At 65.4% G+C, this 114,142-nt stretch carries 103 protein-coding genes and 1 tRNA gene (2 of these 104 running past the window's edge); 56 read left to right on the forward strand and 48 right to left on the reverse strand.

Annotated elements, in window-relative coordinates; all coding sequences use genetic code 11:
• The 6 genes in view from ACIP90_RS04685 to ACIP90_RS04710 are tightly spaced (at most 33 nt apart) and all read right to left on the reverse strand, a layout consistent with a single transcriptional unit that may run on beyond the window.
• Positions 1–676 carry the 5' portion of an HpcH/HpaI aldolase/citrate lyase family protein gene (locus tag ACIP90_RS04685; protein WP_400577376.1) on the reverse strand. The gene continues 128 nt to the left of window position 1, outside the view, so the window shows 676 of its 804 coding nt (coding positions 1–676); it begins with the start codon at positions 674–676; its stop codon lies off the left edge, out of view.
• Positions 661–1,446, reverse strand: coding sequence for a 2-oxo-hept-4-ene-1,7-dioate hydratase (gene hpaH, locus ACIP90_RS04690; RefSeq protein WP_400577377.1), 786 nt, complete (start codon positions 1,444–1,446; stop codon positions 661–663). Before hpaH ends, ACIP90_RS04685 begins: the two co-directional genes overlap by 16 nt.
• A 3-nt stretch (positions 1,447–1,449) precedes the next feature.
• On the reverse strand, positions 1,450–2,550 hold the full coding sequence (gene hpaD / locus ACIP90_RS04695; RefSeq protein WP_400577378.1) for a 3,4-dihydroxyphenylacetate 2,3-dioxygenase: 1,101 nt from the start codon (positions 2,548–2,550) through the stop codon (positions 1,450–1,452).
• A gap of 33 nt (positions 2,551–2,583) precedes the next feature.
• Positions 2,584–4,098, reverse strand: a complete 1,515-nt coding sequence (hpaE, locus tag ACIP90_RS04700; RefSeq protein ID WP_400577380.1) for a 5-carboxymethyl-2-hydroxymuconate semialdehyde dehydrogenase — start codon at positions 4,096–4,098, stop codon at positions 2,584–2,586.
• A gap of 11 nt (positions 4,099–4,109) precedes the next feature.
• Positions 4,110–4,814, reverse strand: coding sequence for a GntR family transcriptional regulator (locus ACIP90_RS04705; protein ID WP_400577381.1), 705 nt, complete (start codon positions 4,812–4,814; stop codon positions 4,110–4,112).
• Positions 4,811–6,325 (reverse strand): fumarylacetoacetate hydrolase family protein, encoded by a 1,515-nt coding sequence (locus ACIP90_RS04710; RefSeq protein ID WP_400577382.1) that lies wholly within the window; start codon positions 6,323–6,325, stop codon positions 4,811–4,813. The genes ACIP90_RS04705 and ACIP90_RS04710 overlap by 4 nt, the downstream gene beginning before the upstream one ends.
• A 224-nt stretch (positions 6,326–6,549) precedes the next feature.
• Here ACIP90_RS04710 and ACIP90_RS04715 point away from each other — a divergent pair, with 224 nt between their 5' ends.
• Entirely contained in the window at positions 6,550–8,478 is a 1,929-nt protein-coding gene (locus ACIP90_RS04715; protein WP_400577383.1) for an FAD-binding monooxygenase, read from the forward strand.
• A gap of 27 nt (positions 8,479–8,505) precedes the next feature.
• A complete protein-coding gene (locus ACIP90_RS04720; protein WP_400577385.1) occupies positions 8,506–9,867 on the forward strand; it encodes an MFS transporter in 1,362 nt (453 codons plus the stop codon).
• A gap of 104 nt (positions 9,868–9,971) precedes the next feature.
• On the opposite strand, the gene ACIP90_RS04725 is transcribed toward ACIP90_RS04720, so the two are convergent.
• From ACIP90_RS04725 to ACIP90_RS04735, 3 genes are all read right to left on the reverse strand, one after another.
• Positions 9,972–11,012, reverse strand: coding sequence for a glycoside hydrolase family 16 protein (locus ACIP90_RS04725; RefSeq protein WP_400577387.1), 1,041 nt, complete (start codon positions 11,010–11,012; stop codon positions 9,972–9,974).
• A gap of 417 nt (positions 11,013–11,429) precedes the next feature.
• Complete coding sequence (locus ACIP90_RS04730) at positions 11,430–12,839, reverse strand: aldehyde dehydrogenase family protein (protein ID WP_400577388.1); 1,410 nt, start codon at positions 12,837–12,839, stop codon at positions 11,430–11,432.
• A 143-nt stretch (positions 12,840–12,982) separates the two neighbouring features.
• Positions 12,983–13,576 carry a TetR/AcrR family transcriptional regulator gene (locus ACIP90_RS04735; RefSeq protein WP_400577390.1) on the reverse strand — a complete coding sequence of 198 codons (594 nt, stop codon included), beginning with the start codon at positions 13,574–13,576 and terminating at the stop codon, positions 12,983–12,985.
• A gap of 182 nt (positions 13,577–13,758) precedes the next feature.
• Between ACIP90_RS04735 and ACIP90_RS04740 the strand changes: the two genes are divergently transcribed.
• The 3 genes from ACIP90_RS04740 (at position 13,759) to ACIP90_RS04750 (ending at position 17,091) form a co-directional block, all read left to right on the forward strand.
• Entirely contained in the window at positions 13,759–14,103 is a 345-nt protein-coding gene (locus ACIP90_RS04740; protein ID WP_400577391.1) for a cupin domain-containing protein, read from the forward strand.
• Positions 14,104–14,112: 9 nt separating this feature from the next.
• A complete protein-coding gene (locus tag ACIP90_RS04745; RefSeq protein WP_400577392.1) occupies positions 14,113–15,426 on the forward strand; it encodes a flavin monoamine oxidase family protein in 1,314 nt (437 codons plus the stop codon).
• Between the two features lie 189 nt (positions 15,427–15,615).
• Entirely contained in the window at positions 15,616–17,091 is a 1,476-nt protein-coding gene (locus ACIP90_RS04750) for an APC family permease (protein WP_400577393.1), read from the forward strand.
• Here ACIP90_RS04750 and ACIP90_RS04755 read toward each other — a convergent pair.
• From ACIP90_RS04755 to ACIP90_RS04765, 3 genes are all read right to left on the reverse strand, one after another.
• Positions 17,068–17,733 (reverse strand): AmiS/UreI family transporter, encoded by a 666-nt coding sequence (locus ACIP90_RS04755; RefSeq protein WP_400577395.1) that lies wholly within the window; start codon positions 17,731–17,733, stop codon positions 17,068–17,070. The two genes, ACIP90_RS04750 and ACIP90_RS04755, sit on opposite strands and share 24 nt — an antisense overlap.
• Positions 17,734–17,924: 191 nt before the next feature.
• A complete protein-coding gene (locus ACIP90_RS04760) occupies positions 17,925–18,884 on the reverse strand; it encodes a helix-turn-helix domain-containing protein (protein WP_400577397.1) in 960 nt (319 codons plus the stop codon).
• A 124-nt stretch (positions 18,885–19,008) separates the two neighbouring features.
• The gene (locus ACIP90_RS04765) at positions 19,009–19,605 is read right to left on the reverse strand and encodes a TetR/AcrR family transcriptional regulator (RefSeq protein ID WP_400577399.1); all 597 of its coding nucleotides are present in this window, start codon (positions 19,603–19,605) and stop codon (positions 19,009–19,011) included.
• Between the two features lie 123 nt (positions 19,606–19,728).
• Between ACIP90_RS04765 and ACIP90_RS04770 the strand changes: the two genes are divergently transcribed.
• Together ACIP90_RS04770 and ACIP90_RS04775 are read left to right on the forward strand one after the other, a co-directional pair.
• Positions 19,729–21,645 carry a primary-amine oxidase gene (locus tag ACIP90_RS04770; protein WP_400577400.1) on the forward strand — a complete coding sequence of 639 codons (1,917 nt, stop codon included), beginning with the start codon at positions 19,729–19,731 and terminating at the stop codon, positions 21,643–21,645.
• Positions 21,638–22,096: a hypothetical protein gene (locus tag ACIP90_RS04775; RefSeq protein WP_400577401.1), complete on the forward strand. Its 459-nt coding sequence runs from the start codon at positions 21,638–21,640 to the stop codon at positions 22,094–22,096. Before ACIP90_RS04770 ends, ACIP90_RS04775 begins: the two co-directional genes overlap by 8 nt.
• 76 nt (positions 22,097–22,172) lie before the next feature.
• Here ACIP90_RS04775 and ACIP90_RS04780 read toward each other — a convergent pair whose 3' ends face one another.
• Positions 22,173–22,592, reverse strand: coding sequence for a DUF1761 domain-containing protein (locus ACIP90_RS04780; RefSeq protein ID WP_400577403.1), 420 nt, complete (start codon positions 22,590–22,592; stop codon positions 22,173–22,175).
• A 63-nt stretch (positions 22,593–22,655) separates the two neighbouring features.
• The gene (locus tag ACIP90_RS04785; protein ID WP_400577404.1) at positions 22,656–23,204 is read right to left on the reverse strand and encodes a flavin reductase family protein; all 549 of its coding nucleotides are present in this window, start codon (positions 23,202–23,204) and stop codon (positions 22,656–22,658) included.
• 231 nt (positions 23,205–23,435) lie between these two features.
• Here ACIP90_RS04785 and pstS point away from each other — a divergent pair, with 231 nt between their 5' ends.
• From pstS to pstB, 4 genes are all read left to right on the forward strand, one after another.
• Positions 23,436–24,554: a phosphate ABC transporter substrate-binding protein PstS gene (gene pstS / locus ACIP90_RS04790; protein ID WP_400577406.1), complete on the forward strand. Its 1,119-nt coding sequence runs from the start codon at positions 23,436–23,438 to the stop codon at positions 24,552–24,554.
• A gap of 120 nt (positions 24,555–24,674) precedes the next feature.
• The gene (gene pstC / locus ACIP90_RS04795) at positions 24,675–25,607 is read left to right on the forward strand and encodes a phosphate ABC transporter permease subunit PstC (protein ID WP_400577407.1); all 933 of its coding nucleotides are present in this window, start codon (positions 24,675–24,677) and stop codon (positions 25,605–25,607) included.
• Entirely contained in the window at positions 25,608–26,717 is a 1,110-nt protein-coding gene (gene pstA / locus ACIP90_RS04800; RefSeq protein ID WP_400577408.1) for a phosphate ABC transporter permease PstA, read from the forward strand.
• Positions 26,718–26,815: 98 nt separating this feature from the next.
• Positions 26,816–27,595 carry a phosphate ABC transporter ATP-binding protein PstB gene (pstB, locus tag ACIP90_RS04805; protein ID WP_400577409.1) on the forward strand — a complete coding sequence of 260 codons (780 nt, stop codon included), beginning with the start codon at positions 26,816–26,818 and terminating at the stop codon, positions 27,593–27,595.
• A 208-nt stretch (positions 27,596–27,803) separates the two neighbouring features.
• Here the strand turns inward: pstB and ACIP90_RS04810 are convergent, their stop codons facing one another.
• The 3 genes from ACIP90_RS04810 to ACIP90_RS04820 all read right to left on the reverse strand — a co-directional run bounded on the left by ACIP90_RS04810 (position 27,804) and on the right by ACIP90_RS04820 (position 30,349).
• The gene (locus tag ACIP90_RS04810) at positions 27,804–28,820 is read right to left on the reverse strand and encodes an anion permease (RefSeq protein ID WP_400577410.1); all 1,017 of its coding nucleotides are present in this window, start codon (positions 28,818–28,820) and stop codon (positions 27,804–27,806) included.
• A gap of 1 nt (position 28,821) precedes the next feature.
• Positions 28,822–29,439: a DUF47 domain-containing protein gene (locus ACIP90_RS04815; protein WP_400577412.1), complete on the reverse strand. Its 618-nt coding sequence runs from the start codon at positions 29,437–29,439 to the stop codon at positions 28,822–28,824.
• Positions 29,440–29,689: 250 nt separating this feature from the next.
• Positions 29,690–30,349, reverse strand: a complete 660-nt coding sequence (locus ACIP90_RS04820; RefSeq protein WP_400577413.1) for a hypothetical protein — start codon at positions 30,347–30,349, stop codon at positions 29,690–29,692.
• Between the two features lie 222 nt (positions 30,350–30,571).
• On the opposite strand from ACIP90_RS04820, the gene ACIP90_RS04825 reads away from it, so the two are divergent.
• The 3 genes from ACIP90_RS04825 (at position 30,572) to ACIP90_RS04835 (ending at position 33,170) form a co-directional block, all read left to right on the forward strand.
• Positions 30,572–30,644, forward strand: a tRNA-Lys gene (locus ACIP90_RS04825).
• A 431-nt stretch (positions 30,645–31,075) separates the two neighbouring features.
• Positions 31,076–32,083, forward strand: coding sequence for a LacI family DNA-binding transcriptional regulator (locus tag ACIP90_RS04830; RefSeq protein WP_400577414.1), 1,008 nt, complete (start codon positions 31,076–31,078; stop codon positions 32,081–32,083).
• Positions 32,084–32,147: 64 nt separating this feature from the next.
• On the forward strand, positions 32,148–33,170 hold the full coding sequence (locus tag ACIP90_RS04835; RefSeq protein WP_400577415.1) for a LacI family DNA-binding transcriptional regulator: 1,023 nt from the start codon (positions 32,148–32,150) through the stop codon (positions 33,168–33,170).
• A 221-nt stretch (positions 33,171–33,391) separates the two neighbouring features.
• On the opposite strand, the gene ACIP90_RS04840 is transcribed toward ACIP90_RS04835, so the two are convergent.
• The 5 genes from ACIP90_RS04840 to ACIP90_RS04860 all read right to left on the reverse strand — a co-directional run bounded on the left by ACIP90_RS04840 (position 33,392) and on the right by ACIP90_RS04860 (position 39,567).
• Complete coding sequence (locus tag ACIP90_RS04840) at positions 33,392–34,846, reverse strand: family 43 glycosylhydrolase (protein ID WP_400577417.1); 1,455 nt, start codon at positions 34,844–34,846, stop codon at positions 33,392–33,394.
• A 55-nt stretch (positions 34,847–34,901) separates the two neighbouring features.
• A complete protein-coding gene (gene yjfF, locus ACIP90_RS04845) occupies positions 34,902–35,918 on the reverse strand; it encodes a galactofuranose ABC transporter, permease protein YjfF (protein WP_400577419.1) in 1,017 nt (338 codons plus the stop codon).
• Positions 35,918–36,949, reverse strand: coding sequence for an ABC transporter permease (locus ACIP90_RS04850; RefSeq protein WP_400577421.1), 1,032 nt, complete (start codon positions 36,947–36,949; stop codon positions 35,918–35,920). Before ACIP90_RS04850 ends, yjfF begins: the two co-directional genes overlap by 1 nt.
• Positions 36,946–38,472, reverse strand: a complete 1,527-nt coding sequence (locus ACIP90_RS04855) for a sugar ABC transporter ATP-binding protein (protein WP_400577422.1) — start codon at positions 38,470–38,472, stop codon at positions 36,946–36,948. Before ACIP90_RS04855 ends, ACIP90_RS04850 begins: the two co-directional genes overlap by 4 nt.
• Positions 38,473–38,592: 120 nt before the next feature.
• Positions 38,593–39,567 carry an ABC transporter substrate-binding protein gene (locus ACIP90_RS04860; protein ID WP_400577424.1) on the reverse strand — a complete coding sequence of 325 codons (975 nt, stop codon included), beginning with the start codon at positions 39,565–39,567 and terminating at the stop codon, positions 38,593–38,595.
• 370 nt (positions 39,568–39,937) lie between these two features.
• Between ACIP90_RS04860 and ACIP90_RS04865 the strand changes: the two genes are divergently transcribed.
• The 6 genes from ACIP90_RS04865 to ACIP90_RS04890 all read left to right on the forward strand — a co-directional run bounded on the left by ACIP90_RS04865 (position 39,938) and on the right by ACIP90_RS04890 (position 50,023).
• On the forward strand, positions 39,938–42,481 hold the full coding sequence (locus ACIP90_RS04865; protein ID WP_400577425.1) for an alpha-L-arabinofuranosidase C-terminal domain-containing protein: 2,544 nt from the start codon (positions 39,938–39,940) through the stop codon (positions 42,479–42,481).
• 61 nt (positions 42,482–42,542) lie between these two features.
• The gene (locus ACIP90_RS04870) at positions 42,543–44,783 is read left to right on the forward strand and encodes an immunoglobulin-like domain-containing protein (protein WP_400577426.1); all 2,241 of its coding nucleotides are present in this window, start codon (positions 42,543–42,545) and stop codon (positions 44,781–44,783) included.
• Between the two features lie 235 nt (positions 44,784–45,018).
• A complete protein-coding gene (araB, locus tag ACIP90_RS04875; protein WP_400577427.1) occupies positions 45,019–46,797 on the forward strand; it encodes a ribulokinase in 1,779 nt (592 codons plus the stop codon).
• Positions 46,794–47,504 (forward strand): L-ribulose-5-phosphate 4-epimerase, encoded by a 711-nt coding sequence (locus ACIP90_RS04880; protein WP_400577428.1) that lies wholly within the window; start codon positions 46,794–46,796, stop codon positions 47,502–47,504. The genes araB and ACIP90_RS04880 overlap by 4 nt, the downstream gene beginning before the upstream one ends.
• Before the next feature lie 105 nt (positions 47,505–47,609).
• Entirely contained in the window at positions 47,610–49,130 is a 1,521-nt protein-coding gene (gene araA / locus ACIP90_RS04885) for an L-arabinose isomerase (protein ID WP_400577430.1), read from the forward strand.
• The gene (locus ACIP90_RS04890) at positions 49,127–50,023 is read left to right on the forward strand and encodes an aldose 1-epimerase family protein (RefSeq protein WP_400577431.1); all 897 of its coding nucleotides are present in this window, start codon (positions 49,127–49,129) and stop codon (positions 50,021–50,023) included. Before araA ends, ACIP90_RS04890 begins: the two co-directional genes overlap by 4 nt.
• Before the next feature lie 42 nt (positions 50,024–50,065).
• On the opposite strand, the gene ACIP90_RS04895 is transcribed toward ACIP90_RS04890, so the two are convergent.
• A complete protein-coding gene (locus tag ACIP90_RS04895) occupies positions 50,066–51,148 on the reverse strand; it encodes a S1C family serine protease (protein WP_400577432.1) in 1,083 nt (360 codons plus the stop codon).
• 184 nt (positions 51,149–51,332) lie between these two features.
• Entirely contained in the window at positions 51,333–52,631 is a 1,299-nt protein-coding gene (locus ACIP90_RS04900; protein WP_400577705.1) for a glutamyl-tRNA reductase, read from the reverse strand.
• A 268-nt stretch (positions 52,632–52,899) separates the two neighbouring features.
• Between ACIP90_RS04900 and ACIP90_RS04905 the strand changes: the two genes are divergently transcribed.
• From ACIP90_RS04905 to ACIP90_RS04955, 11 genes are all read left to right on the forward strand, one after another.
• Positions 52,900–53,904, forward strand: coding sequence for a LacI family DNA-binding transcriptional regulator (locus tag ACIP90_RS04905; RefSeq protein WP_400577433.1), 1,005 nt, complete (start codon positions 52,900–52,902; stop codon positions 53,902–53,904).
• An 86-nt stretch (positions 53,905–53,990) separates the two neighbouring features.
• The gene (locus ACIP90_RS04910) at positions 53,991–54,545 is read left to right on the forward strand and encodes a cysteine hydrolase family protein (protein WP_400577435.1); all 555 of its coding nucleotides are present in this window, start codon (positions 53,991–53,993) and stop codon (positions 54,543–54,545) included.
• Between the two features lie 104 nt (positions 54,546–54,649).
• A complete protein-coding gene (locus ACIP90_RS04915) occupies positions 54,650–54,952 on the forward strand; it encodes an urease subunit gamma (protein WP_400577436.1) in 303 nt (100 codons plus the stop codon).
• Between the two features lie 8 nt (positions 54,953–54,960).
• A complete protein-coding gene (locus tag ACIP90_RS04920; RefSeq protein ID WP_400577437.1) occupies positions 54,961–55,308 on the forward strand; it encodes an urease subunit beta in 348 nt (115 codons plus the stop codon).
• Positions 55,305–57,062, forward strand: a complete 1,758-nt coding sequence (gene ureC / locus ACIP90_RS04925) for an urease subunit alpha (RefSeq protein WP_400577438.1) — start codon at positions 55,305–55,307, stop codon at positions 57,060–57,062. Before ACIP90_RS04920 ends, ureC begins: the two co-directional genes overlap by 4 nt.
• 24 nt (positions 57,063–57,086) lie before the next feature.
• Entirely contained in the window at positions 57,087–57,572 is a 486-nt protein-coding gene (gene ureE / locus ACIP90_RS04930) for an urease accessory protein UreE (protein ID WP_400577439.1), read from the forward strand.
• On the forward strand, positions 57,553–58,245 hold the full coding sequence (locus ACIP90_RS04935; protein WP_400577441.1) for an urease accessory protein UreF: 693 nt from the start codon (positions 57,553–57,555) through the stop codon (positions 58,243–58,245). The genes ureE and ACIP90_RS04935 overlap by 20 nt, the downstream gene beginning before the upstream one ends.
• 24 nt (positions 58,246–58,269) lie before the next feature.
• Positions 58,270–58,887: an urease accessory protein UreG gene (gene ureG / locus ACIP90_RS04940; protein ID WP_400577443.1), complete on the forward strand. Its 618-nt coding sequence runs from the start codon at positions 58,270–58,272 to the stop codon at positions 58,885–58,887.
• The gene (locus tag ACIP90_RS04945; protein ID WP_400577445.1) at positions 58,884–59,783 is read left to right on the forward strand and encodes an urease accessory protein UreD; all 900 of its coding nucleotides are present in this window, start codon (positions 58,884–58,886) and stop codon (positions 59,781–59,783) included. The genes ureG and ACIP90_RS04945 overlap by 4 nt, the downstream gene beginning before the upstream one ends.
• A complete protein-coding gene (locus ACIP90_RS04950; protein WP_400577447.1) occupies positions 59,783–60,865 on the forward strand; it encodes a HoxN/HupN/NixA family nickel/cobalt transporter in 1,083 nt (360 codons plus the stop codon). Before ACIP90_RS04945 ends, ACIP90_RS04950 begins: the two co-directional genes overlap by 1 nt.
• A 58-nt stretch (positions 60,866–60,923) precedes the next feature.
• Positions 60,924–61,508 (forward strand): HhH-GPD-type base excision DNA repair protein, encoded by a 585-nt coding sequence (locus ACIP90_RS04955; RefSeq protein ID WP_400577448.1) that lies wholly within the window; start codon positions 60,924–60,926, stop codon positions 61,506–61,508.
• Between the two features lie 164 nt (positions 61,509–61,672).
• On the opposite strand, the gene ACIP90_RS04960 is transcribed toward ACIP90_RS04955, so the two are convergent.
• The 4 genes from ACIP90_RS04960 to ACIP90_RS04975 all read right to left on the reverse strand — a co-directional run bounded on the left by ACIP90_RS04960 (position 61,673) and on the right by ACIP90_RS04975 (position 65,759).
• Positions 61,673–62,644 (reverse strand): carbohydrate kinase, encoded by a 972-nt coding sequence (locus ACIP90_RS04960; protein WP_400577450.1) that lies wholly within the window; start codon positions 62,642–62,644, stop codon positions 61,673–61,675.
• Positions 62,645–62,717: 73 nt separating this feature from the next.
• Positions 62,718–63,512, reverse strand: a complete 795-nt coding sequence (locus tag ACIP90_RS04965; protein ID WP_400577451.1) for an ATP-binding cassette domain-containing protein — start codon at positions 63,510–63,512, stop codon at positions 62,718–62,720.
• The gene (locus tag ACIP90_RS04970; protein WP_400577452.1) at positions 63,509–64,555 is read right to left on the reverse strand and encodes an ABC transporter permease; all 1,047 of its coding nucleotides are present in this window, start codon (positions 64,553–64,555) and stop codon (positions 63,509–63,511) included. The genes ACIP90_RS04965 and ACIP90_RS04970 overlap by 4 nt, the downstream gene beginning before the upstream one ends.
• 88 nt (positions 64,556–64,643) lie before the next feature.
• Positions 64,644–65,759 carry a substrate-binding domain-containing protein gene (locus ACIP90_RS04975; RefSeq protein ID WP_400577454.1) on the reverse strand — a complete coding sequence of 372 codons (1,116 nt, stop codon included), beginning with the start codon at positions 65,757–65,759 and terminating at the stop codon, positions 64,644–64,646.
• Positions 65,760–65,923: 164 nt separating this feature from the next.
• Between ACIP90_RS04975 and ACIP90_RS04980 the strand changes: the two genes are divergently transcribed.
• Entirely contained in the window at positions 65,924–66,919 is a 996-nt protein-coding gene (locus ACIP90_RS04980) for a LacI family DNA-binding transcriptional regulator (protein WP_400577707.1), read from the forward strand.
• 56 nt (positions 66,920–66,975) lie between these two features.
• Positions 66,976–67,269, forward strand: a complete 294-nt coding sequence (locus tag ACIP90_RS04985) for a putative quinol monooxygenase (protein ID WP_400577455.1) — start codon at positions 66,976–66,978, stop codon at positions 67,267–67,269.
• 78 nt (positions 67,270–67,347) lie between these two features.
• On the opposite strand, the gene ACIP90_RS04990 is transcribed toward ACIP90_RS04985, so the two are convergent.
• Positions 67,348–70,011 (reverse strand): GH32 C-terminal domain-containing protein, encoded by a 2,664-nt coding sequence (locus tag ACIP90_RS04990; RefSeq protein ID WP_400577457.1) that lies wholly within the window; start codon positions 70,009–70,011, stop codon positions 67,348–67,350.
• Between the two features lie 184 nt (positions 70,012–70,195).
• On the opposite strand from ACIP90_RS04990, the gene ACIP90_RS04995 reads away from it, so the two are divergent.
• Positions 70,196–70,534, forward strand: coding sequence for a hypothetical protein (locus ACIP90_RS04995; protein WP_400577458.1), 339 nt, complete (start codon positions 70,196–70,198; stop codon positions 70,532–70,534).
• Positions 70,535–70,666: 132 nt separating this feature from the next.
• Positions 70,667–72,862 carry a 4-alpha-glucanotransferase gene (gene malQ, locus ACIP90_RS05000; protein WP_400577460.1) on the forward strand — a complete coding sequence of 732 codons (2,196 nt, stop codon included), beginning with the start codon at positions 70,667–70,669 and terminating at the stop codon, positions 72,860–72,862.
• On the opposite strand, the gene ACIP90_RS05005 is transcribed toward malQ, so the two are convergent.
• Both ACIP90_RS05005 and ACIP90_RS05010 read right to left on the reverse strand, forming a co-directional pair.
• Positions 72,849–75,671, reverse strand: coding sequence for an alpha-amylase family glycosyl hydrolase (locus tag ACIP90_RS05005; RefSeq protein WP_400577461.1), 2,823 nt, complete (start codon positions 75,669–75,671; stop codon positions 72,849–72,851). The genes malQ and ACIP90_RS05005 overlap by 14 nt on opposite strands.
• 153 nt (positions 75,672–75,824) lie before the next feature.
• Positions 75,825–76,862: a lactonase family protein gene (locus tag ACIP90_RS05010; protein ID WP_400577463.1), complete on the reverse strand. Its 1,038-nt coding sequence runs from the start codon at positions 76,860–76,862 to the stop codon at positions 75,825–75,827.
• 197 nt (positions 76,863–77,059) lie between these two features.
• On the opposite strand from ACIP90_RS05010, the gene ACIP90_RS05015 reads away from it, so the two are divergent.
• The gene (locus ACIP90_RS05015) at positions 77,060–77,881 is read left to right on the forward strand and encodes a putative protein N(5)-glutamine methyltransferase (RefSeq protein WP_400577464.1); all 822 of its coding nucleotides are present in this window, start codon (positions 77,060–77,062) and stop codon (positions 77,879–77,881) included.
• Positions 77,882–78,283: 402 nt separating this feature from the next.
• Here ACIP90_RS05015 and ACIP90_RS05020 read toward each other — a convergent pair whose 3' ends face one another.
• From ACIP90_RS05020 to ACIP90_RS05030, 3 genes are all read right to left on the reverse strand, one after another.
• Positions 78,284–78,784 carry a hypothetical protein gene (locus tag ACIP90_RS05020; RefSeq protein ID WP_400577465.1) on the reverse strand — a complete coding sequence of 167 codons (501 nt, stop codon included), beginning with the start codon at positions 78,782–78,784 and terminating at the stop codon, positions 78,284–78,286.
• Positions 78,785–78,902: 118 nt separating this feature from the next.
• On the reverse strand, positions 78,903–79,166 hold the full coding sequence (locus ACIP90_RS05025; RefSeq protein WP_400577466.1) for a GlsB/YeaQ/YmgE family stress response membrane protein: 264 nt from the start codon (positions 79,164–79,166) through the stop codon (positions 78,903–78,905).
• A gap of 144 nt (positions 79,167–79,310) precedes the next feature.
• Positions 79,311–80,141, reverse strand: a complete 831-nt coding sequence (locus tag ACIP90_RS05030) for an aldo/keto reductase (RefSeq protein WP_400577467.1) — start codon at positions 80,139–80,141, stop codon at positions 79,311–79,313.
• A 117-nt stretch (positions 80,142–80,258) separates the two neighbouring features.
• On the opposite strand from ACIP90_RS05030, the gene ACIP90_RS05035 reads away from it, so the two are divergent.
• Positions 80,259–80,870 (forward strand): hypothetical protein, encoded by a 612-nt coding sequence (locus tag ACIP90_RS05035; protein WP_400577468.1) that lies wholly within the window; start codon positions 80,259–80,261, stop codon positions 80,868–80,870.
• 83 nt (positions 80,871–80,953) lie between these two features.
• Positions 80,954–81,169, forward strand: a complete 216-nt coding sequence (locus ACIP90_RS05040) for a hypothetical protein (RefSeq protein WP_400577469.1) — start codon at positions 80,954–80,956, stop codon at positions 81,167–81,169.
• A 36-nt stretch (positions 81,170–81,205) separates the two neighbouring features.
• Here ACIP90_RS05040 and ACIP90_RS05045 read toward each other — a convergent pair whose 3' ends face one another.
• Positions 81,206–82,177 carry an aldo/keto reductase gene (locus ACIP90_RS05045; protein WP_400577471.1) on the reverse strand — a complete coding sequence of 324 codons (972 nt, stop codon included), beginning with the start codon at positions 82,175–82,177 and terminating at the stop codon, positions 81,206–81,208.
• A gap of 175 nt (positions 82,178–82,352) precedes the next feature.
• Between ACIP90_RS05045 and ACIP90_RS05050 the strand changes: the two genes are divergently transcribed.
• Complete coding sequence (locus ACIP90_RS05050) at positions 82,353–82,547, forward strand: hypothetical protein (RefSeq protein WP_400577472.1); 195 nt, start codon at positions 82,353–82,355, stop codon at positions 82,545–82,547.
• Between the two features lie 61 nt (positions 82,548–82,608).
• Here ACIP90_RS05050 and ACIP90_RS05055 read toward each other — a convergent pair whose 3' ends face one another.
• Together ACIP90_RS05055 and ACIP90_RS05060 are read right to left on the reverse strand one after the other, a co-directional pair.
• Positions 82,609–82,818, reverse strand: coding sequence for a dodecin (locus ACIP90_RS05055; RefSeq protein WP_078029066.1), 210 nt, complete (start codon positions 82,816–82,818; stop codon positions 82,609–82,611).
• A gap of 91 nt (positions 82,819–82,909) precedes the next feature.
• A complete protein-coding gene (locus tag ACIP90_RS05060; protein WP_400577474.1) occupies positions 82,910–83,611 on the reverse strand; it encodes a FadR/GntR family transcriptional regulator in 702 nt (233 codons plus the stop codon).
• Between the two features lie 149 nt (positions 83,612–83,760).
• On the opposite strand from ACIP90_RS05060, the gene ACIP90_RS05065 reads away from it, so the two are divergent.
• The 6 genes from ACIP90_RS05065 (at position 83,761) to ACIP90_RS05090 (ending at position 89,507) form a co-directional block, all read left to right on the forward strand.
• Positions 83,761–85,242 (forward strand): four-carbon acid sugar kinase family protein, encoded by a 1,482-nt coding sequence (locus tag ACIP90_RS05065; RefSeq protein ID WP_400577475.1) that lies wholly within the window; start codon positions 83,761–83,763, stop codon positions 85,240–85,242.
• Between the two features lie 78 nt (positions 85,243–85,320).
• Positions 85,321–86,223: an NAD(P)-dependent oxidoreductase gene (locus ACIP90_RS05070; RefSeq protein WP_400577476.1), complete on the forward strand. Its 903-nt coding sequence runs from the start codon at positions 85,321–85,323 to the stop codon at positions 86,221–86,223.
• A 153-nt stretch (positions 86,224–86,376) separates the two neighbouring features.
• A complete protein-coding gene (locus ACIP90_RS05075; RefSeq protein ID WP_400577477.1) occupies positions 86,377–87,252 on the forward strand; it encodes a class II fructose-bisphosphate aldolase in 876 nt (291 codons plus the stop codon).
• Positions 87,253–87,358: 106 nt separating this feature from the next.
• Positions 87,359–88,675, forward strand: coding sequence for an acyltransferase (locus tag ACIP90_RS05080; RefSeq protein ID WP_400577709.1), 1,317 nt, complete (start codon positions 87,359–87,361; stop codon positions 88,673–88,675).
• Positions 88,672–89,025, forward strand: coding sequence for a GNAT family N-acetyltransferase (locus ACIP90_RS05085; RefSeq protein ID WP_400577479.1), 354 nt, complete (start codon positions 88,672–88,674; stop codon positions 89,023–89,025). The genes ACIP90_RS05080 and ACIP90_RS05085 overlap by 4 nt, the downstream gene beginning before the upstream one ends.
• A 209-nt stretch (positions 89,026–89,234) precedes the next feature.
• Positions 89,235–89,507: a hypothetical protein gene (locus ACIP90_RS05090; protein ID WP_400577481.1), complete on the forward strand. Its 273-nt coding sequence runs from the start codon at positions 89,235–89,237 to the stop codon at positions 89,505–89,507.
• 47 nt (positions 89,508–89,554) lie between these two features.
• On the opposite strand, the gene ACIP90_RS05095 is transcribed toward ACIP90_RS05090, so the two are convergent.
• A complete protein-coding gene (locus ACIP90_RS05095; RefSeq protein WP_400577483.1) occupies positions 89,555–90,001 on the reverse strand; it encodes a hypothetical protein in 447 nt (148 codons plus the stop codon).
• A 363-nt stretch (positions 90,002–90,364) separates the two neighbouring features.
• On the opposite strand from ACIP90_RS05095, the gene ACIP90_RS05100 reads away from it, so the two are divergent.
• The 6 genes from ACIP90_RS05100 to ACIP90_RS05125 all read left to right on the forward strand — a co-directional run bounded on the left by ACIP90_RS05100 (position 90,365) and on the right by ACIP90_RS05125 (position 98,360).
• Positions 90,365–92,002 (forward strand): pyridoxal phosphate-dependent decarboxylase family protein, encoded by a 1,638-nt coding sequence (locus ACIP90_RS05100; protein ID WP_400577484.1) that lies wholly within the window; start codon positions 90,365–90,367, stop codon positions 92,000–92,002.
• Positions 91,999–93,429 (forward strand): lysine N(6)-hydroxylase/L-ornithine N(5)-oxygenase family protein, encoded by a 1,431-nt coding sequence (locus ACIP90_RS05105; RefSeq protein WP_400577485.1) that lies wholly within the window; start codon positions 91,999–92,001, stop codon positions 93,427–93,429. The genes ACIP90_RS05100 and ACIP90_RS05105 overlap by 4 nt, the downstream gene beginning before the upstream one ends.
• Positions 93,426–95,129: an IucA/IucC family protein gene (locus ACIP90_RS05110; protein WP_400577486.1), complete on the forward strand. Its 1,704-nt coding sequence runs from the start codon at positions 93,426–93,428 to the stop codon at positions 95,127–95,129. The genes ACIP90_RS05105 and ACIP90_RS05110 overlap by 4 nt, the downstream gene beginning before the upstream one ends.
• Entirely contained in the window at positions 95,126–95,728 is a 603-nt protein-coding gene (locus ACIP90_RS05115; protein WP_400577487.1) for a GNAT family N-acetyltransferase, read from the forward strand. The genes ACIP90_RS05110 and ACIP90_RS05115 overlap by 4 nt, the downstream gene beginning before the upstream one ends.
• Positions 95,725–97,500 carry an IucA/IucC family protein gene (locus ACIP90_RS05120; protein ID WP_400577488.1) on the forward strand — a complete coding sequence of 592 codons (1,776 nt, stop codon included), beginning with the start codon at positions 95,725–95,727 and terminating at the stop codon, positions 97,498–97,500. Before ACIP90_RS05115 ends, ACIP90_RS05120 begins: the two co-directional genes overlap by 4 nt.
• A gap of 74 nt (positions 97,501–97,574) precedes the next feature.
• Positions 97,575–98,360 (forward strand): SDR family NAD(P)-dependent oxidoreductase, encoded by a 786-nt coding sequence (locus ACIP90_RS05125; RefSeq protein ID WP_400577489.1) that lies wholly within the window; start codon positions 97,575–97,577, stop codon positions 98,358–98,360.
• On the opposite strand, the gene ACIP90_RS05130 is transcribed toward ACIP90_RS05125, so the two are convergent.
• Entirely contained in the window at positions 98,299–99,384 is a 1,086-nt protein-coding gene (locus ACIP90_RS05130; RefSeq protein ID WP_400577490.1) for an FUSC family protein, read from the reverse strand. The genes ACIP90_RS05125 and ACIP90_RS05130 overlap by 62 nt on opposite strands.
• Positions 99,385–99,549: 165 nt before the next feature.
• On the reverse strand, positions 99,550–101,160 hold the full coding sequence (locus tag ACIP90_RS05135; protein WP_400577491.1) for an MFS transporter: 1,611 nt from the start codon (positions 101,158–101,160) through the stop codon (positions 99,550–99,552).
• A 415-nt stretch (positions 101,161–101,575) separates the two neighbouring features.
• Here ACIP90_RS05135 and ACIP90_RS05140 point away from each other — a divergent pair, with 415 nt between their 5' ends.
• Together ACIP90_RS05140 and ACIP90_RS05145 are read left to right on the forward strand one after the other, a co-directional pair.
• Positions 101,576–102,082, forward strand: coding sequence for a DUF2231 domain-containing protein (locus tag ACIP90_RS05140; RefSeq protein ID WP_400577493.1), 507 nt, complete (start codon positions 101,576–101,578; stop codon positions 102,080–102,082).
• A gap of 261 nt (positions 102,083–102,343) precedes the next feature.
• Positions 102,344–102,604 carry a hypothetical protein gene (locus ACIP90_RS05145; RefSeq protein ID WP_400577494.1) on the forward strand — a complete coding sequence of 87 codons (261 nt, stop codon included), beginning with the start codon at positions 102,344–102,346 and terminating at the stop codon, positions 102,602–102,604.
• Between the two features lie 120 nt (positions 102,605–102,724).
• On the opposite strand, the gene ACIP90_RS05150 is transcribed toward ACIP90_RS05145, so the two are convergent.
• Positions 102,725–105,280: an ATP-dependent DNA ligase gene (locus ACIP90_RS05150; RefSeq protein WP_400577495.1), complete on the reverse strand. Its 2,556-nt coding sequence runs from the start codon at positions 105,278–105,280 to the stop codon at positions 102,725–102,727.
• A 40-nt stretch (positions 105,281–105,320) separates the two neighbouring features.
• On the opposite strand from ACIP90_RS05150, the gene ACIP90_RS05155 reads away from it, so the two are divergent.
• The gene (locus ACIP90_RS05155) at positions 105,321–106,529 is read left to right on the forward strand and encodes a Ku protein (RefSeq protein ID WP_400577496.1); all 1,209 of its coding nucleotides are present in this window, start codon (positions 105,321–105,323) and stop codon (positions 106,527–106,529) included.
• A 40-nt stretch (positions 106,530–106,569) separates the two neighbouring features.
• Here ACIP90_RS05155 and ACIP90_RS05160 read toward each other — a convergent pair whose 3' ends face one another.
• The 7 genes from ACIP90_RS05160 to ACIP90_RS05190 form a co-directional block, all read right to left on the reverse strand.
• Complete coding sequence (locus tag ACIP90_RS05160) at positions 106,570–106,836, reverse strand: Rho termination factor N-terminal domain-containing protein (RefSeq protein ID WP_400577498.1); 267 nt, start codon at positions 106,834–106,836, stop codon at positions 106,570–106,572.
• A 52-nt stretch (positions 106,837–106,888) separates the two neighbouring features.
• Positions 106,889–107,359, reverse strand: a complete 471-nt coding sequence (locus ACIP90_RS05165) for an SRPBCC family protein (protein ID WP_400577500.1) — start codon at positions 107,357–107,359, stop codon at positions 106,889–106,891.
• 277 nt (positions 107,360–107,636) lie between these two features.
• Entirely contained in the window at positions 107,637–107,915 is a 279-nt protein-coding gene (locus ACIP90_RS05170; RefSeq protein ID WP_076799084.1) for an HPr family phosphocarrier protein, read from the reverse strand.
• 50 nt (positions 107,916–107,965) lie between these two features.
• Positions 107,966–110,023: a fructose-specific PTS transporter subunit EIIC gene (locus ACIP90_RS05175; protein WP_400577501.1), complete on the reverse strand. Its 2,058-nt coding sequence runs from the start codon at positions 110,021–110,023 to the stop codon at positions 107,966–107,968.
• A gap of 2 nt (positions 110,024–110,025) precedes the next feature.
• Complete coding sequence (locus tag ACIP90_RS05180) at positions 110,026–111,024, reverse strand: 1-phosphofructokinase family hexose kinase (protein ID WP_400577503.1); 999 nt, start codon at positions 111,022–111,024, stop codon at positions 110,026–110,028.
• Positions 111,021–111,830, reverse strand: a complete 810-nt coding sequence (locus ACIP90_RS05185) for a DeoR/GlpR family DNA-binding transcription regulator (RefSeq protein WP_400577504.1) — start codon at positions 111,828–111,830, stop codon at positions 111,021–111,023. Before ACIP90_RS05185 ends, ACIP90_RS05180 begins: the two co-directional genes overlap by 4 nt.
• A 290-nt stretch (positions 111,831–112,120) precedes the next feature.
• Complete coding sequence (locus ACIP90_RS05190; protein ID WP_400577506.1) at positions 112,121–112,378, reverse strand: DUF6458 family protein; 258 nt, start codon at positions 112,376–112,378, stop codon at positions 112,121–112,123.
• A gap of 188 nt (positions 112,379–112,566) precedes the next feature.
• Between ACIP90_RS05190 and ACIP90_RS05195 the strand changes: the two genes are divergently transcribed.
• Together ACIP90_RS05195 and ACIP90_RS05200 are read left to right on the forward strand one after the other, a co-directional pair.
• A complete protein-coding gene (locus tag ACIP90_RS05195) occupies positions 112,567–113,181 on the forward strand; it encodes an alpha/beta hydrolase (protein WP_400577507.1) in 615 nt (204 codons plus the stop codon).
• A gap of 392 nt (positions 113,182–113,573) precedes the next feature.
• Positions 113,574–114,142, forward strand: the 5' portion of a protein-coding gene (locus ACIP90_RS05200) for an HAD family hydrolase (protein ID WP_400577509.1). The gene runs 178 nt beyond the window's last position; the window shows 569 of its 747 coding nt (coding positions 1–569); its start codon is at positions 113,574–113,576; its stop codon lies beyond the right edge, outside the window.

Genomic DNA, 114,142 nt, shown 5'->3' on the forward strand with positions numbered 1-114,142 from the left:
GCCCGGCGGTGTCGCGGTTAAAGGCGTTGACGCCCGCTGGCTTACCCGCCGTCTTCGCTGCGGTGAGGCAGTGTTCGACGGCGGCGCGCACTTCGGGGTGTTCCTGCTGTCCCAGCAGGCCCATGGAGGCGGCGAGGTCGGAGGGGCCGACGAAGATGGCGTCCACGCCGTCGACCTTCAGGATGTCCTCCACCGCATCCACGGCTGCGGTCGATTCGATCTGGACGGTGACGCTGATGGTCTCGGCGGCGCGGGCGAGGTAATCCGGGACCCGGTTCCAGCGTGCGGCGCGGGCCAGCGCGGAGCCCACCCCGCGCACACCCTGGGGCGGGTAGCGGGTGGCGGCCACGGCCGCCTCCGCTTCCGACACGGAATTGACCATCGGGACCAGCAGGTTCTGCACGCCCAGGTCCAGATACTGCTTGATCACCACCACGTCATTCACGGGCGGCCGGACCAGGGTGTGAACCGGGTAGCCGTGGGTCGCCTGGAGCTGGGCAAGGATGGATTCGAGGCCGTTGGGGCTGTGTTCGGCGTCGACCAGGAGCCAGTCCAGGCCGGACCCGGCACAGATCTCGGCCACCAGCGGGCTGCCCGAGCAGACCCACATCCCGGCCAGCGGCCGGTTGGCCGCGGCGAGGGCGTCGCGGAAGGTGTCTTCTAGACGAAGCGGCATGTCACACTCCCGAGCGGTCCGTAGTCTGCGTGGACGGTGTCGCCTTTGTATACCCAAAGCGGCCGGGTGAAGGAGCCGGCAAGGATGATGTCGCCGGCCTTCATGCTGTCGCCGTGGGCGGCGATCTTGTTGGCCAGCCAGTGCACGCCGTTGGCCGGGTGGTCCAGGACGCCTGCGGCCACTCCGGTTTCCTCCACGGTCTGGTTCTTGTAGAGGATGGCCGAGACCCAGCGGAGGTCGACGGCGTCAGGCTTCACCGGCCGGCCGCCCACCACCATGGCGCCCATGGCCGCATTGTCGGAGATGGTGTCCACGATGGTCCGGCCCTCCATCTCGATCCTCGAATCGAGGATTTCGAGTGCCGGAACCACGTAGTCGGTGGCGTTCAGGACATCGAAGATGGTGCAGCCCGGTCCTTTGAGGCTGTCCTTGAGGACGAATGCCAGCTCCACCTCCACCCGCGGGTGGGTGTACCGGTCCCACTCCACCGAGCAGCCGGTTTCCAGCACCATGTCATCGAAGATGGCACCGTAATCCGGTTCGGTGATGCCGGTGGCGGCCTGCATGGCTTTGGACGTGAGGCCGATCTTGCGGCCCACCAGGGTCCGGCCGGCGTCCTCGTTGCGGCGCCGCCACAGCTGCTGGACCGCGTAGGAATCCTCCACCGTCATGTCCGGATAACGGGCAGTCAGGCGGGGTATCGGAGTCCGGGACCGGCCGGCCTCCACGAGTTCGTCGGCGATCGCCTCGATTGTCTTCGGGTCGAGCATGGTTTAGACCTGGGCTCCGAGCTTGAAGCCCTCCACTGCGGCGGAGGTCTCGTCCTTGCGGGTGTAGGAGAAGCCGTCGGCGCCCACGGTCACGGCCATTTCGGATGCGTCGGTGCGCTCGATGACGGGCTGCGGATTGCCGTCGAGGTCCAGGACCAGGGAGGCCTCGGTGTACCAGGACGGCACGACCGGGTTGCCCCACCAGTCGCGGCGCTGGTTGTCGTGCACGTCCCACGTGACCGTGGGGTTGTCCGGGTCGCCGGTGTAGTAGTCCTGGGTGTAGATCTCCACGCGGTGGCCGTCCGGGTCCAGGATGTAGAGGTAGAAGGCGTTGGAGACGCCGTGCCGTCCGGGGCCGCGTTCGATTCGGTCGGAGATGCGCAGGGCGCCCATCTTGTCGCAGATCTGGATGATGTTGTGCTTTTCGTGCGTGGCGAACGCGATGTGGTGCAGGCGGGGGCCGTTGCCGCCGGTGAGCGCAGTATCGTGCACGGTCTGCTTGCGGTGCATCCACGCGGCGTAGGTGACGCCGTCGGAATCCTTGATGTCCTCGGAGACGCGGAAGCCGAGGTCCTCCAGGTACTTGCGGCCGCGGGGGACGTCCGGGGTGACCTGGTTGAAGTGGTCCAGGCGGACCAGTTCGCCGGCGGAGTAGAGGTCGTAGCGCTGGGTGAGGCGCTCCACATGCTCCACCTCGTAGAAGAACTCGTACGGGAAGCCCAGCGGGTCTTCGACGCGGACGGAATCACCCACGCCCTTGGTGAAGCCTTCCGTGCGGCGCTCGGTCCGGCAGCCCAGTTCCTTGTAGTACGCCTCGGCGGCGTCCACTTCCTCCGGGGACTTCACGCGGTAGGCGAATGCCGCGGCAGCGGCCACGGGGCCCTTGCGCAGCACCAGGTTGTGGTGGATGAACTCCTCGAAGGAGCGCAGGTAGATGGTGTTCTCGTCCTCCTCGGTGACGTGCAGGCCCAGCAGGTCCACGTAGAACGCGCGGGACTTGGCCAGGTCGGTGACCACCAGTTCGAGGTAGGCGCAGCGGACGATGTCCGGGGCCGGGACGGAGGGCTTGGGGATGACGTTGTTCTGCGAAACCTGGTTGTTCATGGGATTCTCTCTTCGTTGAAAGGGGGTCTGGATTTACGCGCCGAATTTCGGCGTGTGGACGGAACCGAGCGTGATGTGCACGGCCTGCTGGTCGGTGTAGAAGTCGATGGAGCGGTAGCCGCCCTCGTGGCCCAGGCCGGAGGCCTTGACGCCGCCGAACGGGGTGCGCAGGTCGCGGACGTTGTGGCTGTTCAGCCACACCATGCCGGCCTCAACGTTCTGGGAGAAGTTGTGGGCCCGGGTCAGGTTCTGTGTCCAGATGTAGGCCGCCAGGCCGTACTTCGTGTTGTTCGCCAGGGCCAGCGCCTCGTCGTCGTTCTCGAACGGGGTGATGGCGACGACGGGGCCGAAGATCTCCTCCTGGAAGATCCTGGCGTCGGGGGCGACGTCGGCGAACACAGTGGGGGCAATGTAGTTGCCCTCCGGGAGGTGCTCCGGGCGGCCGCCGCCGGCCAGGAGCCGTCCTTCGGACTTGCCGATCTCCACGTAGGAGGCCACCTTTTCGTAGTGCTCGGGGTGGACCAGGGCGCCCACCTGGGTTTTGGGGTCGTGCGGATCGCCGACGACGATGTTCTTCGCGCGGGCCGCGTACTTTTCGCAGAACTCGTCGTAGATGGCACGCTCGACGAGGATGCGGGAGCCGGCGGTGCAGCGTTCGCCGTTGAGGGAGAAGACGCCGAACAGGGCCGAGTCGATGGCGGCGTCAAGGTCGGCGTCGGCGAACACGACGCAGGGGGACTTGCCGCCGAGCTCCATGGACAGGCCCTTGAGGTTGGCCGCGGCGTTGCGGAAAATCGTCTGGCCGGTGGTGGTCTCGCCGGTGAAGGAGATCAGCGGGACGTCCGGGTGCTTGACCAGGGCGTCACCGGCTTCCTCGCCGAGGCCGTTGACCAGGTTGAACACGCCGTCAGGCAAGCCGGCGTCCTTGAAGATGGTGGCCCAGAGGGAAGCCGAGAGAGGGGTGAATTCGGCGGGCTTGAGGACCACGGTGTTGCCGGTGGCCAGGGCGGGGGCGAGTTTCCAGGATTCCAGCATGAACGGGGTGTTCCACGGGGTGATGAGGCCGGCGACGCCGATCGGCTTCCGGTTCACGTAGTTGATCTGCGAACCGGGGACCTTCATGGCGTCATCAAATTGCGCCACAATGAGGTCCGCGAAGAAGCGGAAGTTCTCCGCCGCGCGCAGTGCCTGGCCCTTCGCCTGGGTGATGGGCAGGCCGGTGTCGAAGGTCTCGAGTTCGGCGAGGCGTGCTTCCTGGGCTTCGACGGCGTCGGCAATCCTGTTCAGCACCCGGGCGCGTTCCCGCGGCTTCATCTTCGGCCACGGGCCGCTGGTGAACGCTTCGCGGGCGGCTGCGACGGCGAGGTCGATGTCCTCCTTCTGGCCTGCCGCGGCGGTGGCGTAGTTGGTGTTGGACACCGGGTCCAGGACGTCGAAGGTCTTCCCGCCCACGGAATCAACGAACTTGCCGTTGATGTAGTGCTGGATGTGGGTGGGCAGGTTTTCGGGAATGTAGTGCGTCTTGGTTGCTTCAGCAGCGAACGTCATCGTTTTCTTCCTTAATGCTGTGGGGTCTGGTGGTCGCTTGCGGAGGCCAAATAGGCGTCCAGGGTGGCGCTGCGGTGGAGCCGTGCTGCTTTTTCGATGGTGTCGGCATCGGCGCCGCTTTCAATGAGTTTCAGGAGGGCTTCGTGTTCGTCCACGGACTGGTGCGCCCTGCCGGGGACGAAGCGGAACGTGGAGGACCGCAGGGATGCCAGCCGGTTCCAGCCCCGATGGACCAGATCCAGGATGTGCGGGTTGGGGCAGTGCTCGAACAGGACGGAGTGGAAGTCCTGGTTCAGTTGCGTGAACCGGACCGGATCAAAATGCTGCAGGCAGGCACGCATGTCCTCGTTCACAGCACGGGCGCGGGCGATGTCCGCTTCTCCGATCAGTGGAGCTGACAGTGCGGTGGCCGCGCCCTCGACGATGCTCAGGGTCTGCATTGTGTAGAGGTATTCGGTGGGATCGATCCCGGACACCGTGGCGCCTACGTTCCGCTCGAACTTCACCAGCCCCTCTGCTTCGAGCCGGCGGATTGCCTCACGGACCGGGACCACGCTGACGCCCAGGTCTTCGGCGATCTTTGCCAGCACCAGGCGATAGCCCGGGGAGTACGTCCCGTCGACGATGCGGCCCTTCACGGCTTTGTAAGCCTGCTCGGACTTGCTGCCGGCGGCAGTGGCAGTCGCCCTGCCGGCGGCGGTGACGGTCTCAGTCATTGGCCTTGCCTGCTTCCCATTGCTTCCCATTGCTCGTACTTGGCCCGCCATTCGGCGTTCAGCGGGTAGAGTCCGTCCACGCTGTGGCCCTGCTCCACCATCTTTGCGATGAAGACTTCCTCGCGTTCCTGGGCGATGGAGTCGTCAGCAAGTTCCTCGGCAAGGGCCGGCGGGATCACCAGGATGCCATCCGAGTCCGCCACGATGATGTCCCCCGGCTGCACCGTGGTGCCGCCGCACGCGATGGTGACGTCCGTGTCCCAGGGGATGTGCCGGCGTCCGAGCACGGCCGGATGCGGGTTGGAATAGTAGGTGGGCATGTCCATGGCGGCTACAGCCGAGAAGTCACGGACCCCGCCGTCGGTGATGATGGCCGCGGCGCCGCGGACCTGGGCACGCAGGGCCAGGATGTCGCCGATCGTGCCGGTGCCCTTTTCGCCGCGGGCCTCCATCACCAGGATCTCGCCCTCGTTGACGGAATCGATGGCCTTCTTCTGGGCATTGAAACCGCCGCCGTGGGCCTTGAACAGGTCCTCGCGGTTGGGCACATAGCGCAGGGTCCGGGCCAGTCCCACAATCCGCCTGTCCGGCCGTGTGGAGGTCAGGCCGTCGATGCTGACGTTGTTCAGGCCGCGCTTGCGCAGCTGGGAGGACAGGGTTGCGGTGCAGACGCTTTCGAGCTTCGCCTTCAGCGCGGGGGAGAGGGCCGGCGTCTCCGGTGCCCGGTCATGCCCGACGGGCGAGAGACCTGCCGCCTCCCGCGAGCCGTAAGCTTCCTCCCGCTGCAGATCATCCGTCTTGGGCTGGGCGCCAAAGTCAGCGAACGGCGTCGAACCTTCCTCCACCCGGGTGACAAGGCGGCCGGTGGTCAGCCCGCCGTCCTCTGTACCGGCGGCACTGACTTCAACCTCGACCACGTCGCCGGGGTTGGCAACGGAGGCGCCCGCCGGTGTGCCGGTCAGGATGATGTCCCCTTCTTCGAGGGTCAGCAGCTGGGACAGGTCCGCCACGAGCCGAGCGAACGGGAAGAGGAGGTCCCCGGTGGTGTCGTCCTGGACAAGTTCGCCGTTGTGCCAAGTGCGGATGCGCAGTTTGGCGGGATCCACAGTGTCGGCGGGAATCAGTCCCGGGCCGACCGGGGTGAAGCCGTCGCCGCCCTTGGACCGGAGATTGGAGCCCTTGTCCGCGTAGCGGAGGTCGTAGACACCCAGGTCGTTGCTGGCGGTGACCCACTCGACGTGGCTCCAGGCGTCCTCGAGGCCGACGCGGCGCGCCGGCTTGCCGATGATCAGGGCGATCTCGCCTTCATAGCCAAGCAGCTCGCAACCGGCCGGCCGCTCCACGGTTGACGGGGCTGCTGCCGAGCCAAGGGCCAGGGACGACGGCGGCTTGAGGAAGTAGGAGGGCTGCTCCGGCGTGCGGCCGCGCTGGGCCGCCCGGCTGGGGTAGTTGATATGCACCGCGATGACCTTGCGGGCCGCGGCCAGGAGGTGGTCGTTGACCTGTTCCAAGAGTTACTCCTCATCGAGTACGAAATCGTATACGAAACACTATGGCCTCGATTCCTGGATCCGTCAACACCCTGTCAGACCCAAAATTCGGCCACTTGTCGGCCCGGTCACATCTGCCGTACAGTGGTGACTCAGATCCCATGTTTCAAATATAGAACTTTGAGTTCTAATATCGATCAGCCTTGACGGCGACAGACAGCCACACAGCGAAGTGAGGAAAGCCCGTGCAGTTCCACCACCACGGTTACGTATCCGGTGACCCGCGAGTCCAGCCGGCCGCCGGCGTCGGCATCGACCGGCCCACCCAGGTTCCCGACGAAGTGGACGTGCTCATCGTGGGCTCCGGCCCCGCTGGCATGCTTGCAGCCGCCCAGTTATCCCAGTTTCCGGGCATCACCACGCGCATCGTGGAGCGCAGGCCTGGCCGGCTGGCCATCGGCCAGGCCGACGGCATCCAGGCACGCAGCGTCGAGACGTTCCAGGCCTTCGGCTTCGCCGAGCGCATCATTGCCGAGGCGTACCGGATCACCGAGATGGCGTTCTGGAAGCCGGACACCGAGAACCCGGCGAACATCGTCCGCACCGCCCGCACCCTGGACGATCCGGCGGGTATCAGTGAATTCCCGCACCTCATCGTCAACCAGGCCCGCGTCCTGGATTACTTCGCCGAGGTCATGGCCATGTCACCCACCCGCATGACGCCCGACTACGGCCTGGAGTTCCGCGGCCTGGAGGTCACCGGAGAAGGCGAGTACCCGGTCACCGTGACGCTGGCCCACACCGCCGGCCCCGACGAGGGGCGGGAACGGACAGTTCGGGCCAAGTACGTCGTCGGCGCCGACGGCGCCCGCAGCAAGGTGCGCGCATCGATCGGCTGCACCATGGCCGGCGACCAGGCCAACCATGCGTGGGGTGTCATGGATGTGCTTGCCTCCACGGACTTCCCCGACATCCGCCTCAAGTGCGCCATCCAGTCCCATGACGGCGGCAGCATCCTGCTGATCCCGCGTGAGGGCGGCCATCTCTTCAGGATGTACGTCGACCTTGGCGAGGTCCCGGCAGACGACCACGGGGCCGTCCGCAAGACCACCATCGAGCAGATCATTGCCAAGGCCAACGCCATCATCCACCCCTACACACTCGACGTGCGCGACGTCGCCTGGCACAGCGTGTACGAGGTGGGCCACCGCCTCACCGACAGGTTCGACGACGTCCTCTCGCAGGAGCTCGGCAACCGCACGCCGCGCGTTTTCATCACCGGCGACGCCTGCCACACGCACAGCGCCAAGGCAGGCCAGGGCATGAACGTCTCGATGCAGGACGGCTTCAACATCGGCTGGAAGCTGGGCCACGTGCTCGAGGGCCGCAGCCCGGAAAGCCTGCTCTCCACCTACTCGGCAGAGCGCCAGGTCGTGGCGAAGAACCTCATCGACTTCGACAAGGTGTGGTCGACGCTCATGGCGAAGAAGCCGGAGGAGTTTGAGAACCCCTCCGAACTGGAGGACTTCTACGTGCGCACCGCCGAGTTCCCCGCGGGCTTCATGACCGAATACGCACCGTCGATGATCGTTGCAGAGGCCACGCACCAGCACCTGGCCACCGGTTTCCCGGTCGGCAAGCGATTCAAGTCCGCGCCCGTTGTGCGGGTCTGCGACACCAACCCGCTGCACCTCGGCCACCAGGCCAAGGCCGACGGCCGGTGGCGGATTTACGTCTTCGCCGACGCCGCAGCGCCCGTTTCGGGACAGCAGAACGCGGGACAGCAGGGTACGGGAACGCCAACCGATCACTTCGCCGAGTGGATCGCGAACTCACCGGAGTCACCGCTGGCGGCCACGCCGTCGGGCGCTGACATCGACGCATGGTTCGACGTGAAGGTGATCTACCAGCAGGACCACACGAACATCGACATCAATGCCGTTCCGGCGGCCTTCAAGCCGCAGGTGGGCCCGTTCCAGCTGACCTACCTGGAGAAGGTTTTCGCCACCGACCCGGCGTCCGACATCTTCGAACTGCGCGGCATCGACCGCGGCGGCGTCGTCGTGGTGGTGCGCCCGGACCAGTATGTGGCGAACATCCTGCCCCTGACGGCGACTGCCGAGCTCGCCGCATTCTTCGCGCCCCTCCTGCCGGACCGGCTGCGGTCCGCCTAAACGGCAGCGCTAAACAAAGGAGTTTTTATGCCATCGTCCCAAACCGCGGGTGCACCCCCGCGCCGCCAGCGCATGAGCCAGGACGACCGCCGTGTCGTCGCCGGCACCATGGTCGGCACCACCATTGAGTGGTACGACTTTTTCATCTTCGCGCAGGCAGCGGGAATCGTCTTCGCCAACCTCTACTTCAAACCCCTCGACACCGACAGTCCCGGCCTGGCCCAGCTCGTCTCCTGGGCAACCATCGGTGTCAGCTTCTTCTTTCGGCCTTTGGGCGCGGTGATCGCGGGGCGCCTGGGTGACAGGGTCGGCCGGAAGGCCATGCTCGTCTTCACCCTGGTGATGATGGGTGCGTCCACCGCCCTGATCGGATTGCTCCCCACCTATGCCCAGATCGGCGTCTGGGCTCCGGTCCTGCTGATGGTCCTGCGCATTCTGCAGGGATTCTCCGCCGGCGGGGAGTGGGGTGGCGCCGCCCTGATGGCAGTGGAACACGCGCCCGTGAACAAGCGTGGCTTCTGGGGCGCCTACCCGCAGATCGGTGTCCCGGTCGGCATGATCCTGGCGACGCTCGTGCTCTTTCTGCTCCGGCTCTCCATGTCCCCGGAGCAGTTCCTGGAATGGGGATGGCGGATACCGTTCCTGCTGTCCGTCGCCCTGATCGTGCTCGGCTACTTCATCCGGTCCGCGGTGTCGGAAAGCCCGGTCTTCAAGGAGATGGTGGAGCGCAAGCGCGAGTCGGCCACGCCGCTCACGCAGCTGCTTCGGACGAATAAGGTGCAGGTGGTCCTGGCCGCTGTCATCTTCATCGGCAACAACGCTGCCGGATATCTCGTGATCGCCTTCCTGTCCTCCTACGCACAGAAGACCCTGAAGATGGAGGCGTCGCCTGTGCTGCTGGCCACGCTGCTCGCCTCGTTCGGGTGGCTCGTGTTCACGCTGTACGGCGGCGCGCTCTCGGACAGGATCGGCAGGGTCCGGACCTTCCAGATCGGCTACGTGCTTATCTTCGCGTGGATGATCCCGATGTTCCTGCTGATCGACACCCGCAACATCTGGGCATACGGTACGGCGATTTTCATCCTCACCGTCGGCCTGGGCCTCTCCTACGGTCCGATGTCAGCCATGTACGCGGAGATGTTTCCCGCCAGCGTCCGCTACTCCGGCATCGGAATCGGCTACGCCCTCGGCTCGATTCTTGGCGGCGCCTTCGCCCCGCTCCTTGCCGAAGCACTGTTCAAGGAGACGGGCTGGTCAGGCTCCATTGGCCTCTACATCATGGGGCTCTGCGTGATTTCGTTCATCGGAGTCACCCTGGTCAAGGAAACCAAGGGCGTCTCCCTTGCTGCAGATACAGAGGAGCAGGCTGAGCCGGCCGTGACGCACTAACGGTCATCCTAACGAAAGGATGCCGGCGCCCCTGAGGGGCGCCGGCATCCTTTGTGCTGCTTTGGTACTGCTGCCTTCGTACTGTGCCTTGGTACCGGGCTGGCCTACTTGTAGACGCGGACCCAGTCGACCTGCATCTGCGAGGGGGCAGTGGCCCCGCCGTTGGGGAACCAGTCAAGCTGCAGTGTCTGCTGCATGGCGCCGGAGGGCTGGTGTGCCGGGTTCGTGTCAGTGAAGGTCTTCACTCCGTCGACGTAGCCGGTGATGCCGGCGGGAGTCCACTCGACCGCGTAGTTGTGCCACTGCGTGGTGTCAACGGCGTAGGACGACTGCGTCTGGAAGTTCGAGCCGCCGCATTCGTAGTGCAGGAAGAACTTGATCTTCGAAGTGTTGCCGGCGCCCTCGGCATAGTCAATCTCGTCACACGTGGAGGACGGTTTGGTGGGCCAGAGGATCAGGACCGGGTGGTACTGCGGGTCCCGGGCGTTCGTCTTCATGCGGGTTTCCCAGCGTCCGTACTTCTGCCGCGCGAACTTTGCGGACATGCCGCCGGTGGTTCCGGCTGAGTCGCCCGTAACTGTGGCCACACCGTTCGCCACGGACCATGCCTTCGGGCTGCGGATGCCGTTGCCGGCGTGGCCGGCGCTGTCGTAGACGCCCCACTTGGCGGAATCCGGCGCACCGGTGTAGGAGAATTCGTCACCGGCCACAACAGGGCCCCAGCCGAGGGTGGTCGCGGCCTGCTTCCCGTTGCCGGCAGCAGGTGCTGCCGCCACGTTGGCGGCGGGTACAGCGTTGCCCTGCGGGGCCACGGGGGCCTTTGCCGGTGCAGGCTTAGCGGCCGGCTTCGGGGCCGGCGGCTGGGGTGCGGCGGCCGGGGCGACTGCCGGCTTCGGTGCGCTCGCAGGCGCCAGTTCAGGCTTGACAGCGGGAGCCTTGGCGGCCGGAGCCTTGGTGCTTGGCTTCGGAGCAGCCTTGAGTGCCGGGGCGGTGGCCTTGCCCGTGGTGGCCGGCGCGGCCTGGGCGGAAAGTCCCTCGCTTGAGGCGTCAGAGCCTGTGGCCCCGACGCCTGTGGGGGCAAGGCTGCATCCGGTCAGGGACAGCGCGCCAACGGTAATTACTGTGGCTAGTTTCTTGTTGAACAAACAAACCCCTCCGGGGCGTAGACAGGCGCATGCGGCAGCCACATCGAGGTGGTGACGCGTACCTGAAGCTTCTTGTAGTCCCTGTCGGGGGACCCGAGCAGCCTTGTGCCGCTCGTCGCATCCGGCCCCAAAGATCGGGCGTCCGGGGCCCGATATCCGGGCCAGGCCGTCAGGCCAATTCGTAACGTTACTCATTCGTAATAAAGGCTGCAAGCCGGCATCAGGCCGGCCGCTGCAGGGCGGCGCGGGCCGGCAGGCGCCATTATCCACACCGTGACCTGCGCAAACATCCTGTCTGTCGCGCCGCCGCATCCGGTCCGGCATGTGATTAACGTCGCATTCTGCCGGCAGTAAGAAGCCGCCGTCGCGTTTTGCGACGGCGGCTTCCGGTGTGTGATGCCCGGCTGGAAAGGCTCCTTAGCCGTTGATGACCTGGGGAACGCCGACGGCCTTGAGGCCCTCAACGCCGAATTCCAGGCCGTAGCCGGATTGCTTGGCGCCGCCGAACGGAACGCGGGGGTCCACGGCGCCGTGCTTGTTGATCCAGACGGTACCGGCCTGGATGCGGGCGGCGACCTTGCGGGCTTCGGGCAGGTTGGGGGACCAGACGGAGGCGCCGAGCCCGACGTCGAGCGCGTTGGCCTTTTCCACGGCTTCGTCGATGGTGCTGTAGCGGATGATCGGCAGCGCGGGGCCGAACTGTTCCTCGGCGACGAGCGGGTTGTCGTTGTCGATGTCCGCGACGAGCGTGGCGGGGTAGAAGTAGCCAGGCTGCTCGGTGTCCGGGTTGCCGCCGACGAGCACGCGCGCGCCGGAGTCGCGGGCGGCCTCGACGAGGCGGGCCACGACGTCGTACTGCGCCTTGTTCTGGAGCGGGCCGAGGACGTTGTTCTCGTCGAGCCCGACGCCCATGGGCATGGCCGCGGCAACCTTGCTGAGCTCCTGGCAGACGGCGTCGTAGATATCGTCGTGGACGTAGAGGCGTTTGAGGGCGGCGCAGGTCTGGCCGGTGTTGATGAAGGCGCCCCAGAAGAGGTCCTGGGCGATGGCTTTGGGATCGGCGTCGGGCAGCACGATGCCGGCGTCGTTGCCGCCGAGCTCGAGGGTGAGGCGTTTGACGGTGCCCGCGGAGGACTTGATGATCTCCCTGCCGGCGTCGGTGGAGCCGGTGAACATGACCTTGCCGATGGCGGGATGTTCGGCCAGGCGGGCGCCGACCTTGCGGTCGCCGGAGACGACGGTGAGGAGGCCTTCGGGGAGTTCCTCGTTGAGGACCTTGGCCAGGGCCAGGACGGACAGCGGCGTCATCTTGGAGGGTTTGACCACGACGGCGTTGCCCATCCGCAGGGCGGGGGCGATCTGCCAGATGGTGATCATCATGGGCCAGTTCCAGGGGCCGATGGCGCCGACGATCCCGATGGGGCGGTAGTGCAGTTCGGCGTAGGTTTGGCCGTCGTCCACGACGGTTTCCGGCTCCAGCGGTGTGGTGGCTGCGGCCCGCAGCCAGGCGGCGCAGGCGCCGACTTCGAAGCGGGCGTTGGGGCCGTTGAGCGGTTTGCCCTGCTCGCGGGAGAGCAGGCGGGCGAGTTCTTCGGCGGAGCGTTCGACGGCGTCGGCTGCTTTGAGCAGCGCGGCGGACCGGGCGTCGTGGCCCAGGGCTGCCCAGGCCGGCTGGGCTGCCTGGGCGGCGGCGACCGCCGCTTCGAGGTCGTCAACGGTGTGGACGGGCGCTTCGCCGACAACGGTGCCGGTGGCGGGGTCGAGGATGGTTCGGGTCTCGCCGGCGGCCGGGGTGATCGAGGCCAGCAGGGCGTCGTAAGTTTCCATGGGTACTCCACTTCGAGTAGGTGGTGCGCACGGCCAGCGTGGCCTGAGGCTGTGTCTCGAGTCTGCCCGGCTGGTCCCGACCCGTCTTGTGTATCCGCGAACGGCTCTTGATCCCGCGCGAACAGCTGTCCGGGCGGCGCTGCCTACGCCCGCCCGCCCGTGCCGGTCCGGAGCAGCAGCACGTCATGAACTTCTTCCAGCGACGCGGCGATGATGGCGCGGTCCACCCCGGCCAGATACTGGAGAACCAGGCCATCAAGGGAAGCAAACAGGGTTCGGGCCACCACCTGGACGTTGTGGGTCAGCCCGGAAGCGGTCAGGCCGTCAGCCAGGGCGCTGACGTAATTCTCGTAGAGGGCGGAGACCGCCGCCGCGAGCTCAGGCCGCCGGCGCGCCTCCAGGATCATCTCGTACTGGAAGACCTGCAGTTCCGGTTCAGCCAGCAGAAGCTCCAGAAGTGACTCGGTAAAAGAATGGCCGAGTGCCGCGGCTTCACGGAGCTTGGACGCACTGATCGACTGCTCGGCAGCCCAGTCCAGGGCCGCCGCGATGAGGGCGTCGCGGGAGCCGAAGTGGTGGGCCACCAGCGTGTTGTTCACGCCGGCGGCTTCCGCCACTGAGCGGTACGTGAGGCCACGCAGGCCCTTCGCGGCCACCACCGCGACGGCGGCGCGGAGCAGCGCCTCCTTTCCCGTCCCGTATTTCGACGGCGGGGCAGGCGCAGCGGATGACTTCATGTGCCGAGTCTAGCCAGTGCTCCCGGCTTCCCGGAGGCTATTGACTTAAAACTAAGCGTTTGCTTAGTTTCCTGGACCGGCGGTGATGCGGCTCACTATTTCTGAAGTCCGATCCGCTACCTCCGTTGGAAACACGAAACCTGCCCGGCCAGAACGCCGGTGCCCGCACATCTGGAGTCACAGTGACAGAAACCCCTGCTTTCACCACGTCGTCCGCCCTCGACCCGAACAAGAACGAACCCTTCGAACTCGGCAAAGTCCAGTGGGTCCGCCGCTTCGGGGAGGGCGTCCGCCCCTCGCTCGCCTGCGGCTACTGGCATGTGACTCCCGCGGAAGCGCCGGAGCCGTTTGACCTGGTCATCCACGCAGACGAGACGATTTCCATCGTCCAGGGCCACTTGCGCATTGAAGTGGAGGACGGGGACACCTACGACCTCACTGCAGGCGGCGCCGCGTCCTTCAACAGGGGTGCCCGCACCAGATGGGCCGTCCTTGCGCCCACCGTCGAATTTTTCGTGTACTCCTAGGCGACCGCGATGAAACGCGAACTGTACGACGTCGTCGTGGTGGGGGCCGGCTTCGCCGGGATTACCGCCGCCCGCGAGCTCAGCAGGCAGGGGCTCACGGTCCATATCGTCGAAGCACGGGACCGGATCGGCGGACGGACCTGGCTGGACCACCGCCTCGGACGGGACCTTGAAATCGGCGGCACCTGGGTGCACTGGACACAGCCGTATGTCTGGGCCGAACTGAAGCGCTACGGGCTGGACACCACGCCCAGCCCCGAACCGGAACGGGCGTTCTGGTGGGCGGACGGGCGCCGCCATGAGGGAGGGCCGGATGAGTTGCTCGCACTTATCGGCCAGACAAACGGAGAGTTCGTCCAGGACGCCCGCAAGTATTTCCCGCAGCCCTTCCGTCCACTGGCGCGCGACGAGTTCAAGGCGATCGACCACGTGTCCGTCCAGGACCGGATCCGTGAACAGTTCCCCGCCGGAGCGCCGCGGGATATCCTCGAATCCTTCTGGGCTCTGAACTTCAACGGGCCGCTGGAGAATGCGGCGCTGACCCAGGCCCTGCGCTGGGTTGCACTGACCAATGGCGACTGGGCGGTGAACTTCGAAGCGTGCGCCACCCACAAGATCGTTGGCGGCACTGCCGCGCTGGCTGCTGCAATATTCGCGGACTCGGGGGCCGGCATCGAGCATGGCTTCACCGTGGAAGCTGTCGCGGAAGACGCCGGCGTGGTCAGCATCCGCAGTACGGACGGGCGCATAGTGCTGGCCCGGTCGGCGATTATCACCGTTCCGCTGCATGCCCTCAAGACGGTGGCCTTCGAGCCGCCGCTGCCCGCGGCCAAAGCCGAAGGCTCCAGCCTGGGCCAGGTCTCCCGGGGTGTGAAGGTCTGGTTCAGGCTCCGTGGCGAACATGCCCCCTTCGTTGCGCTGGGGGGCGCCGACTGGCCCTTGAATTTCTTCCAGGTCGAATACGCGCTCGACGGTGACACGATCGCCGTCGGTTTTGGCCCTGACGCCTCAAAGATCGACGTTGAAAATCCGGCCGCAGTCCAGGAACAGCTCACGCGCCTCGTGCCGGGAGCCGAGGTTGCCGCAGTGGCCAGCCACAACTGGGTGGATGACCCGCTGTCCGGTGAAACCTGGCCCATGCACCGCACCGGCCACCTCTCGACCTACCTTCCCGCCATGCAGGCGGCCCACGGCAGGGTCCTTTTTGCCGGTTCCGATATCGCCAACGGCTGGGGCGGGTTTATTGACGGTGCAATCGAGAGCGGCATGGAAGCTGCCAACGATGCTGGGTCCCTGCTGGCAAACCCGGCAGCCCGGGCGTGACTGCGCTCAGGGACAACAACTGATCGCTGCACGACAAGGCGCAGCCGGACTCCGGTGCCATTCTGGAATTCATGGCGCATCTCACAGGCGCCCGCATCAGCTAAGCCACGGGCAAAGAAGCCCGGCACCGCAGGCGTTTCGCACCGCCTCACAACATCCCCAGCACTCATGACCGACAAGAAGGATCCAATGAGTATTTCGAATCCCGAATCCCGGACCGCAGAACCAGATTCCCGCCAGGAGCACTCCACCGCCCTGCGCGCAGGAAGCATCGGAGTTCTGGGCATCCTGTTCTTCGTCCTGTCCGCGCAGGCCCCGCTGACTGGAATCGTCGGAGCAGCCCCGCTGGCCGCCGCGCTCGGCAACGGTGCCGGCGCCCCGGGCGCCTACCTCATCGTCGGTCTCGTCATCGTTATCTTCGCCGTCGGCTTCGTCGCCATGAGCCGGAAGGTGCAGACCAACGGCGCCTTTTACGCCTACGTCACGGCCGCGTTCGGACGCAAGGTGGGTGCCGGCGCGGCATGGCTTGCCCTGCTGGCCTACAGCACCGTGCAGGCAGCGATGTACGGGCTGTATGGGGCGGCCTTCTCCGGGCTGCTGGCATCTGTCGGGATTGCTGTTCCCTGGTGGCTGCCCGCACTCGTAACCATGGCCGGCGTCCAGGTCCTGGGCTCCATGAACATCGAACTTGGTGCCCGTGTGCTGGCTGTTCTGGTGGGCTTGGAAGTGGCGATTCTCCTGATGTTTGGCTTCTCCGTCCTCTTCCGCGGTGGCGGACCCGAAGGCCTGAACATCGCCGCCTCGTTTGCGCCGGAGGCCATTGCCGGCGGCGCTCCGGGCGTTGCCATCATGTTTGCCGTTGCCTCCATGTTCGGTTTTGAATCCACGGCCATCTACTCAGCTGAGGCCAAGGACCCGCACCGCACGGTCGCACGGGCCACCTATCTGTCCGTGGGCATCATCGCCGTCTTCTTCTCCTTCATCACCTGGATGCTGGTCAGCTTCTATGGACCGTCACAGGTAGTAGCCGCTGCGGGAGCCGCCCTGGAATCGGGCGACGCCACATCCTTCGTGATCGGCCCCATCGTGGAACTGTTCGGACCGTGGGCGGGCGTCACCGCCGGAGTCCTGCTGGTGACCTCCCTGCTGGCCGGCATCATTGCCTTCCATAACGGCATCAACCGCTACCTTCATTCACTGGCGTTGCGCGGTTCCATGCCGGCCGTCGTGGCCAGGACCAACAGGCACCGCGCGCCCGCAACCGCGGCCTGGATCCAGACCATCGTTGCAGCCCTGCTCGTGGCGCCCTTTGCGCTGCTGGGACTGGACCCCGTGCTGACGCTGTTCTCCTGGTTTAGCGGCCTAGCCGTTGCTGCCCTGCTGGTGCTGTACATGCTGTGCTCGCTCGCCGTCGTCGGCTATTTCCGCCGGGAGCGGGTGGCCGGACAGCATTGGCAGACCCTCATCGCACCCGCGCTCGCCTCGGTGCTGCTGGCATGGGTCCTCTACCTGGTGGTCAGCAACTTCACCTCACTCATCGGGGAAAGCGCAGAAACCGCAACGGGGCTGCTGGCGGCCGTTCCCGTGATTTTCCTCGCCGGAGTGCTGGTGGAGATCGGGGTGGAGAAGCGGGTCCGGATCCTAGAGCCTGAGCTGGCCGGGTAAGGGGCTGTTGCCGGTAGCGGCGCGGGCGGCAATTCGCCGCCCGCGCCTGGCAAGGCCGCCGGCCAGCAGCAACAGCGCGAGCAGCAACAGCGCAAGGAGAGCCGCCGCTGCCGTCGCCCCCGTCGGATCTCCCGGCCACTGGCCCGTGATACCCAGGACCGCCGGCGCCGTGGCCGAGGCCTGGCTCGTGAGGACCAGTGACCAGCCGATGAGCGGCCGCAGCCGTTCGACGCCGAGAGCCAGGTGCAGGAAGAACAGCAGCCAGAGGTAGGCCCAGCACAGCCACAGGACGGCCAGGAGCAGATCCTGCCCGGACCAGGAGGCAGCAAGGAGGAGGCCGCACCCGGCCACCATCCCGCAAAAGCAGCCGAGTCCCTTGGATCCGAGCGCCAGCAGGACATCGAGTCCCACGTACGTATATGTCAGTCCAAAGAGGAACATTCCGGACGCGCCAAGAAGCGATGGCGTTCCGCCGCCGGCACTCACCCCGGAGGCACTCACATGGACGACGGCCAGGACCAATTGGATGCTTCCGATCAACAGGCTGAAGACGGCGGCGTCCCGGCGGGGGAGCGTGCCCAGCAGTGCCAGTCCGTTGATCAGGAGCGCGGCGCCCGAGAGAAGAAGGCAAATGTGGGTCACGGCCGGGCGTCCTCGGGGCGCGCCATTGTGGGTCGGCATTCCGCCTTATGAAATCTTGCTGTCACGATATGGAATGCTACTCGCGTGCGGTGGAACTGCCTACAGGGCGCCAGTCGCAATCCGTTGGATCGGAACTAACTGCGCGGTTGCAAGGCTGCAGGGCTGTTCAGGCCTGCCGGGGTTGCCGGGATTCAGGCGCCTCGGCGCCAGTCGCTGGGGGACTGGCCATAGGCCTCGCGGAACGTGCGGCTGAAATGCGCAGCATCCACGAAGCCCCAGCGGGCGGCGACGGCCCCCACTGACATGCCGGAGTGCAGCGGATCACGAAGGTCCCGCCGGGTGTGCTCCAGCCGCTGGCTCCTGATCCAGCTGGCAACCGTGGTGCCCGATTCGTGAAAGACGTTGTGCAGGTGGCGCGTGGAAATGAAATGGGCCGCCGCAATGCTGGCCGGCGAAAGCTGCGGGTCGGCGAGATTCGCTTCGATGTATTCGCGGACCGAGGTTGCCAGCAGCGTCTGCGGCTTCATGCGGTCCTGGGCCAGGTCCAGCTCCGAGTGAAGCATGGTCGAGACGAGATCCAGGGCGTTTGCCGCCAGCCTGGTGCCGCTGGGACCGTTGAGGGCTTCAAGGTTCGCGGCGAGCTGGGTGATGAACGGCCCCACAATGCTCGTCAGGCCGTGGCCCGCGGCAAGCCGCACGGCCGAAAGCTGCCCCACATAGTCGGAGGGCAGCGACAGTGAATCGTGCGGGAACATGACCACCAGCACCCTTGCCTGGTCTTCGAAAGCCAGGGTGTACGGGCGGTTGGTGTCGTAAATGGCCAGGTCACCGGGGCGCAGCAGGGCCTCGCGGTTGTCCTGGACCAGGAGGCCAGTGCCCTCCAGCTGGAGGTTGAGCTTGAAGTAGCGCTGGTCCGACTGCGCCAGCAGGGCCGGCGTCCGGTGGACGCTGTGGCCTGTAGCCGACACCTCCACGATGCACATCCGGTCCACCACACGGGAACGCATCCTGCCGCGGAACGCATCGGCGTCACCGGTTTCGGCCGCCAGCGGCACGAAGGATTCCGCCACGAGGTGTCGCCAGTGGTCGAACGAGGTGGCCACAGTCGTTTTGAGGTCGTGGCCCGCGGGGCGGGTTGTGGTTGCAGACATGGTGTGTTCCTGACGCCGGGAGGCCATCTGTGGGGGGCCCATGCTGTGTCCTGGGACACAGTCATTTCAGGTTAGCGCCGCCCTGCCGCTCCTGGCATCTTTTTTCCACGGATGTCGAAAAAAATTACGGTCCGGCCTGGAGGAGTGCCAGGAAGCCTTCCAACTGGTCGCTTAGGCCGTGGTCCACCTGCCCCTGTGGGGCCAGTGCTGCGGCTATCTGGGCGCCCAGCAGCATGTTGAGCAGGCTTCCGGCAATGGCGCCGTCCCCGACGGCGGAGCTTACGTCGCCGTTCTTCCTCGCCTGTGTAAGGTGCTCGAGGATGGCGCCATGCCACTGCTCCATGGAGTCCCTGTGGATGGCCGCCTTTTCTGCGTCGGTGATGGCCTTCTGCCAAAAGGGAATCACGATGCGCGCCTCATGCACGCGCTCCTCGTCCAGCGGCAGCACCTCGAGGGCAAATGCCCTTAGGGCTGCCAGGCCCGTTTTCCCGGCGGTGACTTCCGCGATGCGCTCGTTCGTCCTGTTGAAGACATGGCCGAAGGCGAAAGTGAGCAGGGTGTCCTTCGTCGGGAAGTAGGGCTTGAGGGCACCGTTGGCAAACCCTGCCTCGGTTGCGATCTCGCGCATGGTGGCACCCTCGATGCCCAGCCGCGCGATGATCCGCCATGTGGCGTCCACCAGCTCCAGCCGGCGCTCGTCGTGATCAACAATCTTTGGCACGCAGCCGCTCCCCCGGAAATTCTTTTGGCGCAAGACCCTTGTGACTTATCTTACGTACGGTTATTCTCTACAACTATAGAAAATAAAACCCGACCCGCCAAGGGTCCCGGACAGAAGGCCGCCATGACGACCTCCCTCACAGACGTAGCCACCCCGTACCGCCTGGCAACGGCAGCAGAAATCACCGATGTGCAGAGTATTCTTCATGCTGCCGGCCTCTTTGACCCGGAGAAGCGCATCGCCTACCTCGGCCTGCTGGACCCGGTGCGCGGCACGGCAGCCGAAACCGCGGACCGCCGGTTCCGGATATTCCTCCATGACGTATCGAACGCCGCACCAATGGAGGTCACGGTCTCGCTCGCCGCGCGCGAGGTGATTTCCGCCGTCGAACTGGACACTGCCGCCACCGGCGAGCTTCCCGTCCTTGAAGAGGAATTCGAAGTCGTCGAACAGCTCCTGGCCACGGATGAACGATGGCTGAAAGCGCTCGCCTCGCGGAACCTGGACGTCAACAAGGTCCGCGTGGCCCCGCTGTCGGCCGGCGTGTTCGAGTACCCGGAGGAGAAGGGCCGGCGCATCCTGCGCGGACTGGCCTTCGTGCAGGAGTTTCCCGAGGACAGCGCCTGGGCCCACCCGGTAGACGGGCTGGTCGCCTACGTGGACGTGGTCAACAAGGAAGTCACCCAGGTGATCGACACCGGCATCTTCCCCGTGCCCGCCGAGCACGGCAATTACACGGATCCGGAACTGACCGGACCGCTGCGGACCTCCCAGAAGCCGATCAGCATCACCCAGCCCGAGGGCCCCAGTTTCACCGTTACCGGCGGAAACCATGTCGAGTGGGAAAAGTGGAGCGTCGACGTCGGCTTCGATGTCCGCGAAGGCGTGGTGCTGCACAACCTCGCTTTCCGGGACGGGGAACGGCTGCGTCCCATCATCAACCGGGCATCCATCGCCGAAATGGTGGTTCCGTACGGAGACCCGTCCCCGATCCGGTCCTGGCAGAACTACTTCGACACCGGGGAGTACCTGGTGGGCCAGTATGCCAACTCCCTGGAGCTCGGCTGTGACTGCCTCGGCGAGATCACCTACCTCAGCCCGGTCATCAGCGACGCCTTCGGCAACCCCCGCGAAATCCGCAACGGCATCTGCATGCATGAGGAGGACTGGGGCATCCTGTCCAAGCACAGCGACCTCTGGTCCGGCATCAACTACACCCGCCGGAACCGCCGTCTGGTGATCTCCTTCTTCACCACCATCGGCAACTACGACTACGGCTTCTACTGGTACCTCTACCTCGACGGCACCATCGAATTCGAAGCCAAGGCCACGGGCGTCGTCTTCACCTCGGCGTTCCCGGAGGCCGGCTCGGAGAACATCTCCCAGCTCGCGCCCGGGCTGGGGGCACCCTTCCACCAGCACATCTTCAGCGCCCGCCTGGACATGGCAATCGACGGATTCACCAACCGCGTCGAGGAGGAGGACGTGGTCCGCCAGGCCATGGGCCCCGGCAACGAACGGGGTAACGCGTTCTCCCGCAAGCGCACCGTGCTGGCCCGCGAGTCCGAAGGTGCCCGTGAGGCCGACGCCAGGGCGGGGCGGACCTGGATCATCTCCAACCCCGAATCCCGCAACCGCCTGGGCGAGCCGGTGGGCTACAAACTGCACTCCCACAACCAGCCCACGCTGCAGGCCGATCCGGAATCCTCCATCGCCCGCCGGGCCGCGTTCGCCACGAAGGACCTGTGGGTCACCCGCTACTCGGAAGACGAGCGCTACCCCACGGGCGACTTCGTCAACCAGCACTCCGGCGGCGCCGGCCTGCCCGCTTACATCGCCCAGGACCGCGACATCGACGGCCAGGACATCGTCGTCTGGCACACGTTCGGGCTCACCCACTTCCCCCGCGTCGAGGACTGGCCCATCATGCCCGTGGACACCGTCGGGTTCAAGCTCCGCCCCGAAGGATTCTTCGACCGCAGCCCGGTCCTCGATGTTCCGGCCTCTGCCCAGCCCTCCGGCGGACACTGCCATGGCTGATCATGCTGCCTTGCTTGCGGGCATGAGTCCGCCGGCCTTCCTGGGCGGCGTGCTCCACTCCCGCGTCTGTGCCCTGGTGACGGCCGTTTCGTGCCTTGCTCACGTGTGGCTTGCGGCCGGAAACCATCACGCGGCGTGGCTCAGTGCCCTGATGCTCACCATGGTGGCGGTCTGCCTGCCGTGCGCCCTGCACCTTTGGCGCCGCAGCAACGTCGTGGCGCTCCAGCGGATCATGGCCTCCGCCGTCGGAATGGCGGCCGTCCATACCTTCCTGCTGCTGGCGTCGGGCCGGTCAACACACAGCCACGCGGCGGCCGCGGGCGGCCTGGCAGAGTCAGCGGTCCGCGCGGGCGAGCCCGCCGCCGTCGTCATGCTGTTGGTTATCGCCTTGGAAATGACGACGGCGTTCCTCGCCGCAACGCTGGTGGCGCGGTTGCGTACGCGCGGCTAGCGCGAACTGGCAGGTAATGACCTCAAAGTGGAGATTTGCGGGCATTAGCTGCACGTTGGCGCTTCAGGCTTGGCGCTTAGATGCCGAACAGGCCGATGACCAGCGCCATGACCAGGTAGGTCACGAGTTCATGGGCGCAATTCAGCATGGTGAGTCCGGCCGGCCGGCCTTCGAACGCGTCGTGCGTGATGAAGCGGGCGGCGGTGAATCCTGCCCAGAGTATGACGGCGGTGATCACTGAATTGCCGAGGAAGCTGCCCCCGTAGAATTCCTGGGCGATGGCAACCGAGCCGGCAAGAACGAGGGCACTGACGAAGCTGACAACGAGAGTGATCAGGATCGGCTTGATGGCGTCTTTTCCTTCGCCGCTGGGAGTGACCTTGGCCGTGCGCATCCAGTAGTTGCCGAAGACCTTGGGCGTGTACCAGATCGATCCCACGACCATGGTGGACAGCGTTGCCACCAGGACCGCCCAGATGTTGATTTCAGGAACCATGTTCTACTCCTCAATCAGTGCTTGTTGACCCTCGTCGATGTCCAGGGTTCAATCGTCCATCATTCATGGCGCCAAATGGCGGTACCCGGAGCCGAAGTGGACCAGCGGGTCGGGGGCTTCTGCCGGAGAAGCGCCGCTTCCCATGGCGAGGACCTCTCCCACCACGAGCAGGTGGGTGGCGGCGGGATGGATGGCGACGGTGCGCAGCTCGAAGTAGGCCAGGGCGCCGTCGATGATCGCTGATCCGGTGGCGGGGCCCCGCCGGAACGGGATCTGGGCAAGCAGTCCCTGGAGGGGTGTCCCCGGGCTCGCGAGCCAGTCCGCCGCCCCCCGGTGCCTGCCGGACAGCAGGCTCAACGCCCAGGTACCCGCCTCTTCAACGGCCTCGCCGATGCGTGATTCGGCGTAAAGGCTGACCAGCATCGTCGGCGGTTCGTAGGAGACGGAGAGGAATCCGCTCACGGTCGCGGCATAGTCGCGGTTTCGCAGCGAGGTGGAAACGACGGCGACGCCGGCCGCGATGTCGGCGCTCAGCTGGCGGTAAAGGTCGATGTCCGCGTCCGTGGGGCCACCGGCCAGACGGTGGGCGTCCAGGCTTCCGGGGGTCTCCATACGGGACATCGTGCCACATGGTTGCTGCCCTACGACTGTGGCGCAGCTAACGCAATGGGGACCCAGCATATGTAAGTCAAAATCCCGCCGTCGTTAACCTTCCGTTCACCTTGGACCCCATTGCGCGTTACCTCAGACCCATACCTTGAATGAAGGTACAGAACGTACGCATCCCCCATTCGGACGTCTCCGGTCCGGATCGCATCAGAAACCCTGGAAGGGGTACACCCAGTGAAGGCACTCCGCTTCGGCCGCCACGCGGCACTCGCTGTTATCGCCGCTGGCGCACTCGCGCTCACCGCCTGTGGTTCCGACAACGCCACGAACACCCCCGCAGGCACCCAGACCGCCGCCGGGACCAAAGTCACCGGAACCCTGACGGGCATCGGCTCCTCCGCGCAGGGCGCAGCCATGGACGTATGGAAGACGAACTTCGCCGCCGCAAACCAGGGCGCCACCGTGCAGTACTCCCCGGACGGTTCGGGCGCAGGCCGCAAGGCCATCCTCGACGGCTCAGCCCAGTTCGCCGGTTCCGACGCTTACCTGAAGGACGAGGAACTCACCGCGTCCAAGAAGGTGTGCGGCCCCGAGGGTGCCATTGACATCCCGGTCTACATCTCGCCGATCGCCATCGCGTTCAACGTGCCGGAAGTAACTGAACTCAAACTGGACGCCACCACCGCCGCCAAGATCTTCCGCGGCGAGATCGCCAAGTGGAACGACCCCGCCATCGCCGCCCTGAACCCGGACGCCAAGCTCCCGGACCTCAAGGTCACGCCGGTCAGCCGCTCTGACGACTCCGGCACCACCAAGAACTTCACGGAGTACCTCGCTGCTGCGGCCCCCGAGGTCTGGAAGGACAAGGCCGACGGCGTTTGGCCTGCCTCCCTCAAGGGCGAGAACGCCAAGGGAACCTCCGGTGTGGTCAAGACCGTCACCGACACCCCGGGTGCCGTGACCTACGCAGATGATTCCGCTGTCGGCGGCAAGTTGGGCACCGCACAGATCAAGGTCGGCTCTGAATTCGTCAAGATCTCCCCGGAAGCCGCCTCCAAGGCCGTGGACGCCGGCAAGCCCGTTGCAGGCCGCGCCGAAATCGACAGCGCGATCGACCTGGACCGCACCACCACTGAGTCCGGCGCCTACCCGATCGTCCTCGTCTCCTACCACGTCGTCTGCACCACATACGACAAGCAGGAAACCGTTGACCTGGTCAAGGCTTTCGAGAAGTACGTCGTCTCCGAAGAAGGCCAGAAGGCTGCTGCTGAGTCCGCAAAGTCGGCTCCGCTGTCCGCCGCCTTGACCGAAAAGGCTACCAAGGCCATCGAGGCCATCAAGGTCAAGTCGTAAAGTTTTATTGAGCGCCGAAGTTCCCCGTTCCGCCGCAAGGCAGGGCGGGGAACTTAGGCGTGTAAACCGCAAACTCTCCACGTTGCGCACCACCGCACCATCAACACCGAAGGGCCGGGTATGACCGCCACCTCCCTGACCAGTTCCCAAGGCGCCGGACGCGCCGGGGACAAAGTCTTTTCTGGAGCTACCCTGGCAGCAGGGTGCCTGATCCTGGCCGTGCTGTTCGGCGTTGCACTCTTCCTCGTCATCCAGGCCATTCCGGCATTCACTGCCCCGGCAGAGGACATCCAAGGCGGAGAGGGCTTCTTCGCCTACATCTGGCCGATCGTCATCGGCACCCTGATTGCCGCCATCATCGCCCTGGTGATCGCCACGCCGGTGGCCATCGGCGTCGCCTTGTTCATCTCCCACTACGCGCCGCGCAGGCTTGCCTCCGGCCTTGGCTACGTGATCGACCTCCTCGCAGCCATCCCGTCGGTCATCTACGGTGCGTGGGGCGCCGCATTCCTGGCCCCCCAGATTTCGCCCGCCTACGGCTGGCTGGCCGAGAACATGGGCTGGCTGCCCATCTTTCAGGGTCCGGCCTCCGCCACCGGCAAGACCATCCTGACCGCGGGAATCGTCCTGTCCGTCATGGTTCTCCCGATCATCACGTCCCTGTCCCGCGAAATCTTCCTGCAGACCCCCAAACTGCACGAGGAAGCCGCCCTTGCACTGGGCGCAACGCGGTGGGAAATGATCAAGATGGCGGTCCTGCCCTTCGCCCGTCCCGGCATCATCAGCGCCGTCATGCTGGGCCTTGGCCGCGCCCTCGGCGAGACCATGGCCGTTGCCCTGGTGCTCTCCTCCGGCGCCCTCACCGCAAGCCTGATCCAGTCCGGCAACCAGACCATCGCCGCCGAAATCGCGCTTAACTTCCCTGAGGCGAGCGGCCTGAAGGTGAGCACCCTGATCGCCGCGGGCTTGATCCTGTTCGTGATCACACTCGCCGTCAACATGGTTGCGCGGTGGATCATCAGCCGGCACAAAGAATTCTCGGGAGCAAACTAAATGACCTCCACTCTGACACCGGTCCGCAAACGGTCCGCACTCACCAAGGGCCAGCTGCCTAAGTACGCCCCGTACGTTGTGCTCGCCGTTGCATTGATCCTCGGCGCGGCCATCCTGGCGCTGATCGGCTTCAACGCCTTTGGTTGGGGAGTCGTCTCCGCCATTCTCTTCGCTGCCGGCCTGGTGGGCTGGAGCGCTGCCGTTGAAGGAGCGCGGAAGGCCAAGGACAAACTCGCCACCTGCCTGGTGGTGGGATCCTTCCTCATCGCGCTGCTGCCGCTGATCTCCGTCATCTGGACCGTGATGGTTAACGGCATTCCCGGCCTCATCACGCCGGGGTTCCTCGGGAAGTCCATGAACGGCGTCACCGGCGTCTTCGACAACAGGGCTGCCGAAGGGGAGGGGCCCGTTCTGGGCGGTATCTACCATGCGCTGCTCGGCACGGTCGAGATCACCCTGCTGGCCACGGTCATCTCGGTGCCCGTGGGCCTGCTGACGGCCATCTACCTCGTGGAATACGGCAACGACCGCCCCCTGGCCCGCGCCATCACCTTCTTCGTGGACGTCATGACCGGCATCCCCTCCATCGTCGCCGGACTGTTTGCCGCCGCCTTCTTCTTCGCGATTGTGGGTCCCGGTACCAAAACCGGCGCCGTGGCCGCCGTCGCGCTTTCCGTGCTGATGATCCCGGTGGTGGTCCGCTCCAGCGAGGAAATGCTGAAAATCGTTCCCAACGAACTCCGCGAGGCCTCCTACGCCCTGGGTGTGCGCAAGTGGCGGACCATCCTCAAGGTCGTTATTCCGACAGCGATCTCGGGCATCGCGTCCGGCGTCACCCTCGCGATCGCCCGCGTAATCGGCGAGACCGCGCCCATTCTGGTCACCGCCGGTTTTGCCACCAGCATCAACAACAACGTGTTCAGCGGCTGGATGGCTTCACTGCCTACCTTCATCTACACGCAGATCCTGAACCCCACCTCGCCGTCCAATCCGGGTCCGTCCTCGCAGCGGGCCTGGGGCGCCGCTTTGGTGCTCATCATCCTGGTGATGCTGCTGAATCTCGGTGCACGCCTGATCGCCAAGGTTTTCGCGCCCAAGACGGGGCGCTAGATCGCGGCACCTTGTGGCCGCACCCGATTCCCGGAACGTTTCGGTTTGAACCGCCGGGATCTAGACTTCAATTCATACCCAGCAAGTTAAGGAACATCATGTCCAAGCGCATCGACGTCAAAGACCTGAACGTCTACTACGGCAGCTTCCTGGCCGTCGAGGACGTCAGCATCAACATCGAAGCCAAGTCCGTCACGGCGTTCATCGGCCCCTCCGGCTGTGGCAAATCCACCTTCCTGCGGACCCTCAACCGCATGCATGAGGTGCTGCCTGGTGCCCGGGTCGAGGGCGAAGTGCTGCTCGACGGCGACAACCTCTATGGCCCCGGCGTGGACCCGGTCACCGTGCGGTCCCAGATCGGCATGGTGTTCCAGCGGCCCAACCCGTTCCCCACCATGTCCATCCGGGACAACGTGCTGGCCGGCGTGAAGCTGAACAACCAGAAAATCTCAAAGGGCGAAGCCGATGCCCTGGTGGAACGCTCCCTGCAGGGTGCCAATCTCTGGAACGAGGTCAAGGACCGGCTGGAGAAGCCAGGCTCCGGCCTGTCCGGCGGCCAGCAGCAGCGCCTCTGCATCGCCCGTGCCATCGCCGTGGAACCCCAGGTGATCCTGATGGACGAGCCATGCTCCGCCCTGGACCCGATCTCCACACTGGCCGTCGAGGACCTCATCAATGAGCTCAAGGATCAGTACACCGTGGTTATCGTGACCCACAACATGCAGCAGGCGGCGCGTGTTTCGGACAAGACGGCGTTCTTCAACATCGCCGGTACCGGCAAGCCGGGCAAGCTCATCGAGTTTGCCGAGACCAGCACCATCTTCAACAACCCGGGTCAGAAGGCCACGGAAGACTACGTCTCCGGCCGCTTCGGATAGTCCCCACCGCCGCCCTTGCCTCACAGGCTCGGCCAGGGAACCCCGGCGGCGTGGGCCCATCCACCGCCGCCCTTGCCTCGCAGGCTCGGCCAGGGAACCCCGGCGGCGTGGGCCCATCCACCGCCGCCCAACTCATCGATTGCTCCGTAACTGCCCCTATGAACGCTCAAAAGCGCGGTTACGGAGCAATCGCGTCTTTGACCCGGATTCAGGTGCCGGTCAGCGGAGAGAGCGCCAGCTCCAGCACGAAGGCGCCCCCGGCGGTGACGGCAGGCGTCAGAACCCACAGCGACAGGATCCGGGCTACCAGCTTTCGGTGGGTTCCGGACAGGTGCTGGTTCTCGCCGGCGCCCAGCACTCCGGACGTGACGGTGTGCGTGGTGGAAATGGGCCAGTGCAGGCCGATCGCACCGATGAACAGCAGAGCCGCGCTGAAGGCCTGTGCCACCACGCCGCGGAGGGGGTCAATCCGGATAAGGCGGTATGCCATGGTGTGTGAAATGCGCCAGCCTCCGCACAGGGTTCCCACTGTGATCATGACGGCCGAAAGCATCGCGACCCACACCGGGATGGGGCCGCCGTCGGCATACCCGGCGGCCAGGATAGCCAGCAGGAGTACCGCACTGACGCGCTGGCCGTCCTGGAGCCCGTGGCCGAAGGCGACCGCGCCCGCCGTAACAGACTGTGCAGCGCGGAAGCGCCGGTTGATCTCGTTTGGCTGTGCATAGCGGGCGGCCCACGTCACGGGGTAAACCAGCAGATACGCGCCGAGGAAGGCGATGACGGGGGAGATCAGCAGGGGAAGGGCCACCTGGAACAGGAGTGACTGGTCCACTCCGCCCACGGCATTGCCACCCACAACAACGCTGGCGGTTCCGGCTCCGAAGAGACCGCCCACCAGGGCGTGCGTGGAGGATGAGGGGACACCCCTCCACCACAGGAGGAGACCCCAGATGCAGGCACTGGCGAGGCCTGACACGAGGATACTGAGCCCGCTGTCGCCCAGCGGCAGGGTAACCCAGTTCTGGCTGACCGCCACGGCAAAGCCGGAGCTGAGGAGAGCGCCGATGAAGTTGAAGACGGCGGCCAGCAGCACCGCCACGGTGGGTGTGAGTGCGCGGGTCCGGACAGCGAGGGCCACAGAGTTGGAGACGTCCCTGAACCCGTTGATGAATGCAAACGCTGCGGCCAGAACCACCACCAGGGCGAAAATGAGCGGCGTCACCTCATGATTCCTTGACGATGATGCTGCCTACCTGGGTTGCGATGCGACGCATGTCCTTGGTGACGTCCACGAGCTGGTTGGCAACGTCGCGGTTTCGGGCATACTGCGCCGCCTTCATTTCCTTCAGCATGTCCGCGACCCAGATCCGGTGTGTCCGTTCGGCCCTTTTGGCCAGGCGCACGGTCTCGATCCAGTAGTCCTCGAGGTCATCGAGGTTGTTCAGCCGCCGCATTGCGTCCGCCGTGAGCTCGGCTTGGCGGCTGATGATCTCCAGCTGGTCCGCCGCCCGCTTTGGCAGCCTGTCCAGCTTGTACAGCGCCACCAGCTCGGCGGCGGCGTCCAGCTTCTCGATGGCCTGATTGAGGCAGAGCGACAGCCCGTACATGTCTTCGCGGGGGAGCGGATTGACGAAGCTCGTCCGCATGTGGGTCAGCAGGGCGAAGTGCAGTTCGCCGGACTTGGCCTCGTGGTTATGCATGTCCTCCACGAGCCGGTCATGTTCGGCGGCAGGCGCGCCCAGGATTTCCGCCATGGTTGCGCTGGCGAGAACAATCTGGCGGGCCAGCTGCGACAACAGGTTCAGCCCTGCGGGCTCCTGGGGAAAAAGGCGCAGCTTCATTTACCGGTCTCCGGAGATCGTCAGGACGCTTACGCGCGGTCCTGTAACTTGACGTCCGGCCCGCGACTAGTAGTACTTTACCGGCCCTCGTGTTCGGGCATGAAAATGGTGCCGAACCGGATACGCCTCTCGGCGGTAGGCCGCTCTAGGCGGCTAAATGTTGAAGCCCGGGGGTTTCGCGGTTCGGCACCAGTTTTAGTGTTCTACTTTGGCTGGGCCAAGTCAACATTGACAGATCCGGCCCGATAGGTCAGTCCAGCTCGCCCAGGCGCCAGGCGTTGGCCGCGTGCTCGAGGTCCTCGGCGGTCTTCACGAGCAGGTGCGAGTTGCGTGTCAGCTTGCGCGCGTGGACCTCGTTGCTGTGGTCGGCGCCGTCGGCGAGCGTGGCTTGTCCGAGCGCCACAACACGACAGAAGGCGGCCGAACGCTCGAGCGCGACATCGAAGTCGCCGTCGAACGCTCCGGACAAAATGGCGTCCGCCATGGTTTTCATTTCGTCGGCACCGGGCGGCTCGGCGGCCCCGGCCACGACGTTGGAAACCTGCGCGGTGTCCTTGCCCGCCTTGAAGTAGACCGAGATGCGCTCCGGGTCCTGGACGGTTGCAGCACGGAGGGCATAGAGCCGCCACAGGGCTCCCGGCAGGGAGCGTGCCGGGCTTTCGGCCCACATCTCCGCAATGGCGTCCAGGCCCTGCTCGTCAGCGAGCTTGACCAGGCGCCTTGTGACAACGGGATCGTCGCTGTCGCGACCGTGACGCACCAGTGCCTGGGCGGCCAGGTGTGCGGCTTCGGAGACCCGTGCCGGGTCGGCGCCGCCCGCGAAAGGTTCAAAATCTATGGGCGCAAAAGGCTTTGGTTTGTGGTGCCGTTCCGCCCCGCCCGGACCGTGGGTTCCTGCTTTGTCGCTCATGCTGTCCACGCTACTCCTGTGACGTGCGGTAATCGAGCATGCGGTTTTGGTGCCCGGCCGGGCCGGCCGGTCCCCTTTTCGGGGCAATAAAATAAGGACGACGGCGGCCGCGAGTCCCGTAAGCCACACGCCCCGGACTGGGGTACAGTATTAACGTCCAGAAATGGACTGGAGCTGGCGTGTGTCTTTCACGTTGTTACGTGTGCGGTGCGCAGTCAGTTTGGGCCTTTAGCTCAGTTGGTAGAGCATCGGACTTTTAATCCGTGGGTCGTGGGTTCGAGCCCCACAGGGCCCACTCTTTTAGCGAAGAGTGGAAACCCCCGATTCCTTGCAGTTACAGGGGATCGGGGGTTTTTTGCGTCCGGGTCCGCCTGATCCCTGATTCTGTTGGGAAACGCCCCAGCCCCACCGGTTTAGTGCCCTGGCCAAAGGATGGCGGCCCGCTCTGCCCCCCAAGTGCGGAGCGGGCCGTCAACCGCCGCCGCAGATCCCCAACGGGCCGCTAGGGCAACGGTGAAAGCAGCATACGGTATGCAAGTAAACGGCTTGTAACCTGCCAAAGCTTATGAAGTTGAATGACAAGCAGCATCCTTGTCGTCGGCAACCTCCGCCGGTTCGGCCCTAGACTCCACTAGATTCCGTTGCCGGTGCAGATTATTAGCCGGTGTGGTGCCCTGGACGCGTGGGCTGTTCGTGGTTCCGCGCCTCGTCACGGAGAATAACCCCATGACAAAAAGCAATGCGCGGTTGCCGCGGCTTGAGGACGTGGCGGGACGCGCCGGGGTATCGCACCAGACTGTGTCCCGTGTGATCAACAAACACCCCAACGTCAGCAAAGCCACGCGGGAGAGGGTCGAGGCCGCGATCGCCGAGCTCGGGTACCGCCGCAATACGATGGCGCGGAGCCTGGTCACGCGGCGCTCCCAGACCATCGGCGTCCTTGCCAGCGAGCTCTCCCAGTTCGGCCCGGCCAATACGTTGCTGGGCGTGGAGCAGGCGGCGCGGGACGCCGGCTACTTCGTCAGTATCGCGGCCCTTAAATCGGTGAACCGCGAAGCCATTTTCGATGCCCTCGGGCACTTTCTGGATCAGTCCGTCGACGGGATCGTGGTCAGCGTTCCGCACTCCGAAACGCTGCTTGCCCTCACGGAAATGAAGCCGGGTGTCCCGCTGGTGGCCGTGGGTTCGCGCGGGAATGACGCCGTAAGCGGCGCGATGGTGGACCAGCAGCGCGGGGCGGAGCTCGCGGTTCAGCATCTGATAGATCAGGGGCATCGCAGGATCGCGCACGTCGCCGGACCCCAGGACTGGATCGACGCCATTGCGAGGGCCGAAGGCTGGAGTCAAACATTGCGGGCCGCCGGACTGGACAATGACCTCCTCATGGAGGGCGATTGGAGCGCCGGCAGCGGTTACGAGATTGGCAGGAAGCTCGCCGCGGAACGGTCCGCCACGGCCATCTTTGTAGGCAACGACCAGATGGCGCTCGGCCTGCTGCGCGCCTTTAATGAAGCCGGAGTCCGCGTGCCCGACGACGTCTCCGTCGTGGGCTTCGATGACCAGCCTGAATCGGGGTACTTCACCCCGCCCCTCACGACTGTCCGGCAGGATTTCGAGGAACTCGGCCGCCGTTGCATGGATCTGATGCTGTCCGCCGTCGGGGACGGCGAGGGCGCACGCTCCACCGTCGTCGAGCCGGTGCTGGTGGTGCGGAGCAGCACCTCGGCCCGCTGATTCCAGTGCCCGATCCGACAGGTAGCTGGTATGCTGATTGTTAGCGCTAACGTAAGGGGAGGGAATGCCCGTATCAGAGATCAGGCGCCCTCCCGTAATGGAGGACGTGGCGAAGCTCGCCGGCGTTTCACACCAGACTGTTTCGCGGGTGCTCAACGCCCATCCGAACGTCAGCCCCCTGACCCGCGAGCGTGTCGAAAAGGCCATCGCGGAACTGGGCTACCGCAGGAACACTGCGGCGCGGAGCCTGGTGACACGCCAGTCCCAGACGATCGGCGTTCTGGGAAGCGACATGTCCCATTACGGTCCGGCCAACACGCTCCTCGGGGTGCAGCAGGCGGCGCGGGACAAGGGCTATTTCGTCAGCGTTGCCAGCCTCGGTGAGGTGACACCGGCGGCGATCAAAGACGGCCTCGAATACTTCATGATGCAGTCAGTCGATGGCATCGTCGTGATTGTGCCGCACGAGGCCATGTTCGAATCCCTGAGCACCATCAGCATGGCCGTTCCGCTGGTTGCGGTTGGCTTCGGCGTCGATGAGCGGCTGAGTGTCGCCGCCGTAAACCAGCGCATGGGTGCAAGCCTCGCCGTGCAGCATCTGATGGATCTTGGGCACACGGCCATCGCGCATGTGGCCGGCCCGCCGGACTGGATCGATGCTGCTGCCCGTGTTGACGGCTGGCGCCGTACTCTCGCCCAGGCGGGACTGGATGATTCCGTGCTGGTCCAGGGTGACTGGAGCGCCGAAAGCGGATACCGCGCCGGGCTGGAACTCGCGGCGGCCGGCAGGGTCACGGCCCTTTTCGCGGCCAACGACCAGATGGCGCTCGGGGCCCTGCGCGCCTTCAGCGAGGCCGGCCTGAGGGTCCCGCACGATATCAGCCTTGTTGGTTACGACGACCAGCCCGAGGCTGCCTATCTTGTTCCGCCACTGACCACGGTCAACCAGGGATTCAAGGAACTCGGTGCCCGTTGCATGCAGATGCTCCTTTTCGACATGGCCAACGGCCATTCAGGCGCGTCTTCCGTCGTCAACCCCAGGCTTGTGGTCCGCTCGTCAACAGCGCCGCCGAACGCCGGGCGGTGAACTCCGCGGATCCAGGTTCCGGAGCGCCCTGTCACCGGAGTCATGCCGGCGTAGGAAAGCAAGGTGTTCGCGTCCTCGCGGCCGTCGTCCCCCGGCGAAGGTCTGGGAAGTCAACACGCTAGACACAAAAAAGTGCCCGGTACCGGCAAACACCGGTGCCGGGCACACCCCCTTGCTCCAGCCAGCTGAAGCAGGGGGGTGAATGCTGATGCGCCGTGCGGTTACGAGCTGAGGAAGAACGTGGCCGCGGCCCTGTCGTTCTTGCCTACTCTCGCCAGGGTCAGGTTGCCCTGCTTGAGCAGCAGATAGCAGCCAGGAAGATCGACCGATTCGAAGGACGCTCCCGCCGTAGCTGAAAGGCCGCCCCGCTGGATGAAGGCCGACGACGACCCTTCCGTGGACGCGATGGTGACTGTTGAGCCCTGCACCCGGAGATAGCGCCCCTTGGTCAGGACCGGTTCGATGAGTACCGAGTTTTTCTTGGCGTAGCCAGGGGCGATGCGGAACTGGGATGCTCCCAGCGAAGGGGAGGAGGCTGCCGAGATGGCGGCGCCGTCGTGCACAAGGTAGCTGCCCGGGGTGGCTGCGGATTCCAGGCGCACCGGCAGCTCGCCGTCCCCCACGGGAACGCCGAAGTTGGGGGTGCCGTCCGCGTTCCAGTGCAGCCGCTGAACGCGGGCGTGCCGGTTGGGGTCGTAGAGGGGGTCGCCCACAATGGCACGGTAGGACCGGGCGTGGTAGACGAGGACGTCGTTGCCCGCCTCGTCCACCGTGAAGGAGTTGTGACCGGGGCCGTACTGCTTCGACCCTTCGGAGGTGGCAAACACGGGAGTGGGTGCCTTGGTCCAGGAGGCCGGGTTGAGCAGATCGGCGCCTGCATCCGCCGTGAGGAGTCCCATGCAGTAGTTGGCATCTGTGGCGCTGGCAGAGAAGGTCACGAAGATCCGGCCGTTCCGCTTGATCACCGCGGCGCCTTCGTTGACTTTGAACCCGCGGGTCTCCCAGTCCATCGTCGGGACGGCGATACGGACAGGTGCGCTGGAGAGCGTGGAGGGAGAGGACATGGAAGCGATGAACAGGCTGGAGTTCACGCCGGTGTCGCTTTGAGCCCACAGCAGATAGCGCGTACCGGCGTGCTCGAAGGTGGTGGCGTCCAGGGAGAAGGTGTCGGCGTGCGTGTGCACCCTTACCGGTGGCTCCCATACGGCAGTAGTCGGGTCGGCCGCGGCCGTGGAAATCACGTAGATCCGCACCCGGAAGACATCGCTGCTGTCGCCGGCGGCGAAGTAGATGTGCCATTTGCCATCAAAGTGGTGCAGCTCAGGTGCCCAGATGTGGCCGCCCATGGTTCCCGAGGCAGGGCGCGTCCAGACCACTGCTTCCGGGGAGCTGCCCAGCCCGGAGATCGTGGCGGAGGAGCGCACGACGATCCGGTCGTATTCGGGTACGGAACCGGTGAAGTAGTACTTGCCGTCGGTGTGCTTCATCAGCCACGGGTCCGCACGCTGCGGAACGATGGGATTAATGACCGGGGTTGACCCGGGGGCCGCGGCGGCGGGCTGGGCCGCCACCAAAGATCCTGCGCCCGCAGCAGCCAGAATCGCTGTGGCGGCTGCGGCGCTTCCGGTTCCGAGGAACGAGCGGCGCGAAAACTGCGGGTTGGGGGGAACACTCATGCTGAAAAACGTCCTTTCGACGTGCGGGAGACAGAGAGGCAGGTGAAGCAGGGAGTCAGCGTGTTTTCCGGGCGAAAAGCCGCTGCAGCAGGATGAAGACCAGCAGGAGGCCGCCGATGACGATCTTTGTCCACCAGGAGCTCAGGGTGCCGTCATAGGCGATGAACGTCTGGACGATGCCCAGCACCAGCACACCGACGACTGATCCCAGGACGTAGCCGGTACCGCCTGTGAGCAGTGTCCCGCCGATGACGACCGCTGCGATGGCGTCGAGCTCCATGCCCTGGGCGGCGAGGCTGTAGCCGGAGAGGCTGTAGAAGGAGAACAGAATGCCCGCGATAGCGGAGCAGAGGCCGCTCAGCGCGTAGACAAGGATCTTGGTGCTCTTCACCGGCAGGCCCATCAGCATGGCGGAGTGTTCGTTGCCGCCGATGGCATAGACGGTGCGGCCGAAGCGCGTGTGGTGGAGGATGAAGAAGGCCACGGCCACAATTCCGAGGGCCAGGAGGACGCCCGGCGAGACGAAGAGGTCCCCGGGCAATGGAATCTGGGCCTGTGCCATGCCCGTGAAGAACCCCTCGGTGACAGGGATCGAATCAAGGCTGATGACGTAGCAGAGGCCTCGGGCGAGGAACATGCCGGCCAGTGTGACGATGAACGGCTGGATGTCGAAGTACTGGATGATCAGCCCCATGAACAGGCCCAGCCCACCGCCGATCAGCAGCACCAGGACAATGACGGCCCCGGCGTTCCAGCCCTGCTGGAGGAGCGTGGCGCTGACCATCATGGACAGGGCGACGAGGGCTCCGACTGAAAGGTCGATGCCGCCGGTCAGGATCACAAACGTCATGCCGACGGCGAGCACGATCAGGAAGGTGTTGTCGATGAAGAGGTTCAGGAAAACCTGGCCGGAGAGGAAGCTCGGGTACATGCCCGACCCCACGGCGAACATGGCGATGAAGAGACCGACGGTCGCTAGCGTCGGCGCGTAGCGGGCACCTCCGCGCAGGCGGCTGCGCGCCGGCGACGGCTTCTCGACGGTCAGGGGCGTCAGCGTGGTCAGGGGGGACATTAGATGGCGACCTTTTCCTTTGCGGCGGGCTTGGGGGCTGCCTTGAGGCCTTGGAGCAGGTTCCGTGCTTTCGGCGCCTGCAGGAGGCAAACGGTGAGGACCACGAGGGCCTTGAAGACCAGGGTCACCTCCGGCGGGATCCCGAGGGTGTAGACGGTGGTGGTCAGCGTCTGGATGATGAAGGCCCCGACGACGGTCCCGACCAGGGTGTACCGGCCGCCTGCCAGTGATGTGCCGCCGATGACGACGGCGAGGATGGCATCCATTTCGATATAGAGTCCGGCATTGTTCGCATCGGCTGCCGTGACATTGGAGCTGATCATGAGGCCGGCCAGGGCGGCGCAGACGGCGCTGAAGACGTAGACGATCCAGATGATGTTCCGTGAGCGGAGCCCGGCCAGCCGGCTGGCGACGGGGTTGATGCCGACGGCTTCGATCAGGGTGCCCAGTGCAGTACGCCGGGTGAGGACGGCCGCGATGGCGAAGACGGCGGCTGTGATCAGGATGGAGATCGGAAGGGTGAACAGGTACCCGGCGCCGATGGACTTGTAGTGGTCGTTGGAGACGGAGATGATCTGACCGCCGGTGATGAGCTGGGCGATGCCGCGCCCGGCTGTCATGAGCACCAGGGTGGCAATGATTGGCTGCACACCGATGGTGGAGACCAGGAATCCGTTCCAGACGCCAAGGGCAAGGCCGGCGATCACGGCAATGAGAACCGCCGTCGCGGCCGTCAAGGGGGAGCCGGGTTCCGGCGAAGCAGCGATGTAAGCGCAGGAGGCCGCCCCGGCGATGGCCACCACCGCGCCGACCGAGAGGTCGATGCCCCGGGTGGCGATCACAAGGGTCATACCGAGTGCGATGAGGATTGTGGGGGCGCCATTGCGCATGATGTCGATGAGGCTGCCGTACAGGTGCCCGTCCTGCATTCTGAGGCTCAGGAAGTCCGGCCGGAAAATCTGGTTCAGCAGCAACAGTGCCGCGAGGGCGATCACCGGCCACGCAAGGCGGTGTTTCAAGAGTGATGTCATTGGGTGCCTCCGGCGATGACCGCCATGACGTCTTCTACGGAGACGCCGTCGTTATTGATGTCCGCGACCATTGCCCGGTCCTTGATGACGGCGATGCGGTCGCTCACGCGCAGGACTTCCTCGAGCTCGGAGGAGATGAAGAGGAGGGACATCCCGTCGGCCGCGAGCTGGCTGACGAGTTTCTGTATTTGGGTCTTGGCTCCGATGTCGATTCCGCGGGTGGGCTCATCGAGGATCAGGAGTTCGGGATGGGTGACCAGCCAGCGGGCGAGAAGCACCTTCTGCTGGTTGCCGCCGCTGAGGTTCCGGATGAGTGCGTCGGGGTTGGCCGGGCGGATGTCGAGGGCCTGAATGTACTCAGCCACCAGCTCGTCCTGGACGCGGCGCGGAATGCGCCGTGCCCAGCCCTTGCTGGCCTGCATGGCCAACACCAGGTTGTCGCGGACGGTGAGGTCTCCGATCAGTCCTTCCTCTTTGCGGTCTTCCGAGCAGAACCCGATGCGCATGTCGATGGCTGTGCGGGGCGAACGGATTTTCTGGCCTGCGCCCTTGATCTCGATGGAGCCTTCATCCGCCTTGTCGGCGCCGAAAATTAGCCGCGCGATCTCCGTACGGCCCGCTCCCAACAGCCCCGCGAGGCCCACGACCTCGCCCGGGTAGACGGAAAGGTCCACATGGGAAACCGATCCCTTCCTCCCAAGTCCGCGGGTCTCAAGGAAGGGCGTCGCTTCGGAGTCAGCCCTGGCCCGTGCCCGTGCAGGGGCCTGGTCCAGCTCGGCCAGTGCTTCCATTTCCCGGCCGATCATCTTGGAAATGAGGCCCATGCGGGAAAGCTCGCGGGTCATGTATTCACCCACAAGCTTTCCGTTGCGGAGCACTGTCATGCGGTCAGAGATTTCGTAGACCTGCTCGAGGAAATGGGAGACGAACAGGATGGCCACTCCGCGGTCGCGGAGATCACGGATGACGCGGAACAGCTGGTTGACCTCATCGGCATCGAGGCTGGATGTGGGTTCGTCCAGGATCAGGACCTTGGCGTTGATCTCCACAGACCTGGCGATTGCGATGAGCTGCTGGACCGCGATGGAGTGCGAGGACAGGAGGGACCCCGGGTCAACCTGGTCCAGGTGCAGCTCGGCGAGCACCTCCCGGGTCCGGGACCGAACGCCCTTCCAGTCAATGGAGCCGCGGCGGCGCGGTTCCCGCCCCAGCAGGACATTTTCTTCAACGGACAGGTTGGGGCAGAGATTGACCTCCTGGTAGACGGTGCTGATGCCAGCCGCCTGCGATGCGGCCGGCGTCGCGAACTGCTTGTACTCGCCCAGTACGGTTACCGTGCCGGAATCAATGGTGTACACACCGGTCAGCGCCTTGATCAGGGTGGACTTGCCCGCACCGTTCTCTCCCATGAGGGCATGGACTTCACCCGGGAAGAGACGGAAGTTGACTCCGTCGAGCGCCTTAACTCCTGGAAATCCAATGGCTATGTCGGTCATCTCGACGACCGGAGCGATTTCGTTCATCCTCGTATCTTTTCTGTGCTGGGTCTGCCGTACCGGATCTGCCGTAGGGCGGGCTGCCGTGCGGCGGCGGGGATCCGCCGCCGCACAGGCGTTCTGGGGCACGCCGCGGTTTAGTACGGGTTAGTACGGGCGGCTGGCAAGAACCTGCTTTGCCTGCTCCTGGGTGAACGTGGTTTCCTCGGTGACAACCCGTTCCGGGACTGTCTCGCCTGCGAGGACCTTCTTGGCAAGGTCCATGAGCTGGTCGCCGAGCATTGGGCTGCATTCGACGATGTAGTTGATCTTTCCGTTGCTCAGGGCAGTCATGCCGTCCTTCACCGCATCGATGGTGATGATCTTGATGTCCTTGCCGGGAACTTTGCCGGCGGCCTCGATGGCCTCGATGGCACCCAGCCCTTCGTCGTCATTGTGCGCGAAGACGACGTCGATATCCGGGTTGTTCTTGAGGAAGGCCTCCATGACCTGCTTGCCGCCGCTGCGGGTGAAGTCACCACTCTGGGAGGCGATGATCTTCAGCTTCGGGTTGGCCTTGATGGCCTCCTCGAACCCTTCCTTCCTGTCATTCGCAGGTGCCGATCCGGTGGTGCCCTGGATTTCGACGATGTTCACGGTGTCGGTGGCAGACTTGGATTCATCGACAAGCCAGGCGCCCGCCTTTTTGCCCTCTTCAACAAAATCGGACCCCAGGAACGTCTTATAGAGGGTCTTGTCCGTGGAATCCACTGCCCGGTCAGTGAGGATGACGGGAATCTTCGCGGTCTTGGCTTCCTTCAGGACGGTGTCCCAGCCTGACTCCACCACCGGCGAGAAGGCGATAACGTCCACTTTCTGCTGGATGTAGGAACGGATCGCTTTGATTTGGTTCTCTTGCTTTTGCTGGGCATCTGAGAACTTCAAGTCAATGCCGGCCTTCTTGGCGGACTCCTGTACAGACTTGGTGTTGGCGGTGCGCCAGCCGCTTTCGGCGCCCACCTGCGCGAAGCCCATGGTGATCTTGTCAGTGCCCGCGTTGCCGGCAGCACTGCCGGATCCGCCGCAGGCCGTCAGAGTGAGCATCGAAGCGGCGGCTACCGCAATTAGGGATTTCTTAAACACAACATCCTCCCGGAGGCGTAGTTACATGCAGGCGGGAGACTCGGAACACCGCCATTGCTGCAAGTGAGCTGAAGCGCTCTGCGATCATTGTGAACGCTAACAAACAAGGCCGTCAAGTGGTTCCCGTCACAATTTGTTGGCAGGGGAATTTGCCCTTCCGGCTCAGCCAATGCCCTTTACAAGTCTGCAAACATGTTCAATACTCGTTCCCGACGCGCCTCATTGTTAGCGTTAACAGGATCTTTGTCACCCATTCATTCGGCGGCTACGCCAGAGGACGGTACTGCGCACAGCAGCCGTCGGCGGCCGCACCGCAGAGCTGCGCCCGGGGGGCCGTCAGTCTGCTGATCGGAGAAAGGCCACGTCTTCCATGCCATCAAAATCACCACGTCCCGCACAGCGGGCCTGCACCATGGTGCTTGCCGGATCACTGGCAGCAGCGGTGCTGTCCCTGGGTCCGGCGCTGGGTGCCTCGGCGGAGCCCGCCACGAACCGGACAATCAGCATCAATGCCGCCGGGACGGGGCCTTCGATCGACCGCACCATGTACGGGGCCTTCTACGAGGACATCAACCAAGGCGCCGACGGCGGCATCTATGCGGAACTTGTCCAGAACAGGTCCTTTGAATTCAACTCAGGGGACAACAGGACCTACACTCCCATGACCGCCTGGGACGTGCTGCGGCGGGGCGGTGACGGAACAGCCGCCGTTGTCAACGACAACAACCGCTTGAATGAAAACAACCGGAACTACCTGCAGATCGACGCCACCGCCGCCGGCGCGGGAACCGGCGCAGGCGTAGGAGTCCGCAACAGCGGCTGGAACGCCGGGCAGAAGCTCGAGGCGCACAAGAAGTACAACTACTCAGTCTGGGCGCGTACGTCCAATCCCACCGGAACGAGCCTTGCTGTCACACTGGAGACGCCCGAAGGCGGGCGCCTCGACATCGCCACCATCAAGATCAAGGGCGACCGCTGGGCGAAATACCAGGTGACGCTCTCGCCCAAGTCCTCGACGGGAGCGGGCCGGCTTGTGACAGTTGTCCAGGGAACCGGCACGGTTCGGCTCGATATGGTCTCCCTCTTCCCGCAGGACACCTGGAACGGCAGGGAAAACGGCCTCCGCAAGGACCTCGCCGAGAAGATCGCCGACCTGAAGCCCGGATTCCTCCGTTTCCCCGGCGGCTGCATCGTCAACACCGGAAGCTACGACACGTATTCGGCCCCCAATTACACCCGCGCCCGCACGTACCAGTGGAAGGACACCATCGGTCCCGTGGAGCAGCGCCCGGCGAACCGGAACTTTTGGGGCTACAACCAGACCTACGGCCTGGGATACATGGAGTACTTCCAGTGGGCCGAGGACATGGGAGCCATCCCTGTACCCGTGGTTCCGGTTGGCGTGACTGGCTGCGGAGACAACAAGCAGGCCCCGGATCAGGCAACCCTTGACCGCTACATCCAGGACACCCTGGACCTGATCGAGTTCGCCAACGGTGACGCCAGCACCGAGTGGGGCGCCAAGCGCATCGCCTACGGGCATCCGGAGCCCTACAACCTGGACCGCATCGGCTTGGGCAACGAGGAGTACAAGCCGGAGTTCAAGCAGTACTTCACCCAGTTCTACAATGCTGTCCGCACGGCCCACCCTGAGATCAAGATCATCGGAAACACCGGTCCGTTCAGCCAGGGTCCGGAATTCGATGACCTCTCCAAATTCAATGCGGACACGGGTGTGGACTTCGTCGACGAGCACTACTACAACGACCCGTCCTGGTTCCTGAATAACAACCACCGCTACGACTCCTACGACCGGAACAGTTACAAGGTCTTTCTCGGGGAATACGCATCCCGTGGGAACAAGCCAGACAACGCCTTGGCAGAGGCCTCATACATGACCGGCCTCGAGCGGAACGCGGACGTGGTCAAGATGGCGTCCTACGCGCCGCTCATTGCGAACGAGGCGAACACGCAGTGGAGCCCGGACATGATGTTCTTCAATGGAACGTCCGTCAGGACCACGCCCAACTATGAGGTCCAGAAGCTGTTCATGAACAACGTCGGCACCCAGGTGGTGCCGAGCACGCAGGACAACCCGGCCTCCACCGTCGTGCCGATCGCAGGAAAAATCGGACTATCCACCTGGGCCACCTCGGCGCGTTACGACGACGTCAAGGTCACCGGGGCGGACGGCGCCACCCTGTTCAGCGACGACTTCTCGGGAACGGCGGCGGCCTGGACCGGCAACGGCACCGGGTCTTGGTCGATCCAGGACGGCGGGTATGTCCAGTCCAGCACCACAGCGCAGAACACGATGGTGACCGCCGGAGACGCCGACTGGAGCAACTACACGCTCAGCACCAAGGCGACAAAACTGGCGGGCTCGGAAGGGTTCCTCGTCTCCTTCGGAGTGAAGGACACCGGCAACTACTTCTGGTGGAACCTCGGCGGCTGGAACAACTCGAAGTCGGTAGTGGAGAAGGCCGTCAACGGCGGCAAGACGAACGTCATCGAAAAGAACACCGTGATCGAGACCGGGCGTGAATATGACATCCGCATTGAAGTCTCCGGGCGCATCGCCAAGCTCTACCTGGACAACGTCCTGTGGGGCACTGTGGACGACACCCAGGCTGACCCCGTCTACTCCGTGGTTACCAAGGACGCGGAATCGGGCGACACGATCGTGAAGGTGGTCAACACCTCGGCCCAACGGACCCCGGTGGACATCAAGGTGGCGGGTGCAACCAACATCAGCACCACGGCCGCGGTCACCACCCTGACCCAGAGCGCTGACGGGCAAAACCTGGCCCCGGCGTCGAGCACCTTCAACGGAGCTCGGGCGGCGTTCACCTATGAGTTCGAGCCCAAGTCGGTGACCTTCATCCGGCTCGCCGATGCGGGGGCCCGCAAGTAGGCAGCACACCTGACTTAGCATCCCGCCGCGGCCCTTTGGCCGCCCTAACGAAAGTTGCTCTATGCTCACCACACCCTCAAAGGCCCGCACCGGCCCGGCACTGATCACCGCTGCTGTCCTGGCGCTCGGCGGGCTTGCCGCCGGGGCGCCGGCCCAGGCCGCCGTCGACGACGGCCTCGTCCTCAAATACAACCTCACGGAATCCGCCGGTTCCGTCGCAGAAGACAGTTCCGGCAACGGCCGGAACGGAGTGATCAACGGTGATGCCGCGTTGCTGGGAACCGAAGGCCTGCAACTCGGCGGTACCAACGCCCACGTCCGCCTCCCCAACGACGTCATGCGCGGGCTGGACGCCATCACCGTCTCAACCGACGTAAAAATCGCGCCAGACCAAGGCGCCCCCTACTTCATTTGGGGAATGGGCAACACAACCAACGGCACCGGCAACGGCTACCTCTTCACCACCGGCAACTCGTACCGGACCTCTATCGCCAGCGGCAACTGGTCTACCGAGCAGACCGCCAGCGCCGGACGGGACCTGGCGCGCGGCGCCTGGAAAACGATCACCTACACCCTCAGCGGCGGTACGGCCGTCCTCTACGAGGACGGCACGGAGGTCGCCCGCAAGAGCGGCGTCACCATCACCCCCGGGAGCATCGGAGGAGGAACGACGACGGCGAACTACCTTGGGCGGTCTGTCTACGCCGGTGACAAGTACCTGAAAGGACAGGTCCGGGACTTCCGCATCTACAATCGGGCACTCTCTGCGGCCGAAGTGCGGGAGGTCGGCTACGTCTCTCCGGAAGAGCGGGTGGCCCTCGATCTGAAGGAACTGTCACTCGGCGACACCAGTGCCGTCAGCGCCGACCTGAAATTGCCTCTCACAGGTCCCAACGGATCGGTTTACGCGTGGTCGTCTTCCAACGAAGCCGTCGTTTCGTCCAAAGGTGTGGTGACACGCCCCGCCCACGGAACCGGAAACGCCGACGTGACGCTGACGGCCACCGCCACCTCAGGTGGGGCCTCAGCTTCCAAGACGTTCACTGTTACGGTCCTCGAAGACATCAGTGACGACCGGAAAGTCAGTGAGGCCTCGGCCGCGCTGAACGTGTGGGACGCCGAAGGAATCCGCGGCAACATAACCCTGCCGGCCACTGGACTTCACGGAACCACGGTGGACTGGAAGTCGAGCAACGGCTCCGTCATCACCGACACCGGCGAGGTTTCGCGGCCGGCCCACGGCAGCGAACCGGTGAAGCTTAACCTGCACGCAACCGTCACCCTTGGAAAGGCCAAGGCCAGGACGAGGTTCTTCGTGACTGTTCTGCCGCTGCCCAAGACAGAAGCCAAGGAAGGGTACGCCTTCGCCTACTTCACCGGCAACGACCTCGCCGGAGAGAACATTTTCATGGCCGCCAGCCGCGGCAACGACGCGCTCAAGTGGGATGAGCTGAACGGGGGGAAGCCCGTCCTCAACTCCAAGCTGGGCACCAAAGGCCTGCGCGACCCCTTCATCATCAGATCCCCGGAAGGCGACAAGTTCTACATGATCGCCACCGACCTCTCCATCGGCAGCGGAACCTCGTGGGATTCCTCCCAGCGCCAAGGCAGTCAGTACATCGAGGTCTGGGAGTCAACGGACCTTGTGAACTGGTCCGAGCAACGCCACGTCAAGGTCTCCCCGGACACGGCCGGGAACACCTGGGCGCCGGAAGCCCACTACGACGGGAAAATCGGCGCCTACGTGGTCTATTGGGCCTCCAAGATCTATGCCGACAGCGACCCTAACCACGCGGGCGGCACCCACAACAAGATGATGTACTCCACCACCCGCGACTTCCGGACCTTCAGTGAGGCGAAAGTCTGGAACGACCCGGGTGACTCCGTCATCGACTCCACTGTCATCAAGGAAGGGGACACCTACTACCGCTTCACGAAGGACGAAGCCCGCGTTTCCGGGTGCCTCGACATCATGCAGGAGAAGTCCACGGACCTGCTGGCCGTTGATCTGCCTGCTGCAAACCCACGCGCCTGGTCCCTGATGGCCAACTGCATCGGCAGGAACGCCGGGACCGGGGGCGTCGAGGGGCCCACCGTCTTCAAGTCCAACACCGAAGAGAAGTATTACCTCTTCGTGGACGAGTTTGGCGGCCGGGGCTATATCCCGCTGGAGAGCACCAGCCTGGAGAACCCCAACTGGAAGCTCTCGAGCAATTATGAGCTTCCGCGCGCGCCGCGCCACGGCACCGTCCTGCCCGTTACCAAAACGGAGCTGGAGCGTCTCCGCCGCCAGCTGGGCTAGCGCGCCGCGGCACTACTGGCACCTGGAAGGACGGGGGCTCTGCCAACCCTGGCGGAGCCCCCGTCTCGTTGCCGTGATGCGATGGCGGCGATCGGGCCTGGCCCGGCAAGGCCGTCCAATATTGGGCGTCAGCAATGCTTGACGCAGAGATATGTTAGCGTTCACAATCGAAGAGAATCTTTTACATTTCGACACCGGGCATAGGGGCCAGTACCTCCCGGATGGAGGTTTCAGCATGCAAGCCAGTGGGGACGCCGGGTTCAAGACCGGCAATGACAATTACGTCATCGGAGTGGATTACGGCACCCTGTCGGGCCGGGCCGTCGTGGTGCGGGTCCGGGACGGCAAGGAGCTCGGCAGCGGCGTGTTTGATTACCCGCACGCGGTGGTCACCGAGGCGCTTCCTGCGGATGTGGCGGACGCAGCGGATGGGAGGACCGCCCGGCTCCCCGGTGATTGGGCGCTTCAGGTGCCGAACGACTACCGGGACGTGCTCCGGAATGCGGTGCCGGCGGCGATCGCCAATGCGGGCATTGACCCGTCCGCGGTGGTTGGGATTGCGACGGACTTCACCGCGTGCACGATGGTGCCGGTGAAGGCCGACGGCACGCCCCTGAACGAAGTTCAGGGATTCGCCAATCGGCCCCATGCATACGTCAAGCTTTGGCGCCATCATGCGGCCCAAGGGCAGGCGGACCGCATCAATGCCCTCGCCGCCGAACGGGGTGAGACGTGGCTGCCGCGGTACGGCGGCCTGATCTCCTCCGAGTGGGAGTTTGCCAAGGGGCTCCAGCTGCTGGAGGAGGATCCCGAGGCCTACGCGGAGATGGACCACTGGGTGGAAGCTGCCGACTGGATTGTCTGGCAGCTCTGCGGCAGCTACGTCCGCAACGCCTGCACCGCCGGATACAAGGGCATCTACCAGGACGGCCGGTATCCGTCCGAGGACTTCCTGGCCGCCCTGAATCCGAAATTCAGCAACTTTGTTAGCGCTAAACTTGACTGCACCATCGGCCGCCTGGGCGACGCCGCAGGGTACCTGACGGCCGAGGCCGCAGAGTGGACCGGACTGCCTGAGGGCATCGCCGTCGCCGTCGGCAACGTGGATGCCCACGTCACCGCACCCGCGGCCAAAGCCGTTGAGCCCGGCCAGCTGGTGGCCATCATGGGCACCTCCACCTGCCATGTGATGAACGGGGATGTGCTGCGGGAGGTGCCCGGCATGTGCGGTGTGGTGGACGGCGGCATAGTCGACGGGCTCTGGGGCTATGAGGCCGGCCAGTCCGGCGTGGGCGACATCTTCGGCTGGTTCACGAAGTATGGGGTTCCGCCCGAATACCACGCGGCTGCCGCAGCTGCAGGACTCGGCATCCACGAATACCTGACCGAACTCGCCGCAGCCCAGGCGATCGGCGGCCACGGCCTGATCGCCCTGGACTGGCACTCAGGCAACCGCTCGGTCCTGGTGGACCATGAGCTCTCCGGAGTGGTGGTGGGCCAGACCCTGGCCACGCGCCCCGAGGACATCTACCGGGCGCTGCTGGAGGCCACGGCCTTTGGCACCCGCACCATCGTTGACGCCTTCCGCGACGCCGGTGTGCCGGTGAAGGAATTCATTGTTGCCGGCGGCCTGCTGAAGAACAAACTGCTGATGCAGATCTACGCCGACGTCACCGGGCTGCAGCTCTCCACCATCGGTTCGGCCCAGGGACCCGCACTCGGTTCGGCCATCCACGCAGCCGTCGCAGCAGGCAAGTACCCGGACATCCGTGCCGCCGCTGCGGCGATGGGCTCCGCCCCCGGTGCCGTGTACACACCGATCCCGGACAACGTCGCCGCGTACGAGGAACTGTTCCGCGAGTACCGGACCCTGCATGACTACTTCGGCAGGGGAACCAACGACGTCATGCACCGGCTCAAGGCCATCCAGCGCAACGCCGCCCAATCCCTGCCAGCCCAGTCCCTGCCAGCCCAGTCCCTGCCCGCCCAGCTCGCCCAGGAGGTCTCGGCATGAGCGCCCTGCTGGAGACCATCGCGATGGTCCGCCGGGATGTCTGCACACTGCATGCCGAGCTGACGCGCTACGGACTGGTCGTCTGGACGGCCGGGAACGTGTCCGGCCGGATCCCGGGCTATGACCTGATGGTCATCAAGCCCTCGGGCGTCTCCTATGACGATCTGACCCCCGAAGCCATGGTGGTCACGGACCTCTACGGCACCCCGGTGAGCAGCCTGAGCGCCGACGCCGAAGGTGCCCCGGCCGAATGGGAAAACCCGGACCTCACGCCGTCCTCGGACACGGCCGCCCACGCCTACGTGTACCGGCACATGCCCGACGTCGGTGGAGTGGTGCACACCCACTCCACCTACGCCACTGCCTGGGCCGCCCGGGGTGAAGCCATCCCGTGCGTGCTGACCATGATGGGCGATGAGTTCGGCGGCACCATTCCGGTGGGGCCATTCGCCCTGATCGGGGACGACTCGATCGGCCGCGGCATCGTGGAAACCCTGCAGGGATCAAACTCCCCGGCGGTCCTGATGCAGAACCACGGCCCCTTCACCATCGGCAAGGACGCCCGCTCGGCCGTCAAAGCTGCAGTGATGTGCGAGGAAGTGGCCCGCACCGTCCACATCGCCCGGCAGCTCGGCGAACCACTGCCCATCGATCCGGTCCAGATTGAATCCCTCTACGCCCGCTACCAGAACGTCTACGGCCGCTAGGCCCAGTCACGGCCGCTAGGCCCAGTCACGGCCGCGAGGCCCGAACCCGGTCACCAGGCCCAGTCACTCGGCCGCCAGGCCCCCGAAGCTTTCCAGGAGAACTACATGTCCAACGCCAACAACACCTCCCTCGAGCACCACGAGGTCTGGTTCCTCACCGGCAGCCAGCACCTCTACGGGGAGGACGTCCTGAAGCAGGTCGCCGCCCAGTCCCAAGAGATTGCCGCCGCCCTTAACGAAGCCTCCGAGGTGCCGGTCAAGCTGGTCTGGAAGCCCGTACTGACAGACTCCGACGCGATCCGCCGCACCGCCTTGGAAGCCAACTCGGATGATTCGGTGATTGGCGTGACCGCGTGGATGCACACGTTCTCTCCGGCCAAGATGTGGATCCAGGGCCTGGACCTGCTCCGCAAGCCCCTGCTGCACCTGCACACCCAGGCCAACGTTGAGCTCCCGTGGGCGGACATCGATTTCGACTTCATGAACCTGAACCAGGCCGCGCACGGCGACCGCGAGTTCGGCTACATCCAGTCCCGCCTCGGCGTGCCGCGCAAGACCGTCGTCGGGCACGTCTCCAACCCCGAGGTCGCCCGGCAAGTTGGCGTCTGGCAGCGGGCCGCCGCCGGCTGGGCCGCCGTCCGCACGCTGAAGCTGACCCGCTTCGGGGACAACATGCGCAACGTCGCCGTCACCGAAGGTGACAAGACCGAGGCCGAGCTGCGCTTCGGCGTCTCGGTCAACACATGGTCCGTCAACGAGCTCGCCGACGCCGTGCACGGCGCCGCGGAGTCCGACGTCGACGCCCTGGTCGCCGAGTACGAGCGGCTCTATGAGGTGGCGCCGGAACTTCGCTCCGACGGGGCCCGCCACGAATCCCTCCGCTACAGCGCCAGGATCGAGCTGGGACTGCGCAGTTTCCTCGAAGCCAACGGATCCGCCGCCTTCACCACGTCCTTCGAAGACCTGGGCGAACTGCGGCAGCTGCCCGGCATGGCCGTGCAGCGGCTCATGGCCGATGGCTACGGCTTCGGCGCAGAGGGCGACTGGAAGACAGCCATCCTGGTCCGTGCCGCCAAGGTCATGGGTGCCGGCCTGGCGGGCGGCGCCTCGCTCATGGAGGACTACACCTATCACCTCACTCCCGGCCAGGAAAAGATCCTCGGCGCGCACATGCTCGAGGTCTGCCCCTCCCTGACGGCCACGAAGCCGCGGGTTGAAATCCACCCGCTGGGCATTGGCGGCAAGGAAGATCCGGTCCGCATGGTCTTCGACACGGACGCAGGACCCGGCGTCGTCGTGGCCCTGTCCGACATGCGGGACCGTTTCCGCCTCGTGGCAAACGCCGTCGACGTCGTCGATCTCGACGAACCGCTGCCCAACCTCCCGGTTGCCCGCGCACTCTGGTCCCCGAAGCCCGACTTCGCCACGTCCGCCGCGGCCTGGCTGACCGCGGGGGCAGCGCACCACACCGTCCTTTCCACGCAGGTGGGGATGGACGTGTTCGAGGACTTCGCCGAGATCGCCCGGACCGAGCTCCTCACCATTGACGACGGCACCACCATCAGGCAATTCAAGAAGGAACTCGCCTGGAACGCCGCGTACTACAAGCTCGCCGGTGGGCTGTGAGCGAATACGAAATCCAAGCGGGGGAGTACAGCGCGACCGTGACGGCACGGGGAGCTGCCCTGCGGGAACTCCGCCACCGGGGACGGGACCTGGTTGTCCCGTTCCCGGAGGGCGGGCCCATCCCCGACTACAGGGGCATCATCGCGGCCCCCTGGCCCAACCGCATCGCCGACGGCAAATACAAGTTCCGGGGAGCCGACTACCGGCTGCCCATTAACGAAACCGAGCGGGACTGCGCCCTTCACGGCCTGGCGTTTCCGCTCGACTGGACTCTGAAGGAGCATTCTGGGTCCGCCGTGGTCCTCGCCTGCACTGTGGGCCCGGCTCCCGGGTATCCATTCCCGCTCAAGGTCACCGCCCATTACCGGCTGAACGCCGCCGGCCTGCACGCGGGGGTAACGGCGACCAACTTCAGCGCGGACACCGCGCCCTATGGTGTGTGCCCGCACCCGTACCTGCTCGCGGGGCCGGCGCCGCTGGATGAATGGACGTTGGAGGTTCCGGCCGGCGGGTTTCTGGATGTGACCCCTGACCGGCTGCTGCCTGTCGCCGTGCGGGCAGTGGACGGGCATGAGTTCGATTTCCGTGCGCCGCGCAGCATCGGTGCCACCAAGATCGACCACGCCTTCACCCACATCTCGTTTACGGACGCTGGCCGCGCGCAACTCGTGGTGCGGGATCCGGGCGGGACCGGAGTCGGCATGGCCTGGGACCGGACCTGCCAGTGGCTCCAGATCCACACGGCCGACAAGCTGCCACCGGCCCCCAACAGGCTGGGGCTCGCGGTGGAACCCATGACCTGCCCTCCTGACGCCTTCAACAGCGGCGCGGACCTGATCCAGCTGGAGCCAGGCGCCACCCACGAGGCGTCGTGGAGCATCTTCGCCACGTGACGGGACCCCGGCGGCCCCCGGCGCTGCCGTGTGGGGCCGGTCTCAGGGGGCCGGGCGCGCGACCAGTTCGACCTTGACTTCCTGGGTTTCGGTTCCCCTGCGGAATTCCACGGTCACGGTCTGCCCGGGGCTCCGGCTTCGCAGTGCTGCCAACAGGTCCTCCGGCGAGGTGAGTTGGTCGCCGTCGAGTCTGATGAGCACGTCACCGGCTCGGATTCCGGCTTTCGCCGCCGGGCCGTCCTCCGGCACGGAGAGTGCCAGCGCCCCCAAGGTGTCCGGTAGGCCGAGCTCACTGGCTATGGGCTGGGTAATTTCCGCAAGCCCCAGGCCGATGAATGCGTGATCGGCCGTGCCGTCCTCGCGGAGCTGGTCAGCGACCTTCACGGCGGTGGCGGCGGGGATGGCGAAGCCCAGGGCAACGGCGCCGGACTGGGGCGGGATGTAAGCCTCGCTGATGCCGATCACTTCACCACGGCTGTTCACGACGGCGCCTCCGGAGTTGCCGGGGCTGATCGCCGCGTCGGTCTGGATCAGGTCAACGAGGGACTGGCTGCTGGAGGCCGACCCTGGGATCTCCCGGTGGAGGCCCGAGATGATGCCCGCTGTTGCGGTGTTTTCGAATCCCAGCGGGGAGCCGATGACGACGGCCAGTTCTCCGATGCGGGGCAGGTCCGGCTGGAACTTAGCGGCCGGCAGGCCCTTACGCTGCGCCTCCACGAGCGCCAGGTCCGAGATGGCGTCGGTTGCCCGCACCGTTCCGGACACGCGTTGGCCGTCGGCGAAGCCCACTTCGACCTCGCGGCTGCCGCGCACCACGTGCTCGTTCGTCAGGATCAGTCCGTCCTCCGAATACACCACGCCGCTTCCCAGTCCACCGCGGCCCGTGAAGATTGTCACCACGGACGGCTGGACGTTGCTGACGATCGCGGGAATGTCCGCAGTACCTGCCGGGATCCGCTGGGCGGGCTGTTGCTGCCCTTGCCCCGGAGTCTGGCCGGCACCGCCTTCCGCCGTGCGGCCTGGAGCCTGCGAGGTGGACGTTGGCCCTGGACTCTGCCCTGGAGTCTGTCCCGGACCCTGCCCCGGGCCGGTGCAGCCTGAGGCGGCGGTGAGAACTGCGGCCACGGCCAAGGCCCGACAGACACGGGCCATTCGCCTGGTTGTTGACTGCCGGGAGTGCATCGATGTTCCTCCTTGCGCGCGTGGCGGACGCTGATTAAACGCTAATCCCGGCTGGCAGCGACGGCCAGAGCCGATTCATGGGCATGTGCGCCGAGCCCCCTGAAACAGGCGGCGGCCGCCCCAAAGATCACCCTGCCGCAATCAATGTGGCGGGCTGCACCGGAGCATTGCCAGTGTCTGGCTCAACACTCAGGCCGTACAGGGCTTCGAGGGCTGCGGTGTAGTCGCCCTGCCGGCCGGACGCCGCCAGTTCCCGTGCCCGGGCGGTGGGCACATGCATGAGTTGCCGGACCACCCGCCGCAAAGCGAACTCCACGGCTTCGGCGGTGGCGGTGCAGCCATGCTGGTTCTTGACCCGCGCCACCTCGCTGGCCAGAACCCGTTGCATGTGCCCCCGCAGCGCCACGATCGCTGGGTCCAGGAGACGGGCCTGCTGGTCTTCTTCGAACCGCAGCGCAGCCTGCCGGACGAGTTCGGCGGCCTCTTGGACGACGGCAGAGTGCTCACGGGGTGAGGCCATCCGCACGTCGTCCAGGGTGATGAGTTCAACCCCGGGCAGCTCACCGGTCTCCGGCTCGAAGTCGCGGTTCAGGGCCAGGTCGACGACGATGAGGCGTTCCTGCGCGTTCTGCCGGAACCGCCTGAATTCATCTGGCCCGAGCCGGGTTCCGCGGCCGCTGCAGCCGATCACCACATCGGCGCCTTGGATTGCCGCGGGCAGGTCGGAGCGCCCCAGGGCAGCAGCGCCGCGGGCTGCGGCGAAGGCCTCGGCGCGTCCGGACCATGAAAAGACGGAGACGTTGTCGCAGTGCCCGGCTGCCAGCAGCGCCAGGGTGGAGCCGGCATAGGCTCCTGTGCCGATGACAACCACCGACAACCCGGCCATCCCGTCGCGCCCCAGCTTCGCGGCAGCCAGATCCAGCGCGACAGAGACCAGGGAGCGCCCGGCGGCGCCTAGCGTGGTCAGGGATCCGACGTCGCGTGCGGCGCGTGAGGCTGCCTGGAACAGGCGGATCAAGGCGCCGCTGGCCGCTCCCGATTCCTGGGCCGCGGCCAGGGCCCGGCGGAGCTGGCCCGCAATTTCCCGTTCGCCGACAACCGCCGAATCCAGTCCGGCACCTACGGAGAAGAGGTGCGCCGTCATCGCATGACCGGACAGAAAGTCCAGGGACCCGCGGAGTTTTTCGACGCCAACGCCGGAGCAGTCACTGATGATCGACAGCACCCGGCTCCGGGCTGCGGACGGCTCCGTGCCGGCAGCAATCTCGAAGTAGACCTCGAACCGGTTGCACGTGGACAGCACCACAGTGCCGGCTATGTCGGGGGATGCGGCCAAGGCTGCGGACGTGATCCGGCGGGGGCCTGCCCCCAGCCGCGCAAGGAAGTCCAGGCCGGTTCCGCGGTGCGAGCCGACCAAGGCAAACAGCGGGGCATCCGGAGCCGGGTGCCCGGCTGCATAGCCCTCCGATTCCACCGGTATCTCGAGACCTTCTGGCACGACTCCCCCTGGTTCCTTACTTCCTCCACGACGACGGGGTCCCCGGCCCCCTGTGGCCAGGCGCCTTTGCCTGGCCACAGAGCTTGGACCTGGGGACAGCGTGGGCTCGCCACCTTGGAAAATTCTTGCGGGCGGGGCGGTGCGATCGGCATTCTGCAACGATGTACCGAGATGTTGCCGTGAGAAGGAGCCTCGGATGGCTGTGACCATGAATGATGTTGCCCGCGTGGCAGGGGTGTCCCTGAAAACCGTGTCCAACGTCCTCAACGACTATGAGTTCATCAGGCCGGCCACAAGGCAGAAGGTGCTGGACGCCATTAACGAGCTCGGCTACGAGGCCAACCTGACGGCCCGGAGCCTCCGCTCTGGCAAGTCGCGCATGCTCGGCCTGGTTCTGGCCGACCTTTCAGCCCCGTATTACGCGGAGCTGGCCTCGCGCCTCATGACTGTTGCCTCCGCCCGCGGTTACCGTGTGCTCGTGGAGCAGTCCGCCGGACTCGAGGAGAACGAGCTCAGTGCTTTACATGGTCCCTTCCGCCAGCTGACGGACGGGCTCCTGTTCACCCCGCTGCGGCTGGATCCGGACACCGTGGCGGACCGGCGCGGAGGCAAGCCGCTCGTGATGCTCGGCGAGCATATTCAGGATACGCGGTTCGACACCGTCACCATGAAGAATGTCCGGGCGGCCCAGGCGATGACAGCCCACCTGCTGGCCGGAGGGCGGCGCCGCATAGCAGTGATCGGAGCATCACCGGAGGACAGCGCCGGAAGTGCGGGGCTGCGGCTGACCGGCTACCGGCAGGCGCTCAAGGACGCCGGGGTGGACTTTGAACCGGCACTCATCGTCCCGTCCGAGTGGCGCCGGGATGCCGGAGCATCCGCGGTGGATGCGCTGTTGGACAGTGCAGTGCCGTTCGACGCCGTCTTCGGATTGAACGACGCCCTCGCACTGGGGGCCCTGCATGAACTCCTCATCCGCGGCGTCAAAGTTCCGCAGGACGTTGCCGTGGCAGGCTTTGACGATATTGATGAGGCCCGCTTCGCCTCCCCGGCGCTCACCACCGTGGCGCCGGGCATGCAGGAAATCGCGGAGCGCTCAGTCGGGCTCCTGATCGACCGGGTCGAAGGCAAGGAGCAGTCCGACGACGGTGTGCACGTCGAAGCGGGGTTCGAGCTCAAGATCCGGGCCTCGGCACCGTAGAGCCGCCCCTTTGGGGTTATCCCGGCCCTTTGGTGGGTACATGAAACCTGTGGCCTCCGTCTGCCGAACAACGGAAAGGAACCGCAGTGATTGCCCTGCTGGTCATTGATATGCAGAACGCCTACTTCGAGGATCCTGCCCTCGCTCCGCGGCAGGACGCCCTGGTTCAGGCCTGTAACCGTCTCATCGGGGAATCGGCCGCCAGCGGTGCCAAGGTTCTGCTGGTCGGAACCGAGCACGAGCGGGACAAGTCCACCTGGTCCCTGAATATGCTGGACGACGACCAGGGATTCATCTTCCGCGGTTCCGGCCAGGCTGACTTCGTTCCCGGACTCCAGACCGACGGACTGCCCCGCCTGGTTAAAACGCGTGACAGCGCCTTCACCGGAACCGACCTGCTGTCCCGGCTGCGGAACTGGGGCGTCGAGGAACTGGTGCTCGCCGGCGTCGCCACGCACAACTGCATTGCCCAGACGGCGGCCGACGCCTTCGCGCACAACTTCCGCGTCGTCTACGCCGAGGAGGCCATGGCATCCGGAAACGAGCGAGCCGCGGCAGACATGCTGCGCATTCTGTCCGACGAATACCGCCAGCCGGTGCTGTCCACAGACGACATCGCAACACGGATGAAGGGCAGCTAGCCCAGGAAATCTTGCTGAAACGTCCGCGGATTACGCTGGTCACACACCGCCGGGCGCGTGCACCCGCATGCTGCGGGGGTGTCCGTCCTAGAAGGGAGCCCGGTATGCATCTGATGCCCCGCGAGCAGGAAAAGCTCATGATCGTGGTCGCAGCCGACCTCGCACGCCGCCGCCAAGCGCGCGGGCTGAAGCTGAACTTTCCGGAGGCTGTGGCGGTCATCAGCTACGAACTGATCGAAGGGGCACGGGACGGCCGGACGGTTGCCGAGCTCATGAGCTACGGCACCACCCTCCTGAGCCGCGACGACGTCATGGAAGGTGTCCCGGAGATGATCCACGACGTCCAGGTCGAGGCGACTTTCCCCGACGGCACCAAGCTCGTCACCGTCCACGATCCGATCCGATAAGGGGCATCATGATTCCGGGAGAATATGTGCTGCGGAACGAGCCCCTGACGATCAATGCAGGACGCGAGGCGATCGACGTCGTCGTCGTCAATACCGGCGACCGCCCCGTGCAGGTGGGCTCGCACTACCACTTCGCCGAGGCGAACAGCGCACTGACGTTCGACCGCCAGGCCGCCTTCGGCCGCCGGCTCGACATCCCCGCGGGAACCGCTGCCCGGTTTGAGCCCGGAGACAGCAGGACGGTGCGCCTCATCGAACTCGCGGGCAGCCGTGAGGTCTTCGGGCTGAGCAACGCGGTCAACGGCAGCCTTGGGACGGCAGAGTCCGCACGGCCGGCGGCAGGGGGAGCGCAATGAGTTTCGAGCTGTCCCGCAAACAGTACGCGGACCTTTACGGCCCGACGACGGGCGACGCCATCCGCCTCGCGGACACCGACCTGTTCCTCGAGATCGAGAAGGATCTCACCGCCTATGGCGAGGAAGTTGTGTTCGGCGGCGGCAAGGTGATCCGCGACGGCATGGGCCAGAACGGCCAGGTGGTGCGGGAAGCAGACGTCCCGGACACCGTGATCACCAACGTGGTCATCCTCGACTACACCGGCATCTACAAGGCGGACGTCGCACTCAAGGACGGCCACATCTACAGGATCGGCAAGGCCGGCAACCCGCAGATCACCGACGGTGTGGACATCGTGATCGGCGCCAGCACCGAAATCATCGCCGGGGAACGGAAGATCCTCACGGCCGGCGGCGTGGACACCCATATCCACTTCATCTCCCCGGACCAGGTGCCCACGGCCCTCGCCAGCGGCGTCACCACCATGGTGGGCGGCGGCACGGGTCCGGCGGAAGGCACGAAAGCCACCACTGTTACCCCCGGTAAGTGGCACATCCAGCGGATGCTGCAGGCCGCCGAAGGGATGCCCATCAACATCGGACTGTTCGGCAAGGGACACGCGTCCGCCGTCGAACCGCTGGCCGAACAGATCCGGGCCGGAGCCGTCGGGCTCAAGATCCACGAGGACTGGGGATCCACCACCGCCTCGATCGACAACTCCCTGAAAGTGGCCGACGAATACGACGTCCAGGTGGCCATCCACACCGACACCCTCAACGAGTGCGGCTTCGTGGAGGACACCATCCGGGCCATCGCCGGCCGCGTCATCCACACTTTCCACACGGAGGGCGCCGGCGGCGGGCACGCCCCGGACATTATCAGGATCGCCGGGCTGCCGAACGTCCTGCCCGCCTCCACCAACCCCACGCTGCCGTACACGCGGAACACCATCGAAGAACATCTGGACATGCTCATGGTGTGCCACCACCTCAACCCGGACATCCCGGAGGATGTGGCCTTCGCAGACTCCCGCATCCGTGCCGAGACCATCGCCGCAGAGGACGTACTCCAGGACCTGGGAATCTTCGCCATCACCTCCTCCGACTCCCAGGCCATGGGCCGTGTGGGCGAGGTGATCACCCGGACCTGGCAGGTGGCGGACAAGATGAAGAAGCAGCGGGGCGTGCTGAGGGCCCCCCAGCGGGACAACACGGGTGAGGACCACGGTTCCGCTGCTGGTCTGGGACCCGGAAGCGACAACTTCCGCCTCAAGCGCTATGTGGCCAAGTACACCATCAACGCAGCCATCGCTCAGGGCATGGCGGATTCCATCGGCTCGGTGGAAGAGGGCAAGTTCGCAGACCTCGTCCTCTGGGACCCGGCGTTCTTCGGGGTCAAGCCCGAGCTGGTGCTAAAGGGAGGGCAGATCGCTTATGCGCTGATGGGCGACGCCAACGCCTCCATTCCGACGCCGCAACCGCGGACCATGCGCCCCATGTTTGCCGCTTTCGGCAAGGCAGTGCAGCAGTGCTCCATCACGTTCCTGTCCCAGGCGGCCATCGACGCGGGCGTGCCGGAGGAGCTGGGCCTGCAGAAGATCATCCGGCCCGTCTCCGGGATCCGGTCGCTGTCCAAGGCCGACCTCAAGTACAACGACGCTACCCCGGACATCCAGGTGGACCCGGAAACGTACAAGGTTTCGGTGGACGGCGAGGACGTCACCTGCGAACCGGCGGACGTGCTGCCCATGGCACAGCGCTATTTCCTCTTCTGAGTCCCCAACCACCCGGAGCCCCATGTGATCATCGAAAAAATCCTCGGCAACCTGCGCGACCTCCCTGAGGCGGACACCGCGGCCTTTGCCGGGCTGCACAAGGAAAGAGTGATGCTTCCCAGCGCCGAGCTGGTCAAGCGAATCCAGCGCGTCACCACAGACCACGGCAAGGAAATCGGCATCCGGCTGCCGTCCGGCTCCGGGGACCTCCGCGACGGCGACATCCTGCACGTGGCCGAAACCAGCATGATCGTGGTGTCCGTGCTCCCCACCGACGTCCTGGTGGTGGCGCCCCGGACCATCCACGAGATGGGCGTCGTGGCACACTCCCTCGGCAACCGCCACCTCCAGGCCCAGTTCTTCGACGCCTCCTCCGAGTACGGCGCCGAGGTCATGGTGTGCGCCTACGACCACACGGTGGAGGACTACCTTCGCCACGTGGGCGTGCCCTACGACCGCCAGGAACGCGTTCTGCCCGTGCCTTTCCGCCATGCCGAGCACAGCCACTGATTTCGGAATGTCCTACCAACTCGCCCTGCAGCAGCTCACCGACTCTGCTCTTCCTACCGGGGCTTTCGCGCACTCGCTCGGGTTTGAAACCTACATTGATCGTGGGCTGGTTCATGACGAGGAGTCGTTCGGGGTGTGGCTGGCTGCCTTCGTGGGGCAACAGCTCACTTACTGTGACGGGCTGGCCATTCGGCTGCTTTACGAGGGAGTTGCCTTGGGTGAGCTCGATGCCTTGTTGTCGGCGCAGCTCCTGCCGCGGCAGCTGCGTGAGGCCAGCACCAAGATGGGCGCCCGGCTGCTGGAGATCGGATCCGAAGTGTTTCCTTCCCCGGAGCTGACGGAGTACCGGGAGCTGGTGGAAGCCGGCCGCGCCGCCGGCCACCAACCGCTGGCGTTCGCCGTCGTCGCACGTTCCCTGGGTGTGCCCCTGCCGGAAGCGCTCGCGGCATACCTCTTTGCGACGGTTACCTCGCTCACGCAGAACGCCGTCCGTGCCGTTCCGCTGGGGCAAAACGCTGGCCAGCGGCTGCTGCGGGCAGCATCCGACGGCGTTGCTGCCGCCGTCGAACGGATTGGGCGCCTTACGCCGGACGACTTCGGGGCCGTCACCCCCGGATTGGAAATCTCGCAGATGCGGCACGAACGCCAACGTGCCCGCATGTTCATGAGCTGACAGTTTAGGAATCAAGGAGACAGCATGTCTGAACCCATCAAGATCGGCATCGGCGGACCGGTTGGCGCCGGCAAGACCCAGCTCGTGGAGCGGCTCACCCGTCACATGAGCCGCGAGGTCTCCATGGCCGCCATCACCAACGACATCTACACGATCGAGGACGCCAAAATCCTTGCAGCGAACGGCATCCTCCCCGAGGACCGGATCATCGGCGTGGAAACCGGCGGCTGCCCGCACACCGCAATCCGCGAAGACACGTCGATGAACACGGCCGCCATCGAGGAGCTCAAGAAACGCCACCCGGACCTGCAGGTCATCTTCGTGGAATCCGGCGGCGACAACCTCTCTGCCACCTTCAGCCCCGAGCTCGTTGACTTCTCGATCTACATCATCGACGTGGCCCAGGGCGAGAAGATCCCCCGAAAAGCAGGGCAGGGCATGATCAAGTCCGACCTCTTCATCATCAACAAGACGGACCTCGCGCCCCACGTCGGCGCCGACCTCGCCATCATGGAACGTGACTCCCGCGAGTTCCGGGGTTCGAAGCCATTCTGCTTCACCAACCTCAAAACCGACGAAGGGCTCGACGCCGTCATCGACTGGGTGCGGCGTGATGTCCTGATGCTCGACCTGGCCCAATGAGCACGACCCTATCGGCGGCGCGTGACGCCGACTTAACCGGCCTGAACCAGAGTACGCAGGCGCCGATGGGGGAGCTTGAGCTGCGGGTCGAGGTGCGCGGGGGCAGGTCCGTGGCCGCGCACCAGTATCACCGGGGCGCCTTGCGGATACTGCGCCCGCATTACTTGGATGAGTCCGGGCAGGTTTGCTATGTATTCGTCAATCCCGGCGGGGCATATCTTGGGGCTGACCTTTACGTCATTGACGTGGAGGTGGCGGAGGGGGCGAAGCTGCTCCTGACGACCCAGTCGGCCACCAAGATTTACCGGACGCCGGGCTCGTTCGCCGAGCAGCGGATGACATTGCGGCTGGGGGAGAGGGCGCAGCTGGAACTGGCCCCGGACCAGCTGATCGCCTACCGGGAGGCCAGCTACCGGCAGAACACGCGCATCACCGTGCAGCCGTCGTCGAGCCTGATGATGGCCGAGGTGATTACGCCGGGGTGGTCTCCCGACGGGGCCTCATTCCGGTATGAAGAACTGCGGCTCCGCAACGAGATCCACGTGGAGAACGGCGGCCGCACGGAACTGCTGGCCCTGGATAACGTGCTGCTCCGGCCATCGCTGAACGACGTCACCGGCATGGCATTCATGGAGGGCTTCAGCCATTTGGGGTCGCTCATTGTGGTGGACCAGAGAGTGGATCAGGCGCTCGCTGATGAACTCCATGCGCTCACGGCCGGCCACGACGCCTACACCGGGGTGTCCCTCACCGGGGCGGTCAGCGGAACCACCGGCCTGGTGCTGCGGTCCCTGTCCGACTCCACGGAAGAACTTAACCGGCTGCTGCGTGCCTGTACTGCCTTGCTGCGCGGACAATGGTACGGGCAGGCGCCCCTAAATTTGAGGAAGTACTGATGACGACGCTGACGGGACTCGCCGCAAAGTACCGGCAGCGCGAGGAGCTGCCGCTGAGGACCCGCTTGCTTTTTGCATTTGGTGCGGTGGCCGCGCTGCATCTTGCCGCCGTCGCACTTCTCTTCGCCGGAACCCCTGAATCCGGAACCCCTGAATCCGGCACCGCGGGTGCGGGCCAGTCCGTTGCCCTGGGGTTGGTGCTCACCGCCTACCTCGCGGGCGTCAAACACAGCTACGACTGGGACCACATCGCCGCGATCGACAATTCGACGCGCAGGTTCGTGGCCCAGCGGAAGGACCCCGTGAGCGTCGGGTTCGCCTTCAGCCTGGGCCATAGCTCCGTGGTGATCCTGGCCGGCGTCCTGGTGGTGGGCGGCGCGGCCATCGTGGGCCAGTTCATGGAGGACGGCACCACCGGAAACCTGGTGCTGGGACTGATCGGCAGCGGCGTCTCCGGGCTGTTCCTGCTGGTCATGGGCCTGTTCAACGGCTCGGCGTTCCTGCAGGCCGCGCAGGCGTACCGGAACGTGCAGGGCGGCGGAGAGGTGCGGGACGGGGACCTGGAGGCCAAGGGATTTCTTGCCCGCCTGCTGACCAGGCCGCTGTCCAGGGTGAAGCGTCCGCGGAACATTTACGTGATCGGCTTCCTGTTCGGGCTGAGTTTCGATACTGCCACCACCATCGGGCTCCTGGTAATGACGGCGGCGGCCTCCCTCGCCGGAGTCTCCCCGCTGGCCCTCTTGGCGCTTCCTCTGTCGTTCACGGCCGCCATGACGCTCTTCGACACCACGAACGGCGTCGCCATGATGCGCATGTACAGATCGGCTCTCCACAACCCGCAACGGAAGCTGGGCTTCAACGCCCTGATCACGGGCATCTCGGCCTTGTCCGCCCTGTTCGTTTCAGCCATCACCCTGGGCGGCTTCTTCCATACGGCCTTTGGGCTCGAAGACCCCCTGACAACCTGGCTGGGCGGGGTGGACCTCGGCGAGGCCGGGCTGCTCCTGGTCGCTGTGCTGCTGGCGGTGTGGGGTGTTGCCGCGCTGCGGGGGCGGTCGAAGAGCTCTTCGCAGGCCGCCTAGCCGGGACATAGAAGGACAACTTATGACGCGGACCGGAGCGAATGGCAGGATAGGACGCATGGAACTGCACATCACGGGGGATCCCGCTGCCGACAAACTGCTCAGCGATGACGCGTTTGCGCTGCTCACCGGAATGCTGCTTGACCAGCAGGTGACCATGGAGTCGGCCTTTGCCGGCCCCGAAAAGATCCGCGCTCGCATCGGGTCGATCGAACCCGCGGCGATCGCCGGGTACGATCCCCAGGGCTTCGTCGAGGTGTTCAAGGAGCGGCCGGCCGTGCACCGTTTCCCGGGCTCCATGGCCGCACGTGTCCAGGCCCTGGCCGAGACCGTGCACAGCGAGTGGAACGGGGACGCCACCGCCATCTGGACCCAGGGTGACCCAGACGGCAAGGAAGTGCTGCGCAGGCTCAAGGCCCTGCCCGGATTCGGCGAGCAAAAGGCGAAGATCTTCCTGGCGCTTCTCGGGAAGCAGTGCGGCCTCAAAGCAGAAGGCTGGCGCGAGGCCGCCGGCCACTACGGCCAGGAGGACGCCTTCCTGTCCGTCGCCGACATTGTTGACCAGGAGTCGCTGAGCAAGGTGCGCGCGAGCAAGCAGGCCGCGAAAGCCGCGGCGAAATCAGCGAAAGCGGCCGGGAGCTGACGCCAGGGCTCCCGCGCCGAGCGGCGGACTCCGGCTGCGCCTGCGGATCTTGCCAGGACCGCGCCTAGGCGCGGCCCCCCAATCAGCGCTGCGCCCCTTGGCCCCATCCGTGAAGGGGAGGCCCGTTCGGCCGGGCCCTTCGCCCGGCCGAACGGCTGACGGAATCAGGCGACGACGGCTGCCGGAGCGGATGCCTGTTCGGGCAGGTCAGCGAGCAGCTCGTCAGCGGTGGGCGGGTTGGCGCCGGGCCGGCGGACCGTGATGGCTGCCGCCTTCGATGCCATGCGTCCCAGCGTCTCCAGCACGGCGGGAGCCAGGCCGTCCGTTCCACGGGCCAGGAGGCCGTAAATCAGTGCCGCCATGTAGGAGTCGCCGGCGCCGATGGTGTCAGCCACCACGGACGTGATGGCCGGGATCTGCAGCCGTGTGGCCGGGGTTGCCAGCAGCGAGCCCTCGGAGCCGCAGGTGACCACCGCCAGCCCAGCGCCGAGCTCCAGGATCCGCGCCGCGGTGGCCTCGAGCTCAAGATCCGGGTAGAGCCACCGGGCATCCTCATCGCTGAGTTTGACCACGTCGGTCAGCGGGACCAGGTCCTCGAAGATTGACCGTGCCTCGGCCTGGCTGCCCAAGAGCGCGGGCCGGATGTTGGGATCGTAGGTGACCATGCACTCGCGGTGTGACTGCTCCAGAAGCGCCTTGACCGCGGCGGCGCCGGGGGCCAGGAACGTGGCGATCGAGCCGGTGTGGAGCACTTTGGGGAGGAACGCAGGAGCCACCGGCGGGAGCTCCCAGGCGATGTCGAAGTCGTACCGTGCGGAGCCGTCCGCCGCCAGCGTGGCCGTGGCGGAGGCGGTGCGGCCCTGCGATGTCGAGCCGGGCAGGAGTTCGACGCCGGCGCTGGCCAGGTGCGCGGCAATTGCGGCGCCGCGGTCGTCGTCGCCGATTGACGTCAGGAGGGCAGCGCTGACGCCGAGGCGTCCCAGCCCATAGGCGACGTTCGCGGGCGAGCCCCCCGGATGCTCGACTGTGCCCTCGGGCGAGGTCACGACGTCGACCAGGGCTTCGCCGATGACGATGACGTCGGGCTGGGCTGCGGGAGTACTGGAGTGGGTCTTGAGCATGGAGGGGCCTTTCATGGGGCCGTCCACGGACCCGGCTGCTGCAGGCCCGCGGACGGGGGTGTTGGGGAAGCGGCGGCTTTTCGCCGAATCAGGCGGTGGCGGCACCCGTCATGATGGCCACGGCGTCGGTCATGGAGTGGGACTGCGGGGTGATGGTGGCGGCGCACTTGCCCAGGCGTTGGATGTGGATCCGGTCGGCCACGTCGAACACATGGGGCATGTTGTGGCTGATCAGGATCACCGGCAGGCCCCTGTCGCGGAGGTCCCGGACCAGTTGCAGGACCTGGTTTGATTCCCGCACGCCGAGGGCCGCCGTCGGCTCGTCCAGCACAACCACTTTGGAGCCGAACGCCGCGGCGCGGGCGACGGCGACGGCCTGGCGCTGGCCGCCCGAGAGGTTTTCGACCGCCACCGTCACGTCCTGGAGGGTGGAGATTCCAAGCCGGGTCAGTTCTTCCTTGGCCTTGCGGCGCATGCCCTTGGTGTCCAGGACGCGGAAGATCTTCCCCAGCGGTCCCGGAATGCGTTCCTCCCTGCCGAGGAACAGGTTTGATGCCACGTCGAGTGCCGGCGATACCGCAAGGTTCTGGTACACCGTCTCGATACCGTGGACGCGGGCGTCCTGCGGGCGCTTGAAGTGGACCGGCTGGCCGGAGACCTTCAGCTCGCCCGAGTCCGGGATCTCCGCCCCGGTGAGGCACTTGATGAGCGTGGATTTTCCGGCACCGTTATCGCCGATGATCGCCAGGACTTCGCCCGGGTACAGGTCGAGGCTGACGCCGTCCAGACCCACGACGCGGCCGAAGGTCTTGACGAGGTTCCTGGCCTGCAGGATCGGCTGGCGGACCTCGGTCTTGGCCGGCTGGAATTCTGTGGCGGTCATGATTTCACCTTTCGGATCCACTGGTCGATGGACACAGCGACGATGATGAGGACGCCCACTGCGAGGGTCTGGTAGAGCACGTCGAGGCCGGCCAGCGAGAGGCCGTTGCGGAACACGCCGACGATCAACGCCCCGAGGAGGGAGCCCCAGATGGAGCCGCGTCCGCCAAAGAGGCTGGTTCCGCCGATGACGACGGCAGTGATGGAGTCGAGGTTCAGGTCCACACCGGCGTTGGGGCTGGCTGCGTTCGTGCGGCCGATCTGGATCCACGCACCGATGGCCAATACGGCACCGGCTGCGAGGTAAACGCTCATGAGGACCCGGTTCACCGGGATACCAGCCAGGCGGGCGGCTTCCTTGTCATCGCCCACCGCGTAGACATGTCGGCCCCAGGCGGTCTTGCCGAGGATGAACGCGACCGCGATGTAGAGCAGAAGCATCATGACTACGCCGGTGGAGATGCGGACCGGCCCGACCGGGAAGGTGCTTCCGGTCCAGGTGAGCAGGTCCGGCATGCTCGAGCCGCGGACGGTCGAGCCGCCGGAGTAGAGCAGGGTCAGGGCGATGAAGATGTTCAGTGTTCCGAGCGTGACGATGAATGGAGGGAGCCGGAACCTGGTGACCAGGAAACCGTTCAGCGCCCCGGCCGCGAGCCCCACGGCGAGCCCGAGCAGGAGCGCCAGCGGCGCGGGCGCCCCGTTGCCGGTGGCCAGCTGCGCCACCACCATGGAGGACAGGATCATGACGGCGCCCACCGAAAGATCGATGCCAGCGGTGAGGATGATGAGCGTCTGGGCGATTGCAAGGGTTCCCACCACCGAGACCTGCTGGGTGATCAGGGACAGGTTCTCGACCCGCAGGAACCTCTCATTGAGGAGCCCGAAGACCACCACTGCAACAAGCAGGACAATGGCCGGGCTGAGTGCGGGATAGCGGTGGAGAATGTTGCGGATACGGCTGAGCGGGGTCTGCCGGTCGAGGAACTCCTCGGCCGGGTCTGCATGCCCTGCGGCGGGCGGGCCTGCGGTCTGTTGCTGGGTCACGGTTGCTCCTGAACGTCAAGGTTCTGGTGGTGTGGTGCCGCGGGAAGTGCTACTTCAGCACTTCCCGCGGCGTAGGGTTCAACGCTGGTTACTTGCCCCAGCAGATCTTGGCGGCCTCGGACGTGGTGATGCTCTTGACGCCATCGGCGGCCTTATCCGTGACGAGCTCCACACCGGTGTTGTAGAAGTCCAGTCCTGGTGAGTTGGCCGGCTTCTTGCCGGTCTTGGCCAGCTCAACGATGGCCTTGACGCCCAGTTCCGCCATCTTCACCGGGTACTGCTGGGCAGTGGCACCGATGACACCGGCCTTGACGTTGTTGACGCCCGAGCAGCCGCCGTCGACCGAGACCACCAGCACGTCCTTCTCCTTGCCGGCGGACTTCAGCGCCTCGAAGGCGCCGGCTGCGGCAGGCTCGTTGATTGTGTAGATGACGTTAATGTTCGGGTTCTTGGCGAGGAGGGTTTCCATCGCCGTCCGGCCGCCGTCCTCAGCACCCTGGGTTGCCTGGCTGCCCACGATTTCGTAGTCGCCGCCCTTGCCGCCGGTGTACTTTCCGGTCTTGGCTTCGTCGCCGTTCTTCTTCTTGTCCGCGGTGTCGATGCCCAGTCCGGTCAGGAAGCCCTGGTCGCGGTTGTAGTCCACGGAGACGACCTTGTCGTCAAACAGGTCCAGCAGCGCAATGGTGGCCTTCTTCCCGCCAAGCTGCGCTGCGGTCCACTTGCCGATCAGCTCACCGGCGGCGAAGTTATCGGTCGCGAACGTGATGTCGGCTGCGTCTGCAGGGTCCGGGGGAGTGTCCAGGGCAATGACGAACAGGCCGGCGTCCTTCGCCTTCTTCAAGGCGTCAACGACAGAGGGCCCGTTAGGCGTGATGAGGATGCCCTTGTCGCCCTTGGAGATAGCGTTCTCGATGGCCTGGATCTGGGTCTCTTCATCGCCGTCAGCCTTGCCGGCCGCGAGCTTGAGGTCCACGCCGTCGGTTTCGGCGGCCTTCTTTGCGCCGTCCTGCATCGAAACGAAGAAGGGGTTGGACGTGGTCTTCACGATGAGGGACACGCCGACCTTCTCGGAGGACGAGCCTTCGGTTGAGGAGGCTGCAGGGCTTCCCCCGCAGGCAGCGAGGCTCAGCGTGCCGAGGGTCAGGACTGCGCCGACGGCAAGCAGGCGGGTGGCGGCTGTCCGCGGGGCTTTGGAACTCAACATTGAATCTCCTGGTTTCGTGGCACTTCCTGTGCCTGACAACGATGTCATTAGTCATGTAACCAGCGTCACAGGGTAGAGTCAACATAATTCCGATGATGAAGGACCAAATTATGACAACGATGTCTAATCGTTACCACGCCGATGGAGCGAAGAATCGGCCCACTATGCGCCACGTTGCGGCACTCGCCGGAGTGGGCATCAAGACCGTCTCGCGGGTGATGAACGACGAGGCCGGCGTTTCGGAGGCTACCCGCCAGCGGGTCCTCAGCGCCTCTCGGCAGCTCAATTACCAGCTGGACATGGCGGCCGGCAGCCTGCGCCGCTCCGGCCGGCAGACTCTTTCGATCGGGCTGCTGCTGCCCAGCGTGGCCAACCCGTTCAGCTCTGAGATCCACCGCGCACTGGAAGATGCGCTGGCCGCCCGGGGGATAGCGGTCTTTGCCGCCAGCCTCGACGATGACCCCGAGCGTGAGAAGTCCCTGGTCGCGGCCTTCCTGGGCAGGCGGGTTGACGGGCTCGTCCTGACGCCAATCGCCAAGAGCCAGTCCTATGTCATCCCGGAGCATTCACGGGACCTGCCCATGGTGTTCATCGACCGTGAACCGGTCGGCATCGAGGCAGATGCCGTGGTGACGGACAACGCCGTGGGAGCCGCCAGGGCCGCCGCCCACTTGATTGCGCAGGGACACACAAAGCTTGCCTACCTTGGTGATCGGACAGACATTCAGACAGCCCGAGAGCGTCGGCGGGGATTTATTGAGGAACTCGGGAGGGCGGGCATCGCGACGTCGGCAGTGCCGGTGATCGAGGGGCTCCACGACGAGGAGTCTGCACGCCAGGCGGCCCTTGGCCTGCTCCGGTCCGAGGATCCGCCCACGGCCATTTTCTCCAGCCAGAACCTCGTCACGTTCGGTGCCATGCGTGCCCTGAAGGAGCTCGGCGCAAATAGGCGGATTGCCCTGGTGGGATTCGACGACTTCACGCTGGCGGACATGATGGACCCCGGCATCACGGTCATTGCGCAGCATCCGGAACGCATCGGGCAGCTTGCCGCCGAGCGGCTCCTTGCCAGGATCGACGGCGATGACCGCGCCCCGCGGACGTACGTCGTTCCCACTGAACTCATCCAGCGCGGGTCCGGAGAACTCCGCCCGCGCTAACCACGCTTTCAACCCGCACAATTCAACAACCCAGCGAACCTCCAGAGGAGAAAACCATGGCCAAGACGCTCTATGCAGAATTCACAGTGAAGCCCGGCAGTGAGGACCGGGTTGCAGAAATGATGCGCGAACTGACGGAACATGTCAGGCGTGAGCCGGGAAACCAGCTGTTCCTGCCCTACACGCGGGAAACCAACCCCCGCCAATACTTTGTCTTCGAAGTGTACGAAGACGATGCCGCATTCCAGGAGCACATCAGCGCCGACTACGGTGCCCGCTTCAACGGGGAGTTGGCCGACCACATCGAGGAGGACGGCTCAGTGCTGACCTGGCTTCAGCCGGTCAGCTGATCTCCCTCCAACGACCGCAGCGGGGCGGGGACTTTCGGTCCCCGCCCCGCTGCTGTGTTGCCGTGCTTGCTGCCCCTACTACGGTCTGTTCTTCTTAACCGTTGTGTCCGGGACGAACATCGACTGCGTCAACGGCTTGACGGTGATCGATTTCAGCTGCGCTGTGCCACCCTCGGCGAAGAGTGCGACCTGGCTGGCCCCCTGTTCGGGGAAGACCTGATCGGTGATGGTGCGCAGGCCGTTCTGGGCGAAGACCTCCACGGAGGACCGGTCGACGTAGATGCTCAACTTCACGTTACCGGAGGCATCCGGCGTCACCGGGGCCGAGTCTACCGACGTGAACAGCGGGTGGAAGGCCGTGTTGCCGGACTTCGTCCGGTCCACATACAGCTTGCCCGTCGCCTTGTCGTAGCCGATAACGGTCGAGGAATTTCCGCTTCCGAGCACCGTGATGCCGCTCTTGGCCGCGGTGCCCGGAGCGAAGGTGACGTCGATCTTCTGGACCTGGCCCCACGCGGCCGACGGCAGCACATGGGTTCCCGGGGTGATGCTCCTGGCCCGCTTTTCGGAATAGCTGCTCTTCGTGCCGAGGCTGTCCACCTGCTGGACGGCCTTCTGGACCAATCGGGGACCAGCCGCGGTCTGTGTAAGCCCCACCTGGCGCGGCAGGGACATGGCGCTGCGCCACGGCGAGGTGGGAATGGCGTTGGCGTAGTCCCAGTTGTTCATCCAGCCCAGCATGATGCGCTGATCCTGTGGCATGTTCGCGAAGGACACCGAGGCGTAGTAGTCCCGGCCGTAGTCCAGCCAGTCATACGTCTCGAGCCGCGGCGTCGCAGGACGGGAGGATGCGACAAATTCGTCGGCAAGAATGTGGCCCCAGCCGAAACGGTTGTTGTCCACTACGCGGATGCTGGCCTGCCGCCCCTTGAATTCCGAGACATTCCACGAGGCCCAGTCGAGGACCTCGCTGTTGGCGCCCGTGGCTGTCCGGACCACTTTTCCATCGACCACGAGGTTGACCGTGGTTTCGTCCGAACGCGGCACGGCAGCCTGGTCCGTCAGCATCACGTGGTCAAGGGTCAGGTGTCCCCAGCCGCCGGTGGCCTGGTCCACAATCCGCAGTTGCGCTTGCTGCCCGGCAAACTCGGACACGTCCCAGCCCTTCCAGTTAAGGGCGCCGGAGTCGTCGCCCGCGAGGGTGCGCACCACGTTGCCGTTCACCACCAGCTGGGCCTCCAGCAGCTGGCCCGACGTCGCATCCCGGTGCCCGCCTCCGACCAGCATGCTCATGAAGTTCCGGGACACAGTGAACGACGGCGAGGTCATGGTTCCCTGCCTGTCGTCGCCGGGAGCGCCGCCGGTTTCGAACGTGTTGATGCGCTTGGCGCCGATGTAGAAGTCACCGCCTGCGGTTGCGGGCTGGAAATTGGGCGCCAGTTCCCCGGTGCCGGTCCAGCCGGCGTCGGCCAGCGTGGATCCGTCGGGGACCTCGAAGCCGCTGAACAGCAGGTCGCCGGGAGGCGGTGTGTTGTCCAGCTTGTCCGAGACCCGGGGGTGCTGCCCGCCGCCAACAAGGAAGTTCAGGTAGTCGCTCCCCACGGTGAACGCGGGCGAGTTCATGGAGCCCACCGGCCAGTCGCCGTCGTTGAAAGAATTGATGAGCCCGGCACCGGCGAAACCGGTGACGGCGTTCTGCCCGGGAAGCGTTCCCGCGGCGGGGGCGTCCCCGAACGGCCCGTTCTTTACGTTGCCGGGTTCGTTGTTGACCGTCCAGCCGTTGAACGTGCCGTCGTTGAAACCGGCGACTGGAGTACCGGTGGGAAGCGTATCGCTGGCCTTGGTCGACTCCGAGGTGAAGGTGGTGCCGTCGAAGCGACCCACAAAGTATTGCCCGGCCGAGCCGCCGGCCACACCGCCGGGGTTGATGTTGACCACCATGACCCACTTGACGTTGGCGGGATCACCGTCGACAGCCAGGGGGAAGAGGTCCGGGCATTCCCACAGTCCGCCGGTGGCGTTGGCCGGTCCGAATTCGCTCAGCAGCGTCCAGTCCTTGAGATTGCCGGACTTGTACAGCAGTACCTTGTGCTCCGTTGCCTCAACAGCGGCCATGACCCAGTAGCCTCCTCCGTTCGGGGAGTCGTACCAGAAGACCTTGGGGTCACGGAAGTTCGCCGAATTGCGGTTGAGTACCGGGTTGGCGCTGTACTTCGTCCAGGTCTGCCCCTCGTCCAGGCTGTAAGCCAGGGATTGCGCCTGGAGGCCTCTGTACGGCGAGGCATCCTTGTAGGCGCTCGTGAAGATTGCCACCATGGGTGGGTTTTCCGCCGTGCCGAAGCCCGACGTATTGTCCTTGTCCACCACCACACTGCCGGAGAAGATGTCCTGCTGGTCATCGGTGGCAATGGCCAGCGGCTGCTCCTTCCAATGCGTCAGGTCCGTGGACGTGGCATGGCCCCACGACATGTTGCCCCACGTGTTGCCGGACGGATTGTGCTGGTAGTACAGGTGGTAGACGCCGTTGTGGTAGACCATCCCGTTGGGATCGTTCATCCAGTTCTGTTTCGGTGTGAAGTGGATTGCCGGGCGGTACTGCTCGTCCCCAACCGTTCCGGCGGCCGAGGCCGGTCCGGTCCCGGCCAGCACGGCGGCAAGGCCGAGACCTGCCAGTGCCAGGGCGGAACAGACCTGCATTCTTCGTGATTTCTTGCTGCTCATTTCGCTGAGGTCGCACTTCATTGCGCGCGCCTTTCCGTTAGACAACGTTGTCAGTGCAAGGAACGCTAGGTTAAGTCCACGAGACAAGTCAACGGATTTTAGGGCACCGCTGGCGAATGGAGTCTCAGGCGTACAGTGGACATCGTTGTCGCCGTGGGTGTACCCGGCCGGGGAAGCCCCTGGGCACCTTGTTAGGCTGGGAGGCATGAAACTACGTCTTCCTGCCCTTGCCATGGTTCCCGCGATGCTTCTCCTGGCCGGGTGCGGCCAGGCGGAGGAAGCAGTGCAGAACGCGGCAAGCTCCGCCGCCTCCGGTGTTGCGAACGCTGCGGCCGAGCAGGTGAAAGGCCAGATCTGCGCGCTGCTGGAGGACGGCCTCGTGAGTGCCTCGGACAAGGCTGTGCTGACCGGGCTCGTGGCAGGCGCCGAAACCGCAGGCGTTCCCTCCGAGATCACGGATCCGCTGACGGAGATCGCTGAGGCCGGTGACGAGGTCCCCAACGAGTCGGTGAAACAGCTGCAGCAGGCCTGCACCGCGGGCTGACATCCCGGCTGGCCCTCAGCGCGCAGCGCCCTGCAATAATCGGAACAAACGGTTGCCGGGGGCTGAAATGCGGCCGGCCGCCACGGGAGCATAGTAAGTTTGGGCCGATCACAGCAGACGAGGCGGACATCAATGAAGGCTTCCAGCCAGCAAGCGTCAACTTCCGGAACACCGGCAGAACCTTCCGGCACGCCCGTTAACCCCGAGCTGCTGCGCTGGCTCGCGGATGCGCACGGCGTGGGTACTACCTACCAGGGCTGGGACGGGCACCCGCATGACGTTGCACCCGCCACCCTGATCCGCGTCTTGGCGGCGTTGGGGGTCCGGGCACACACCGATCAGCTCATTGAAATTGCCTTGGCCGAAGCGGAACTCGCGCCCTGGCGGCGGATGCTGCCGCCCGCCGTCGTGGTCCAGGAGGGGACGCCGTCCCAGGTACAGGTCCACGTCCGGCACGGTTCAGCCGTTCGCGTGAGCGTCATAACGGAGGACGGACGAAAGCTCGACGCCGGGCGTCAGGACGTCTGGGTGGAACCGCGCGAGGTGGATGGCGTGACCATCGGCCGGGCGACGTTCGACATTCCGGCCAACACCGGGCTGGGGTGGCACACACTGCGCGCTGAGTCGGAGGGCACGGTGGCCGAGACCACCCTGGTGGTGACGCCGTCCAGGCTGTCCACGGCTGCACCGCTTGAGGAACGCCGGGGCTGGGGCCTGGCCACCCAGCTGTATTCGGTGCGCTCCGAGCGCTCCTGGGGAGTGGGTGATTTCGCCGATCTCGCCGAGCTTGCCGCGCTTGCCGGTGCCCGCGGGGCCGACTACGTGCTCGTGAATCCCCTGCACGCGGCCGATCCCGTGCCGCCCCTGGAGCCCTCGCCGTACTCACCATCCACCCGGCGTTTCTTCAACCCGCTGTACCTCCGCATCGAGGCTATTCCGGAGCTGGCGTACCTGAAACCCAAGAAGCAGGCTGTCATCCATGGCCTCATGAAGCAGGCGCGGAAGCTGAACAAGAACACTGCCCGCTTAGACCGGGACACGGCGTACGCGGCGAAGCTGGCCGCGCTGGAACTCGTGTACGGGGTCCGCCGATCCGCGTCCCGGCAGCATGCCTTCGAGGACTTCTGCCGCGCCGGCGGAACCGGCCTGGCGGACTTCGCCCTGTGGTGCGCAATACGGGAAGATATCGACGCGGACGACCCCTTCTGGACCGATCCTGCAGCTGCCCTCGGCTCGCCCCTCGTTGAGAAGCTCCGAAATGAGCTGGCGGACCGGATCGATTTCCACCGCTGGCTACAGTGGCTCTGCGACGAGCAGCTCGAATCCGCGCAGTCCGCAGCCAAACGCGCCGGCATGCGTCTCGGTGTGGTGCATGACCTTGCCGTGGGTGTTGACCTGCAGAGCTCGGACGCCTGGACGCTGAAGGACGTTCTTGCTTCCGGCGTGAGCGTGGGGGCACCTCCGGACATGTACAACCAGCTGGGGCAGGACTGGCACCAGCCGCCTTGGCACCCCACACGCCTCGCCGAGGCCGGCTACCGTCCGTTCCGGGAAATGCTGGCAAGGATTCTCCGGCATTCGGGCGGCATCCGGGTGGACCATATCCTCGGGTTCTTCCGCCTCTGGTGGGTGCCTACCGGGAATTCCGCCGGGGACGGCGCTTACGTCCGTTTCGACCACGATGCCCTGATCGGCATTCTGGCGCTGGAGGCACAGCGCGCGGGCGCCGTGGTGATCGGGGAGGACCTGGGCACCTTCGAGCCGTGGGTCCGCGACTACCTGGCGGCGCGCGGCATCCTGGGCACCTCCATCCTGTGGTTCGAGAACGACGGCGATGCTCCCCTTGCGCCGGAAAAGTACCGGCTGCAGGCCCTCTCCAGCGTCAACACCCACGACCTCCCGCCGACGGCGGGTTACCTCGCCGGTGACCACGTGACCCTGCGCAGCGGGCTGGGCCTGCTGGAGCGGCCGGCGGACGAGGAGCGCCTGGAGCACAATGCCACGCTTGAGAAAATGATGCAGCTGCTGCGGCAGCGCGGGCTGCTTCCGGCCGATGATGCCGGAAGCGAGGAGGAGCGGATCGAGGCACTGCACCGTTTGCTGGCACAGACGCCGTCCGTGCTGCTCGGCGTCGCACTGGTTGATGCCGTGGGGGAGCGCAGGGTGCAGAACCAGCCGGGGACAACATCAGCGCAGTACCCGAACTGGCAGGTGCCTCTGGCTGATTCAGACGGTGACTGCGTACTTATCGACAGCCTTGACGGGAACGAGAGGTTCAATTCCCTCCTGGCCGCGGTCGAGGAATCAGTCCGGCTCAGCCAGCAGTAATCAGATGCGTGCTGTGGTCGTATCGGAAGGTGACCGGGCCGCCGTCGTGGTTCAGGACAATGTTCGTTCCGTTGCGTGCCCCGCCCTGGCCGTAGTTTTCGTCCCAGGAGCCGTTGATGGCTGCCTTGAATTCGTACCTGCCGGCGGGCAGGTCGGCCGTCAGCTTCCAGATGGTGTCGGCCGGATCCAGTGTCATGAACGCCGACGTGCACGCCGGTAGCCAGTCTCCGGAGCAGCCCATCTCACTGTTCAGGTCGCCCGCAACGGTGACGGATTCCGGCTGGGGAACCGCAACGGTTCCCACGACGACAGTCCGCACGCCGCTGACCACACCGAGGGGGCCGCGCAGCTTCGCCCGGTAGCTCACCTTGGTCCCTTCCGGGAGGTTCAGGGCCGCGATGTCGTCCACCACCGTGTACTCGGGGGAGGAGCCGTCCGCCTGACCGACGGCCGTCCACTCTCCGCCGGCAATACTCCGTTCGAAGCCCACCTCGTGGCTGGCCTTTTCCGGATCCGCGGTGGCCACAACCGCCACGCTCCCTTGGACGGTGCTTCCTTCCTTTGGCTGCTGGATGGTCAGTACCGGGGCCGGGACAGCGGCGGTGCGCGTAGCGCTGACAGATGTGTGGCCCGCGTTGTCCAGGGCCACTGCCCGGTATGCCAGGGCCGTGCCGGGGTTGAGCGCGGCCACATCATGGAAGACCCGGTAGGGCGCCGTATCGTCGGTGCCGATGGATTCCCATGTCCCGCGAGCCGTCCTGGCCTGGAAGGTGACCTGGTAGAACGACGTGCCGTCGACGTCGGCTGTCACCTGGAGCCGGCCGTTGTCGCCCGGGGCGGTGGCGGTGGCTGCCGCCGTGCCGGGTGCCTGCAGTGTGATGCCGGGGGCCCTCTTGGAGTGCGGAATCCGGCCTGAGGACTGGTACACCACTGCGGACAGCGGCGGAACCGTGACGGTCAGCTTGCCGTCCGCCGAGGTTTTTGTTTCCGTCGCGGCATCACCGTAAAGAAGGCTGTACGTGCGCTTTGCGATGTACGTCGGGACCGACGCCGTCTGTGGCTGCTCGCTGTTGTTCAGCGCCACCACGTATTCGCGCTGGTCCTTGGCGTCCGTGCGGGAGAAGGCATAGATACCCGGGCCGTCGGACGCGTAGCGGTGCTGGTGGGCACCGTTCCGCAGCGCACGGTGGTCCTTGGTCAGCTTGGCCAGTGCGCTGATCTTGCCGTACAGCGGGTGCCCGGTATTGAAGTTGTCCCCCGCGTGGGTAGCGTCGGTGCCGAGCAGATCGTCGTCGAGGTACTCCGGTACCTGGCTGGCGAAGAGCGTCTGGCGGGCATCCTGGTCTCCGCCCGGGCCGGTAAAGCCCTGCTCGTCACCGTAGTAGATCACGGGATTGCCCCGGGAGAAGTACATCAGCTCGTGGGCAAGCTCGTCGCGGGACACCCGTTCGGCGTCGTCAGCATCCGGGTTGTCCGCGGAGATGAAGCTGCCGATCCGGCCCATGTCGTGGTTTCCGAGGAAGGTGGGCAGCTGGTACACGTTGGAGTCTGCGTCCGTGTACCAGTCATCCATCGTAAAGAATGTCTCCAGCTGGCGGGCGTCCTGGCTGCGCGAGGCGAAATTGCGGGCCGCGTCCTGGAAGGGAAAGTCCAGCACTGCCTGCATCTTGTTGCGGGTGGTGAACTGCGACGTAAAGCTCTTGGAAGTATCGAAAACCTCCCCGAACATGAAGAACTCGTCCTTGCCGTGCTGCTTCGCGTAGCTGAGGACATCCGGGCCGAATTGCTGCCAGAACTCATCGTTCACGTGCTTCATGGTGTCGATCCGGAATCCGTCCACCCCAAAATCCCTGATCCAGGTCTTGTAGACGTCCGTCATGCCCTTCACCACGGTGGGGTGTTCGGTGAAGAGGTCATCCAGGCCGAAGAAGTCACCGTAGAACGAGTTCTCGCCGGCGAACGTTGTGTCACCGCGGTTGTGATAGAGCGTGGGATCGTTGAGCCAGGCGGGCACCTTGAGGTTTTGTTCCGCCGGGTCCAGTACCGGAGTGTAGGGGAACGAGGTCTTCGCGTCGAGCCGCGGGAAATCGGGCTTTCCCGCGTAGTCGCGGTCGTCGAACTCAGCCCCGGCGGCGGTGCGGTACGGCGCCTTGTCCTTGGACACATACCCCGTGCGGGCGCCTTCTTCGTAGCCGATGACGTCCGCCGTGTGGTTCGTGATGATGTCGAAGTACACCTTCATGCCGCGCGCGTGTGCTGCGTCGATGAGTTCTTTGAGCTCCGTATTGGTGCCCAGATGGGGATCGATCTGGGTAAAGTCCGTGATCCAATACCCGTGGTAGCCAGCAGAGCTGTCCTCCGGCTGTACGGCCTTGTTCTTGAAGCTCGGCGTCAGCCAGATCGACGTGGTGCCCAGCCCTTGGATGTAGTCAATCTTGTCCAGCAGCCCGTTCAGGTCACCGCCGTTGTAAAAGCCCTTGCGCGTGGGGTCGAAGCCGGACACCCCCGGTTCCGGTCCCAGGCCGCCGTCGTCATTGGCAGTGCTTCCGTTGCTGAACCTGTCCGCCATGACGAAGTAGAAGTTCTCATCAGTAACCGGCGCCCGCAGGAACTGAAGGGCCGGCGAGGGGCGGCCGCCGGAGTCCGGCCCCGAAACCCCGGAGCCGGGTGCCGCTTGGGCGGGGAGGGCGGCACCTATGAGGGCCAGAATGGACGCTGCGACCGTCGCGGTGCGGGCGGGACCGGATATTCGCGGGTGGGCGGCGCCCGCGCGGCGGTGCATGAAACTCTGGACAGGGTTGGAGAACATGGCTGAAACCTTCCACGAAGCAGCGCTGCTTATCCCGGCCCGTCCGGGTAACGTGCGGACGACACACCCAGGCGACAGGAACCATCATCAACCTGACTGCGACAAGTCTGTAATGACCATGACGGATGCTGTATTTGGGTTTGTCGATTCGTTTTAGCTTGCCACAACCAGCGCCGTAGGGGAACCCGCAACAAGCCTGTTGTGGATATTGCCGGGAAGCCCGGATTCGGGGTCCAGGCGGAAGGTGGTCACGTCGTGGGAACGCTCATGGGCGACATGGAGCCAACCGTCCCGGACCAGGTGGTGGCGGGGCCAGTCTCCTCCACTGGAAACGTCCGTTACCGGGCGGGCCTCGCCCCGCGCGCCGTCGACATCCAGTACGCAGATTCGATTCGAACCGCGGACTCCCACGTAGGCGAACTGCCCGTTGGGAGACAAGGCAATCTCTGCCGCCGAGTCGCCTTCCTGGGCACCGGCGGCCGATGCCGGGCCTTGGCTGACCAACTCGAACTGCCCAGTGCCGGATGCCGCCCGCGCCCCGAAAACTTCGATGGAATACTCGGAGACGACGAAGACGCTGCCATCTGCATGCTGGACCAGATGCCGCGGACCGCAGTCCCGGGGAAGCATCACTTCGTGATCCAGCCTGAGTCCGTGACCGGGAACGTAGTTCCAGACGCGCAGCAGGTCATGACCCAGGTCCGTGGTCATGATGCGGCCGCCGGCGAGCATGAGGCTGGCGTGGGCGCGGCTCGGCCGTCCGCCGTCGTGAGGATCCGCTGACGGTGCCGCTGCGAAGCGGGCGGTGATGCCGCCGTCGTCATCGAGTTCATAGAGCAGCACCTGGCCGTCCCCCCAGCAGGAAACGGTGAGGAACCTGCCGCGCGGATCGACGGCAACATGGCATGCCGCCTCTCCTGCCGGCCATGGCTTACCGGCCGGTTCCAGGCCGAATTCGCCACGGCGGCGAAAGGCCTGCACGGACTGCGCAATTTCACCGACGGCGTAGACCAGCGGCAGGGAAGGGTGCACAGCAATGAACGACGGCGAATCCGCCTTCGCGGCGGTGCCCCGCCAGGTGAGGATTCCGTCGGGTCCGGCTGAGATGGCTCCAATGCCGGCCCCGTGTCCGCCGCTGTCCGCAGTGTACGAGCCGGTCCAAATGAGCAGGTGGTTTTCGCTTGGCGACATGGCTCTATCTTGCCAAGAACCGCACGCTCGGCGTCCGATAACATGAAGATTCGCGTGCTTGGAAGCTCGCGCTTAGAGATCCAGGGGAGGCGGGAACCATTACCGCAATGCCAGTCTGGGTTCTCCCTGCCCGCCGTCCGGACCACCGGGCCTAGCCGGTGCACGGGATGCCCATCGCTCAGCCGAAGGACATTCCGATGCCGTTTGACCACCCATCCCTTTCCGCCATCATCACCCGGCTTCGTGCCGCAGGCTGCGTTTATGCCGAAGAGGAAGCCGAGCTGCTGCTCGCCGCCCGCTTCAGCCCGGGGCAGCTCTCGGCGGCTGTTGAACAGCGCGTCGCCGGTTTTCCACTGGAGCATATCCTGGGCTGGGCAGAGTTCTGCGGACTCCGTATCACCGTGGAACGCGGTGTGTTCGTGCCCCGCCGTCGTACGGAACTGCTGGTCCGGGAGGCAGCAGCGCTCCTGCCGACCGGGACTGGGACTGGAACGGGAGCTGAAGCTGCCGGGACTCGTGCCGTGGTGGTGGACCTGTGCTGCGGCTCGGGAGCTGTGGGTACTGCGCTGGCGGCGGCAGCAGAGGATATCGAGCTGCACGCTTCCGACGTCGATCCTTCCGCAGTGCGCTGTGCCCGACGCAATGTTGTTCCCGCAGGTGGAACTGTTCATGAGGGGGACCTCTACTCGGCGCTCCCTCTGCGTCTCAGAGGACGCATAGACATCCTGGCCGTCAATGCGCCGTACGTGCCCACCGAGTCCATCAGCAGCATGCCCCACGAGGCCCGCGTCCACGAATCCAGGCTTTCACTCGACGGTGGTGAGGACGGGCTCGACATCCAGCGGAAGGTAGCCGCCGCGGCGCGCACGTGGCTTAGGCCTGGAGGCCATCTGCTCATCGAAACAAGCCGTCGACAGGCTGATCTCACGTCAACAGCCGTGGCGTGGGGCGGGCTAACGCCACGCACTGTGATGTCCGACGAACTAGACGCCACGGTGGTCGTAGGGCGCCGGTCTTAGCGTGGGCCTCCGGTTTCAGCATGGGCCGGGCTATAGCGCTGGGCTGCGGTTTTAGCCTTGCAGGACCCTTAGCGCGCCAGCCAATGTCGCTCAAGGTTGGGCGCTGCGGGTCGGATCGCTGCGGCGCTGGTCCGCTCGACCGCGGCGGCGACGAGCAGCTGCAGGTGCTCGACCCGGCGGGACAGCTCCTCCGCCAGGTCGGCGAAATCCGCAACCTACCCGAAACCGGCCACTACCAGTTCCTTGGGTGCGGACGCCACCGCCGATTCCACCAGCGAGGCAGGACAGCAGGTTAACGGAAGCACCGCCGTCGGACGACGAAGAGTCGGCGACGGCGGTGCCGGAATATTGATCAGGAGTTGCTGCTCCAAAACGCCAAACAGCCGGATTGGCGGAAGGCGACTAGGGCCTCTTGGCGTCCACGTTGGTCGCGGCACCTGCCTCGGTGGCGCCACCTTCGTCAGACCAGTCCTGGCCGGTGGCATCATTCCGCGCAGGATCGGACTCCACGTCCGACGTGCCGAGATTTACCGTTTCCGGGTGCGTGCTGTGCGCCGGAACATGCGCACTGTCTGCAGTGCCGACGTCGGACGCTTTAGTGCCGGAATCGCTGCCGCTGGCGGCAGTGACGCCCGTTGTGGCGTCGTGTTTCGACGAGTCGCGGTGCATGGCCGAGCTCAGGACCGTCCCCGCGCGGCGTGCAGCTTCGGAGAGCTGATCGCCCACCTCAGGCGCCTTTTCTTTGACGGCCTCAGTGGCAGCAGTGACTTTCTCCTGAACAGGCTTGCTGTCCCAGATGCTGGCCGCACGGGCCTTGAGCTTGTCGTACGCTGCCCGGCCGGACCTCGATCCGAGAACGTAGCCCGCGGCAATTCCGGCGCCGAAGAGAAGTTTGGATTTCATGATGAACTCCTGCTCTTGAGAGGGATATGTACGATGTGAAATTTCGCGAAGCAAAGGCATCGGCTATGAAAGCGGCCCCGGGCAAAAGTCCCGGGGCCGCTTTCCAGGCGCGCTCCGGCTAGCGAACGCTGCGCCGGGTGATCAGGCCATAGACCAGCAGGACGATAATCGCCCCGCCGATCGCCAGCAGCCACGTGGACAGCGAGAAGAATTCATTGATTCCCACCCCGAAGAGAGCGCTGCCGATCCAGCCACCGAGAATTGCTCCGACAACGCCAAGCAGCAGTGTTACCAGGATGCCGCCGCCCTGTCGGCCCGGGAGGATCGCCTTAGCAATGGCTCCGGCAATGAGGCCCAGAATCAGAAATGCGAAAAAACCCATTTTTATCGTCCTTCTTCCTCATAAAGGAGGCACCCGGTATGCCGGGTACGCTTCGTCCTTCTCCCCAATACTAAACATGCTTACTATTTTTCTGCCAGTTGGTTCTCGAGGCAACCTCCTTTGGCCGGGGCCGATCCGCGGTTCTCAGTGGCCCTGTACATCGGAATTTACGCCCGCCTCTGGCCCTTCATCAAGCGTGTCGATGGCTGCCAGGTCCTCCGCGTCGAGGGTGAACCCAAAGACGTCGATGTTCTCCTTCATCCGCTGCGGATCGGCCGATTTGGGGATGGCAACCAGGCCCTGCTGAACGTGCCAGCGCATCACGACCTGGCTCTCGGTTTTCCCGTGCTTACTGGCGATCCGGCGCAGCACCGGGGCAGACAGCAGGCCCGAATGCGCTCCCAGCGGACTGTACGATTCGGTGATGATGCCGTGGTGCTCATGGTAGGCGCAATCGGCCGATCGGGTGACTGACGGGTTGAGCTGGATCTGGTTGACGGCGGGAATCACGTCCGCGGACCACATGAGCTGTTGCAGGTGGGATGGCTTGAAATTCGACACACCGATCGAGCGGGCCTTGCCGTCGGCCTGCAGCCGTTCGAAGGTCTTCCACGTGGAGATAAATTCCCCGCGCCGGGGGAGGGGCCAATGGATAAGCAGCAGATCCACGTAATCCATCTTCAGCCGTTTTAGAGAGCCCTCCAGGCCGGCCACCGCCCGGTCATCGCCCTGGTAGTCACCATCAAGTTTGGTGGTCACGAAGAACTCTTCGCGGTTCAGGCCGCTCCTGCGGATTCCGTCACCAACCCCCGCTTCATTGCCGTATTTCACGGCAGTGTCGATATGCCGGTACCCGGCATCAACTGCATGGACGACGGCGTCGGACACCTCGCGATCGTTCAGCGGCCAGGTGCCAAGCCCGATTTGCGGTATCCGGTGGCCGTCGTTCAGCTCGATAAGCGGTGTGAGTGCCATGCCAAGAGTCTTTCCTATCAGCAGCATTTTGCACAGGGCCGTTGCCCAGGCCGGAGCGGGCCCGCCGCTTGTGTTGCCCTTCAGCCGCCGCTTGTTACGATGAGCGCGAGGTGGCAGATGGGGCTCCCAATCAGGCGCCGCGCACACAGGGATGCGGCAATAGCGATGGCAGCCTTCCTGGTGGCCGGGACGTGGCTTATGGCCGGCGCCTGCGGCGAATCAGGACCTCTGATGTACGCAGAGTTGGTGGCCGGGGCCGCAGTCATGGGGAGCGCCGCCTTTACAATTCTCGGACGCAGGCCACCGCTGATCACGCCCGCGGATCGCGTGACACTGGTCCGTACAGTCCTGGTGGCGTGCTGCGCAGCCATGACTGCCGCCGCAATCCTCGGCGACAGGAGGCCCGGTGTGCTGTTCACCGCGGCCGGCTGGCTCCGGCCTGCCCTGAGGGGGAAGCTGAGGGCGAGCAGATCGCGCAAGGTCATTGGCGCCTACCAGCCGATTGCCTTCCTGCTGGCGCTGATGCCCGGCCTGCCGGAGGAAATTGGCTTTGCCGCCCTGGCGTTGGCCTTCGTTGCACTAACGGCGTCGTTCGGGCGGGACATCGTGGAGTTGGAGCGGGGCATCTACGCCATGACAGCCAGTTCAAGTCGCGGTCCCACAATTGAGGGCAGCCGCTTGTCGACGCTCTGGACTACGGCGCGTGGCGCTGGTATCCCTTGGATGTGACCGGCAGGGGATACGGGCGCCGGCGACAGGCGCTGCAGCCACGCTGACAGACAGGCATTCCCAACAAGCAAAGGATCCTGATCATGAGTGAAACGCCCGACGAATCCAGGCAGGACTCCCTGGAGGATCGGCAGCAGAACACCCCGCAGGGCTTTCCCTTTGATCCGGAACAGGACCCGCCGCTGGAGGAGCCGGCAGTTCCTCCCCAGGTCACCCCGGGACCTCCCACGGGACCGGACGGCCTCCCTGACGAGCCGGCCTTGGAGGACCCGCAGCGTCCGGCTTCGCCGCCCGAGTGAGTCGGCCGCGGTGAGTCGTGGCGCGGGCGGAGCCTGTCACCATGCGTAGTCCTCGGGAGCAGTGAGGTATCCCGGGAAGATGCCGTCAAGGCGCTTGAGGGCGTCCCCGCCGAGAGTTATGCCCAGGGACCGGATGGCGGCGTCTAGCTGGTCCTGCGTGCGGGGGCCAACGATCGGGGCGGTCACGGCCGGCTGATGCAGCAGCCACGCGAGGGCGACGTCCCCGGGCTCGTGGCCGAGTTCTTCTGCGAAATCCTCGTAGTCCCGGACCTGGTCCCGGTGCTTCTTCAGGGTCTCCAGCGCGCGCCCCTCAAGTCGCCGGACGCCGTCGCGCTCCTTCTTGAGCACCCCGCCGAGAAGGCCGCCATGCAGGGGCGACCAGGGAATGATGCCCAGCCCGTAGTGTCCTGCGGCGGGAATGACTTCCAGCTCCGCGTTGCGGGTCAGCAGGTTGTAGATGGGCTGCTCGCTCACCAGACCGGTGTAGTTGCGCCGGGCCGCGGCCTCCTGTGCCTGGGCAATGTGCCAGCCGGCGAAGTTGCTGCTGCCGGAATAGAGGATCTTGCCCTGCTGCACCGCCACCTCGATGGCTTGCCAGATTTCGTCCCAAGGTGTGCTCCGGTCTATGTGGTGAAACTGGTAAAGGTCGACGTAGTCGGTCTGCAGGCGCTTCAGGCTGGCGTCGAGCGCCCTGCGGATATTGAGCGCCGAAAGCCTGGACTCGTTGGGGCGGTCAGTCATGGTGCCGTAGACCTTGGTGGCCAGAACGGTCCGTTCGCGACGCTCCCCGCCCTTGGCGAACCAGCGGCCGATGATTTCCTCGGTCCAGCCCCGGTGCCCTGCACCACCATAAACGTTGGCAGTGTCGAAGAAGTTGATGCCCTGGTCCTGCGCGGAGTCCATGATCGAGTGAGCCGCGGACTCGTCGGTTTGCGGCCCGAAGTTCATGGTGCCCAGGCAAAGCCTGGAGACTTTCAACCCGGAGCGTCCCAGATGGGTGTACTGCATGGATTTTCCCTAACATGGATTTCCCCCAACGTGCGGCGGAGCTAAACCTGCCTGGAGGGCTGTGCTGCTGCCCAGATGGGGGAGGGGATTCTGGCCATCCGCCCATTGGGCCCCGGCCCGTGCCTTTCTAGCCTTGGAGGAGAACTTCTTCGACCACCAAGGATGAGATTCAACGATGAAACGCATCGCATTGCTCAAGGCGCGACAGGCGCCGTCCGCTTCAACAGGAACCCACTGCCCGGCCTCCGGTGTATGGTCCCCGGAGGAGTCGCCGCAGGACGTGCACACGTTCTTGGAAGGCCAGGTGCTCCCTGCCTACCAGGGAGCACCCACCGTTTGGCGCCGCCGGTCAGCGGGCCAGGAATCCTAGAGCCGCAGGGCTGCAGCAGCGTCCGCCTGGGCCGGCGGATTGAACAACGGCTGGGGCGCTCTTAGCGCTCCAGCCGGAAGCCGAGTTTGATGGTGACCTGCCAGTCGGCAACCTGGCCGTTGTCGAGGTGGCCGCGGATCTCCTTGACCTCAAACCAGTCGAGGTTCCGCAGGGTCTTCGCGGCTTCGGCTATTCCATTGCGGACGGCAGCGTCCACGCCTTCGGTCGAGGTTCCGACAATTTCAGAAATGCTGTAGGTGTGATTAGACAACTTCGCTCCTCGTGATCGTCTGCGGTTACCCGGCCGCTGGCCGTTCCTGCAGAGTATCGGAAGGAGGGTCCCGGGACTAGGTTGTCGGGGGTCAGGCTTCCAGGACGTAGCTTCTGAGATCGTCCAGGGTCTGCTGCATGTGGGCGTCCATCGCAGCCCGGGCGCGCAGGGGGTCGCGCGCAGCCAAGGCCTCGAAGATGTTCTGGTGATGGCCGATGGCATGCTCCTGAATCTCCGGAACCTTCGAGGTTTCAGTGCGGCGCTTCTCCAGCACGCGGTGCAGCGGTTCGAAGAGAACGGCCACGAAGACGTTCTCCGAAGCGTGCAAAATCTGATCATGGAAGGCGAGGTCTGCGGCAACGAAGCGGGGCAGGTCATCGGCCTGGTGGGCTTCCCGCATCTCCTCCACGCGGGCGCGGAGGTCCTCGAGCTCGGCATCGGTGATGCGCTGAGCCGCAAGTTCACAGGCGCCCGTTTCGAGCATTCTGCGGAGTTCAATGAGCTGGATAGCCGCAGCTGGACCGTTCTGTCCCTCCGACGCTGCGCGAAGCACTGCCTCCAGCGACGACCAGCGGTTCAGTGGGTTCACAAACGTGCCGCGGCCGCGCTCTACGCTGAGGATGCGTTGCGCCTCGAGCGTCTTCATCGCCTCGCGGACCGTCATCCGGCTAACCTCGTGCCGGGCGCTGAGTTCCAGTTCGCCAGGCACGCTGGCGCCCGGCGGAAATTCGCCGGCAATTATGCGGTCAAGGAGTTCGTCGGCTACAACGCCCACCAGTGATTTCCGTGCCATTTTTCCCAATCAGCGCTTCTAATCTATATGTCTGACAAGTCTACTTGCGTACGTGCTGTGCTATATGCCACACTGGCACTCAAACGACAGATGTCTGACATCTGATCGAGGATACCCGCAACATAGTTTCGAACACAACGGAGTGCACAGTGCCCCTTGAAGCAGACATCCTGGCCGCCTACCCGGCGGAACTCGAGATCCCGGCACAGCAGGTGGCCAGCGCGGTCGCGGCTTCGGCCGCAACGGCACCTCGTGTCCTGGTGGTCCTCGACGACGACCCCACCGGAACGCAGTCAGTCTCTGATCTGCCCGTGCTCACCCGCTGGGCAGTCGAGGACTTCACCTGGGCTCTTCATCAAGGTAGGGCCGCCGTCTATGTGCTGACCAACACGCGGAGCCTGGACCCGGCAGAAGCAGCCGCACGCAATGAGGAAATCGTCCGCAACGCCCTCGCTGCCGCCCGGAACGGTGAGGGGGAAATTCGCCTCAGCTTCGTCAGCCGCAGCGACTCGACACTTCGCGGGCACTTCCCGCTCGAACCCGATGTTATTGCCGCCACCGTGGCCGCCGAGAGCGGCGAGGCGACTGACGGCGTCGTCATTGTCCCGGCCTTCCCCGATGCCGGACGCGTCACCATCGGCGGCGTCCACTACATGCGCGGTACCGGAAACGACTCGGGCCGGCTCACTCCGGTGGCGGAGACGGAATTCGCGAAAGATGCGACCTTCGGCTTCGCCAACTCGGACATGGCCAAGTATGTCGAGGAGAAGTCGCAGGGCCGCTTCGCCGCTGACTCCGTTATCGTGCTGGACCTGAACATCATCCGGGCAGGTGCCGCCACGGGCGATGCGGACGTTTCCGCGAAGGCCATTGCCGACGCGATCGAACCCGCCACCGCCTCCACTCCCATCGTTGCGGATATCGTCACGGAGAACGACCTGCGCGCCCTCGCGCTCGGCCTGGAGGAAGCGGAACGCCGGGGCAAGAAGCTCCTTTACCGCGTCGCCCCGCCGTTCGTCCGTGCCCGCATCGGCCAGGACATCCGGACCGCGCTCACCGGTGACGAGGCCTATGCCGGGAACGTCCCGTCGCAGGCAGGCGGCCTGATCGTCGTCGGCTCGCACGTGGGCGTCACCACGCGCCAGCTGAAGGTGCTGACGGAACAGCACAGCGCGGCCCGCATTGTGGAGATCAACGTCGAGAAGCTGCTGGGTGACGCCGCGGACGCGTACCTGGACCAAACGGTTGACGCCGTCGTCGAGGCCCTGCACGGCGGTGACGTCATCGTGCACACCAGCCGCCTGCTGATCAAGACGGACGACCCCGCCGAGAGCCTGCGGATCGCGCGCACCGTCTCGGCAGCCGTCGTGGCAGTGGTGAACCGGACGCTCAAGACGTTCCCGCCGCGGTTCGTCATCGCCAAGGGCGGCATCACTTCCTCGGACGTGGCCGCCCATGGCTTGGAAATCCGGCACGCGATCGTCCGCGGTCCCATGCTGCCGGGCATTGTCAGCCTGTGGGAACCGGTGGACGGCCCCGCCAAAGGCATTCCTTACATCGTGTTCGCGGGCAACGTGGGCGACGACGAGTCCCTGGCCCAGGTCACCCGCAAGCTCAGCAGCACCTTCTAACATCACGTGCCGGCTAAGGCCGTGATTTCCACTGGCTCCAGCAGCCGCACAGCTCTAGACACTTCAATGGAGAACACCATGACCTCAAACTACAAAGTCACCGTCCTTGGCCTCGGCGCCATGGGCCTGCCCATGGCCGCGCGCCTTGCCACCCAGCTCACCGTCCACGGCTTCGACATTGCCGAACCGCGCCTCCGGCTCGCTGAAGACGCCGGCGTCCGCACCTTTGCCTCGGCCCGAGCGGCAGCAGAGGAGACGGACGCCCTGCTGCTGGCCGTCCGCAACAGCGAACAGCTCAATGACGTCCTCTTCGGCGAGAACGGTGTGGCAAGTGTCCTGAAGCAGGGTGCCGTCGTCATCCTCACCAGCACCGTGGGAACGGAGGCCATCCCGGCTACCGTCGCGCGGCTGGCCGAATACGGCGTGGCCCTCATCGACGCGCCGCTGTCCGGCGGCCCCAAGCGCGCCGGCGAAGGCGACCTGCTCATCGTGGTTGGCGCCGAACCGGGCGCCCTTGAGTCCGCCCGGCCGGTGTTGGAACTGCTCGCCTCCACCCTGACTGTTGTGGGCGACAAGCCCGGCGACGGCCAGGCGCTGAAGACCGTGAACCAGCTGCTGTGCGGCATCCACATCGCCGCCGCCGCCGAGGCCATGGCCCTTGCTGATGCCCTCGGCCTTGACCAGGCGAAGACGCTCGCCGCCCTCGAGGCCGGTGCCGCCGGATCCTTCATGCTCTCCAACCGCGGCCCGCGCATCCTCGAGGCCTACACCGAGGACGGCGCCGAGGTGCAGAGCCGCCTCGACATCTTCGTCAAGGACATGGGAATCGTGGGCAAGGCCACCCGTTCCGCCGGACTGGCCACCCCGGTTGCCGCCGCTGCCGAGCAGCTGTACCTGCTCGGCCAGGCACACGGCCTCGCCGCGGCGGACGACTCCGCCGTAGTCAAGGTTGTGGCCCCCACCAAGCGGACCGCCGCTTAACGGAACTCCGGCGACGGCGGTTCCCCTCCGCCGTCGCCGGCCCACCTACCCCAACTGCCCGCGCCGCGGGCCAGCTGCTGTTGCCTTGAAGGAGAAACCCGCCGTGAACGCCGCCCCGACCTCACATGACCCGATGGAACGGGTAGCGCCCTGATGCGCGCGCAGCTCGATGAACTTGTCGGATCCGCCCTCCGGCAGACCTCCGCCGTCCCGGCCTTCACCTGCTACGACTTCACCACGGCCCTCGCAGTGGTCAGTGCCGCCGAAGAGGCCGGACGCGGCGTCATTCTGCTGGTGGCACCCAAGACGGCCGCCACTGTCAACGGCCTCAGGCTCATCACCGCATTTCGGGGGCTGGCAGATGCCGCCGCCGTACCCGTGGCCGTCCAGCTGGACCACGCCTCCGACCTTGAGGTCATTACGGCCGCCGTCGCCGCCGGTGCCGACTCCGTGCTGGCCGACGGGTCCTCGCTGCCGTACGAGGACAACATCGCCCTCGTCCGCGACGTGCGGGCCGCCCTCGAGTCCAGGGGGAGCGCTGACGTCGTGATTGAAGCGGAACTTGGCGGGCTCGCCGGAGACGAAGACCGCGCCTTCGGAGCCGGCGCGGATCACAGCGCTGCCGGAAACGATTCGGCCGGACTCACTGATTCGGCCCAAGTGGAGGACTTCGAGGCCCGGACGGGCGCACAGTTGCTTGCCGTGGCGGTGGGCAACGTCCACGGCAAATACAAGGGCAAGCCTGAACTGCGCTGGGACGTGCTGCAGGACATCGCCGTGCGCACGCACATCCCGCTTGTTCTTCACGGAGCATCCGGCATTCCGGCCGAGGAATTGGCGAAGGCCCCGGCCATGAACGTGGGCAAGGTCAACTTCAATACCGAGCTCCGTACCGGTGTTCTGTCCACACTGGAGGCGCAGACCGCCGCGCACCGGGCGGACGGCGAGAACCTTCAGGGCCTCCTGGCCCGTTGGAACGAGTCCGCCAAGGACTTCGCCTCGTCCGCGCTGGCCATGCTGACGCGCTGACGCCGTGATCTGAAGGCCGCGCTGCGGCTGCTGGCACGCTGCCCCGCTCCGACGGACAATGGACGTGACAACGACGTTCGCCAGTTCCGCGTTGGTGAGGGGCGCCATGGAGGGTTCATCGCAGCGGCCAGGGTCCGGCGGCGGCACGGCCGTACCGGAGCGTGACCTGGCCATCGACCTGGCCCGCTTCGTCTGCCTCGCCCTCGTGGTGGTGGGGCACTGCATGATGGCGAGCCCCGTGCTGCACCCGGACGGCACGGTCACCACCGAAAACACGCTGGCCGAACAAGACTGGTTTGAGCTGATCATCTGGATTTTCATGGTGATGCCGCTGTTCTTCGTGACCGGCGGCATCACCGGGCTGCAGTCGTGGCGCCGGATGCAGGCCCGTGGAGGCACGGGCTATGAGTTCGCCCAAACGCGCCTGCTGCGCCTCATCCGGCCTGCATCGGCCCTGCTCGCGGTGATGTTCGCCGCCCTCTGGGCCGCGCTGCTGCTGGGCGTCGATCCCCAGGTGGTGGAGCTGTCTGCCAGCGGGGCCGGGATGCCGCTCTGGTTCCTGGCCGCATACCTCGCCGCGCAGCTGAACCTCCCCCTCCTGGCCAGGCTCCACCGGCGCGCGCCCTGGCTGACGCTGAGCGGACTCACAGCGCTCGTCATTGCGGTCGATTGCTTCCGCGGTGCCATGCCGCTGCTCGCCTATATCAACATGCTCTTCCTGTGGTGCGCCGTGCAGCAGCTCGGCTTCTTTATGGCCGACGGTTTCCTCGCCCGCCGCAGCAGGTCGTGGCTCGTGGGGCTGATCGCAGCCAGCAATCTCCTGCTGCTGACCCTCACGGGACTGGGCCTGTACCGGGACAACATGCTGGTGAACCTGAACCCCCCCAATTTCTGCCTGCTGCTGCTCGGTATTTCCCAGGCCGCCACCCTGGAACTTTTCCGTCCGGCGCTGCACCGGATCGCCGCTGTCCCCTGGTTCCGGACGGTGGTGGCCGTGGTCGGCCGGCACGCCATGACGGTCTATCTCTGGCATCTGCCCCTGCTTGCCGCCATGGCCGGGCTGCTCCTGCTCACCGACTTTCCCAAACCCGCGTCCGCCACCGCTGCCTGGTGGTGGTCGCGGCCGCTGGTGCTCCTTGGCGTTATCGCGTTGCTGCTGCCCGTCGTCGCCATGTTCGGGCGGCTGGAGGAACGGCCGACGGCGGCAGCCCACTCGCGGGGGCGGCCCCGTGCCGCTGTGGTGACTGCCGTCGTCGTCGTCTTTGTCCCCGTGGCCGATGCCGCGCTCAATGGCGTGACGCTGGCCCTCCTGGGCGGCGGTGCCGCCTGCTTCACGCTTGCTGTCCTGCTTCTGGGCAGGGTGCCGCCGCGTGCGGCAGAAGCATTGCCAGCCCGGTCTTTAAGTGCCAATGTCGAACCATGACGGAGAACACGGTATCCACCGAGGATCAATTCACCCCGGATGTCAGCACCTTCCGGAACGATAAACTCCACCGCTACGAGCTGCACGTTGGGGGAAAGCTCGCGGTGCATATCCGGTTCATGGACAAGCCCGGGCATGTCGACTTCATCCATACGGAAACGGCCGAGGAGTTCCAAGGCCAGGGGCTCGCCAACGTCCTCGTGCACTTCGCGCTGGACGACGTCGTGGCCGCGGGCAAGAGGATCATTCCGCACTGCCCCTTCACCGCGCGGTACCTTCGCCAGCATGAGGTGTATACGCAGTGCATCGACTGGCCGGAGGAGGCAGCGCCCAAACTCCTCGGGACCTGAACCGCGTAGAGGCTTGTGACCGCCGCGACATCTCCGTAGGCTCGGTCTAGGCTATGCAGTTGGCTGGCGGACTTTCTCCTGGAGAATTCTTTGAACCACAAACTGCGTGCCCATGTCCGAGACCTTGATCCCCGACGTATCACCCTCGACATCGGTGACTGCCTGACCCAGGCGAACTTTCCCGTGCTGGTCAAGGCGGGGAGTGGCAAATGAACGGGGAAGAACTTGCCCGCCACCTCGACGAATCCGTCGACCCGGCAGAGGCAGTCGCAGCCATGTCGGAGCCGGCGCTCGCCGAACTGGCGGACGCCCTGTACCGTCATCTGGACACCCCTAGCCCCGCCTTCGGCGCCCACTCGTGGTACGCCCAGGTCAGGGGTGAACTCCGATTGCGGCGGCTGACGGGTGCCTGTCCCGAGGCCGCGGAATCCGACGAGCAGGGCACCCCCGGGTCAGCGGGCCGTGAGGTCCCGGCCAGCTAGGAATACCGCCCGCCCCATCTCGCGCCGCCTGCGCTGCAATCTGTGCACTACAGCGGCGGGGGCTCCTCTTCCGGGCCGTGGCGCCACTGGCTTTCCCTGCTGCGGCGCCACTGGCCTGCATGCCAGAACAGCAGGCCCATGATGCCCAGGAGCCCGGCAAACAGCAGGAAGGGTGCGAAGGTCATCCACATGTAGCCCACTGGCGTGGACTCTGTTGACCCTGGGGAGTTAAGCACTTCCTGGGCAATCGTGAATGCCCCGAAGGCAGCCATGATCAGACCTGTGGCGACTGCCCAGAGGATGACGATGAATGGGTTGACGTTCAGCCTGCTTTGCCCCGCCGCGTCGGTCTCCGACGTGCCCCATTGCCGCCTTCCTGGGCTGTAGCTGCCGGCGCCCTGTCCGCCGCCGGAATGCTCGCGGCCGTAGCGGGAAGGGTTTCCCCGTGCATCAATCTCCCTGAAGTTGATCGGGTCAGAACCGGCGTCGGACATATCCCCTGCTTCCCGCCTGGCCCGGGGTTGCCCCGGTGCGCAGGCCTGTTGGCAACCTTGCAAGGAACTCTACTCCGGAGCTCTGCCAGCGGCCACGGCAGCGGAACGCGGCCCTGTCCTTGCGGCGCTGAGGCGGAGGCTGAGGCGGCACCTGAGGCGGCCCCCTTCATCCTGGACAGCGAAAACCGCATTATGCGCCCTCATCCCTCCGGGGGAAAGTCAATGACGCGCGCTTTACATGGAAGATCCGCGTCAGTTCGCGGATTTTTGGAATTACATCACGAAAGTTTGACTAAAAGGTTGGCCTAAGTAAGGCTTGCCTTGCTCTGAGTGTTTTCCAAGCCCGAGAAGAGGACCACCGCCGTGACGTTGCTGCCCCCCGTTCATGAGATGTCAGCGAGCGAGATCTACGCCGACCAAGGAATTGCCGACGACGCCGGCGCGGGCAAGGCACCTCCGGGCCACGCTTATCCCGATTTTGGGTCCCGCGTAGAGCTTGCTTTGTCCGCCAGCAATCATCTCTTCAACGCCCGCAACGCCCCGCGCTACGTGGCCCAGGTGCTGCAGGGCGTCAACGCAGTGGCCACCAAACTCGAACGGACCACCCGGCCGTTCACCGGCGTCGGCCCCTCGGAAATGAAGCGCCGCGTGCGGGAGGTGGACCTGGACCGGCCGCTGCCGGATACGGCAGCTGCACTGGAGGAACTCGAGGAGGTCTACCTCCGCGACGCCGTCTACTTTCACGATCCCAAATACGCCGCCCACCTGAACTGTCCCGTGGTCATCCCGGCGCTCGTGGGCGAGGCTGTCCTTTCGGCCGTGAATTCATCCCTGGACACCTGGGACCAGAGCGCCGGGGGCACCATGATCGAGCGGCGCCTCGTAGAATGGACCGCCGACCGCCTGCACCTCGGCGCCGCTGCGGACGGAGTATTCACGTCCGGCGGAAGCCAGTCCAACTTCCAGGCGCTCCTGATTGCGCGCAACCACGCCGTGGCGGCCCTGCGGCAGAACCCCGAAGCCGCGGGGCTCAGGCTCCCTGCCCTGCTGGACAGGCTGCGCATCTTCACCTCCGAGGACAGCCACTTCAGCATCCGGAAGTCGGCCTCCATGCTGGGGCTGGGCTACGATGCGGTGGTTCCAGTGCGCTGCGAAACTGACCACCGCATGGATCCCGCCGCCCTCGCGGAGGCGCTCGCGGACGCCCATGACAGCGGGCTGGTGCCGATGGCCGTCGTGGCCACCGCAGGCACCACCGACTTCGGTGCGGTGGACCCGCTTGCCGAAACCGCCGCGCTGGCCCGTGCCTACGGATCCTGGTTTCACGTGGACGCCGCGTACGGCGGAGGGCTCATCGTGTCGGGGCGGTACCGGCATCTCCTGACAGGCATTGGCCTGGCGGATTCCGTCACAGTCGACTTCCACAAGACGTTCTTCCAGCCGGTCAGCTCAAGCGCGCTGCTGGTCCGGGACGGCGCCATGCTCCGCCACGTGACCTACTACGCCGACTACCTGAACCCGGAAGCCGCCGCCCTGGCCGAGATTCCCAACCAGGTGGACAAGAGCATCCAGACCACTCGGCGCTTCGATGCGCTCAAACTGTGGCTGACCCTGCGGATCATGGGAGCGGACGCAGTCGGAGCGCTGTTCGACGAAGCGATCGACCTCGCCGGGAGGGTGGGCGCTGTGTTGGCGGCGGATCCGGACTTCGAACTGGCCGCCCGGCCCCAGCTCAGCACGCTCGTCTTCCGGTACAGGCCGCTGCTCGATGACGGAACGCGCCTTTCCGAGGAGGAGGCGGACGTTCTGAACCCCGCCATTAGGGCTGCAGTCTTCGACTCGGGCGAAGCGGTGGTGGCCGGCACAAAGGTGGGCGGCCGGCATTTCCTCAAGTTCACCCTCCTCAACGCCGAGGCCACGCTCGAGGACATCAGTGAAATCATCAGCCTGCTCCGCGGAACCGGTGCTGCGCTGCTGCACCGGACGGAGTCGGCAGCATGAGCACGCCAGCCTTTGACACTTCCAGCGCAGCCCGCATTTACGACATCGCCGGAATCGGCGTCGGGCCCTTCAACCTGGGTCTCGCCGCGCTGAGCGCCCCCGTTGAGGGACTCGACGCGGTGTTCCTGGAGCGCCGCGAGTCGTTCGACTGGCACCCGGGCATGATGCTGGAGCCCGCCCACCTGCAGGTGCCGTTCATGGCGGACCTCGTGACGCTCGCTGACCCCACCTCCCCTTATTCGTTCCTGAACTTCCTCAAGCAGACCGGACGGCTCTACCGCTTCTACATCCGCGAAAACTTTTACCCGCTGCGCGCCGAGTACAACCAGTACTGCCAATGGGTGGCAGGCCAGCTCGACTCGGTGCGGTTCGGCACGGACGTCCGGGACATCACGTACGACGACGGCGTGTACACGCTGTCGGTGGACGGTCCGGCCGGCGCTGAGGTGCTCCGCGCGCGGCGGCTGGTGCTCGGCACCGGAACGTCGCCGTATGTGCCGGCCGCCTGTGACGGCATAGTCGATGCGGCAGCCAACGGCGGCGGAGTGGTCCTTCACAACGCCGATTACCTCTCGCGGAAGAGTGAACTCCAGAAGCAGCGCAGCATCACCATCGTGGGCAGCGGCCAGAGTGCGGCGGAAATCTACTACGAGCTGCTGCAGGAGATCGACGTCCACGGGTACCAGCTGAACTGGGTCACCCGCTCGGGCAGGTTCTTCCCGCTGGAGTACACCAAGCTCACGCTGGAAATGACGTCCCCGGAATACGTGGACTACTTCCACGGCCTCCCGCAGGAGCGGCGCGACGGGCTCACCAAGAGCCAGAAGAACCTGTACAAGGGCATCAATGCCGAGCTCATCGACGCCATCTACGACCTCCTGTACACCAAGAGTCTCTCCGGCCTCGTGGACACGAGGCTGTTCACGCACTCTGCGCTGACCGGAGCGTCCTGGGACCCCGCCTCGGGGTCGCATACGCTGCGGCTGCGGCATGAGGAACAGGGCGCCGACTATTCACTGGACACTGAGGCCGTAGTCCTGGCCACCGGCTACAGCTACCGCGAGCCGGCATTCCTGGCAGGAGTGCAGGACCGGATCGCCCGGGACAGCAACGGCAGGTTCGCCGTAGAGCGAAACTACAGCACCGGCGTCGAACCCGGCGAAATCTTCGTCCAGAACGCCGAACTCCACACCCACGGCTTCGTCACCCCGGACCTCGGAATGGCTGCGTACCGGAACTCATGCATCCTGCGCGAAGTCACCGGCCGGGAGGTCTACACCGTGGAGCGGAGCATCGCCTTCCAGCAGTTCGGGGCGCCTCAGTCCTTTCCCCAATCCGATCCCCTTCAACACCTACCCCAGCAGATGGAGTTTCCCATGCCACAGTCCCACGTTTCCGCAACCACCCAGATTGGGGATGCATCATGAGCGCCTCAACCATCGATCTGCAGATCCTGGCGGACTCAGCGCACGTTGACGCGGTACTCCGCTGCTGGGTACGGGAACGCGGGGTGCCGGTCGATGGCGACGGCATCTTCACTGCGGTTCCTGGCACTCCGCTGAACGTGAGCGCACGCTGCACCCACTTCTCCCGGACAGGCCTGCACAGCTTCACCGATGTGGCGGTGGTGCACGCCGATGGGACGCGGCATCCCGTGGGCGCCGAAGAATTGCTGGCTCTCCTGACAACAGGGGCGGAAGAACAGGAACGTTCGCTCCTGCTGAGCCGCACGCGGGAATCCATCCGCAACGTCAGCACCTTCGCTGCGCGGGAACGGAGCGCTTCGCTGGACGGGCCGTTGTTCCTGGACGGTGAGCGATCCCTGCTCCTTGGCCACCTGCAGCATCCCGCCCCGAAAAGCAGGGACGAACTCAGCGCAGCCGAACTCGAGGCGTACTCGCCCGAGCTCGGTGGCCGCTTCCAGCTGCATTGGTTCGAGGCCCATCGCTCGGTGGTTACGCAGGACCAGGCCGCGGCCGCGCCTTCTCTCGGGGGCAAGGACGTGCACGAACTGCTGGCCGCCATCGCCGGGTACAGCCCTGCGCCCGGTCACGTGCTGATCCCGGCACACCCGTGGCAGGCGGAGGCAGTCCAGCAGCGCCAAGCAGTCCAGGAACTGATGGCCGCCGGGCTGCTGCAGCCGCTGGGCCCCCTGGGTGATGAGTGGTGGGCCACGTCAAGCCTGCGCACGCTCTTCCACCCTGACCAGCCGGTGATGCTGAAGGTATCCACGGGACTGAAGATCACCAACTCCGTCAGGGAGGCGACCGCCACGGAGCTCAAGCGGGGCGTCGAGGTAAACCAGCTCATTGATGCCGGCTATGTCAGCTACAGCGATCCGGACTTCACGATCGTCAGGGACCCTGCCTGGGCGGCAGTCATCGACCCCTCGGATGCGACCGGCGGAACCCTGACCGGACTCGACGTCTCCCTCCGCGAGGTTCCGGAAGGAGTGGACCGGCTGGTGTGCCTGGCCGGCCTGATTGCGCCTTCGGCCCCCTCCGCCACCTCCGGCGGCCCGGGCGCGTGGGGGCCCAGCCTGCTCGCCCGCTGGTGCGGTGATCCCGCGGCCTGGCTGGGCAGTTACGTTGACCGGGTGCTTCTGCCGATGCTGAGCCTGTACGCCAGCACGGGCATCGGGCTCGAAGGCCACCAGCAGAACACCCTGGTCCGGCTGGACGCCGACGGCCGGATCACGGGAGGCGCCTACCGCGACAACCAGGGTTACTACCTGGCCGCTTCCCGCCTGGCCGACGTCCTGGCCTGCACGGGCGAGGAAAGCAGCACCCTGGCCGTCGTCGATGACGGCATCGTCGACGACCGGCTCACCTACTACCTCCTGCACAACCAGGTGCTCTCCCTGGTCGGATCGATGGCAGCCGAAGGAATGGCGGATGAGGAAATCCTGCTGGCGGTGGTCCGTGAGCGCCTGCAGGCGGCGCTCCCGGCCCTGGCCGAAGCAGGCCCGGCCGGGGTGCGGCTGGTGAACCGCTGGCTGAACGCCCCGTCCCTGCCGTGCAAGGCGCACCTGGCGACCCGGCTGGCCGGAATCGACGAGGTGGTGGCGCCGCTGGACGCCCAGTCGGTCTACCTTGACGTTCCCAATCCATTGGTGGTCAGCGCATGACGAGCCTGAACTGGAACCGGAACCTGGTGTTGGAGGGGCACGTCCTGCGGCTGGCCTCGCCGGCTGACGCCGAAGGCCTGGCAGGGCTCATGGCAGAGCCCGACGTCGAGCAGTGGTGGCACCAGGCGTGGGAGGTGGACAGATGGGAGGAATACGTTACGGGTCTGCTCCATGACCCTGACAGCCTGGCGCTGACGCTGGCCGAAGGAGACCGCGTGACAGGGTACGTCGAGGTCTACCGGGTGGCAGCCGACGTCCTTGGCCGGTATATCGACCACACGCAGACCGACCTTGGGATGCACCTCGCCCTGGGGGAAGGCTCGCGGGGACGGGGACTGGGTGCACGCCTAATCCGCGGGGTGCTGGACAGCGCCCCGGAGATCCTGCCCGGCTGCGGACGTCTTGTGGCGGAGCCGGACTTTCTGAACAAACGGTCCCACCGCGCTTTCGGCGACGCCGGCTTTGCGGCAGTGGATGCCGTGCAGCTGCCTGATAAGACTGCAATGCTCATGGCTGCCGAGCCTCCGCTGCCTTGGCGGGACACAGGGTCGTCGCTTGAGCATGCGAATAGAGCCAACCGCGAAGGAGCCCCGCTGTGACCTATCTGCCATCCGCAAGGCTTCTGGCGAAGCTGATCGGAGCATTGCTCTCCGAGGAACTGCTCAGTGCGGAATCAACCAGTGCCGAACCAGCAGAGGCGGAACCAGCAAAAACGGAGCACCTGCAGCTCCACCTCGACAGGTCGTCCTACCTGTTCCAGGCCAGGCGGACCGGCTTCGGCTCCTACGTTGTCGATCCGGAAACCATCCGCCGGGTCAGCCGGGGCGTGCTCGGCGACGCCGAGAGCGAACCGGCGGACGACCCGGGGCGGTTCGTCGTGGATGCGGCCAGCACGCTGGGCCTCACCGGGACGACCGTGGCCAACTACATCGCCGAGCTTTCCGCAACACTCGCCGCCGACGCGCAGCTGGCAGCGAAGGGCATCCCCGCGAAGGAACTGGTGCGCCTGCCGCATGCCCAGATGGAAGGACAGCTGACCGGCCACCCCCTGCTGGTGGCCAACAAGGGAAGGCTCGGCTTCTCGGCGTCCGACTGCGAACAGTACGCCCCGGAAGCCGGCAAGGCGCTGCGTCCGGTGTGGCTTGCCGTGTCGCGCCGGCTGGCTGAGTTCCGGTCTGTTCCATCCATGTCGGAGCAGGACCTGATCGACCGCGAACTGGATCCCGCGACGCAGGAACGCTTCAATGCCGTCCTGCGCGATGCCGGGGCCGACCCGGCCGGCTACGTGCTGCTCCCTGCGCATCCATGGCAGGTGGATCACGTGGTCCGGCAGCTGTGGTCCGGAAGCCTGCTGTCCGGTCAGATCGTGGTCCTGGGGGAACAGGAGGACCACTACCTGCCCACACAGTCGATCCGTACCCTCGTGAACGTTGATGAGCCGTCCAAACTCCAGATGAAGCTGCCGCTGAAGATTCTCAACACCTCGGTGTACCGGGGCATCCCCAGGCACTGCTCGCTGGCGGCTCCGATGACCACGCACTGGATGCGTTCCATCTGGGACGCAGACCCCTTCCTTAACCGCCACACCGTCCTGCTCGGTGAAGTTGCGTCCGTGACGGTGCGCCACCCCCACCTGGCGGACTACCCCGGCGTGCCCTATCAATGGGACGAGACACTGGGCTGTATCTGGCGGGAGCCCGTGGACCCCGCCCTTGCGGAGGGCGAGACGGTCTGGCCGTTGGCGATGGTGCTGCATGAGGACCCGATGGGTGACACGGCGGTCGAAGCGCTGGCCGAACTCTCCGGCCGCGAGCTGGCGGACTGGCTCGCAGCACTGGTGTCCGTTACGGTCCGGCCGCTGCTGCACCTGCTGCACACCTACGGGGTGAGCGTGAACCCGCATGGCGAGAACCTCATGGTCATTTGTGACGCCGAGGGAATGCCGAGCCGGCTCGTCATCAAGGACCTCGTCGACGACGTGTGCGTGAGCACCGACCCGGTTCCGGCGCGTTCCTGGGAACCGGACGGCCACGTCCGTGTCCTGCCCCGCAAACCATGGCACGTGCTGCGGCAGTACGTTGTTGACGCGCTGTTCCTTGGCGTGTGGGCCCCGCTCGGTGAGTTGCTCGATCTCCGGGACCTGCCGGTGGCATCGGCGGACCTGTGGAACCTCACCCGCGATGTCATCGCGGACTATGCCGAGTCCCATCCCGGGCAGGCTGCCCGGCTGGAAGCCACCGGTTTCCTGGGGAAGGAGTTCGGACGCTACCCGCTCAACGGCTATCGCCTGCGGCTGGGCTACACCGATCTCGATACCCGGCCGCCCGTACCCAAGGCAGGAACCATGCCGAACCCGATGTACAGGCCCTGAACCGCATGTCCTGCCTTATGGCACCCCTTCCCGGGACCGGCGCGTCCCGGGAAGGGCGGCGCTAAGCTAGCGTCATGACGACAGCCCTCATCACCGGTGCCACCGCGGGGCTCGGCGCGGAATTCGCCCGGCAGCTCGCGGAACAGGGCCACGACCTCGTGCTCGTGGCCCGCGACGGGGAACGCCTGCAGACGACCGCAGCGGCGCTGGAACGGCGGTACGGCACCACGGCGGAGGTGCTGCCCGCGGACCTGACCGACGACGCCGGGGTGGCCGCCGTCGTCGCCCGTCTCTCCGATGCCGCCCGTCCCGTCGAGGTGCTGGTGAACAATGCCGGCATGGGACTGCTCGAGGACTTTGACCGGAACAGCATCGAGGATGAGAGGAATCATCTGAAACTGCATGTCCAGACGGCCATGGAGCTCAGCCATGCTGCCTTGCAGGGGATGCTGGAGCGCGGTTCGGGACGGATCATCAACGTGGCCAGTGTGGCGGCGTTCCTTCCCCGCGGTTCCTATTCCGCGGCGAAGGCGTGGCTGCTCACGTTCAGCCGCTGGGCCAACCTTGCTTACTCACCGCGGGGAGTAAAGGTCACGGCGGTCTGCCCGGGCTTCGTCCACACCGAGTTCCACGACAGGATGGGGATGGACAAGTCCGTCGCACCTGGCTGGACGTGGCTGCGTGCCGGAAGGGTGGTCCGGGAAGGCCTGGCCGACAACGCCCGGGGCAAGGCGGTGTCCATTCCGACGAAGCGCTACAAAGTGCTGGCAGCCGCCGCGCGGATCCTGCCGGACAAGATCACCGCTGGCCCGCCGAGGAAACCGAAGGCTCCGGGGGAGAATTCCGCCGCGAACGGATAAACACCACCACCAGGATGCCGGTCACGGCCCCCACGGCTGTCTCGACTCCCCGCTCGGCAATGAGCACGTAAGGGTCGTCCGGCGCCGCCAGTTGGGTCATCAGGAGGATGACCGGCGTGAAAGAGACCATCGCCAGCCCGTAGTGCCGCGCCATGAACAGCTCGGTGGTGAACTGAAAGATGATGACCAGGACTGCCAGGATGGCCGCTTCGGCTCCCGGGAAGTGGGGGAGCGGGGCCCAGGGGCCGGGCAGAAGCACGACGGCGACAATCACCAGCCCCAGCAGTGTTCCGACGATACGGTGGATGCCGCGGTGGACGCTGCTGGGCAGGTCCGCGCCGGCGAGCGGGACAGCCGCGGCCGCCATGGCCCAATGCGGGTGGCCGCTGCCGGTCAGGACACCCACAGCACCGGCAGTGCCCACCGCGACTGCGTAGCGCGCGGCGTGCACCACGGCCCGCTGCCGCAGCTGCCCCTGCAGCCTGACGGGTTGTCGCTTTGCACGGGGGACCCACACCCGGCCGCGGATCCAGCCGCCGAAACCCACGAAAAGTGAGAAACCGGCGGATGCCGCCGCGATGAGCAGTGCAACGTACCAGGGAACGGCCGTGGGTATTGATGCGCAGGCACCCAGGGCAAGGATGCCGAAAAAGGGGCCGTTGGGCTTGAGCCTCACCCTGTCTGAGTACAGCGAGCCAGCACCTGCCAGCACAGCCTCCACGCCCACGAGCCACCAGGAATGGAGATGGTTAACAGACAGGAACACGCCGACCGCCACGCCGGACAGCAGCACGAGCGCAGCCTGCAGCTGGTGCCTGAGCCGGAGTTGGTGTGGCTCATTGCGGCCGTACATCCCGGTCAGGGCGCCAAAGACGGCGTAGGTGATCAGGTCAGGCCGGCCGGCGAGCAACAGGAGAAGCGACGGAACCGCCACGCTGATGGCCACCCGCAACGCGGAAACGTGGTCATTGTTCGCGGGTCCCAGGCTGTGAAGCTGCCGGACGTGCCTCAGGACAGGCCGCACGGCAACTCCTCCAACTCATATGGTCCGCCGTCCTCCACGGTGCGGCACTCTCTAAAGGGACATACCCATTGAAACTAGCACTGCGCATGGCAAAGGCCCGCCCGGTGTGCTTCCCCCAAGGACAGCACGCCGGACAGGCCTTCACCGCGGACGCGGGGCGGTGCATCAGGCGTTGGCGGGAACCTTGTCCTTGTCCTTGTCCGCCTGTGCCGCCAGGATGTCCTTCTCGGCGTCCACGGTTTCGAACGGCAGCTCGTCCAGGTCAAGCAGCGGGTTGTCGTCCTGGCCGGCCACCAGTTCCCGGGCCTCCGCCTGCGTATCCACGCTCGGCATCGAACCCGGCAGCGGGCGACGCGCCGACTCCTTTAGGAAGTAGATGGCGATCGCACCAATAGCCGAGGTGGCCATGAGGTAGTACGCCGGCATCATGTCGTTGTCCGTCGCGGAGATCAGTGCGGCAACGATGAACGGAGTGGTGCCGCCGAAGATCGCTACCGAGAAGTTGTACGCGATCCCCATGGCGCCATAGCGGCTTGCCGTGGGGAACTGGGCGGGCAGCGCCGAGGCCAGGTTGGCCACGTAGAACGTCACCGGGAAGGCCACGAGGGCCAGGCCAGCCAGCGTGGACCAGGTGCTGCCGATGCCGATCAGCATGAACGCCGGGGCAGCCAGCACGATGGTGCTCCCCGCGCCGATCCACAGGACGGGGCGGCGGCCGATGCGGTCGGACAGCTTGCCGGTCAGGGGGATGCACAGGCTCATGATGATGAGGACGGGAATGGTCAGCAGCGTGCCGTGGACCGGATCGTAGCCCTTGGACTCGGTGAGGTAGGTCGGCATGTACGAGGTCAGGGCGTAACCGGCGGTGTTAGCAGCGGCTACGAGGATCATGGCCACGATGAGTGAACGCCAGTAGGCCTTGACGATTCCGACCGGGCCCTTGACTGCGCCCGCGTCTCCGGCCGCGGCGTCCTTGGCCTGCTCCTCCTGGGCATCCAGCGTTGCCTGGAACTGCGGGGATTCCTCGATCTTGCTACGGAAGTACACGGCGATGAGGCCGAGCGGGCCGGCAACGAGGAACGGCAGGCGCCAGCCCCATTCCTCCATGGCGGACTGGCCCAGCGTCAGCTGGAGCACGGAAACCAGGGCCGCACCGAGGGCGAATCCGAGGTAGCTTCCCAGATCCAGGAAGCTCGCGAAGAAGCCTCGGCGCTTGTCCGGGGCGTATTCGCTGACGAAGGTGGTGGCACCGGCGTATTCGCCGCCGGTGGAGAATCCCTGGACAATCTTGAGCAGCACCAGCAGGCCGGCTGCCCAAATGCCGATCTGGGCGTAACCCGGGAGCAGGCCAATGGCGAACGTGCTCGCCGCCATGAGCATCAGGGTGGCAGCAAGGACCTTTTGGCGGCCGATCTTGTCACCAAGCCAGCCAAAGATCACTCCGCCGAGCGGGCGGGCGATGAAGGTCGCTGCGAAGGTGCCCAGCAGAAACAGGGTCTGGACCTTGGCATCGGCTTCGGGTAGGAACACGGGCCCCATCGTGGTGATCAAGTAGCCGAAGACGCCCACGTCGTACCACTCCATGGTGTTGCCGACAATCGTGCCGCCGAGCGCTTTCTTCAGCATCGGCTGGTCTACGACGTTGACGTCGGACTCCTTGAGCCGGCGACGCGCGAGAAGCTTTGGTTTCTTCACACCTTGGGGTGCAACTTGGTTGGTTCTGCCGGCGTTCAGAACGCCTGCTGAAGAGTCGGTCGTGCTTCGGTCTATGGGCATTTGGGCGACTCCTGTGGAGGTCATTTGCTTGCGACTTGTAGCTGCCCCGCTCCGGGCAGGCCTTCAATTTTACGCGAATTGCATGGCGGCCCTGAGTTTCGTGCCGTATGATCCGGCGTTTCAGCCCGGAATGCGGCTCAGATCCCGGACATGTTTTGCCCGGTTTCACCCCGTCATTCAGCGGAATTTCGACTCTTGCAGGCATCGTTATCAAAAATTTTTGTTTCAGGACCCGTTTTGGGACCGAAATCAGGGGTATTGGGGCTCCGGCGGACCGCCGGGAACGCCCGTATCGGCGCCGGGAAATCAGCGCGCAGTGAACCGTTCGGCGCCGGTGTTCGTCTGATCGGGTAAGCCCGGTGCGGGAGCCGGGAGCGTGGAACAGGATTGGCAATTCCAGTCAGGGGTGTTCGGCATGGACTATGTAATCAGCGGTCTGCCACTGCATGTACTGGTGGTGCACGGCACTGTGGTCTTCGTGCCGCTGGCCGCTGTGTGCACGTTGCTCAGCATTGTTTGGCCTGAGGCGCGCCGGCGCCTTGGAATCGTGACCCCGTTCCTTGCCCTGGTGGCCCTCATCCTGGTCCCCATCACCCAGCAGTCCGGCGAATGGCTGATGCAGCGGGTGGACACGACCCCTGCGATCACAGCCCACTCCAACCTCGGCGGTACACTCCTGCCCTGGGTTATCGGTGTGTTCATCGTGGCCGTGGCGCAGTGGCTGTGGTTCCGGTACGGAACCACTCAGGCGGACGGACTGCGGAGCAGGCTCGGAACCGCCGGCAGCCGCGTTGCCGGAGCAGTCGCCGTCGTCCTGGTTCTTGTCCTGTGCAGTGGGACGGTCATCGCGGTGGTGCAGATCGGAGAAGCCGGATCCCGCGCTGTCTGGGAGGGCTCCTTTAGCAGCGATGCCCAGGACTGAAGGCCTTGCGGGGGTTCCCGCCCGGCAGGTTTCTGCATATCGTGGAGCCATGGGAACACTGATCTTTGAGTAGGTGGCCGTCCGGCCGCTGACGGATTGCTCCGTTGCCCGCCGTCCCGCCATCCACACCAAAAAATCCACGCCTGTTGAGGCATTGCCTCCGCGGTGTTCCCGGTATCGCCGGAAATCCAGACTCCGGCCAGCCGGCAGCCCGAAGGCAGTCCTGCAATGGCTTCGTTTCATCGGGGAAAGGAAGAACAAATGGCTGACACGAACAAGGGACGCTCCATCAAACCAGAGGTGGCATCACACCTGGCCGAGTCAATGGACAGGCCGCCGCTGCCCACGCCCGAAACCATCGCAGTCACTTCGGCCATGGGTGGCGGGCACCAGTGGCCAGACGGCAACGGCAAGCACCGCCATCCCAAGGACCGCGGCTCGAACCGTGGCCGCATGGGCCAAGGGGCCGCTGTGACCGCTGTCCACCGGACCAGCCGTCCGCAGATGCCGCACTCGTCCTAGCTGCTGAGGACTCGCAAATGGTCTGAGGATACGCAAACGGCCTGGTGACGCGCGAATTCGAGTGTCGCCAGGCCGTTCGCGTGTCCCGGGAGGCTTTGCGCCTCGCATGAAGTCGAGCGGTCAGTGGCCGGGGGATTCGGAGACGACATCCTCCGGCGTTTTGTCCAGGCGCCAGCCGCGCCACACGGGATGCCTGAGCTTTCCGCTGCCGGTCCATTCCCCGAATGTCACTTCGCCCACCAGGTCCGGCTCGATCCAGCGGGCGCCGGCGGCGTCGAGGGCTGGTACTTCCTCGAAAGGCGAGGTCTTTCGGGCCAGCCGTTCCATGGTTTGGCGCAGTTCCTTGAGTTCCTGCATGCTGAAGCCGCTGCCAACGCGGCCCACATACCGAAGCTTCTTGCCGTGCGGCAGCCCCAGCAGCAGCGCGCCCACGGTGTCGTTCCGCTCTCCCTTGCCGGGCCGCCATCCCCCAACCACGACTTCCTGGGTCTGCTCAATCTTGAGCTTGATCCACGACCGGCTCCGCTGGCCGCTGACGTACCGGCTGTCGGCACGTTTTGCCATCACGCCTTCCAGCCCGAGTTCCCGCGCGCTTTCCAGGATGTGCTCCACCCGTTCGTCCAGTGTTTCGGACAGATGCACCGGGCAATCCGACGGGCGGTAAAAGTCTTCGAGCAGTTCCCTGCGCTCCTCGGCAGGGCGCCGACGCAGGTCTTCACCGCCCTCGGCCAGCAGATCGAACAGCATCAGCCGCACCGGGATGGCAGCGCGGGCCCACTTCACATCGCCGGGTTTGGTCAGTTTCATCCGTCCCTGAAGGAGCCCGAAATCGGGCCTGCCCCGGGGCCCGACGGCGATGATCTCACCGTCCGCGATGAAGTCCTGCGGCGGCCAGCAGCCACGCTCAGTCAGTTCGGGGTAGCTGGCCGACATGTCGTTGCCGTTGCGGCTCAGGAGCCGAATCTTCTCCCCATCGGCCACTACCAGGGCCCGGATCCCGTCCCATTTGAGTTCGAAAAACCATTCGCTGCCGTGGAGATCCGCCGGTGTCCCGGCCGTCGCCAACATCGGCGCCGGATCCTCGATGATGGCGCTCTTGCCGGTGCCTGCGGCTGTGGCTGTGCCTGCGCTCGGGCCGGTCCCTGCTCCGGTGCCTCTGGACGGGGGTGCGGCCGGGGCTGCCGTGGCTGCGGCCACTGAGGGCGTGCCGCGCTTGCCCCGGATGCCATGTGGCTTCTCCATCAGGTGGATGAGCCACTGCCCCTGTCCGCCTTCGCCCTCCCCGGTATGGATCAGGGCGAATTTCCTGGTGCCCCCGAGGCCGCCGCCCTCCTGGCCCGTGAGCGTGGCGATCACTTCCTTGCCGTTGACCCACTTTTCCAGTTCGTAGACGCCTTTGTCCCAGATGCTGACGGTGCCGGCTCCGTACTGGCCCTTGGGGATGGTTCCCTCGAATTCGGCGTAGTCCATGGGATGGTCCTCGGTCTGGACCGCCAGGTGGTTCTTGGCCCCTGACTCCGGTACGCCCTTCGGCAGCGCCCATGAAACCAGCACGCCGTCGTGCTCTAGCCGGAAATCGTAGTGGAGCCTGCTCGCATGGTGCTCCTGGATCACAAAGATTTCCTTGCCATCCGTGGTCCCGGCCATCTTTTCGGCCCTTTTTTCTGCGGTGAACGGTTCCGGCGTCTGGTCCTGGTCCCGCAGGGACCGGTACTTGTGCAGCCTGGGGTCTCCATGGCCCCCGCGGCCGGGGCCTGCGCCGGAGGCCGCAGCGTGGGCCTGTTCACTGATCTCGTCCACGACGGCGAACGGGTCCTTGCCGCTCTTGACCCTGCGCATGACCTCTTCATAGTCCAGCTGCCCGAGCTTGGCGGAAGCCAGTTCCCGCCACGTGCGTGGAGCCGCCACGGTGGGCATCAGCCGGCCGCGCAGCGAGTAGGGAACGATCGTGGTTTTGGCGGCGTTGTTCTGGCTCCAGTCGACCAGGACCTTGCCCGTCCTCAGTGTCTTCTTCATGTCGCTGACTGCCAGCTCCGGATGGTCGGCCTCAAGGGCCCGGGCCAGTTCATGCGCGAATTCGGAAACTTGGTCTGAGGACTGGGTCCCGTCGAGCCCGGCGTACAGGTGGATGCCCTTGCTGCCGCTGGTTACCGGCACCGGGTCGAGCCCCACGTCCTTCAGGATGGCCCGGGCCAGCCTGGCCACCTCAGCGCATTCCTGCAGGCCCGCTCCTTCGCCGGGGTCCAGGTCAAGCACGATGCGGTCCGGGGGCAGGGCGCTGCCGTGAGAGTCAACCCGCCATTGCGGGACGTGGATCTCCAGTGAGGCGATCTGGGCCAGCCAGGTCAGGGTGGCGGCGTCGTTCACCAACGGATAGTAGATCGTGTTGGTCTTGTGCGTGATGGCGGCCCGCGGAACCCAGCCGGGTGTGGAGTGGTCAAGGTTCTTCTGGAAGAACATCTGCCCGGGCTCGTCCGCTGTTCCCACGCCGTGGACCCACCGCTTGCGCGTCGCCGGTCTGTCCGCCGCGGCCGGGATGAGGACCGGCGCCACGGCGGCGTAATAGGACAGGACGTCGGCCTTGGTGGTGCCGGTGGCCGGGTAGAGCACCTTGTCCAGGTTTGTCAGCGTCAGCTCGCGGCCACCGACGCGGACTCGTTCCTTACCGCCGGCCAAGGGGCTTCACCTCCGGGGCAGCGTGATGTTCACTTGTCTCATGAGAGCCATCTGGAAAGGTGCCATCGCGTTCGGGCTGGTCAACGTCCCCGTCAAGGTGTACAGCGCCACCGAGGACCACGACATCAGCCTCCATCAGGTGCATAACGCCGACGGCGGCCGGATCCGCTACCAGCGGCGCTGCGAGGTGTGCAGCAAGGTGGTGGACTATGCGGACATCGAGAAGGCCTACGAGAACGACGGCCGGACAGTGATCCTTTCCCGTGAGGAGCTCAAGTCCATTCCGGCGGAAAACAGCCACGAGATCGAAGTGGTTCAGTTCGTGCCGTCCGAGCAGCTCGATCCCATCATGTTCGAGAAAAGCTACTATCTGGAGCCTGACTCCAAGTCGCCCAAGGCCTACATGCTGCTGCGCCGGGCGCTCGAGGACACTGACCGTGTTGCGATCGTGCAGTTTGCGCTGCGCGACAAGACGCGTCTGGGTGCCCTTCGGATCCGCGACGATGTGCTGATGCTGCAGGCCCTGCTGTGGGCGGATGAGGTGCGCGAAGCGGAATTCCCTGCCCTGGACACTTCCATCCGGATCTCCGCCCAGGAGCGCGAGATGTCCGCCGCGCTGGTGGAGTCCATGGCTTCGGACTTTGAGCCCGAGCAGTTCACGGACGACTACCAGGCCCAGTTGCGCCAGCTGATTGAGGCCAAGCTGGAGAAGGGCGATGCCCTGGACACGGAAGAGACCTTCGGTGCCGAGGCTGCAGAAGGCGGCAAGGGCGAGGTGATTGACCTGATGGAGGCCCTCAAGCGCAGCCTGGACCGGAAACGCGGAGGAGGCGGGAGGGCAGCGAGTGGCTCTGACGAGTCCGAGGACGAGGCTGAATCCGGGAGCGATGAAGCCGAATCTGACGAGGCCAAATCTGAGGATGCGGGGACGGCCAAGCGGACCTCCGGCAGGGCCAGGACGGGTACTGCTGCCAAGAGCGCGGGCACGGGCAGCGCCGGCGCAGGCAAGGGCACGTCGAGCAGGAGCGCATCCAGCAGGAGCGCCGCCAAGTCGGACAGCTCCACGACGGACGGAACCGCGAAGAGCGGCGGCGCGAAGGCTGAAACCACGAAGCGTGCACCTGCGGCCAAGTCGGCGACCAAGACGGCGGCAGCAAAGTCCGGCACGAAGACGGCGGCCACCAAGACTGCTACCAAGACGACCGCCACCAAGACGACCCCCACCAAGGCAGCGAGGAAGGGCGCCTGAGGTATCGGGCACCCTGCCCGCCATTACCATGCGCGGCCGCTCAGGAGTTTCTGAGCGCGGAGACGAGTTCGCTCTTCTTTTTGCCTGAGTAGCCCTTGAGGCCAATCTCCTTGGCTTTGGCCTTCAATTGGTCCACCGTCCAGTCGTCGTAGTCCCCGGACTTTCCGCCCTTGTGGCCTACTTCGGACCGGCCCTTCTTTGCGGCTGCGTTCGAGATGCGGGCCGCCTTCTGCTTGGAGGCCCCTTCATCACGAAGCTTTTCGTAAACTTTAGGATCCTTCACGCTGGGGTTCTTTTTCTCGGGCATCGCTACCTCCAGGACTTTGTTCTTAGTGCTGGGTTCCCAGGGCTGGCGTCCCCTACGGGGCGTCTACCTCTCCGCGGTCAACGGAAGCCCGCCAGGCGCCGGTTTCGATGCCGCGTGACTCGATGAACTCCTTGAAGCGCAGCAGATCGGACTCGACCTGGGTTTCATCGACATGTGCCGCTGCTCCGGTCCTCTCCAAGAGCCCTTCCGGCTCCCACTCAAGCTCCACCTTCACCCGGCAGAGGTCCTCACCGAGCCCTTCGAAAGTGACCCTTCCGGCGTTGCGGGGCTTGTCCTTGCTGACCCACGCTATGCACTTGTCCGGCGTCTGCTCCAGGATCTGCGCGTCATACTCCCGCTTGACCCCGGCCACCCTGGTACGGAAATGCAGCGAAGTCTCATCGATTTGCTTGACGGACTCCACGCCCTTCATGAACCGGGGAAAGGATTCGAACTGTGTCCACTGGTTGTAGGCGGTGCTGACCGGAACTTCGACCTCGATGCTTTCGTGCAGGGTTGCCACTCTGTCATCCTCCTTCAGACCGGTGTCGGTGCATATGGAACGGCGCTTATGGAGCGCAGTGCTCATGGAACGCGGTGCTTGTGGAACCAGCGCTTGTGAACGGCGGAACCACGTTTCCAAACTAGTGGGGCTGAAGGGCAAAAACAAGAAATTAGTAAGTTTGCTTAGCTATCGGTTTTCGGCAGGTGAAAGAGTCCGGAAATGGCAGCGGCCGGCCCCTGCATAACTCCCGGTCTGTCGGGAAGCTGCAGGGGCCGGCCGCTATGAGGCCAGCGACTTATTCGGCGTCGTGGTCCGTCTCAAGGATCTGGACCAGGCGGTCGAGGGCGGCGTCCGCGCCGTCGCCCTCTGCCCGCAGCACCACAACGTCGCCGTGCGATGCGCCAAGGCTCATGAGGGACAGGATGCTGGCGGCGTCCATGGCTTCGTCTGCCGGCTCACCTTCGCGGGCGATGGTGATGTCGAGGTCAAACTCGCCTGCTGCCTCGGCGAAGATGGCTGCGGGACGTGCGTGCAGGCCTACTCGGCTGGCGACGGTTGCGGTACGTTCGGACATTTCTGCTCCTTGCAATTGCAGTGGTGATTGGGGTGCTGGAGGCCAGCGGATCAGACAGTTACTGGAACCTGCTCCACGGTATCAACGGACTTGCGGACGGCCCAGCGCTTAAGGGCAAGCACGACGAGGGCGGTGACCACCATTCCGGCCAGGATGGAGATGATGAACATCAGGAGGTTGCCGATGGCGAAGAACACGAAGAACCCGCCATGGGGCGCCTGCGATGTGACCCCAAAGGCCATGCTGAGGGCACCGGTGACCGCTCCTCCGGCCATGCTGGCCGGGATGACGCGCAGCGGATCGGCTGCGGCGAACGGAATGGCTCCCTCGGAGATGAAGGAGGCACCGAGCAGCCAGGCTGCCTTGCCGTTCTCCCGCTCGGCCAGGCTGAAGAGCTTCTTGTCCAGGACGGTTGCGAGGGCCATGGCGAGCGGCGGCACCATGCCGGCGGCCATGACGGTTGCCATGATCTGCCATGGCGCCTGGTTCGTGGCGCTGCCGGCGCTCAGGCCGGCGACCGCGAAGGCGTAGGCCACCTTGTTGACCGGCCCGCCGAGGTCGAAGCACATCATGAGGCCGAGGATGATTCCGAGGACCACTGCCGAGGCGCCGGTCATGCCCGAGAGCCAGCCGTTCAGTGCGGCGGTGAGGCCTGCGATGGGTCCGCCAAGAACCATGAACATCAGGCCGGAGGCGACGATCGATGCCAGCAGCGGAATGATGACGACGGGCATCAGGCCGCGCAGCCAGCGCGGTACGGCCCAGCTGCCGATCACGTGGGCGATGTAGCCGGCGAGCAGGCCGCCGACGATGCCGCCGAGGAAGCCGGCACCCATGAAGCCAGCCACGGCGCCGGATACGAAGCCCGGTGCAATGCCGGGCCTGTCCGCAATGGCGTAGGCGATGTACCCAGCCAGGGCCGGCACCAGGAAGCCCATGGAGAGGGCGCCGATCTTGAACATAACGGCACCCAGGTAGATGGCGAGGCCGCCTTCGGGAAGGTTGCCGAAGTTGTTTTCGAGAACAACGGTGTCAGCGACCTCGGTGATGTCGTATCCGCCCAGCAGGAAGCCCAGTGCGATGAGCAAGCCACCGCCGGCAACGAACGGAATCATGTAGCTGACGCCGGTGAGCAGTGCCCTCTTCAGCTTCTGGCCGATGTGCTCGCCCTTTTCGGCGGCTTCCTGCTCAGCCTGCTCTTCGGCGCCGAAGTGCGGAACGCGGCGGGCGTTGGGGTTGTCCGCGGCGTCCAGTGCTTCCTGCACCATCTTGGCGGGCTCGTCGATGCCGCGCTTGACAGGGGCGTTGATGACGGGCTTGCCGGCAAACCGCTCCTTGCCGCGCACGTCAACGTCCACGGCGAAGATCACGGCATCGGCGGCGGCGATGACGGCCGGGTCCAGCGGCTTGGCGCCCGAGGAACCCTGGGTTTCCACCTGCAGGTCAACGCCCACCTCCTGCGCTGCCGCCACGAGGGAGTCGGCTGCCATGTAGGTGTGGGCGATGCCGGTGGGGCAGGCTGTGACGGCAACGAGGCGCTTGGGGCCGCTCTTTGCGGTAGCGCCACCGGTAGCCCCCGGCATCCCGGCTGCTGATGCTCCTGCAGCGCTGGCCACCGGTTCCCCGGATGGCGTCGCGGCTGCGTGTGCGGCCGGCTTGTCAGCCAGCGCGCCTTCGACGAGTTCGACGATTTCCGCCTCGGTGGAAGCGGAGCGCAGCGCGCCGGTGAAGTCCTTCTTGATCAGGGACCGGGCGAGCTTGGACAGCAGCTTGAGGTGCTCCTGGTCAGCGCCGGACGGTGCCGCGATAAAGAAGATGAGGTCTGCGGGGCCGTCCTTCGCTCCGAAGTCAACCTTCTGGGAGAGCCGGGCCATGGCGAGCGTTGGCTCGGTCACCGCTGCCGAGCGGCAGTGCGGGATGGCGATTCCGCCGGGCACGCCGGTGGCGGTTTTCTGCTCGCGGGCGAAGGCGTCCGTGAAGAGGCCTTCGACTTCGCTGGCGCGGCCAACGGCGGCAACCCGGCCTGCGAGATGCCGGATCACGTCCTCGGGCGAATTGCCCAGGTTCTGGTCGAGCTCGACCAGGTCGGTGGTGATGAGCTGAGTCACTGTCAATCCTTCCGGAGAGCCGTGATGGTTACGGCATCGGGGGTGGTTTGGTGGACTGCCGGAACTGTGGAGCCCGGCAGGGATGCGGCTGCGGCGCCATGCGCCACAGCTTGACGGAGTCGGTCAGCCGGGGCGGCGCCCTGGTCTGCGGCGAGCAGGTAGCCGGCCAGCGACGAATCGCCCGCGCCGACCGTACTGACCGCGGTGACCGGCGGATGCGTGGCCAGCCACGCGCCGTCGGCCGTCACGAGGACAGCGCCCTTTGAACCGAGCGTTGCCAGCACGGCCCCCACACCGGAACGCACGACGGCGGCGGCGGCTGCTGCGGCAGCCTCCGGATCCGCTTCGAGTTCCTCAGCCGTGCTCACCGAGGCGAAACCTGCTGCGGCAGCGAGTTCCGCTAGCTCCTCGGCGTTGGGTTTGAGCAGATCCGGTTTCCCGGAAACTGCCCCTGCTGCATCGGCGGCGATTGCCGCCGCGAGCGGCGCCCCGGAGGAGTCTACGGCGATCTGCGGAACGCTGTTTCCAGTGTGCGCCGAACGCAGCCTCCGGGTGACGGTGGCGTAAAAATCGGCAGGAACTCCTGGCGGGAGCGACCCCGCGAGGACAACCCAGCTGGCGCCTTGGGCGCGTTCCAGCAGCAGGCCGATGAGGGCTTCCTGCGCCTCCTCATCGAGCACGGGGCCGGGCTCGTTGATCTTGGTGGTGACGCCGCCCGGCTCCGTGAGTGCCACGTTGGTCCGCAAGGGTTCGTGGATGGCCAGGGCGGCAAAGGGAACTTTGGCGTCGCGCAGTCCGGCGATAACGGGGTCCGAATCTGCCCCGGGCAGAACCGCGACGGTCTCGAGCCCGGAAGCCACGAGTGCGCGGGAGACGTTGACGCCCTTGCCGCCGGACTCCTGGCTCACGGAGACGGCGCGCTGCACTTCGCCGCGTTCGAGCGGCCCGGGAAGCGCGACCGTGCGGTCGAGGCTGGGGTTGGCTGTGAGGGTGACAATCATGCGATGACCACCTCCACGCCGGCGTCTGCGAGCGCCGCGGCTAGTTCTCGGCTGGGTTTGCGGTCAGTGATCACTGTGTCCAGATCTTTCAACGAGGCGAACTGGACCAGCGTTTCCGCGTCCAGCTTGGACGAATCGGCCAGCACCACAATGCGGCGGGCCGAATGGACGAAGGCAGCCTTGACGGCGGCCTCCTCGGGGTCGGGGGTGCTCAGTCCAAAGCTTGCATGGATGCCGTTGGTTCCCACGAAGGCGATGTCCGGGCGGAGCTTGTGTGCTGCATCCACGGTTGCTTGTCCGACGGCCGCCTTTGTCAGTCCCCGGACGCGGCCGCCGAGGATCTGCAGCGCGATGCCGGGCGTACTGGCAAGTTTGGCGGCGATGGGGACGGCGTGTGTGATGACCACGAGTTCCTGGTCCCTGTCGGCTCCCTTGGAAGCGGCCGTCCCGGTGCTGCGGCGGGAAAGGAGGTCGGCCAGGACCTCGGTGGTGGATCCTGCGTCGAGGACGATGCTGCTTGAGGGTCCCTGCGGCAGGAAGGCGAGGGCGGCCTCCGCGATGCGGAGCTTCTGCTCCTGGCGCTGAATGGTCCGTTCCAGGATGCTTTCTTCAGTTGTGCTGAAGCGGTCTGCTGAAACGGCGCCGCCGTGGACACGCCTGACGGTGCCGGCGGATTCGAGGGCGGCGAGATCGCGGCGGACGGTTTCGGTGGTGATCCGGAAGCGTTCTGCGAGGTCGGTCACGCTGGCGCGGCCGCTGGCTGCAACGAGCCCTGCGATCTGCTGCTGACGCTCCTCGGCGAACACATACCCTCCATTGCGTAAGTACTGCCCTGCGTTAGTACGGCGAAAACATCCGGTCATTCCAGATCAGGAAAGCGGCTTCACAATGACTGTCATCCAGTGATTGCCATCACATGATCTGCAATTACTTGACTTTATCTTCGTTCATGTTGCTTTGTCAACGAAAAACCAACATGAAACCAAAAGCCGGGCCGGACCCGGAGGTCTGGCCCGGCTGTCCGGTATTTGATCTGCAGCTTCACGGAAGACGGTCCGTGGATTGAGGCGCGGGGGATGAGATGCGCCGGCGGTGTTTATACGCCGCCGTCACGGCTCTCGTTGCGGGTAATGCGCTCGCCGGTATTGGGGTCGACCACCGAGCGCGATTCGCTGATGCGGCGGCTCCTGCCGGGGTTCGCCATCACGAGGGATACGATCAGGCCGATGACGCCGACGACCATCAGGATGTACCCGATCAGGGTCTGGTCAACGTTGGGAATGAGTCCCGGGGTGACGGCCCAGGCCAGGATGGCACCCAAGGCAATAAGGAAAATAGCGGAACCGATTCTCATGACGTGCTCCTTGCGTTAGCGGACTTCTCGGCATTAGCTGACTTCTCGCAACTTGGTAAGTACGGCCTGTCATGCGCCACTTGCTAAGCATGCTGTTAATCGTCAGGCTACATCGCACCAAACGCACTTTCAATCAAACGCGCAGGTCAGGCGCAAGAAGGGCGTGCAGGACTGGATAGGCTTGTCCGATGGAGACGGTGGTGTGGTCGAAGCCGGAGGCTGAGCGTGCCGGGACGCCGCTGCTCGTAATGATGCATGGCTATGGCACGGATGAATCGCGGATGGTGAACCTCTTCGACCACCTCCCGGCTGAATTCACCTGCGCTGCGCTGCGCGCGCCGATGCCGATCGCGGACGGCTACGGCTGGTTCCTGCTCGACTACTTCCTCACGAACGACTTTGCCGATGTCATCGCGGCAGCCAACTCGGTCCTTTCCTGGATTGACTCCGTCAAGGGCGGGCACAGCAGTGTCAGCCTGCTGGGGTACTCGCAGGGAATGGCCATGGCCAGCACGCTGCTGCGGCTGCGGCCGAGGGAGTTCCCGGCCGTCGTCGGGCTTTCCGGCTTCGTCCTGAACAACGATCTCCTTGCCTTGAGCGAATCGATAGACGTCCCGCCGCCCTTCTTCTGGGGCAGGGACAAGGCGGATCTGGTGATCAACGACGAAGCCGTCGAGTACACCGAGGAGTGGCTGAACGCGCACACCCAGCTGACCGCACGCACCTACCCGGGAATGGGCCATGCGATGTCCCGGGCGGAGCTGGCTGATGTGAGTGTCTTCCTTCGCCACTACGTTCTGTAGCACGCAGGCAGCCGTCAAACTTCGGCGGGTTGTTAAAAACAGTTGCGGGGCAAATTTGCAAGCGCTTACACTCGACTCCGGCCGCGACCCGCCGGTCCGCTGCCGGAGTGCTGAAAGGGCTGGACCGATTGATGCATGCTGCACGAAGACATGGCAGGTTTGCCCTCACGGGCCACTGCCCTCATCATGGAAGAAGACCTTTCTCAGTGCGCCTGCGCCCGTACGCCACGTGACCCTGTGCCACACGAAGCTCCGCCGCAAGCAACCCAGCGCCGCGCAACTGACCCGTGCCGAAGAACGCACACCCAATGATCTGCCGCCAACGATGGCGCCCCTCCCTGCATGGTCCCCAACCACTGCTGTCCGCAATCCGAAAGGACACCGCACCCGGCATGACTGAACTTCTGAGCACCAGCCACGGCCACGGCCACACGAGCTGGACTGGCGCGTCTGCCATCCTCTTCGACCTGGACGGCGTCCTCACGCCCACCGCGGTGGTCCACGAGCGCGCGTGGCAGGAACTTTTCGACGGCTACCTGGCCGCGCTGCCCGGGACGACCGGCTACCGGGAGAGCGACTACTTCGACCACATCGACGGCAAGCCCAGGTTCGACGGCGTGCGGGACTTCCTGACCTCACGCGGCATCGAACTCCCCGAGGGTCCCACCGACGACAACCCGGACAACCAGACGGTCCAGGGGCTGGGCAACCGCAAGAACAAGATCTTCAACGACATCGTCAGCGCCGGCGTCGATCCCTACGCAGGGTCGGTGCGCTTCCTCGAAGCGGCACTTGCCCGCGGACTCAAGGTCGCCGTCGTCTCCTCATCCCGCAACGCTCCGTCCGTGCTGCGCGCGGCAGGGCTGGACGTCCACTTCCCGGTGGTAGTTGACGGCGTCGTCGCAGCGGCGGAAGGCCTGCCCGGCAAGCCCAGCCCGGCGACTTATGACTATGCAGCCAG

Source organism: Arthrobacter sp. NPDC093139 (genome assembly GCF_044754165.1).
Taxonomy (GTDB): domain Bacteria; phylum Actinomycetota; class Actinomycetes; order Actinomycetales; family Micrococcaceae; genus Arthrobacter.

Bases quoted from the DNA above. Each gene is read 5' to 3' on its own strand.
- hpaH (WP_400577377.1), bottom strand. From the start codon at position 1,446: ATGCTCGACCCGAAGACAATCGAGGCGATCGCCGACGAACTCGTGGAG.
- hpaD (WP_400577378.1), bottom strand. From the start codon at position 2,550: ATGAACAACCAGGTTTCGCAGAACAACGTCATCCCCAAGCCCTCCGTC.
- hpaE (WP_400577380.1), bottom strand. From the start codon at position 4,098: ATGACGTTCGCTGCTGAAGCAACCAAGACGCACTACATTCCCGAAAAC.
- ACIP90_RS04705 (WP_400577381.1), bottom strand. From the start codon at position 4,814: ATGACTGAGACCGTCACCGCCGCCGGCAGGGCGACTGCCACTGCCGCC.
- ACIP90_RS04720 (WP_400577385.1), top strand. From the start codon at position 8,506: ATGCCATCGTCCCAAACCGCGGGTGCACCCCCGCGCCGCCAGCGCATG.
- ACIP90_RS04730 (WP_400577388.1), bottom strand. From the start codon at position 12,839: ATGGAAACTTACGACGCCCTGCTGGCCTCGATCACCCCGGCCGCCGGC.
- ACIP90_RS04735 (WP_400577390.1), bottom strand. From the start codon at position 13,576: ATGAAGTCATCCGCTGCGCCTGCCCCGCCGTCGAAATACGGGACGGGA.
- ACIP90_RS04745 (WP_400577392.1), top strand. From the start codon at position 14,113: ATGAAACGCGAACTGTACGACGTCGTCGTGGTGGGGGCCGGCTTCGCC.
- ACIP90_RS04750 (WP_400577393.1), top strand. From the start codon at position 15,616: ATGAGTATTTCGAATCCCGAATCCCGGACCGCAGAACCAGATTCCCGC.
- ACIP90_RS04760 (WP_400577397.1), bottom strand. From the start codon at position 18,884: ATGTCTGCAACCACAACCCGCCCCGCGGGCCACGACCTCAAAACGACT.
- ACIP90_RS04770 (WP_400577400.1), top strand. From the start codon at position 19,729: ATGACGACCTCCCTCACAGACGTAGCCACCCCGTACCGCCTGGCAACG.
- ACIP90_RS04775 (WP_400577401.1), top strand. From the start codon at position 21,638: ATGGCTGATCATGCTGCCTTGCTTGCGGGCATGAGTCCGCCGGCCTTC.
- ACIP90_RS04780 (WP_400577403.1), bottom strand. From the start codon at position 22,592: ATGGTTCCTGAAATCAACATCTGGGCGGTCCTGGTGGCAACGCTGTCC.
- ACIP90_RS04785 (WP_400577404.1), bottom strand. From the start codon at position 23,204: ATGGAGACCCCCGGAAGCCTGGACGCCCACCGTCTGGCCGGTGGCCCC.
- pstC (WP_400577407.1), top strand. From the start codon at position 24,675: ATGACCGCCACCTCCCTGACCAGTTCCCAAGGCGCCGGACGCGCCGGG.
- pstA (WP_400577408.1), top strand. From the start codon at position 25,608: ATGACCTCCACTCTGACACCGGTCCGCAAACGGTCCGCACTCACCAAG.
- pstB (WP_400577409.1), top strand. From the start codon at position 26,816: ATGTCCAAGCGCATCGACGTCAAAGACCTGAACGTCTACTACGGCAGC.
- ACIP90_RS04815 (WP_400577412.1), bottom strand. From the start codon at position 29,439: ATGAAGCTGCGCCTTTTTCCCCAGGAGCCCGCAGGGCTGAACCTGTTG.
- ACIP90_RS04820 (WP_400577413.1), bottom strand. From the start codon at position 30,349: ATGAGCGACAAAGCAGGAACCCACGGTCCGGGCGGGGCGGAACGGCAC.
- ACIP90_RS04830 (WP_400577414.1), top strand. From the start codon at position 31,076: ATGACAAAAAGCAATGCGCGGTTGCCGCGGCTTGAGGACGTGGCGGGA.
- ACIP90_RS04835 (WP_400577415.1), top strand. From the start codon at position 32,148: ATGCCCGTATCAGAGATCAGGCGCCCTCCCGTAATGGAGGACGTGGCG.
- ACIP90_RS04840 (WP_400577417.1), bottom strand. From the start codon at position 34,846: ATGAGTGTTCCCCCCAACCCGCAGTTTTCGCGCCGCTCGTTCCTCGGA.
- yjfF (WP_400577419.1), bottom strand. From the start codon at position 35,918: ATGTCCCCCCTGACCACGCTGACGCCCCTGACCGTCGAGAAGCCGTCG.
- ACIP90_RS04850 (WP_400577421.1), bottom strand. From the start codon at position 36,949: ATGACATCACTCTTGAAACACCGCCTTGCGTGGCCGGTGATCGCCCTC.
- ACIP90_RS04855 (WP_400577422.1), bottom strand. From the start codon at position 38,472: ATGAACGAAATCGCTCCGGTCGTCGAGATGACCGACATAGCCATTGGA.
- ACIP90_RS04865 (WP_400577425.1), top strand. From the start codon at position 39,938: ATGCCATCAAAATCACCACGTCCCGCACAGCGGGCCTGCACCATGGTG.
- ACIP90_RS04870 (WP_400577426.1), top strand. From the start codon at position 42,543: ATGCTCACCACACCCTCAAAGGCCCGCACCGGCCCGGCACTGATCACC.
- araB (WP_400577427.1), top strand. From the start codon at position 45,019: ATGCAAGCCAGTGGGGACGCCGGGTTCAAGACCGGCAATGACAATTAC.
- ACIP90_RS04880 (WP_400577428.1), top strand. From the start codon at position 46,794: ATGAGCGCCCTGCTGGAGACCATCGCGATGGTCCGCCGGGATGTCTGC.
- araA (WP_400577430.1), top strand. From the start codon at position 47,610: ATGTCCAACGCCAACAACACCTCCCTCGAGCACCACGAGGTCTGGTTC.
- ACIP90_RS04905 (WP_400577433.1), top strand. From the start codon at position 52,900: ATGGCTGTGACCATGAATGATGTTGCCCGCGTGGCAGGGGTGTCCCTG.
- ACIP90_RS04915 (WP_400577436.1), top strand. From the start codon at position 54,650: ATGCATCTGATGCCCCGCGAGCAGGAAAAGCTCATGATCGTGGTCGCA.
- ACIP90_RS04920 (WP_400577437.1), top strand. From the start codon at position 54,961: ATGATTCCGGGAGAATATGTGCTGCGGAACGAGCCCCTGACGATCAAT.
- ureC (WP_400577438.1), top strand. From the start codon at position 55,305: ATGAGTTTCGAGCTGTCCCGCAAACAGTACGCGGACCTTTACGGCCCG.
- ACIP90_RS04935 (WP_400577441.1), top strand. From the start codon at position 57,553: ATGCCGAGCACAGCCACTGATTTCGGAATGTCCTACCAACTCGCCCTG.
- ureG (WP_400577443.1), top strand. From the start codon at position 58,270: ATGTCTGAACCCATCAAGATCGGCATCGGCGGACCGGTTGGCGCCGGC.
- ACIP90_RS04945 (WP_400577445.1), top strand. From the start codon at position 58,884: ATGAGCACGACCCTATCGGCGGCGCGTGACGCCGACTTAACCGGCCTG.
- ACIP90_RS04950 (WP_400577447.1), top strand. From the start codon at position 59,783: ATGACGACGCTGACGGGACTCGCCGCAAAGTACCGGCAGCGCGAGGAG.
- ACIP90_RS04955 (WP_400577448.1), top strand. From the start codon at position 60,924: ATGGAACTGCACATCACGGGGGATCCCGCTGCCGACAAACTGCTCAGC.
- ACIP90_RS04960 (WP_400577450.1), bottom strand. From the start codon at position 62,644: ATGAAAGGCCCCTCCATGCTCAAGACCCACTCCAGTACTCCCGCAGCC.
- ACIP90_RS04965 (WP_400577451.1), bottom strand. From the start codon at position 63,512: ATGACCGCCACAGAATTCCAGCCGGCCAAGACCGAGGTCCGCCAGCCG.
- ACIP90_RS04975 (WP_400577454.1), bottom strand. From the start codon at position 65,759: ATGTTGAGTTCCAAAGCCCCGCGGACAGCCGCCACCCGCCTGCTTGCC.
- ACIP90_RS04980 (WP_400577707.1), top strand. From the start codon at position 65,924: ATGCGCCACGTTGCGGCACTCGCCGGAGTGGGCATCAAGACCGTCTCG.
- ACIP90_RS04985 (WP_400577455.1), top strand. From the start codon at position 66,976: ATGGCCAAGACGCTCTATGCAGAATTCACAGTGAAGCCCGGCAGTGAG.
- ACIP90_RS04990 (WP_400577457.1), bottom strand. From the start codon at position 70,011: ATGAAGTGCGACCTCAGCGAAATGAGCAGCAAGAAATCACGAAGAATG.
- ACIP90_RS04995 (WP_400577458.1), top strand. From the start codon at position 70,196: ATGAAACTACGTCTTCCTGCCCTTGCCATGGTTCCCGCGATGCTTCTC.
- malQ (WP_400577460.1), top strand. From the start codon at position 70,667: ATGAAGGCTTCCAGCCAGCAAGCGTCAACTTCCGGAACACCGGCAGAA.
- ACIP90_RS05005 (WP_400577461.1), bottom strand. From the start codon at position 75,671: ATGTTCTCCAACCCTGTCCAGAGTTTCATGCACCGCCGCGCGGGCGCC.
- ACIP90_RS05010 (WP_400577463.1), bottom strand. From the start codon at position 76,862: ATGTCGCCAAGCGAAAACCACCTGCTCATTTGGACCGGCTCGTACACT.
- ACIP90_RS05015 (WP_400577464.1), top strand. From the start codon at position 77,060: ATGCCGTTTGACCACCCATCCCTTTCCGCCATCATCACCCGGCTTCGT.
- ACIP90_RS05020 (WP_400577465.1), bottom strand. From the start codon at position 78,784: ATGAAATCCAAACTTCTCTTCGGCGCCGGAATTGCCGCGGGCTACGTT.
- ACIP90_RS05025 (WP_400577466.1), bottom strand. From the start codon at position 79,166: ATGGGTTTTTTCGCATTTCTGATTCTGGGCCTCATTGCCGGAGCCATT.
- ACIP90_RS05030 (WP_400577467.1), bottom strand. From the start codon at position 80,141: ATGGCACTCACACCGCTTATCGAGCTGAACGACGGCCACCGGATACCG.
- ACIP90_RS05035 (WP_400577468.1), top strand. From the start codon at position 80,259: ATGGGGCTCCCAATCAGGCGCCGCGCACACAGGGATGCGGCAATAGCG.
- ACIP90_RS05040 (WP_400577469.1), top strand. From the start codon at position 80,954: ATGAGTGAAACGCCCGACGAATCCAGGCAGGACTCCCTGGAGGATCGG.
- ACIP90_RS05045 (WP_400577471.1), bottom strand. From the start codon at position 82,177: ATGCAGTACACCCATCTGGGACGCTCCGGGTTGAAAGTCTCCAGGCTT.
- ACIP90_RS05050 (WP_400577472.1), top strand. From the start codon at position 82,353: ATGAAACGCATCGCATTGCTCAAGGCGCGACAGGCGCCGTCCGCTTCA.
- ACIP90_RS05060 (WP_400577474.1), bottom strand. From the start codon at position 83,611: ATGGCACGGAAATCACTGGTGGGCGTTGTAGCCGACGAACTCCTTGAC.
- ACIP90_RS05070 (WP_400577476.1), top strand. From the start codon at position 85,321: ATGACCTCAAACTACAAAGTCACCGTCCTTGGCCTCGGCGCCATGGGC.
- ACIP90_RS05075 (WP_400577477.1), top strand. From the start codon at position 86,377: ATGCGCGCGCAGCTCGATGAACTTGTCGGATCCGCCCTCCGGCAGACC.
- ACIP90_RS05080 (WP_400577709.1), top strand. From the start codon at position 87,359: ATGGAGGGTTCATCGCAGCGGCCAGGGTCCGGCGGCGGCACGGCCGTA.
- ACIP90_RS05085 (WP_400577479.1), top strand. From the start codon at position 88,672: ATGACGGAGAACACGGTATCCACCGAGGATCAATTCACCCCGGATGTC.
- ACIP90_RS05090 (WP_400577481.1), top strand. From the start codon at position 89,235: ATGAACGGGGAAGAACTTGCCCGCCACCTCGACGAATCCGTCGACCCG.
- ACIP90_RS05095 (WP_400577483.1), bottom strand. From the start codon at position 90,001: ATGTCCGACGCCGGTTCTGACCCGATCAACTTCAGGGAGATTGATGCA.
- ACIP90_RS05105 (WP_400577485.1), top strand. From the start codon at position 91,999: ATGAGCACGCCAGCCTTTGACACTTCCAGCGCAGCCCGCATTTACGAC.
- ACIP90_RS05110 (WP_400577486.1), top strand. From the start codon at position 93,426: ATGAGCGCCTCAACCATCGATCTGCAGATCCTGGCGGACTCAGCGCAC.
- ACIP90_RS05115 (WP_400577487.1), top strand. From the start codon at position 95,126: ATGACGAGCCTGAACTGGAACCGGAACCTGGTGTTGGAGGGGCACGTC.
- ACIP90_RS05125 (WP_400577489.1), top strand. From the start codon at position 97,575: ATGACGACAGCCCTCATCACCGGTGCCACCGCGGGGCTCGGCGCGGAA.
- ACIP90_RS05135 (WP_400577491.1), bottom strand. From the start codon at position 101,160: ATGCCCATAGACCGAAGCACGACCGACTCTTCAGCAGGCGTTCTGAAC.
- ACIP90_RS05140 (WP_400577493.1), top strand. From the start codon at position 101,576: ATGGACTATGTAATCAGCGGTCTGCCACTGCATGTACTGGTGGTGCAC.
- ACIP90_RS05145 (WP_400577494.1), top strand. From the start codon at position 102,344: ATGGCTGACACGAACAAGGGACGCTCCATCAAACCAGAGGTGGCATCA.
- ACIP90_RS05155 (WP_400577496.1), top strand. From the start codon at position 105,321: ATGAGAGCCATCTGGAAAGGTGCCATCGCGTTCGGGCTGGTCAACGTC.
- ACIP90_RS05160 (WP_400577498.1), bottom strand. From the start codon at position 106,836: ATGCCCGAGAAAAAGAACCCCAGCGTGAAGGATCCTAAAGTTTACGAA.
- ACIP90_RS05170 (WP_076799084.1), bottom strand. From the start codon at position 107,915: ATGTCCGAACGTACCGCAACCGTCGCCAGCCGAGTAGGCCTGCACGCA.
- ACIP90_RS05180 (WP_400577503.1), bottom strand. From the start codon at position 111,024: ATGATTGTCACCCTCACAGCCAACCCCAGCCTCGACCGCACGGTCGCG.
- ACIP90_RS05190 (WP_400577506.1), bottom strand. From the start codon at position 112,378: ATGAGAATCGGTTCCGCTATTTTCCTTATTGCCTTGGGTGCCATCCTG.
- ACIP90_RS05195 (WP_400577507.1), top strand. From the start codon at position 112,567: ATGGAGACGGTGGTGTGGTCGAAGCCGGAGGCTGAGCGTGCCGGGACG.